92 protein-coding genes, 7 tRNA genes and 3 pseudogenes (1 of these 102 cut by a window edge) are annotated in these 93,686 nt (G+C 71.4%); 77 read left to right on the top strand and 25 right to left on the bottom strand.

Going from position 1 to position 93,686, the window contains the following annotated elements; translation table 11 throughout:
- Positions 1-355 precede the first annotated feature (355 nt).
- Positions 356-703: a helix-turn-helix transcriptional regulator gene (locus IPL61_19680; protein MBK9033454.1), complete on the bottom strand. Its 348-nt coding sequence runs from the start codon at positions 701-703 to the stop codon at positions 356-358.
- Between the two features lie 1,240 nt (positions 704-1,943).
- Between IPL61_19680 and IPL61_19675 the strand changes: the two genes are divergently transcribed.
- Positions 1,944-2,081, top strand: a complete 138-nt coding sequence (locus IPL61_19675) for a hypothetical protein (protein MBK9033453.1) — start codon at positions 1,944-1,946, stop codon at positions 2,079-2,081.
- Here the strand turns inward: IPL61_19675 and IPL61_19670 are convergent.
- The 5 genes and pseudogenes from IPL61_19670 to IPL61_19650 all read right to left on the bottom strand — a co-directional run bounded on the left by IPL61_19670 (position 2,047) and on the right by IPL61_19650 (position 5,927).
- Entirely contained in the window at positions 2,047-3,441 is a 1,395-nt protein-coding gene (locus IPL61_19670; protein ID MBK9033452.1) for a hypothetical protein, read from the bottom strand. The two genes, IPL61_19675 and IPL61_19670, sit on opposite strands and share 35 nt — an antisense overlap.
- Before the next feature lie 389 nt (positions 3,442-3,830).
- Positions 3,831-4,385, bottom strand: a complete 555-nt coding sequence (locus tag IPL61_19665) for a hypothetical protein (GenBank protein MBK9033451.1) — start codon at positions 4,383-4,385, stop codon at positions 3,831-3,833.
- Between the two features lie 12 nt (positions 4,386-4,397).
- Positions 4,398-5,023, bottom strand: a pseudogene (locus IPL61_19660) (recombinase family protein).
- On the bottom strand, positions 5,020-5,625 hold the full coding sequence (locus tag IPL61_19655; protein ID MBK9033450.1) for a recombinase family protein: 606 nt from the start codon (positions 5,623-5,625) through the stop codon (positions 5,020-5,022). Before IPL61_19655 ends, IPL61_19660 begins: the two are co-directional and overlap by 4 nt.
- A gap of 23 nt (positions 5,626-5,648) precedes the next feature.
- The gene (locus tag IPL61_19650; protein MBK9033449.1) at positions 5,649-5,927 is read right to left on the bottom strand and encodes a hypothetical protein; all 279 of its coding nucleotides are present in this window, start codon (positions 5,925-5,927) and stop codon (positions 5,649-5,651) included.
- Between the two features lie 213 nt (positions 5,928-6,140).
- Between IPL61_19650 and IPL61_19645 the strand changes: the two genes are divergently transcribed.
- A complete protein-coding gene (locus tag IPL61_19645) occupies positions 6,141-6,290 on the top strand; it encodes a hypothetical protein (protein ID MBK9033448.1) in 150 nt (49 codons plus the stop codon).
- 82 nt (positions 6,291-6,372) lie between these two features.
- The gene (locus tag IPL61_19640; GenBank protein ID MBK9033447.1) at positions 6,373-6,897 is read left to right on the top strand and encodes a hypothetical protein; all 525 of its coding nucleotides are present in this window, start codon (positions 6,373-6,375) and stop codon (positions 6,895-6,897) included.
- Between the two features lie 44 nt (positions 6,898-6,941).
- Here IPL61_19640 and IPL61_19635 read toward each other — a convergent pair whose 3' ends face one another.
- The 3 genes from IPL61_19635 to IPL61_19625 form a co-directional block, all read right to left on the bottom strand.
- Positions 6,942-8,195 (bottom strand): protein rep, encoded by a 1,254-nt coding sequence (locus IPL61_19635; protein ID MBK9033446.1) that lies wholly within the window; start codon positions 8,193-8,195, stop codon positions 6,942-6,944.
- 207 nt (positions 8,196-8,402) lie between these two features.
- Complete coding sequence (locus tag IPL61_19630; protein MBK9033445.1) at positions 8,403-8,591, bottom strand: helix-turn-helix domain-containing protein; 189 nt, start codon at positions 8,589-8,591, stop codon at positions 8,403-8,405.
- 364 nt (positions 8,592-8,955) lie between these two features.
- Positions 8,956-9,321, bottom strand: a complete 366-nt coding sequence (locus IPL61_19625) for a hypothetical protein (GenBank protein MBK9033444.1) — start codon at positions 9,319-9,321, stop codon at positions 8,956-8,958.
- 225 nt (positions 9,322-9,546) lie between these two features.
- Here IPL61_19625 and IPL61_19620 point away from each other — a divergent pair, with 225 nt between their 5' ends.
- From IPL61_19620 to IPL61_19610, 3 genes are all read left to right on the top strand, one after another.
- Complete coding sequence (locus IPL61_19620; protein ID MBK9033443.1) at positions 9,547-9,678, top strand: helix-turn-helix domain-containing protein; 132 nt, start codon at positions 9,547-9,549, stop codon at positions 9,676-9,678.
- Positions 9,662-10,429 carry a hypothetical protein gene (locus IPL61_19615; protein ID MBK9033442.1) on the top strand — a complete coding sequence of 256 codons (768 nt, stop codon included), beginning with the start codon at positions 9,662-9,664 and terminating at the stop codon, positions 10,427-10,429. The genes IPL61_19620 and IPL61_19615 overlap by 17 nt, the downstream gene beginning before the upstream one ends.
- 212 nt (positions 10,430-10,641) lie before the next feature.
- Positions 10,642-10,869 carry a tyrosine-type recombinase/integrase gene (locus tag IPL61_19610; GenBank protein MBK9033441.1) on the top strand — a complete coding sequence of 76 codons (228 nt, stop codon included), beginning with the start codon at positions 10,642-10,644 and terminating at the stop codon, positions 10,867-10,869.
- Here the strand turns inward: IPL61_19610 and IPL61_19605 are convergent.
- Together IPL61_19605 and IPL61_19600 are read right to left on the bottom strand one after the other, a co-directional pair.
- Positions 10,870-10,966: transfer RNA gene (locus IPL61_19605), tRNA-Sec, on the bottom strand.
- Between the two features lie 191 nt (positions 10,967-11,157).
- Positions 11,158-12,616: pseudogene (locus tag IPL61_19600) on the bottom strand (leucyl aminopeptidase family protein).
- 100 nt (positions 12,617-12,716) lie between these two features.
- Here IPL61_19600 and IPL61_19595 point away from each other — a divergent pair.
- Both IPL61_19595 and IPL61_19590 read left to right on the top strand, forming a co-directional pair.
- Complete coding sequence (locus tag IPL61_19595; protein MBK9033440.1) at positions 12,717-13,970, top strand: TonB family protein; 1,254 nt, start codon at positions 12,717-12,719, stop codon at positions 13,968-13,970.
- Positions 13,971-14,041: 71 nt separating this feature from the next.
- Positions 14,042-15,436, top strand: a complete 1,395-nt coding sequence (locus IPL61_19590; GenBank protein ID MBK9033439.1) for an energy transducer TonB — start codon at positions 14,042-14,044, stop codon at positions 15,434-15,436.
- A 184-nt stretch (positions 15,437-15,620) separates the two neighbouring features.
- On the opposite strand, the gene gcvH is transcribed toward IPL61_19590, so the two are convergent.
- The 3 genes from gcvH to IPL61_19575 form a co-directional block, all read right to left on the bottom strand.
- On the bottom strand, positions 15,621-15,998 hold the full coding sequence (gcvH, locus tag IPL61_19585; protein ID MBK9033438.1) for a glycine cleavage system protein GcvH: 378 nt from the start codon (positions 15,996-15,998) through the stop codon (positions 15,621-15,623).
- Between the two features lie 62 nt (positions 15,999-16,060).
- A complete protein-coding gene (gene gcvT, locus IPL61_19580) occupies positions 16,061-17,182 on the bottom strand; it encodes a glycine cleavage system aminomethyltransferase GcvT (protein ID MBK9033437.1) in 1,122 nt (373 codons plus the stop codon).
- Positions 17,183-17,208: 26 nt separating this feature from the next.
- Positions 17,209-18,231: a hypothetical protein gene (locus IPL61_19575; protein ID MBK9033436.1), complete on the bottom strand. Its 1,023-nt coding sequence runs from the start codon at positions 18,229-18,231 to the stop codon at positions 17,209-17,211.
- A gap of 86 nt (positions 18,232-18,317) precedes the next feature.
- On the opposite strand from IPL61_19575, the gene IPL61_19570 reads away from it, so the two are divergent.
- The 3 genes from IPL61_19570 (at position 18,318) to IPL61_19560 (ending at position 20,349) form a co-directional block, all read left to right on the top strand.
- Positions 18,318-18,539, top strand: a complete 222-nt coding sequence (locus IPL61_19570; GenBank protein MBK9033435.1) for a hypothetical protein — start codon at positions 18,318-18,320, stop codon at positions 18,537-18,539.
- A 77-nt stretch (positions 18,540-18,616) separates the two neighbouring features.
- A complete protein-coding gene (locus IPL61_19565; GenBank protein ID MBK9033434.1) occupies positions 18,617-19,282 on the top strand; it encodes an NUDIX hydrolase in 666 nt (221 codons plus the stop codon).
- Positions 19,279-20,349 (top strand): hypothetical protein, encoded by a 1,071-nt coding sequence (locus tag IPL61_19560; GenBank protein MBK9033433.1) that lies wholly within the window; start codon positions 19,279-19,281, stop codon positions 20,347-20,349. The genes IPL61_19565 and IPL61_19560 overlap by 4 nt, the downstream gene beginning before the upstream one ends.
- A gap of 29 nt (positions 20,350-20,378) precedes the next feature.
- On the opposite strand, the gene IPL61_19555 is transcribed toward IPL61_19560, so the two are convergent.
- The 3 genes from IPL61_19555 to IPL61_19545 form a co-directional block, all read right to left on the bottom strand.
- Positions 20,379-21,782 carry a sigma-54-dependent Fis family transcriptional regulator gene (locus tag IPL61_19555; GenBank protein MBK9033432.1) on the bottom strand — a complete coding sequence of 468 codons (1,404 nt, stop codon included), beginning with the start codon at positions 21,780-21,782 and terminating at the stop codon, positions 20,379-20,381.
- A 47-nt stretch (positions 21,783-21,829) separates the two neighbouring features.
- Positions 21,830-23,356 (bottom strand): HAMP domain-containing protein, encoded by a 1,527-nt coding sequence (locus tag IPL61_19550; GenBank protein ID MBK9033431.1) that lies wholly within the window; start codon positions 23,354-23,356, stop codon positions 21,830-21,832.
- A 448-nt stretch (positions 23,357-23,804) separates the two neighbouring features.
- Positions 23,805-26,075: an ATP-grasp domain-containing protein gene (locus IPL61_19545; GenBank protein MBK9033430.1), complete on the bottom strand. Its 2,271-nt coding sequence runs from the start codon at positions 26,073-26,075 to the stop codon at positions 23,805-23,807.
- A 144-nt stretch (positions 26,076-26,219) separates the two neighbouring features.
- Here IPL61_19545 and IPL61_19540 point away from each other — a divergent pair, with 144 nt between their 5' ends.
- The 16 genes and pseudogenes from IPL61_19540 (at position 26,220) to rpoC (ending at position 43,516) form a co-directional block, all read left to right on the top strand.
- Positions 26,220-26,630, top strand: a complete 411-nt coding sequence (locus tag IPL61_19540) for a YjbQ family protein (protein MBK9033429.1) — start codon at positions 26,220-26,222, stop codon at positions 26,628-26,630.
- Between the two features lie 267 nt (positions 26,631-26,897).
- Positions 26,898-28,121: a tetratricopeptide repeat protein gene (locus IPL61_19535; GenBank protein ID MBK9033428.1), complete on the top strand. Its 1,224-nt coding sequence runs from the start codon at positions 26,898-26,900 to the stop codon at positions 28,119-28,121.
- 263 nt (positions 28,122-28,384) lie between these two features.
- Positions 28,385-28,457 (top strand) — tRNA-Thr (locus tag IPL61_19530).
- 35 nt (positions 28,458-28,492) lie between these two features.
- Positions 28,493-28,576 (top strand) — tRNA-Tyr (locus IPL61_19525).
- Between the two features lie 25 nt (positions 28,577-28,601).
- Positions 28,602-28,673: transfer RNA gene (locus IPL61_19520), tRNA-Gly, on the top strand.
- 36 nt (positions 28,674-28,709) lie between these two features.
- Positions 28,710-28,781, top strand: a tRNA-Thr gene (locus tag IPL61_19515).
- A gap of 81 nt (positions 28,782-28,862) precedes the next feature.
- Positions 28,863-30,060, top strand: a pseudogene (gene tuf, locus IPL61_19510) (elongation factor Tu).
- 701 nt (positions 30,061-30,761) lie between these two features.
- Positions 30,762-30,836: transfer RNA gene (locus tag IPL61_19505), tRNA-Trp, on the top strand.
- A gap of 209 nt (positions 30,837-31,045) precedes the next feature.
- Complete coding sequence (secE, locus tag IPL61_19500) at positions 31,046-31,267, top strand: preprotein translocase subunit SecE (GenBank protein MBK9033427.1); 222 nt, start codon at positions 31,046-31,048, stop codon at positions 31,265-31,267.
- On the top strand, positions 31,260-31,853 hold the full coding sequence (gene nusG / locus IPL61_19495) for a transcription termination/antitermination protein NusG (GenBank protein ID MBK9033426.1): 594 nt from the start codon (positions 31,260-31,262) through the stop codon (positions 31,851-31,853). The genes secE and nusG overlap by 8 nt, the downstream gene beginning before the upstream one ends.
- 65 nt (positions 31,854-31,918) lie before the next feature.
- Positions 31,919-32,341: a 50S ribosomal protein L11 gene (gene rplK / locus IPL61_19490; protein ID MBK9033425.1), complete on the top strand. Its 423-nt coding sequence runs from the start codon at positions 31,919-31,921 to the stop codon at positions 32,339-32,341.
- Between the two features lie 251 nt (positions 32,342-32,592).
- Complete coding sequence (locus tag IPL61_19485; protein ID MBK9033424.1) at positions 32,593-33,300, top strand: 50S ribosomal protein L1; 708 nt, start codon at positions 32,593-32,595, stop codon at positions 33,298-33,300.
- A gap of 209 nt (positions 33,301-33,509) precedes the next feature.
- Positions 33,510-34,034, top strand: a complete 525-nt coding sequence (locus IPL61_19480; protein ID MBK9033423.1) for a 50S ribosomal protein L10 — start codon at positions 33,510-33,512, stop codon at positions 34,032-34,034.
- 147 nt (positions 34,035-34,181) lie between these two features.
- Positions 34,182-34,559 carry a 50S ribosomal protein L7/L12 gene (rplL, locus tag IPL61_19475; GenBank protein MBK9033422.1) on the top strand — a complete coding sequence of 126 codons (378 nt, stop codon included), beginning with the start codon at positions 34,182-34,184 and terminating at the stop codon, positions 34,557-34,559.
- Between the two features lie 413 nt (positions 34,560-34,972).
- Entirely contained in the window at positions 34,973-39,178 is a 4,206-nt protein-coding gene (rpoB, locus tag IPL61_19470; protein MBK9033421.1) for a DNA-directed RNA polymerase subunit beta, read from the top strand.
- A gap of 183 nt (positions 39,179-39,361) precedes the next feature.
- Complete coding sequence (rpoC, locus tag IPL61_19465; protein ID MBK9033420.1) at positions 39,362-43,516, top strand: DNA-directed RNA polymerase subunit beta'; 4,155 nt, start codon at positions 39,362-39,364, stop codon at positions 43,514-43,516.
- A 176-nt stretch (positions 43,517-43,692) separates the two neighbouring features.
- On the opposite strand, the gene IPL61_19460 is transcribed toward rpoC, so the two are convergent.
- A complete protein-coding gene (locus IPL61_19460; GenBank protein ID MBK9033419.1) occupies positions 43,693-44,256 on the bottom strand; it encodes a hypothetical protein in 564 nt (187 codons plus the stop codon).
- Between the two features lie 232 nt (positions 44,257-44,488).
- Here IPL61_19460 and IPL61_19455 point away from each other — a divergent pair, with 232 nt between their 5' ends.
- From IPL61_19455 to IPL61_19260, 40 genes are all read left to right on the top strand, one after another.
- Positions 44,489-45,505, top strand: a complete 1,017-nt coding sequence (locus IPL61_19455; GenBank protein MBK9033418.1) for a hypothetical protein — start codon at positions 44,489-44,491, stop codon at positions 45,503-45,505.
- 187 nt (positions 45,506-45,692) lie between these two features.
- Positions 45,693-46,712 carry a hypothetical protein gene (locus IPL61_19450; protein ID MBK9033417.1) on the top strand — a complete coding sequence of 340 codons (1,020 nt, stop codon included), beginning with the start codon at positions 45,693-45,695 and terminating at the stop codon, positions 46,710-46,712.
- Between the two features lie 273 nt (positions 46,713-46,985).
- On the top strand, positions 46,986-48,578 hold the full coding sequence (locus IPL61_19445; GenBank protein MBK9033416.1) for a protein kinase: 1,593 nt from the start codon (positions 46,986-46,988) through the stop codon (positions 48,576-48,578).
- 46 nt (positions 48,579-48,624) lie between these two features.
- Positions 48,625-51,246 (top strand): VCBS repeat-containing protein, encoded by a 2,622-nt coding sequence (locus IPL61_19440; protein ID MBK9033415.1) that lies wholly within the window; start codon positions 48,625-48,627, stop codon positions 51,244-51,246.
- Positions 51,246-52,433, top strand: a complete 1,188-nt coding sequence (locus IPL61_19435) for a hypothetical protein (GenBank protein ID MBK9033414.1) — start codon at positions 51,246-51,248, stop codon at positions 52,431-52,433. Before IPL61_19440 ends, IPL61_19435 begins: the two co-directional genes overlap by 1 nt.
- A 78-nt stretch (positions 52,434-52,511) precedes the next feature.
- Positions 52,512-52,919, top strand: a complete 408-nt coding sequence (locus IPL61_19430; protein MBK9033413.1) for a hypothetical protein — start codon at positions 52,512-52,514, stop codon at positions 52,917-52,919.
- 559 nt (positions 52,920-53,478) lie between these two features.
- A complete protein-coding gene (locus IPL61_19425; protein ID MBK9033412.1) occupies positions 53,479-53,850 on the top strand; it encodes a 30S ribosomal protein S12 in 372 nt (123 codons plus the stop codon).
- A 20-nt stretch (positions 53,851-53,870) separates the two neighbouring features.
- Positions 53,871-54,359 carry a 30S ribosomal protein S7 gene (gene rpsG, locus IPL61_19420; GenBank protein MBK9033411.1) on the top strand — a complete coding sequence of 163 codons (489 nt, stop codon included), beginning with the start codon at positions 53,871-53,873 and terminating at the stop codon, positions 54,357-54,359.
- A gap of 306 nt (positions 54,360-54,665) precedes the next feature.
- Entirely contained in the window at positions 54,666-56,744 is a 2,079-nt protein-coding gene (fusA, locus tag IPL61_19415) for an elongation factor G (protein ID MBK9033410.1), read from the top strand.
- 11 nt (positions 56,745-56,755) lie between these two features.
- Positions 56,756-57,952, top strand: a complete 1,197-nt coding sequence (tuf, locus tag IPL61_19410) for an elongation factor Tu (protein MBK9033409.1) — start codon at positions 56,756-56,758, stop codon at positions 57,950-57,952.
- 279 nt (positions 57,953-58,231) lie between these two features.
- Positions 58,232-58,540 (top strand): 30S ribosomal protein S10, encoded by a 309-nt coding sequence (rpsJ, locus tag IPL61_19405; protein MBK9033408.1) that lies wholly within the window; start codon positions 58,232-58,234, stop codon positions 58,538-58,540.
- An 83-nt stretch (positions 58,541-58,623) separates the two neighbouring features.
- Positions 58,624-59,274 (top strand): 50S ribosomal protein L4, encoded by a 651-nt coding sequence (rplD, locus tag IPL61_19400; protein MBK9033407.1) that lies wholly within the window; start codon positions 58,624-58,626, stop codon positions 59,272-59,274.
- 26 nt (positions 59,275-59,300) lie between these two features.
- Complete coding sequence (gene rplW / locus IPL61_19395) at positions 59,301-59,630, top strand: 50S ribosomal protein L23 (GenBank protein ID MBK9033406.1); 330 nt, start codon at positions 59,301-59,303, stop codon at positions 59,628-59,630.
- 3 nt (positions 59,631-59,633) lie between these two features.
- Entirely contained in the window at positions 59,634-60,458 is an 825-nt protein-coding gene (rplB, locus tag IPL61_19390) for a 50S ribosomal protein L2 (GenBank protein MBK9033405.1), read from the top strand.
- Positions 60,459-60,469: 11 nt separating this feature from the next.
- Complete coding sequence (gene rpsS / locus IPL61_19385; protein ID MBK9033404.1) at positions 60,470-60,745, top strand: 30S ribosomal protein S19; 276 nt, start codon at positions 60,470-60,472, stop codon at positions 60,743-60,745.
- A gap of 45 nt (positions 60,746-60,790) precedes the next feature.
- Positions 60,791-61,129, top strand: coding sequence for a 50S ribosomal protein L22 (gene rplV / locus IPL61_19380; GenBank protein ID MBK9033403.1), 339 nt, complete (start codon positions 60,791-60,793; stop codon positions 61,127-61,129).
- Positions 61,130-61,146: 17 nt separating this feature from the next.
- Positions 61,147-61,803: a 30S ribosomal protein S3 gene (gene rpsC, locus IPL61_19375; GenBank protein ID MBK9033402.1), complete on the top strand. Its 657-nt coding sequence runs from the start codon at positions 61,147-61,149 to the stop codon at positions 61,801-61,803.
- Between the two features lie 74 nt (positions 61,804-61,877).
- Complete coding sequence (rplP, locus tag IPL61_19370) at positions 61,878-62,297, top strand: 50S ribosomal protein L16 (protein MBK9033401.1); 420 nt, start codon at positions 61,878-61,880, stop codon at positions 62,295-62,297.
- A complete protein-coding gene (gene rpmC / locus IPL61_19365; GenBank protein MBK9033400.1) occupies positions 62,294-62,578 on the top strand; it encodes a 50S ribosomal protein L29 in 285 nt (94 codons plus the stop codon). The genes rplP and rpmC overlap by 4 nt, the downstream gene beginning before the upstream one ends.
- A gap of 93 nt (positions 62,579-62,671) precedes the next feature.
- Complete coding sequence (gene rpsQ, locus IPL61_19360; GenBank protein ID MBK9033399.1) at positions 62,672-62,902, top strand: 30S ribosomal protein S17; 231 nt, start codon at positions 62,672-62,674, stop codon at positions 62,900-62,902.
- Positions 62,899-63,267: a 50S ribosomal protein L14 gene (gene rplN, locus IPL61_19355; protein ID MBK9033398.1), complete on the top strand. Its 369-nt coding sequence runs from the start codon at positions 62,899-62,901 to the stop codon at positions 63,265-63,267. Before rpsQ ends, rplN begins: the two co-directional genes overlap by 4 nt.
- A complete protein-coding gene (gene rplX / locus IPL61_19350) occupies positions 63,267-63,584 on the top strand; it encodes a 50S ribosomal protein L24 (GenBank protein ID MBK9033397.1) in 318 nt (105 codons plus the stop codon). The genes rplN and rplX overlap by 1 nt, the downstream gene beginning before the upstream one ends.
- Before the next feature lie 42 nt (positions 63,585-63,626).
- Positions 63,627-64,313: a 50S ribosomal protein L5 gene (gene rplE, locus IPL61_19345; GenBank protein ID MBK9033396.1), complete on the top strand. Its 687-nt coding sequence runs from the start codon at positions 63,627-63,629 to the stop codon at positions 64,311-64,313.
- A complete protein-coding gene (locus IPL61_19340) occupies positions 64,310-64,489 on the top strand; it encodes a type Z 30S ribosomal protein S14 (protein ID MBK9033395.1) in 180 nt (59 codons plus the stop codon). The genes rplE and IPL61_19340 overlap by 4 nt, the downstream gene beginning before the upstream one ends.
- Before the next feature lie 14 nt (positions 64,490-64,503).
- Positions 64,504-64,902 (top strand): 30S ribosomal protein S8, encoded by a 399-nt coding sequence (gene rpsH / locus IPL61_19335; protein ID MBK9033394.1) that lies wholly within the window; start codon positions 64,504-64,506, stop codon positions 64,900-64,902.
- Positions 64,903-64,905: 3 nt separating this feature from the next.
- Entirely contained in the window at positions 64,906-65,448 is a 543-nt protein-coding gene (gene rplF / locus IPL61_19330; GenBank protein MBK9033393.1) for a 50S ribosomal protein L6, read from the top strand.
- 162 nt (positions 65,449-65,610) lie between these two features.
- Positions 65,611-65,991 (top strand): 50S ribosomal protein L18, encoded by a 381-nt coding sequence (locus IPL61_19325; protein MBK9033392.1) that lies wholly within the window; start codon positions 65,611-65,613, stop codon positions 65,989-65,991.
- A gap of 30 nt (positions 65,992-66,021) precedes the next feature.
- Positions 66,022-66,546, top strand: coding sequence for a 30S ribosomal protein S5 (gene rpsE / locus IPL61_19320; GenBank protein ID MBK9033391.1), 525 nt, complete (start codon positions 66,022-66,024; stop codon positions 66,544-66,546).
- 70 nt (positions 66,547-66,616) lie between these two features.
- Positions 66,617-66,802 (top strand): 50S ribosomal protein L30, encoded by a 186-nt coding sequence (rpmD, locus tag IPL61_19315; protein MBK9033390.1) that lies wholly within the window; start codon positions 66,617-66,619, stop codon positions 66,800-66,802.
- 152 nt (positions 66,803-66,954) lie between these two features.
- Positions 66,955-67,428 (top strand): 50S ribosomal protein L15, encoded by a 474-nt coding sequence (rplO, locus tag IPL61_19310; protein ID MBK9033389.1) that lies wholly within the window; start codon positions 66,955-66,957, stop codon positions 67,426-67,428.
- A 55-nt stretch (positions 67,429-67,483) separates the two neighbouring features.
- Positions 67,484-68,815, top strand: a complete 1,332-nt coding sequence (gene secY, locus IPL61_19305) for a preprotein translocase subunit SecY (protein ID MBK9033388.1) — start codon at positions 67,484-67,486, stop codon at positions 68,813-68,815.
- Positions 68,816-68,851: 36 nt separating this feature from the next.
- Positions 68,852-69,646: a type I methionyl aminopeptidase gene (gene map / locus IPL61_19300; protein MBK9033387.1), complete on the top strand. Its 795-nt coding sequence runs from the start codon at positions 68,852-68,854 to the stop codon at positions 69,644-69,646.
- Between the two features lie 27 nt (positions 69,647-69,673).
- Positions 69,674-69,787: a 50S ribosomal protein L36 gene (rpmJ, locus tag IPL61_19295; protein ID MBK9033386.1), complete on the top strand. Its 114-nt coding sequence runs from the start codon at positions 69,674-69,676 to the stop codon at positions 69,785-69,787.
- 86 nt (positions 69,788-69,873) lie between these two features.
- Positions 69,874-70,257 carry a 30S ribosomal protein S13 gene (rpsM, locus tag IPL61_19290; protein MBK9033385.1) on the top strand — a complete coding sequence of 128 codons (384 nt, stop codon included), beginning with the start codon at positions 69,874-69,876 and terminating at the stop codon, positions 70,255-70,257.
- Between the two features lie 20 nt (positions 70,258-70,277).
- Entirely contained in the window at positions 70,278-70,667 is a 390-nt protein-coding gene (rpsK, locus tag IPL61_19285; GenBank protein ID MBK9033384.1) for a 30S ribosomal protein S11, read from the top strand.
- A 167-nt stretch (positions 70,668-70,834) separates the two neighbouring features.
- Positions 70,835-71,464: a 30S ribosomal protein S4 gene (rpsD, locus tag IPL61_19280; GenBank protein ID MBK9033383.1), complete on the top strand. Its 630-nt coding sequence runs from the start codon at positions 70,835-70,837 to the stop codon at positions 71,462-71,464.
- Between the two features lie 156 nt (positions 71,465-71,620).
- Positions 71,621-72,634, top strand: a complete 1,014-nt coding sequence (locus IPL61_19275) for a DNA-directed RNA polymerase subunit alpha (protein MBK9033382.1) — start codon at positions 71,621-71,623, stop codon at positions 72,632-72,634.
- A gap of 145 nt (positions 72,635-72,779) precedes the next feature.
- The gene (rplQ, locus tag IPL61_19270) at positions 72,780-73,214 is read left to right on the top strand and encodes a 50S ribosomal protein L17 (GenBank protein ID MBK9033381.1); all 435 of its coding nucleotides are present in this window, start codon (positions 72,780-72,782) and stop codon (positions 73,212-73,214) included.
- A gap of 151 nt (positions 73,215-73,365) precedes the next feature.
- Positions 73,366-74,406, top strand: a complete 1,041-nt coding sequence (locus IPL61_19265) for a hypothetical protein (protein MBK9033380.1) — start codon at positions 73,366-73,368, stop codon at positions 74,404-74,406.
- Between the two features lie 141 nt (positions 74,407-74,547).
- Positions 74,548-74,835, top strand: a complete 288-nt coding sequence (locus IPL61_19260; protein MBK9033379.1) for a hypothetical protein — start codon at positions 74,548-74,550, stop codon at positions 74,833-74,835.
- On the opposite strand, the gene IPL61_19255 is transcribed toward IPL61_19260, so the two are convergent.
- Positions 74,783-76,234, bottom strand: a complete 1,452-nt coding sequence (locus IPL61_19255) for a hypothetical protein (protein MBK9033378.1) — start codon at positions 76,232-76,234, stop codon at positions 74,783-74,785. The two genes, IPL61_19260 and IPL61_19255, sit on opposite strands and share 53 nt — an antisense overlap.
- 78 nt (positions 76,235-76,312) lie before the next feature.
- Between IPL61_19255 and IPL61_19250 the strand changes: the two genes are divergently transcribed.
- From IPL61_19250 to IPL61_19235, 4 genes are read left to right on the top strand one after another with little or no spacing between them, the layout of a single operon-like run.
- The gene (locus tag IPL61_19250) at positions 76,313-76,708 is read left to right on the top strand and encodes a flagellar biosynthetic protein FliO (protein ID MBK9033377.1); all 396 of its coding nucleotides are present in this window, start codon (positions 76,313-76,315) and stop codon (positions 76,706-76,708) included.
- Positions 76,705-77,379, top strand: coding sequence for an EscR/YscR/HrcR family type III secretion system export apparatus protein (locus IPL61_19245; GenBank protein MBK9033376.1), 675 nt, complete (start codon positions 76,705-76,707; stop codon positions 77,377-77,379). Before IPL61_19250 ends, IPL61_19245 begins: the two co-directional genes overlap by 4 nt.
- Positions 77,376-77,651: a flagellar biosynthetic protein FliQ gene (locus IPL61_19240; GenBank protein MBK9033375.1), complete on the top strand. Its 276-nt coding sequence runs from the start codon at positions 77,376-77,378 to the stop codon at positions 77,649-77,651. The genes IPL61_19245 and IPL61_19240 overlap by 4 nt, the downstream gene beginning before the upstream one ends.
- A complete protein-coding gene (locus IPL61_19235; GenBank protein MBK9033374.1) occupies positions 77,648-78,373 on the top strand; it encodes a flagellar biosynthetic protein FliR in 726 nt (241 codons plus the stop codon). The genes IPL61_19240 and IPL61_19235 overlap by 4 nt, the downstream gene beginning before the upstream one ends.
- A 4-nt stretch (positions 78,374-78,377) precedes the next feature.
- Here the strand turns inward: IPL61_19235 and IPL61_19230 are convergent, their stop codons facing one another.
- A complete protein-coding gene (locus IPL61_19230) occupies positions 78,378-80,459 on the bottom strand; it encodes a beta-lactamase family protein (protein MBK9033373.1) in 2,082 nt (693 codons plus the stop codon).
- Between the two features lie 55 nt (positions 80,460-80,514).
- The gene (locus tag IPL61_19225) at positions 80,515-81,498 is read right to left on the bottom strand and encodes an EscU/YscU/HrcU family type III secretion system export apparatus switch protein (GenBank protein MBK9033372.1); all 984 of its coding nucleotides are present in this window, start codon (positions 81,496-81,498) and stop codon (positions 80,515-80,517) included.
- Between the two features lie 55 nt (positions 81,499-81,553).
- Here IPL61_19225 and priA point away from each other — a divergent pair, with 55 nt between their 5' ends.
- From priA to IPL61_19200, 5 genes are read left to right on the top strand one after another with little or no spacing between them, the layout of a single operon-like run.
- Entirely contained in the window at positions 81,554-83,959 is a 2,406-nt protein-coding gene (gene priA / locus IPL61_19220) for a primosomal protein N' (protein ID MBK9033371.1), read from the top strand.
- A gap of 19 nt (positions 83,960-83,978) precedes the next feature.
- Positions 83,979-86,237 carry a hypothetical protein gene (locus IPL61_19215; protein MBK9033370.1) on the top strand — a complete coding sequence of 753 codons (2,259 nt, stop codon included), beginning with the start codon at positions 83,979-83,981 and terminating at the stop codon, positions 86,235-86,237.
- Entirely contained in the window at positions 86,234-87,190 is a 957-nt protein-coding gene (locus IPL61_19210; protein ID MBK9033369.1) for a methionyl-tRNA formyltransferase, read from the top strand. Before IPL61_19215 ends, IPL61_19210 begins: the two co-directional genes overlap by 4 nt.
- A complete protein-coding gene (rsmB, locus tag IPL61_19205) occupies positions 87,187-88,497 on the top strand; it encodes a 16S rRNA (cytosine(967)-C(5))-methyltransferase RsmB (GenBank protein MBK9033368.1) in 1,311 nt (436 codons plus the stop codon). Before IPL61_19210 ends, rsmB begins: the two co-directional genes overlap by 4 nt.
- Positions 88,498-88,535: 38 nt before the next feature.
- Positions 88,536-89,207 carry a ribulose-phosphate 3-epimerase gene (locus tag IPL61_19200; GenBank protein MBK9033367.1) on the top strand — a complete coding sequence of 224 codons (672 nt, stop codon included), beginning with the start codon at positions 88,536-88,538 and terminating at the stop codon, positions 89,205-89,207.
- 61 nt (positions 89,208-89,268) lie between these two features.
- Here the strand turns inward: IPL61_19200 and IPL61_19195 are convergent, their stop codons facing one another.
- The 4 genes from IPL61_19195 to IPL61_19180 form a co-directional block, all read right to left on the bottom strand.
- The gene (locus IPL61_19195; GenBank protein ID MBK9033366.1) at positions 89,269-90,309 is read right to left on the bottom strand and encodes an SET domain-containing protein; all 1,041 of its coding nucleotides are present in this window, start codon (positions 90,307-90,309) and stop codon (positions 89,269-89,271) included.
- A gap of 528 nt (positions 90,310-90,837) precedes the next feature.
- Entirely contained in the window at positions 90,838-91,569 is a 732-nt protein-coding gene (locus IPL61_19190) for a response regulator (protein ID MBK9033365.1), read from the bottom strand.
- Between the two features lie 6 nt (positions 91,570-91,575).
- Positions 91,576-91,649 (bottom strand) — tRNA-Pro (locus IPL61_19185).
- Positions 91,650-91,708: 59 nt separating this feature from the next.
- Positions 91,709-92,191 carry a hypothetical protein gene (locus IPL61_19180; protein MBK9033364.1) on the bottom strand — a complete coding sequence of 161 codons (483 nt, stop codon included), beginning with the start codon at positions 92,189-92,191 and terminating at the stop codon, positions 91,709-91,711.
- 238 nt (positions 92,192-92,429) lie between these two features.
- On the opposite strand from IPL61_19180, the gene IPL61_19175 reads away from it, so the two are divergent.
- A protein-coding gene (locus tag IPL61_19175; GenBank protein MBK9033363.1) for a 4Fe-4S dicluster domain-containing protein crosses the window boundary here: on the top strand, positions 92,430-93,686 show its 5' portion. 918 nt of this gene lie beyond the right edge of the window; only the first 1,257 of its 2,175 coding nucleotides appear in the window; its start codon is at positions 92,430-92,432; the stop codon falls past the right edge of the window.

Below are 93,686 nucleotides of genomic sequence, written 5' to 3'. Positions count from 1 at the left end.
CACCACGTGGCTCGGGTCTTGATCTCGATCCAGAGCCTTGGACCTCGTTCGTAGCTGACGTCCTGCGTGTCCTCGTCCCACGGTGCGATCGCAAGGTCTGCAGCCTCGCGGCAATCGCCATCGACCGCACCGAAGTCGCGCGGTTTCGGCTCCACCAGGACACTGAAGCCGGGGTCAGGGACACGACTGCTCCACGTCCACGCCTCCAGGGCCGCGGCGAACTCCGCCTTTCCACCACCCTTCGAACTGCCGCTGCTGCCCGAGTAGCACGCCCCAGCGCGCGCGCTGATGGAGCACGGTGCCCTGTAACACGGCGACAACTTCGTCTTGGAGTTTGTCCTGGGTCAGCACCCGCTTACTTGCCACGCGTTCGGTGCGGCAATCGAGGGCCCGCGCCTAACCGCCTCCTGAGCCGACGACGGAGCTGCTGCGCACGCGGCCGCCCCCTCTTCGAAGGTTGCTTTCGCCCGCCGGGGCGCTTCGAAGAGCACCCCGAGCGGCACCTGAGCACGCCGGCGAGCTTCACCGCCGACCGGATGCTGAGGTTCTGCGTGCCCTGCTCGATGTGCTGCACGTAGCGCACGCTCACCTCGGCGCGCTCCGCCAGCTGCTCCGGCGTCCAGCCGCGATCGTGGCGAACCTCGGCGACGCGCCGGCCGAAGGCGCGGACCGCCTCATCCGGATCGATCGCACGTGACCGCATGGCGGCCGAACGTCGGGCACGGGCGCGGCTACCACCACGAAGTCATCGCTGGTACATAATGCGCCAGGACGGCCGGCGTGTTCGAAGCCGGCCTGCATCACGCAGGGGCAAGACATGGCCAAGTGCAACGACTGCGAACTCTGTACGCAGGGGCTCCTCGGGGCGATCCACAAGGCCACGGCGGGTGGCCCCTCGACGCTGTCGATGCTGCCGCCAGCCGTGGCCGCGCCGTTCTTGAAGCAGTGCTCGAAGTGCTTCCACACGATGGCCGAGCACCAGGCCTTCGTGTCCAGATTGCCGTCCTGGTCGCACCGCAGGCGCAGGCCGCCGCGGTCGCCGTGCCTCCGCTTGTGCTGCAGGCCCCGCCAGCGCCGCCCCGAAGCCGCTGCGAGCACTGCGGGGCGTCGTCTCTCTAGGCTCGCAAGTGCCCCGGAGTGGAGCGAACACGGTCCTGAGACACGGGCCCGCCTCCGCGACTGCTTCACCACCTGCACCTTTCCCGGGCTGCGCCCGCGCCGTCGACGGGGGCAGCAGTCGCTGCCGCGGTTGCCGCGCCGGTGTGGCGCTGCTGGCCGTCTGCTGCGGCCTCAACAAGGTGGGGTGCCCTGGCACAAGCGCATGGTCGTCGCTTATCCGGCCCTGGTGCTCTTCGCGCCCCTCGGCATCGCGCTCGTCTGGGGCAAGCCATACAAGCTGTGGTCTCAGCGAACGCGGATCCTGGGACGATCGCGTCCGCCGGGTTCTTCGTCACCGCGATGGTCGGCGGCCAGTTGGACAAGCGTGCGAAGGAGCGAGCGAGGGTTGCCGCCGCTGCCGGCAGGCCGACGCCTGAGATCAGCCACGCGCGGCGGGCGCGGGCCGCAGCGCGGTGACGAGCCCGTCGTGCGCCCCGAAGGCGTTCCGCCGACCACCGCACCTCCACCGCCCCGACGCCGCAATGCCGGTCGACGACCAGGCCGCCGGCCGACGCGGGAGTTCCGAGTCAGGCCCGAGCTCCGGGGCGGGAAGACCGCCAAGCGGAGCAGCAGCGGCTCAAGAGCCGGCGATTTGTCGACGTCACGGCGGAAGCGCTCGCTCGCAAGATGCTGGATACCGACGACTTGGCCTCGGCATGGAAGGTCAAGTACCCGGGCAAGTACGTGAAGTGGAAGGGGCACGTACGAGCGCAAGGGCGTGATCGTGAACTTCGTCGCGAGCGGTGGCGGGTCTCCGCCTTCTCCTGCAAGGACTGATGCCGCGCATGCACCAGCGCTCTTCGCCGGCGTCGAGAGCGGGCGATGGTATCCGCGTCGAGGGCAAGCTCGACGGACTGCAGCAGCAACTCGGCAAGCAGAAGGTCGAGTTCATCTTGACCGAGTGCATCGCCGAGACGCGCTAGCCGCAGATCGCCGTGTCAGCAGGCGCGACGCCTGCTGGGCGAAGGCGGCACGACGTCCCCGAGCGCCTTCCGGCGGAGCCGGTCGTAGGTCTCGCGACGGTGGCGATCGGGTTCGGCCGGCGCGCAGGGCAAGGCCTCCCAGTACGCCTTGACTCTTGGCGACCGCCTCGTGGCGCGGCTCCACGCGCTGAGGACCTGCCTGGCGACCGCTGGGTCGAGCGCACGCTTCCGGCTGCGGAACGCGCTCGCGAACTGCGCGACCGGCGACTCGCGCTGCACGTGCGAGAGCAGGTCGGGCAAGCCAGCGATGTCGCTGTCGCCTGCGTTGTCGATGAGCAGCGGACTCGCCGCATCCGACAACGGCATCGCCCCTGGCTTCCAGCGCGCCTCGCGTCTCGGCCAGTCCACGCACCTCCACCGGCGGCGTCAGCGTCACCAACCGAAACCCGAGCGGCCCGCCCTGCGCGAACGCGAGCCGTGCCCCGTCCGCAGCCTCGTCGTGCAGGAGGTTGGCGGCGTGGCACCCCGTCAGCCCGAAGCTGCCGAACTCGAAGAAGGGGTCGGTGCGGGCATCCTCGTCGGACCTCGGCTGCCGGAGCACCACGATGATCACGCGCGCGCTCATCGCGCGACCTCCGGGTTGTTCGCCGCCAGGTACGTCGGCTTCTGCCGCGCCAGGCGACGAACCGGTCCGGTCCAGCAGTGCGGCGGGACCGCTGCGCTGGATGAAGCCGTCGCGACAGGACAGCCCCCCCACGCCTCCAGGAGATCCTCGAACCCGATAGGCTCGGCTCCGCCACTCCCCGATCGGGATGCACGCGCGCAGCCGTCCGCTCACCCCGGGCTGGGCACGGACGATCACGTCGGTGGAACGCTGCTTGAGCCGGCGCGTGTGAGCGTTGTCCGCCCACCGCGCCCGCGCGACGTCCGCAACCCGCACCACCTCGCCTACACGGTACACGCCGATGATCGCGTAGGTCAGCCGGTGCTGGCACGGCCGGCACGGTCGAAGCCCGGCGAAGAAGACCAGCAGGTCGCCGGCGGAGAACGCCGCGATCCGCTTGCCGCGCCGCTCGCCATTGTCCCCGTAGGTCAGGCGATCGAAATCGGGGTCGAGGTGCATCTGCCGATCAGCCAGGGCAGCGGGCAGCCCGACCGTGTCCGGGCGGATGCCCCCCCGGGACCCGAGGAACGCGTCGAGCGGCGCTTTCAGCAGGCGGCGGGCGTCTCCATCCCCGGTGGAAGGGGACGTCGTCGGGGGGATCGCCACGTAGATGAACTCGTTCGTGTCCGGGTCGACCGGCGCGTTCCAGTGGCCGAAGGTCTGGTCCACGCCGACCCGAATGAGGGCACCCCGCATCTTCCGACCATGGTACCGGGACCGGTTGCGAACATGTGTTCGCACGCGATCTGGAAACCACGGCGGCTTTGGCTACGGGCAGCGCGCCAACTGCGAGGTCACGGTCCCAACGCGACATCGTTCGCCATCCTGGGCTGCGCCCTGGCTGCGGAGTGGGGAGCGCAACGCACACGTGTGCGTCGCTGGCTGCCACGCCTCGGGCTCGACGTGTGATGCGGGGAGGTCGACCAGGAACGTCCTCGCCGCTGTCCCGTCCCGGAGCGGCCGCCGCTGCCGCCTTCCGAACTCAGGGTACTTCCCGAACTCGGCCCGGCCAGCTCACACGACGGCTTGCCCCGTCGTCGTTGCGCACCTCGACCGCGAGGAAGTTCCGCGGTTGCGAACCCAACTCATCGACCAACGAGACCAGGCGCGCCCGAGGGTAGCTTGCCAGCAGCGCGATCACGTTGCTCGTCCAGAGACAGCACCTCCGATGACGCCACGGGGTCAGGGCGACCGCGTGCTTGCAGCCAGCCCGTGTCCATCCGGGCGAAGGCGGCGCGGACGGCGACCTCCTCGCGCTTGGTCAGGGGCGTCGTGAGGCCTCCTGGGAGCGGCGGGAGGCCCCTGGCGGCGGGCGGCGGCCACACGCGCTTCTCGACGCCCGGAGCCAACCAGGGCACGTGTACCTCAGGGCCGCCGTACATCCCCAGCGTGACCGACCCGTGATCGCCGCAGACGACGTCGGAGAAGAGCTGCTGGCCGATCTGCGCATCGCCGAGGCCGACCGGCTCATCGGCGGCGGGTAGCAGCTCGGTTGGGAAGAGCGTCACGTACCTGTTGCCTGGCTCCTTCCACCAGGAGAACCAGCTCACGGAGGCCCGTGGCGCAAGCACCTCGATCAGCGCACGCGCGATCCGCAGCGGCCGGGTCGCGTCTGCCAAAGGGACCGACTTGGCGCTCATGCCGCCGCCGCCCTACGATACCAACACCTTGCGGGGGCGAAGCGGCACCCTGGTTGGCAGGGCGCGACGAGCTGCCGTGGCGGTACAGCCGAGCTTGGTCGCGATGACCGCCCAGGATGCCTTCGACGCACGCAGCGCAGCGACGGTCGCGGGGTCGGGGGCTGCCCCCTTGCGGGGGCGACCTAGCCGTCTGCCGTTCCGCCGGGCCTTGTCGAGTCCGAGGCGCGTGCGCTCGACGATCAACGACCGCTCGAACTGCGCGACGCCGGCGAGCACGGTGAGGATCAGTCGCGACATCGGGTCCCCATTCGGTTGGACGTCGATGCCCTGCGTCACGGCGATGAACCTCACGCCGCAGCGCTCCAGCTCCTCGATGTTCCCCAACAGGTCGAGTGCGCTGCGACCGAAGCGGTCGAGCTTCCAGACCAGGACGGCGTCGAGCTTGCCGCGTCGCGCCGCGTCCATCAGCCGTTGCAGCCCAGGCCGGTCGTTCCGAGCGCCGCTGCCGTGCTCCTCGATCTCCATCGCCACGGTCAGGCCCCGCGCGGCCGCGGCGGCGCGCAGCTCGTTGCGCGCGAGGCCTGGGTCTGATCGACCGTGCTCGCTCGGTGGTAGAGGCCGACCCGCTTCGGAGTCATGCGGCCTCCAGGGCCACGGTGGGCTGCGCCTGCCCCGCGCCCCCGCCAACCTGAAGCGCCCGGTGCAACGTGGCGACGGCGATGCCAAGCCGCCGCCCCGTTTCCCGAAGGCTGTGCCCTTGGCTCAGCAGCTCTCGCGCCTGCACGACGGGAACATCGACTCGCTTGCGGCCGATCGGCTTTCCCTGGCGGCGCGCTTCGGCCAGCCCCAAGGCGATCCGCTCCCTGAGCGCCGCGCGATCCAGCGTCACAAGGCCGCCCATGAGCGGCCCGAGGTCGCAGCCGCCAGGAACCGTGGAGTCGATACCCTCGGCCTGCGCAACCAGGCCGATTCCCCGGACCGCGAAGTCGCGCAGGACCAGGATGGCCTCGCGCTGGCTCACGAACAACGTGGCAAGCGACGTGGCAACCACCGTGCCCCCACCGCCCTGACGGGCCTCGCTGAGCATGCGCTCGAACTGCGGGCGCGGCCCCGCACCCGGGCTCGTGAAGTCGACATGCTCCGCAGCGATCAGCCACCCACGCGCAGCCGCGACGTGTCGAAGCGCCCGAAGCTGGCCGGCAGCTCCCAGGTGGTGCGCGCTTCTCGCGTAGACGAGCACCGGTGGGGGCGCGTGGCTTGTCGTCACGCCTGAGCCACGGGTGGCATCCACCCCGAAGGGGCCTCGTCGACGTACGCCTCGACAGCCGCGGCGACGAACTGCTCCAGCGACCAGGCGCGAGTGCGCGCGAGCCGCGCACCGAGCCGAAGCAACGCGCGCACGATTCGGCGACCGTGCTCGACGCTGAGGGTAGGCGCGTTGATCCCCAGTTCGCTGAGGGTCGCCACGACCGCCTTGCCCAGTTCCGCCTGGAGTTCCTGCCGCGTGTAGCGATTGCCAGCTTCGATGCCTTCTTGCTTCATGACTTTATGATAGCAATAAGTGTCGGCATCGTCAAGATGATGTCAAGATGTCAGAATCACACATGAAGCGCGCGGGAGTACGCATGGCCAAGGCGACGACAGAACCCAGGCGGATGGGCAGACCGAAGAAGCGTGAGGAGTTCCAGAGCTTCACGTTCCGGATGCCACCCCCGCCTCCACGTCGAGCTGAGGCACGCTGCGTTCGATCGCCGCATGAGCGTCAACGACCTGCTCCTGGAGCTTGTCGACCGTGCGTGGCGCGCGGATCCGGCGCGTGCGCGCTACGCGCAGCTCGCCGAGCTGGTCGACACGCCGTCGCACGCATCGCCAAGGCAGACTCGAACGCGTGGTCGCAAGGCTTGACGCAGATGGACCTCGACCTCGTTGACGGCTCCTCGTTGCCCTCGCCGCTCCGCGGTACCGGCTCGTCGATGCTGAGGGCCACGTGCCGAACGCCGCCGGGCTCTACGCCCTGCACGGCTCGATCGAGACCTGGCAACTGCTGGGGCTCGGGGCCGCCCCTGATGCGCGGCCCCTTTATGTCGGGAAGGCCGAGCGGAGCCTGGCGAGCCGAGATCTCCAAACGCACTTCCGCACCGGAAGCACCGGCCAGTCGACGGTGCGCCGGTCCTTCGCCGCGCTGCTTCGAGACGAACTCCCGCTTCGAGCCGTACCCCGCAACGCGAACCGGCCTGACGCCAAGCCCACGCACTTCGGCCTCGACCGGGCCGCTGACGCGAGGCTCACGGCGTGGATGCTCGACCGGCTGGAGCTGGCCGTCTGGGCGAAGCCCGCCGATTGCGCGAAGCTCTCGGTGGTCGAGTCGGAGGTCATTCGTCGGTGGGGCCCTCCGTTGAACATCCAGGGAAACGTGGGCTCGCCGTGGATCGCGAAGATCCGCAAGGCGCGGCAGATCATGGTGGCCGACGTCGGCGCGAGCGTGCTCGCGCGCCGCACGCATTCGCGCTGAGCCTATCGATGGTAGCCGCCTCCGGCTGTGGACCTACTTAGCCATCACTGCGCCGGGACGTCTGCGAGGACCCGCCGAAATGATGCGCGCCCGCCACCACATCTCCGTCGGAATCGAAGGCGACAATGCTCAGGCCCAACGCGGCCTCCAAGCGCGCGAGGTAGCGCGCCCGGGTATCGGGATCGTCGAGCTTCCCGAAGCAGTTGGTGGCCAGGAAGTCCTGGCAGATCACCGTGAGGTTGTGGCTGCGGAACGTCGAGCCCGACAGCTGGCCCGCTCGGACGAGAGCTTGTTCGAGGAGGTCTGTCTCCTCCGCTTCGAGCGCGAATCGGTGGTGCTTGAGATCGCCGCGCGCGCGTCTGCTGGGTTCCTTCCAGCATGGCGCGCGGGGCCTCGACGACGCCGCGCGGGACCTCCTCGTCGGCGCGGTAGCCGGCGCGCATCAGGAGCCGCAGCTTCGTCCACGGGATCGAGCGAAGGCGCTCTCGCCTATCCGGAGGAGCCTGGTTCAGCCAGGCCCAGAGCGCCACGTACTGTTCCGCCGTGCGCTTCCCGAAGCCCAACTCGGTCTCGGACCACTCGCCGAACGTGGCGAACCCCATCGACGGAGGTGCCCAGGTTCCCCCCGGCAGGGCGTGAAGTGCCTCGGCAACATCGAACACATGTTCGCTTCGGCGGCGTGCCTGCTCGCGCCAGGCGTCCGCTTCTCCGTCCGTCATTGCGCCTGTCCGCCCTTCTTCCGTGGCCAGGCGATCTGGGAGCCGGCGGCCGTGGACACCCCTCATCACCACCTCCAGGAGATGCAACGGGTTGGTCTTCCCAGGGGGCGGGCACCATGTGTCGGCCTTGGTCGTGTACGTCGCGAACCCCGAGGGACTGTAGATCGCGTCGTGAAGCTGAACCTCGCCCCGGTTGGCGGTGACCTTCTTCCAGGCCGCCGCGAGGACAGCCTCCTCAAGGCCGCCGTGGATGTCCAACGCCATGTGCGAGTGGACTTGCCAGACCGTGCCGTCCTTGCTGAGGCTGGTCTCGATCGCGCCGACACCGGCGCGGACGCACGCGAAGAAGCGCCGTTCCCGCAGGAGGCGGAGGCCGTGGCGGAACGACGTCACCGCCGTGCGCAAGGTGGGCGCGCCCAGCCCCTTCGAGCGGTACGTGAACAGCGTGTAGACGGGATGCTTCATGGCCGCGACGGCGGCGACGACCTGGCCGGCGTTCTTGTGGGAGATGCGCTGGCTGCACTGCGGGCAAAGGCGTTGTTTGCAGGTCCAGTACCCGGCGGAGGTCCACCCGCACAACCGAACCCCGCTCGGCCATGGTGGCATAGCCCAACAGATCCAGCTCGCGTGCTCGTAGTTCCTGGGGCTCCTGCGCGAGGTCAGCCCAGGTGAGGACTACGTCTTGAGGCAGCGTAGTTTCTACAATTGGCGGAGAAGAGATGGGTGGGGTCGGGTTCGCGGGAACAGCATCCCAGCCGGCGAACTGCCCGAAGCTCTGTGAGGTGCTCACGTGTTTCGCCCTTCGGCCGCAGACCGGCTCCCATCCAGCCACGCCGTCAGGTCGGCGGCGCGGTAGCGGATCTGCTGGCCGACGCGCACGAACGGGATCCGGCCGTGACGCTCGGCGTACTTGAGCCAGCTCTCCGGCTTTCGCAGGAGGGCGGCGGCTTCTTGGCGAGTCAGGAGTCGTTCCATGGGGGCCTCGGTGAAGTGGCCACCACTCTTGGCGCATTTCGACGAAGCCGAACAGGTTACCGGGGACGCCCTCCCCGGGTGTTGTTTGTAACCGGCTCCGCGCTACTCGTCGGCGGGCGGGAAGACTTTGGCGACGAGCGCCTCGTCGTCTTCTTCCGTCGTGCCTGCTTTCTTCCGCAGGCGATGCGCCGCGACCTTGAGGTTCCGGTGACGCGCGCTCCAGCGCCATCTCCTCGGTTTCGGAATCGTCCTCGCCCTTGTTCTTCACACGGAGGGCGCGTGCTTCTTGCCGGGCAGCGGGTTCAAGAGCAGGTGCGCCTGATCGCGGAAGCTGACGCCCTTCTCGCTCAGGAGCGCAGTCAACTCAAGCGAGGTTGCGGCAGAGGAGCAGGGGAGCCCTCTCGACAGATCGGGCGGTGCGCTCGGCGCTGTTCAGCCGCAGGCGATCGACGATCTCGTTGAGGGCGCTGCGCGCCGTCTCGTAGTGGGCGGCGATCTGTCCGTCGCTCGCAACGACCTCGTCGTCCAGAAAGAGGAATGCGTGCCCCTCGATGAGCGCGTGGAGTCCGACCGCTGCCGTGAGTCGCTGTTCGTTGCGGTCATGTGCGCCGTTCAGCAATCCGGTCGAACCCGCCTCGTCGGCGTACACGACGGCGGCGTAGAACACGTCGGTGGAGATGCCGGCGTTCTCCAGCCGACCCCTGGCGTCCTCGAACGTCGACTTACGCATGGGACTTGGCGAACCGAGTATCGGAAGCTGCGAACCCGGTGACAAGTGGTTACCGTGTCCGACCTCGCCGTAACCTTCCGCTTCACGCGGCGCGGGCGCAGGGTCGCTTTGGTGAAGAAAGCCAGCGCTGCGCAGACCAGCACCAACGACACCGCCGAGGTCGGGTCCGCGGTCGAGTCGCCGGACGAAGACGACGTCCTGACTGTCGAGGAGGCGGCCGGGCTGATGCGGATCGGCCGCAACGCGATGTACGCGGTCGTGGCTCGCGGCGAGGTTCCGCACCAGCGGATCGGGAAGCTCATTCGCATCAGCCGTCGGAGCCTCATGCGATGGTTGGTGGATGGTCATCGCAGGTAGCGCGGCTGGAGTGTCCATGCCTGCCGATCGCGACACGAGAACCGGCCGCTGGTTCTTCAAAACCACCGTCAGGCTGCCCGACGGCACGAGGCGGCGGATCTCAGGGAGGCCCGGGGTGACCGGGCCGTTCCAGGATCTGTCGCCAACGAAGATCGGGGCCACCGAAGCTGAGCGCAGGGCCATCACGGCGGCGCTCGGCGGCTCGTGGCCCGGTCAGCCGGTCGAGCGCGAGGAGGAGCCGCCATGCCCGATGTTTAGCGAGTTCGCCGAGGGGCACTACCTGCCGAAGATGCGAGCGATCGGCAACAAGCGCGTCAACAAGCCGGCCACGATCAACGCGAAGGAGTCTCACCTGCGGCATCACCTGCTGCCGAGGTTCGGCGGCAAGCGCCTCGACGAGATCGATGAGGTCGGCGTCGAGGACCTGAAGCTCGGCCTGGCGAAGGCCGGGCGGTCCGCCAAAACCATCAACAACGTGCTCACGACGTTGCGCAACATCCTGGTCAACGCCCGCAAACGGAAAGCACATCGCAGCGGTGCCCGAGATCGAGTGGTTGCAGACCTCGACGCCGAAGTTCGACTTCTTCGCCTTCGAGGAATGCGAGCGCCTGGTCGCGGGTGCAGCGAAGGTGGAAGGCTGGTCGATCGCCGTGCTCGTCGCGGTGAAGACCGGCCTCCGGCTTGGCGAGCTGCGGGCACTGAGGTGGGGAGGACGTCGATCTTGTCGCCGGCAAGATCCACGTCCGTGTGAACCTGGCGAACCAGGAGGGCACGCCGAAGAACGGCCGGCCGCGCTGCATCGACCTGCCGGCGAGCGCGCGTGGCCGCCCTCCATGGGCATCGGCACCTGCGGGGCGAACGCGTGTTCGTTGACCTCGACGGCGGCGACTTCACCATCGGGGCCTGGCGGTACGGGCTCAAGCGCGCGTGGCCTGCGGGCGGCCTGCGGTCGTTGGCTGGCATGTGCTTCGTCACACGTACGCGAGCCACCTCGCGATGCACGGCCAGCCCGTCACCGTGATCAAGGAGCTGATGGGCCACGGCACGATCGCGATGACGCTGCGGTACGCGCACCTGGCCCCAGGGATGACTCGGGCGGCTGTGGCGTCACTTGATGAGCCAGCGCCGGCCTGGAGTGTCCGCGACGTGTCCGCGGGACCGGAGAAGCGGCTGCAAGTCGTGAAGAACTAACGGAAGCGCACGGGAATCGAACCCGCCGTGCCGCCGCTCGCGCGGAGCACCATCGGCTTTGAAGGCCGAGCCGCACACCAGTCGCAGAAGCGCTTCCGCCGCGCAGCCTGGCATGGGCCCGCGACGGTGCCAAGCGACGGCGCGCGCAAGCGCCGGGAATCGACGGCCGCCGCCGGGGGCCTGGCTTTGCACGGAGGTCCCGCGGCGGCCCGCGACGCCAAGCGGCGGCGCGCGCAACCGAGCGGCTACGCGCCGGGGCGGCGCGGCGGTTCGCGCACCCGAGTGGCGCTACGCGGCGGCGCGGCGGACCAGCTCGGCGATCAGCGCGACGCCGTAGCCGGTGGCGCGATCCTTGGGGAACGCGGGGCCGGCGAGGTCGATGTGGCACCAGCGGCGGGCGGCCGCGCCGGGTGCGTCGGCGAGGTGCTCGTAGACGAACTGCGCGGCGCAGCTCGACTGCGCGTTGTTGCGATCGGCGACCGAGTTGCGCAGATCGGCGACCGGGCTCCGGAACTCGTGCGCGTACAGCTCGGGCGCGAACGGCAGCGGGTGGACACAGGTCGCCCGAGGCGCGGCCGACCTCGATCGCCAGGGCCTCGAGCGCGGCGTCGTCGCTGACCACCGCGGCGTGGACCAGGCCGGTGGCGATGAGCTGCGCGCCGGTCAGGGTCGCGGCGTCGATGATCACGTCGGCGTGGAGCTCGCGCGCGGCCCAGCTGACGCCGTCGGCGAGCAGCAGGCGGCCCTCGGCGTCGGTGTTGTTGATCTCGACGGTCTTGCCCGAGTGCATGCGCAGGATGTCATCGGGCTTGTAGCTGCGCGCGTCGATCGCGTTCTCGGCGATGCACAGGACCAGCGACAGCCGGTAGCTGGGCCGCTCGGCGGCCAGCACGCGGAACGCGCCGAGCACCGCGGCGGCGCCGCCCATGTCGGCCTTCATCGTCTCCATCATGCCGCGGGCCTTGAGGTGCAGGCCGCCGGTGTCGAAGGTGATGCCCTTGCCGACCAGCGCGACGTGGCGGGTGGCGTCGGCGGGGCCGCAGGTCGCGACCAGCAGGCGCGGCGGCTCGACCGCGGCCTTGCCGACGCCGTAGATGCCGCCGAGGCCGCGGACCGCGAGCGCGTCGCCGATGATCTCCTCGACGGTGATCGCGTCGCCGAGGTCGGCGCGGGCGCGCGCGGCCAGCGCGGTCGGGTGGAGCTCCGACGGCGGCGTGTCGACCAGCACCGCGGCGTCGCGGGCGCAGCGCACGGTGGCGCGCGTGCGCGGGTCGGCGGTCAGCGCCGCGCCGTCGGGCCCGAACGCGGCGATCTGGATCTTCACCCGCGACGCGTCGCCGCGGGCCGAGTAGCCGGGCACGGCGCGCGCGACCGCGTTGGCCGCGGGCAGGAGGTGGGCGGCGTCGTCGAGGAGCAGCACCACCAGCGCCTTGCCCTTGGCGCCCCAGCTGATCTGCTCGAGCACGAAGCGGATGCTGTCGGCGCGGGACGGCGCGTTGTAGCGCGACACCTTGTCGGGCAGCACCGCGAGGTGGAGCCAGGTCGGCTGGTCGGCCAGGGTCGCGCCGTGCGCGCCGCGGGCGCCGGGCCGGGTCTGGGCGGCCAGCGCGCGCACCAGGTCGGTGCGTTTGCGATCGAGCAGCTTGGGCGGCAGCTTGGCCAGGCGCGCGGCCGGGGCCACGAGGACCAGGTGCGTGAGGCCGGTGGTGGTGAGGCGTCCAGGCGTCGCGAAGCTGAGATCGATCACGGCGCCAGCCTACGCCGATCCGGGCGCGGACCGGGGCCGGCGGGCTGTCGGCGCGATCACACGCCGCGGGCGGCGCCGACCGGGTGGTGCATACTGAGGAATGGCCGCGCCCCGTCGACCGAGCCGCGTCTGGGAGGCGCTCGCGGTCGCGGCGCTGGCCAACGCCGGGCTGGTGCGGGTGCTCGACCACGTGATCGTGCCGGCCGGGCGGCTGCCCCTGACGCCAGTGCTGGCGTCGGCGTCGCCCGAGGTGCCGGCCGCGCCGGCGCTGACCCCGTCGGGGATGAGCGGCATCGGCGTGGTCACGGTGACCCCGCCGGCGATCCCGCTCGACGTGATCCTCGGCACCGGCGACGACGCCGCGGGCCACGGCCGCGCGCCGCGACCGTCGAGCGCCGACCTGCCGGGCGCCCGCGCCGCCGATCGCGGCGGGGGGGCCGAGGGCGGCACCGACACCTGGGCCGACCGTCGCGACCGCGCCGACGACGCCGCGCTGCGGGCCCGGGTGTGGACGTCGGATCAGGGCTACCTGACCCCGCGCACGCCCGGCGCGCGCACGGCCCGCTCGCCCGAGGCGATCACCCGCGCGCCGATCGCGGCCTACGGCGATCGCGCGCCGCAGCCGCTGGCCCAGGCCGGCGACGACCGCGCGCGCACCGGCGCGGCGACCGGCCCGGGCGCCGACGGCACGCCGACCTCGCTCGGCCAGGACGACACCCACGCCGGGTCGCCGGGCGCGACCGCGCCGGTGCGGCAGGACGGCGCCGCGGCCCGGGTGCGCGAGGCCGCCTACGTCGATCGTGGCGAGCGCGCGGTCGACGTGGCCGCGCGCGGGCCCAGCGCCGACGACCGCGCGGTGGCGGCCTCGTCGGATCAGCGCCGGCCCGATCCCTACGATCTCACGCCGCCGCGCGCCGGCGGCGGTCCCGACGGCGAGGGCGTGCGCGGGCTGGCGGCCCCGGGCGTGGCGCCGGACGGCTGGGGGCCGGGCACCGCCGCGTCCCGGGCCGAGGCGCCGGCGGGCGACGACGGCGCGCCGACCTACGCGTCGCGGCGCGATCCGTACTTCCTCGAGCTGTTCCGCCGGCTCGATCGGCGGGTCGAGTATCCGCATGAGCTCGCGCTGTCGATGACCTCGGGCCGGGTCGTGGCGTCGCTGGTGCTGCTGGCCGACGGCAGCTTCGCCGAGATCGGGCTGCACGCGACCAGCGGCCACGGCGCGTTCGATCGCGAGGTCACCGACGCGCTCAAGGCCGTGGCGCGGCTGGGGCCGGTGCCGTCGGCGTTGCTGGGCGGGCGCGCGGCGCTGCGCGTGCGCATCCCGTACACGTTCAAGAGCCCGATGATCCAGTAGCTCGGCGGGGCGGGGCGCGACGTGACGATTGTGCGTGTGCGGTCCATGCGCGGCGTTATGCTCGGCGAGCCATGGGGACGCCTGCTGTCCGCGTGCGTCGTCGCGTCGGCTCGACCGCCGTCGCGGTCGCGCTCGCCGGTGGCGCCCACGCCGCGGTGCTGGGCGCGGCCACCGTGGTCGAGATCGGCGGCTGGGGCGGGCTCGGCGGCGGTCGCGGGCGCGCGGTCGACCTGGCGCCGCTCGCGCCGTCGTGCGATGGCCGCGCGCTCCTGGCGGCGAGCGTGGCCGTGCTCGCGTGCGCCGCGCCGTGGATCGACGACGGGCGGCGATGCCTGGCCGAGCTCGACGTGCGGCTGCGCAGCGATCTGGCGTCGTGCCACGCGCGCACGCTGGCGGCGGTGCCGGTCGAGCTGGCGACCTTCGACCCCGCGGAGCTGGCCCAGATCGATCCCGAGCCGCTCCTGGCGAGCGTCACGCCCGAGGCCCAGCGCGCGTTCGAGCAGGCCCAGGCCGAGCGCGCCGCCGAGCACGCGGCCGAGGTCGAGCGGACGGTCAACCGACCGCGACCCGACGCCCAGGTGATCGAGCAGGCCCGCCCCGACCTCGAGCTGGCGCCGGAGCGCGCCCGGTTCGTGTCGGAGTACGACGTGACCGTCGCGCGCGAGACCGTCGCGCGCGGGTCCGATCGCGCGCCGATCACCCGGCGCGCCGCCGCCGGCGCCGATCACCCGGCGCTCGACGAGCTACCGCCGGAGCCCGCCGCGCCCAGCGCCGCGGGGCGACCGGGCAGCCGCGGCGCCGCGGCCACGCCGGGCGCGATGACGCCGGCCGCGCTAGTGCAGGAGGCCCGCCGCCAGGGCGTGCTCGACGGCGCGCGCGCGGCGCCCGGCGATGGCCTGGCCCCGCGGCGCGGCGACGGCGCGTTCGCGCGCGCGGCGACCGCGGCGGTCGCGGAGCACGGCGGCGGCGACGGCGACGGCGGCGACGGCGGCCGGGCCGGGGCCCCGCTCGATCTGCGTCCGCGCCGTGAGCTGCTCGAGCGCGCGCTCGGCGGCGGCTCGGTCGACGCCGTCGACGTGGCCGACGGCGACGAGACCGCGCTCAACGCGCGGCAGTGGGTGCACGCGTCGTTCTTCAACCGGCTCAAGCGCGCGGTCCATCAGCAGTGGCACCCGATCGAGCTGTGGCGCCGCCACGATCCGACCGGCGCGGTCTACGGGGTCAAGACCCGGGTCACGCGCCTGCGCGTCAGCCTGACGCCGACCGGCGCGGTGGCGCAGATCGTCGTGGTCGAGCCGTCGGGGGTCGACGTCCTCGATGACGAGGCGGTGCGCGCCTTCGAGACGGCGCAGCCGTTCGCCAACCCGCCGGCGGCCTTGATCGGCGGCGACGGGCGCATCACGTTCGTGTTCGGCTTCCACCTCGAGGTCGGTGGCGTCCGCACCGAGTGGCAGCTGTTCCGGTGACGGTCGTGCCGAGCGTGGGTCCGGGCTGTGCCCGGGACGGCTGGCCGAGCGTGGCGGCGCTGCGCCGGTGCCGGTCCTCCCACGCGCGGGTCCACGGTGCCGGCGTCGGGCCTAGCCGAGCGTCGCGGCCTCGGGCCGCGCCGGTGACGGGCTGCCCGCGCGTCGGGGCTGGGCCGGTGTCGGGCTAGCCGAGCGTCGCGGCGTACGCGTCGGGCGTCAGCAGCGCCTCGACCTCGGTGGGGTCGCTGGCCTCGAGCTCGATCATCCACGCCGCGTAGCAATCGGCGTTGACCTGCTCGGGCGCGTCCTTGACCGCGGCGTTGATCTTGGTGACCTTGCCGGAGATCGGCGCGTACAGGTCGGACACCGACTTGACGCTCTCGATCGTGCCGAAACGCTGGCCCTTGGTCACGACGTCGCCCTCCTTGGGCAGGTCGACCAGCGTGATGTCGCCGAGCTGCTCGACGGCGAAGGCGGTGATGCCGACGGCGAAGGACGCGCCGGTCGGGCGCAGCCACTCGTGGTCGGCGGTGTAGCGGAGATCGCTCGGGACGTTGGACATCGGTGTGCTCGCGGTTGTGCCGGTGAGAGTTCGGGGCCCAGGAACGACGACGCGGCGCGCGGTCAGGCGCGCTTGTAGAACTTGCCCTTGACCACGGTCGCGGCCACGTCCTTGCCGCGGCAGTCGATCGTGAGCGCGGTGCCGGCGGCGGCGTAGGCCGGCGGCAGGTAGGCCAGGCCGATGGCGCCGGTGATCGAGATGCCGGGGCCGCCGCTGGTGACCGCGCCGATCACCTGCGCGCCCTCGGGCTTGGTGCGATCGAGCACCGCGTAGCCGTGGCGGGCGATCGCGCGGTCCTCGATCCGGAATCCGGTGAGCTGGCGGGTCAGGCCCGCGGCCTTCTGCGCGACCAGCGCGGCCCGGCCGAGGAAGTCACCGCCGGCCTGCACCCAGGGCCGGTCGAGCTTGACCGCCCAGCCCAGGCCGGCCTCGAGCGGCGAGGTCGTGTCGTCGAGATCGTTGCCGTACAGCGGCAGCCGCGACTCGAGCCGCAGGCTGTCGCGCGCGCCCAGGCCACACGGCTGCACGCCCGCGTCGATCAACGCCGCCCACAGCGCCGGCGCGTCGGCGTTGGCGCAGGCCAGCTCGTAGCCGTCCTCGCCGGTGTAGCCGGTGCGCGCGGCGACCGCGGCCACGCCCGCGACCGTCGCGTCCTTGAAGCCGAACGTGATCACGTCGGCCAGCGCGCCGCCGGCGAGGCGATCGACGATCGCGGCGGCGGTCGGGCCCTGGACCGCGATCAGCGCGGTCGCGTCGCTGACGTCCTCGAGCTCGCACGCGCCCGCGACCTGCTCGCGCATCCACGCCACGTCCTTGTGGCGGTTCGACGCGTTGATGATGACGAAGTACTCGTCCTCGGCGCGCTTGTAGAAGATGCAGTCGTCGACGATGCCGCCGTCGGGCCGGCACAGCAGCGTGTAGACCGCCTTGCCGACCGGCGCGCCGCCGACGTCGTTGGTGGTCAGGCGCTGGACCGCTGCGGTCGCGCCGGGGCCGCGCAGGAACGCCTCGCCCATGTGCGAGACGTCGAACAGCCCGGCGGCCTCGCGCACCGCCTTGTGCTCCTTGATCGTCCCGGCCGGGTAGGACACCGGCATGTCCCAGCCGCCGAAGTCGATCATGCGTGCGCCGAGGGCGCGGTGGGCGTCGTAGAGCGGAGTGCGAAGGCCTGCCACGGCGCGCATCCTACACTACTGCACGACTCAAGCGGTCACGACACCGCGACGTGCTCGCAGGTGACCGCCGGATCCGGGGTCGGGCCGGCGATCTCGAAGGCCGCCCGGCGCGCCGAGGTCAGCCGCTCGGTGACCTGCCAGCGGCCGCGGACCCGCCGCGACACCGTCAGGCGCAGGTCGCCCAGCGCGGTGAAGTGGTTCCAGCGCTCCTCGCCGTCGGGGTCGTGGTAGTGCGCGCGCACGAGGTCCGCCGGCGCGCACGAGAACTCGCCCTCGACCCGGGCCAGCAGGCCGCCGGCCCGCCACCGGAACCGTCCGGTCGCCAGCTCGGCCGGTCCCGACCACAGCGCCTGATCGAACCGGTTGAGCGCCAGATCCTCGCCGGGCAGGCGCAGCACCGCGACCGTCAGCGGCGGCAGGTTGACGCCCTTGCGGCGCAGCTTCGCGTGCAGCACCTCGAGCGCGGCGCCCGGGCGATCGTCGAACGCGTTGCAGTGGCCCCAGGCCCACGACGCCGCGTGCTTGGTGCCCCAGAGGTGGGTCTGGCCACCGCGGGCCGCGTCGAGCGGGAAGCGCTCGCCGTCGATGACCAGCGCGCCGGAGATCGGCACGTCGACGTTGGGCGAGTGCACGGTGGTCTCGCCCAGGCCGCCGCGCCGGTACATCACGTCGGGCAGCTGGTGCAGCGTGGCGACCCCGGGCGTCCAGGTCAGGTCCCACTCGACCGCGTGGCCGTCGCCCGACAGCGCGCCTCGGGCGTGGTCGTGGCCCAGGCGCGACGGGCCGATCGCCACCGCGAACGGGTCGGCGCCGGTGACCAGCGACTGGATCGGGTAGCGCCGGTTGATGCCGAACGAGCGCGCCGGATCGCGCGCGCACAGCCGCGCGAACCACATCTGCGCGTACGGTTCGCCGACCTCGGCCAGCGGCGCCTCGATGACGTAGCGCAGCCAGTAGCCGTCGTGGGTGACCGGATCGTTCCAGGTCACGAACCAGACCTCGTAGAAGCCCCGCCGCTGGCCATCCCAGCGCGCCACGTTGTCGGCCACGGTCGTCACGACGCGCCCTCACACATGGCCGGAACCTAACGCATCTCGGACGCGAACGCGATGGAGCACGCGGCGCGAAGCGGCCCATTGACGCCGTGATCGCGATGCGCGCGCCGACCGTCGGCCCCGGCTCCGAGAACCTGGTGCGGTGCGGCCACGCCTGGCCGGCGATGAGCGGCATGAACTGGATCACCGCGCACCGGGTCCGCGGCTGTGCGCCGGGCGTGAACCTGGTGCAGAACGGCCCCGGCACCGGCGACACCGTCGGCGCGGGCGGTGGCTGGGGCGCGATCTACTGCTTCGCGCTCGCGCCCTGACCACGACGCGCGCGGCGGACCGGGATCCGCGCCGGCGCGCCCTGGGGTCGGGCGCGGCGCGCGGGTAGCATCCCCGCATGGGCGACGTCCGGTTCGAGATCGATCACGATGAGGTGGTGGGGCAGGGTGGGTTCCTGACCATCCGACGGCTGCGCATGCACAACCGTCGCGCCGACGGCTCGCGCTCGGCGGGCTACGTGTGCGACTTCGTGCAGCGTCCCTACGCTCAGGACGCGGTGGTGATCCTGCTGTGGCACCGCGACGCCGCCGGCGCGGTGCAGGTGCTCTTGCGCGTCGGCATGCGGCCGGCGCTGGCGTTCGGCCGCGACCCGGGCCGCGCGCCCGTGCCCGATCGCCGCACCGACGGCTGGCTGGTCGAGCTGCCGGCGGGCATCGTCGAGGTCGACGATCACGGCCGCGCCGGCCTCCTGGCTCGGGCCGCGGCCGAGGCCCACGAGGAGGGCGGCTTCGCGATCGCGCCCGCCGCGCTGGTCGTGCTGGGCGCTGGCGTCTACCCGAGCCCGGGCTCGATGCCCGAGAAGTACTACTTCGTCGCGGCCGAGGTCGAGCCCGGCGCGCAGCAGGCGCTGGGCGGCGACGGCTCGCCGATGGAGGAGGGCGCCGAGACCGCGTGGTGGCCGCTCGATCGCGCGATCGCGGCGGGCGTCGCCGGCGAGCTCGAGGACGGCAAGACCGAGCTCGGGCTGCGGCGCCTGCGCGATCACCTCGAGGGCCGGCGATGATCCGGCGCGCGGCGGTGGCGCTGGCGGTGGCGGCCGTGGCCCTGGGCGCGACGATCGCGTTGCGCGCCGAGCGCATCGTCGCCGGCGAGGACGCCAGCGTGCGCGTCGAGGTGGCCATCGCGCCCGACGTGGCCCTCGGCGACCTCGAGGCCACCTGGCGCGCCCGCCTGCGCGGTCATCCGCTGACGATCGAGCTGGCCGGCTCGGGCGAGCCCGGCCTCGTGGTCGAGGTCAGGGTCGGCGGCGTCCGCCGGAGCGACGCCGAGCGCGTCGCGCGCGCGCTCGATCAGCGCGGCTCGCTGGCGTTCCGCTGGGTCGCGGCCGACACCGAGGTCGCGCGGGCCTGGTACGCGCGGTTCCGCGACGGCGTCCGGCCCGGCGGCGTGCGCGCCGAGATCGACCACTGGTCCGGTCCCGACGGCTCGACCGATGACTACTACCTGCGCGGCGACGATCGCCAGGCGGTCCTCGACGCGCTGGCCCGCGACGCCGCCGATCTGCCGGTGTCGCCCGACCTCGAGCTGATGTTCGAGGACATCCAGCCACCGGACGACGATCGCAGCCGGAGCCCGTACGTCCGGACCTACCTGGTCGAGCGCGCGACGATCCTTACCCAGGCCGACGTCGCCGAGGCGTCGATCGGCGTCGATCCCTACACGAGCCGACCGCAGGTCCAGCTCGACTTCACCCGCGCCGGCGGCCGGGCCTTCGGCGAGGCGACCGCCAGCCGGACCGGCGCCAAGCTGGCGATCGTGCGCGACGACGTCGTGGCCTCGGCGCCGGTCGTGATGAGCGCGATCCCTGGCGGGCGCGCGGTCGTGACGATGAGCGTCGGCTCGCCCCAGGCCCAGCGCGACGAGGCCGAGGCGCTCGTGGCCTCGCTCGGCGGCGGTGGCGACGCGGCGCCGCTGCCGGCCGGCCTGCGCGCGCGGGTGGTCGCGATCGACGACGAGCCGTCGCCGCCGTGGCTGCCGCGGCTCGTGATCGCGCTCGGCGCCGGCCTGCTGGCGTGGCTGCTGGTGCCCGTCCTCGCGCGCCGGGGCTGCCTGGCTGCGCGCCTGCGCTGAGCGGCGCGCCGTGGCCGATCGGGGCGCGGCTACGCGTCGCCGTCGCCGGTCGGCGCCCGCGCGGCGGCGAGCGCGCCGTCCTGGCGGGCGTACTCCTCGAGCTTACGGTACAGGGTCTTGCGATCGAGCCCGAGCCGCTGCGCCGCCCGGGTCTTGTTGCCGCCCTCGTCCTCGAGCACGCGCTCGATGTACTCGCGCTCGAGGTCGGCCACGGTCATGTGGCGGGCCACCGCCGCGGCCAGGAAGTCGCCGGGCTTGCGCTCGCGGACGTGGCCCGGCAGATCGTCGGCGCCGATGACCTCGGCGCGACACAGCGCCGCCCCGCGCTCGAGCACGTTGTGGAGCTCGCGCACGTTGCCGGGCCAGGCGTACCCGAGCAGGATCTGCTGGGCCTCGGGCGCCAGCGTCAGGCGCCGCGGCGGCGTCGAGCGGGCCCCGAGCTGCGCCAGGTAGCGCTCGGCCAGCGGCATCACGTCCTCGGGCCGGGCCCGGAGCGGCGGCAGGTCGAGCCCGATGACGTTGAGCCGGTAGTAGAGATCCTCGCGGAAGCTGCCGTCGACGAGCATGCCCTCGAGGTTGCGGTTGGTCGCGGCGATGATGCGCACGTCGATCCGCTGGGTCTTGGTGCCGCCCAGCGGGCGGATCTCGTGCTCCTGGAGCACGCGCAGCAGCTTGGCCTGCAGCGGCAGCGCCAGCTCGCCGATCTCGTCGAGGAAGATCGAGCCGGTGTCGGCCTCGGCGAACAGCCCCAGCCGATCGGCGCGGGCGTCGGTGAACGCGCCGCGCTTGTGGCCGAACAGCTCGCTCTCGATCAGCGTCTCGGGCACGGCCGCCAGGTTGACCGCGACGAACGGCGCCTTGGCCCGCGGCGAGTTGTAGTGGATGGCGCGCGCGATCAGCTCCTTGCCGGTGCCGCTCTCGCCGGTGATCAGCACCGACGCGGTCGAGCTGGCGATGCGGCTGACCAGCCCCAGGATCTCCTTCATCGCCTCGGACCGCGACACCACGTTCTCGAACCCGTACTGGCGCTCGACCTCGCGCTGCAGCCGCGCCACCTGCCGGCGCAGCGACCGCTCCGACAGCGCCTTGCCCGCGAGCAGGATCAGCTCCTCGAGCTCGAACGGCTTGGTGATGTAGTCGTACGCGCCCAGCTTGACCGCCTTGATCGCGGTCTCGATCGAACCGAACGCCGTGATCATGATGATGTGCGGCGGATCGGGGAGCGCGCCGACGTCGCGGATCAGATCGAACCCGTCGAGATCGGGCATGCGCAGGTCGGTGATGATCAGATCGACCGGCTCGCTGCGCGCGGCCTCGAGCCCGGCGGAGCCGCCGTTGGCGGCGCGCACGCGGTAGCCGGCGTCGGCCAGCTCCTCGGTGAGGAGCTCGCGCATGGCGTCGTCGTCCTCGACGACCAGGATCGTGGCCGGCACATCCGCCATGGCGCCCACGCTACCGCACAACCGCCTCGCCGTCGCGGTCAGGCCTCGGTCCGCGCGCGCTCGCTGGCCGCGGCCGGCAGCAGCATCCGGAACACGGCGCCCCCGGTGGAGGCGTCGTCGACCTCGATCCAGCCGTCGTGCTCCTTGACGATGCCCGCGCACACGGCGAGCCCGAGGCCGGTGCCGCCCTGGCCGTCCTTGGAGGTGTAGAACGGCTCGAAGATCTTGTCGCGGCGCTCGGGCGGGATGCCGGGGCCGGTGTCCGCGACCTCGATCCGGACGAACGCCTGCTCCGGCGCCAGCTCGAGCCCGGGCCGCTGCCGGGTGATGGTCGAGGTCTCGACCGCGACCGCGCCGCCGTCGGGCATGGCCTGGATGGCGTTGATCAGCAGGTTGAGCAGCACCTGCTGGATGCGATCGCTGTCGGCGAGCACCATCGGCAGGCCGTCGGCGCGGACCAGCCGGGTCTTGACCTTGGCGGCGGCGAACTGGCTGCCCAGCAGCTCCATCGTCGTCAGCGAGATCTCGTTGAGGCTCACCCGCGTCATGCCCGGCGGCCCGACCCGGCGCCGCGCGAAGTCCAGGAGCCGCTGGATGATGCGCGTGATCCGCGCGGTCTGCTCCTCGATGATCGTCACGTTCTTGGCCACCGCCTCGGGGTCGCCGATCTTCTTGTGGGTCGCGCGGGCGCGGCCGGCGATGACGTTGAGGGGCGTGCCGACCTCGTGCGCGATCTCGGCGGCGATCTGGCCGATCGTCGCGAGCTTCTCGGTGTGGGCCAGCCGCTGCTCGAGCGTGTGCTTCGCGTCGGCCGAGCGCTGGGTCTCGGCGCGGGACTCGCGCAGCGAGAACGTCATGTCGTTGAAGCGGGCCGCGATCGCGCCGATCTCGTCGTCGCGCTCGGACAGGAGCGCGTGCGACAGGTCGCCGCGGGCGACCTCGTCGACGCCGCCGAGGAGCTTGGCCATCGGCCGCGTCATCAGGCTGCGCGTCAGCAGGAACACCGCCGTCGTCGTGAGCGCGGTGATCACGACCACCCACCCGACCGCGCGCCACAGGTCGTCGGTCCAGGCCGCGTCGAGCTGGGCGATCGGGCGCGCCAGCTCGAGCATGCCGGTCACCTCGACGCCGCGCGCCGACTGAGCCCGCAGCGGGAGCGCCAGGACCAGCTCGCCGCGCTCGCGCTCGAGCAGCGCCAGCTGGGGCGCCGCGCTCAGCGCCGCCAGCCGCCGGGCCTGGGTCGGCGACAGCGTCGGTCGGGTCGCGGCCGGGCTGGCCGGCGCGGCCGGCGCGTCGGTCGGGACGATCGTGACGCGCCAGCCGGTGCCGCTGCGCCCGAACTCGCGTCCCAGATCGCGGGTCAGGCGGATGGGATCGACGTGATCGATGTCGCCGCCCAGGGTCTCGAGCGTGGTCCGCAGGGCCAGCGCCGTCGACCGCGCCTCGCGCTCGATCGCCCGCTGGCGCGAGTCCGCGCGCGCGCGGACCTCGAACGCCGCGTACACCGACAGGGTCAGCGTCACCGACAGCGCCGTCGCGACCGTGATGCGAGTGCCGATGCGCACCCGCTCATCCTACCCTCAACCAGCGCCAGCGCCGCCCCCGCACCCGGAACCGCACCCGGAGCCGGAGCCGGAGCCGGACCAACCCAAACCCAAACCCGGATCCGGACCCGGAACCGGAGCCGGAGCCGCACCCGGACCCGGAGCCGGACCCGGAGCCGGAACCGGAGCCGGAGCCGCACCCGGACCCGGAACCGGACCCGGACCCGGACCCGGACCCGGAGTCGGACCCCGCACCCGGATCCGAAATCCGAAATCCGAAATCCGAAATCCGAAATCCGAAATCCGAAATCCGAAATCCGAAATCCGAAATCCGAAATCCGAAATCCGAAATCCGCCGGCGCCCACGCGCCGACGCTCCGGGAAATAACGCCACGCTCACGCCCCACGGCACCCCGCCCGGTAGAGACCACATCCCTCGCGCACCACGCACCGGGTGCAGAGATCAATACTAGTGCGTCGTCGGCGGCGGCGCCACGGCGACCACGGTGCGCTCGGAGTCGCCGTCGGACGACTGCGTCAGCGGGGCGCTGTCGCCCGGGCGCACCACCGGCGGCCGCGGCATCCGCTTGGCGGCCTTGTCGAGCGCCTTCTCGGCGGCCTTCTCGTACTTCGCGGCGACGTTGTCGGCGGCGGCCTTGGCCGCCTCCTTCTTGTCGCTCTCGCGCTCCTCGCGGCGCTTCTCGCGCATGCGGCGCAGGCCGCCGGCCATGATCTCGGCGATGAGCTGGTCGTACTGGATGCCGATGGCCTGGGCGATCAGCACGAGGTCGGAGTAGCCCGGGGTCAGGCCGGGCAGGGGGTTGACCTCGAGCACGTAGATGCGGCCGTCGGCGTCCATGCGCAGGTCGACGCGGGCGACGTCACGGCAGTCGAGCGCCCAGAAGGTCGCGCGGGCGATCTTCTCCATCGCCTTCTGCTCGGCGTCGGTCAGCTTGGCGGGGCACTCGTAGAAGACGTGCTCCTCCCACTCCTGCTTGACCTCGTAGTTGTAGACCGGCCGCTCGGTGTTCTTCTTGAACTTGATCTCCATCGGCGGCAGCACCCGCGGGCGCTTGTCGCCGAGCAGGCCGACGGTGAACTCGCGGCCGGCGATGTACTCCTCGATCAGCGCCGGCTGGCGGTAGCGCTCGACGCACACCTTGACGGCGGCGCGGAGCTCCTCCTCGGTGTCGACCACGCTGGTCGCGCCGATGCCCTTGCTCGAGCCCTCGGCGTTGGGCTTGACGATCAGCGGGAACTTCATGTCCGGCGACAGGCGCTCGCGCGGCGACTCCATCAGCTGGAACTTCGGCGTCAGGATGTCGTGCTGCAGCAGCACCTTCTTGGCCAGCGCCTTGTCGAGCGCGATGGCCAGGGTCGCCGAGTCCGAGCCGGTGTACGGCACGCCGAGCAGCTCGCACAGCGCCGGCACCTGGGCCTCGCGGTTGCGGCCCTCGACGCCCTCGGCGATGTTGAAGATCAGGTCGACGTCGGCCTCGGCCAGCACCCGCGGCAGGTCGGGCGTGGCCTCGAGGTGCACGACGATGTGGCCCTGGCGGGCCAGCGCGTTGGCGATCGCGATGATCGTCTCGGGCGGATCCCACTCGGCCTCGTCGTCGCCGTCGTGGTCGCGCTTGACGTTGTAGGTGAAGCCGACGCGGATCGGCTGGACCCGGCTGGTCCGGCGCGAGACGCCGAGCTGGCTGGCCGTGGCCAGGCCCGAGCGCAGCGCCGCCGAGTTGAGGATCGACGCGATGGTCTGGCCGTAGCCCATGCCGAGCTGCGAGGTCGCCACGAACAGCGCCGCGCTCGGCGCCAGCGACGGGATGGCGTTGGCCTCGAGGAAGTAGATGCGGCCGTCGGGCGCGACCCGGAAGTCGAGGCGCGCGATGTCGCGCATCCCGAGCGTGCGGATGACCTCGATCGAGATCGTGCGCAGGCGCGCGGCGATGTCGCGGGGGATGCCGGCCGGGCACCGGAACGAGACCTTGCCGGGCTCGACGTTCTTGAGCCGGTAGTCCCAGACGTTGTAGGGGCGGTCGGCGGTGGTCTCGAGCAGGAGCTCGACCGGCGCCAGGATGCCGGCGTCGTGGCCGACGCCCTCGATGTAGCCGATCAGGATGTCGGTGCCCTCGACGTACTCCTCGACCAGGACGCCGTCGGGGTAGCTGCGCAGGGCCGCCTTGAGCACCGCGCCGAGATCCTTGGCCTCGCGCACGACCGAGCCGTCGCGGCCCGCCGCGCCGGGGCCGCCGGTGTAGATGCCCTTGCTCGAGCCCTCGTGGTTGGGCTTGACGATCACCGGGAACGACAACCCGGGGCCGCGCTCGACGACCGCGTCGAAGTTGCGCGGGTTGACCAGGCACGCCCGCGGCGTGTCGACGCCGGCCCGGCCGACCAGCAGCTTGGTCATCCACTTGTCGAGCGTCACCGCGTTGGCGTACGCGTCGGACCCGGTGTAGGGGATGCCGAGCTCCTCGAACAGGGCCGGGTACAGCGCCTCGCGCAGCTTGCCCTGCTGGCCCTCGGCGGTGTTGAAGATGAGGTCGGGGTCGATGGCCTCGAGCCGCTCGAGCAGGGTCGAGGCCGGGCCCGACACCTCGACCTTCTCGACCTCGTGGCCGGCGGCCTCGATCGCGGTCGCGATGGCGTTCACCGTGTCGACGCTGTCGAACTCGGCCTCCTTCTCGGAGTGGCGGACGTCGGTGAGCCGGAGGTTGTGAGTGAACGCGACCTTCATCGGAGAGCGACCTGGCCTTCGCATCGAGCGGCGACGACCGGAAGTGGTTCGCGCACGCGCCGACGTTGGACTTGTAGCAAACCGGTGTGACAACGCGCCGTCAAGCAAAAGCGCACGCACATCGGGTCGTGTTACGACTCGATCATGGCGGCCACCGAAGTCATCGACGTGCGCACGACGACCCGCAGCGAGACCGTCGACATCACCGCGCTGGTGCGCGCGGCCGTCCGGCGCAGCGGCGTCGACGACGGCATCGCCGTGGTGTTCTGCAAGCACACCACCGCGGGCCTGACGATCCAGGAGAACAGCGACCCGCAGGTGCGCGCCGCGGTGCTCGCGCACCTGACCCACGCGGTCCCGCACGGCGCCGGCGCGGTCAGCGCCGCGACCAACGCCGACGCGCACGTCAAGTCGAGCTTGATCGGCGTGTCGCTGGCGCTGGTGGTCGAGGCCGGCAAGCCGGTCATCGGCCCCTGGCAGGCCATCTACTTCTGCGAGTTCGACGGACCCCGCAACCGCCACGTCCTGGTCAAGGTCGTCGGCCAGCGCGGGTGAGCGCGCGTAAGGGCCCGCGCGTGAACAAGTCGATCGAGGATCGCGGACGAGGCGCCCGGATGGCAAGGCGACCGCGAGGACCGGAGGGGAGCGTCCTCGTTGGACGTGACCCGAGGACCGGAGCCGGCAACGCAGCCAGCCGGGATGGATCGGCCGCGAGACCGACCGAGTTGTTCACGCGTGGGCCCTAAGTCCCCGGATCGCGACGTCGATCACGGATCGCCGGGACCGCTACATCGCCGGGGCCGATCGTGCGTCTATAGAAGGGTGACCCGAACCCTCGCGCGCCTCGCCCTGCTCACCGTGGCCACGCTGGTCGGATGCGGCGGCCGCGCCCATCCCGCCGCGCCGCGCCCTCCTGACTCCACCCAGGCCTCCTCCGAGCGCTCGCCCGACAGCGACCTCGCCGCCGCCACGCCCATCAAGGCCGCGGTCGGGGATCCCAGCGCGCGCCCCGGCACTGGCGCCGGCAAGGTCTACGACCTCGAGGAGATCAAGCTGGTCGTGTCGCGCGATCCGGGCGGCGACGAGACCATCGACGCGGTGGCGCCGTCGACGCTGCTCGACGAGGGCCGCGCCGCGCTCGCCGCGGGGCGGCCGGTCGAGGCCATCGCGGTGTTCCGCCGGCTCGCCGCCGAGTTCCCGGCGTCGCGCCTGGCCCCGTCGGCGCTCTACTACGTCGGCGTGGTCTACGAGGGCCTCGGCGACACCACCTCGGCGATCACCAGCTACCGCGACGTGGTCACGCACTTCCCGACCGGCCGCGAGTCGCTCGACGCACACCTGCGCATCGCCGGGCTCCAGGCCGAGCGGCAGGACTGGCGCGGCGCCGACGGCACGCTCGGCGAGATCCTGCTGCGCGCCGACCTCGGCCACGCCGACCGGCTCGAGGCCCAGGCCCGGCGCGGCTACGTGCTGATGGAGCAGGGCCAGGCGCCCGAGGCCGAGGCCAGCCTCAAGGCCGCGATCGCCACGTGGAACCGCGCGATCCGGATCGACGACCGCTACTACATCGCGATGGCGCACTACTACCTGGCCGAGCTCCGGCACCGCGCGTTCGCCGCGGTCAAGCTGCGCACCGCGCTCGACGAGCTCAAGGCCGACCTCGTCCAGAAGGAGGCGCTGGCCGCCGCCGCGTACGATCAGTGGCGCGAGGCCCTCGAGCTCCAGGATCCGTACTGGGCCCTCGCGTCCGGCTACCAGATGTCGCAGATCTTCTTCGAGCTGTGGCAGACCGCGGTGACCTCGCCGTACCCCGACGGCCTCGACCCGGCGGCGCGCACCTACTACACGACCGAGGTCCACGATCGCGTGCGGCGTCACCTGACGACCGCGTTCGACGGCCACCAGATGAACGTCCGCCTGGCCGGGGCCTACGGGGTCAGCAACGCCTGGAGCGAGGCGTCCAAGACCCGCTCGATCCAGGTCGCGACGATCCTGGCCCGCGAGGCCCGGGGTGAGATGAGCGCGGTCGTGCCGCCGGCGCCGTAGCGCTGCAACGTCTTGGGATCTCAACGACCCGGCGGAAGGTTCGCCAGCATGCGCCAGCGCGGGGCCAGGCGCCCGCCGATCGGCCCGCGCGCGTATATATAAGCGCGCGCTCCGCGGCTATATAAGCGGGCGCGTGAGAGATCCTTCCGCCGCCAAGGTCGCAGAAATACCGCGCAGCGCCGTTGACTTGCCGGACGACCTCGCCTATACAACGGCGGCTGTGGCTCCCAAGGCCACCGCACCTGCGAATCAGCAACGTTTCCGCTGGCGTAGCTCAACCGGTAGAGCACCTGACTTGTAATCAGGAGGTCGCGGGTTCGAGTCCCACCGCCAGCTCTCACGAGGTAGCACCAAGCATCACGTCTCGACAAGGAGGGGTTCCCGAGTGGCCAAAGGGAGCAGACTGTAAATCTGCCGGCTCCACGCCTTCGAAGGTTCGAATCCTTCCCCCTCCACTGGCCCCTGGGTAACCACGGCCCCGCGGGTGTAGCTCAGCGGTAGAGCTCCAGCCTTCCAAGCTGGATGTCGTGGGTTCAAATCCCATCGCCCGCTCCGAGTCCGACCAACGAAATCCGCTAACGAAAACCAGCCCTCATAGCACAGTGGCAGTGCACTTCCTTGGTAAGGAAGGGGTCGTGAGTTCAATTCTCACTGAGGGCTCGAGCAACCGCGACAGATCGCGACCACCCTCGATCGTCACCAGAACCTGATAGCCACCGAGCGCCTGAGGAGCACGCCGCCATGTCCAAGGAAAAATTCGTCCGCAACAAGCCGCACGTCAACATCGGGACGATCGGCCACGTCGACCACGGCAAGACCACGTTGACGGCGGCGATTACCAAGACCCAGTCGACCAAGGGCCTGGCGAAGTTCACGGCGTTCGATCAGATCGACAAGGCGCCCGAGGAGAAGGCGCGCGGCATCACGATCGCGACGGCGCACGTCGAGTACGAGTCGGACAAGCGGCACTACGCGCACGTCGACTGCCCGGGCCACGCGGACTACATCAAGAACATGATCACGGGTGCGGCGCAGATGGACGGCGCGATCCTGGTGGTCTCGGCGCCCGACGGTCCGATGCCGCAGACCCGCGAGCACGTGCTGCTCGGCCGCCAGGTGAACGTGCCGGCGATCGTGGTGTTCCTGAACAAGTGCGACATGATCGCCAAGGGCGACGAAGAGCTGCTCGACCTGGTCGAGATGGAGCTGCGCGAGCTGCTGAGCAAGTACCAGTTCCCCGGCGACACGACGCCGATCATCCGCGGCTCGGCGCTCAAGGCGCTCGAGGGCGACAAGTCGGACCTCGGGACGCCGTCGATCGACAAGCTGCTCGAGGCGTGTGACTCGTTCATCGTCGAGCCCAAGCGCGAAGTCGACAAGCCGTTCCTGATGCCGGTCGAGGACGTGTTCTCGATCAAGGGCCGCGGCACGGTCGGCACGGGCCGCATCGAGCGCGGCATCGTCAAGGTCGGCGAGAACATCGAGGTGGTGGGCTTCGGCGACACCAAGTCGACGACGTGCACGGGCGTCGAGATGTTCCGGAAGCTGCTCGACGAGGGCCAGGCGGGCGACAACGTCGGCCTGCTGCTGCGCGGCCTCAAGCGCGAGGACATCGAGCGCGGCATGGTGCTGTGCAAGCCGGGCTCGATCCTGCCGCACACCGAAGTTCGAGGCCGAGATCTACGTCCTCAAGAAGGAAGAGGGCGGGCGTCACAAGCCGTTCTTCAACGGCTACCGCCCGCAGTTCTACTTCCGCACGACCGACGTGACGGGCATCGTCAAGCTGCCGGAGGGCATCGAGATGGTCATGCCCGGCGACAACATCAAGGTCAACGTCGAGCTGATCACCAAGATCGCGTGCGAGGACGGCCTCCGGTTCGCCATCCGCGAGGGCGGCAAGACCGTCGGCGCCGGCGTCGTCACCAAGATCACCGAGTAACGCTGGGCCGCCCCCAGGCTCGATGAGCGACAGCCCGGAGGCGACTCCGGGCTGTTCGTCGTTTCGGGAGGCGTTGCGAACTCCGGCTGGCGTCGGGGGGAGGCGCTCCACGGGCAAGTGGTCCATCGCCGAAGCCGGTACAAGATCCGCCGCCGGCCTCCAGTTCCTTTGGGCGCCCTTCGAGGCGCCGCCTCCGCTCGGCTCCGCCCGGCCTCCGGGTCCGTCCGGCCCGGCTCCGGCCTCCGGCTCCGGTCCGGCTCCGGGTCCGGCTGGCCGCTCCGGGTCCGGCTCCGGGTCCGGCTCCGGCCGGCGGGCCGGTCCGGCCCGGGTCCGGCTCCGGGTCCGGCCCCGGTCCGCTCCGGGTCCGGCTCCGGTCCGGCTCCGGGTCCGGCTCCGGGTCCGGCTCCGGCTCCGGCTCCGGCCCCGGCTCCGGCATCCGGGACCGCGGGCCGATCCCGGGCCCCGACTCCTACCCGGATCCGGATCCGGATTCGGCAGTGGCAGCGGCGGAAAACCGCAGGGCGGGGCGGGGGTAGATCTGGTACCCGAACGATCGCAACCCCCCCGCAGATGTTCGATTTTTCGGATCGCCCCTTGCTCGTGTGTAGCAGTTGATGTACACGTCCGCTTCCGTCTCGACCGCCCTCGCCTTGCCCACCCGATCCCACCAGGCATCCAAGACTACGAGATCACGAGTTTCTAGGGGAGTAGCTCAACGGTAGAGCATCCGTCTCCAAAGCGGAGGGCTGCAGGTTCAAGTCCTGTCTCCCCTGCCACGTACCTGCCCGACTAGCGAGTCGACGACGCCTCTCAAACGACCCAGAGTCAACCCGTGGCCCAGCAAGAGAACGTCCCCAACAAGCCCGTCCACCTCATGTACCTATGCGGTGGGATCGTGCTGTTCTATCTCACGCAATGGACCATCGACTGGCTGTGGGGGTACTTCGGTACCCCGCCCAGTGAACTCTGGATGACCGTCGGTGCCATGGTCGTCACCCTCACGGCCGGGGTCGTCCTGTATCGCCACGATCGGATCCACACCCTCGCCAACGAGGTTGCGTCCGAGCTCGGCAAGGTCACCTGGCCAACCCCCAAGGAAGTGCGTGCTGCGACGATCGTCGTCATCGTGATGTCGATCATCTCCGCGCTCGTCCTCGGTGTCTTCGACCTCGTCTGGTCGAACCTGACGGAGCTGGTGTATGGCTGACGCGACGTCGAACCCCGCGGATACCACCGACGCCGCGCCCGGCGCCTCGCCGCTCGTTGCGCAGATGAAGTGGTACATCGTGAACACCTACTCGGGTCACGAGAACAAGGCCAAGCTGACGCTCCTCGAGCGCGTCCGCAACAACGGCCTGTCCGAGTACTTCGGCGAGGTCCTGGTCCCGACCGAGAGCGTCATGGAGCTCAAGGCCGGCCAGCGCCGCACGACCACGCGCAAGTTCTTCCCGGGCTACATGTTCGTGCAGATGGTCCTCGACGACCGCACGTTCACGCTCGTCAAGAACACCCCGAAGATCACCGGCTTCCTGGGCGGCATGAAGCCGACCGCGGTGCCCGAGCGCGAGATCACCGGCCTCCAGACCACGGTCACCGAGGGCAAGCAGAAGCCCCGGGCCAAGGTCTCGTTCGAGGTGGGCGACAACGTCCGCGTCACCGAGGGCCCGTTCGCCAACTTCTCGGCCAAGATCGAAGAGGTCAAGGCCGACAAGCAGAAGGTCAAGGTCTCGGTCTCGATTTTCGGGCGCTCCACGCCGGTCGAGCTTGACTTCACCCAGGTCGAGAAAGCATAAAGCCGGCCCCAGCGGCCAGGGCAACATCGCCCTCGGCGCCGGGTGTCTCGCGAAAGTAAACGGTCATGAAGAAGGTCACCGCCCTCATCAAGCTGCAGTGTCCCGCTGGCAAGGCTAACCCCTCGCCGCCGGTCGGACCCGCGCTCGGCCAGCACGGCCTGAACATCATGGCGTTCTGCAAGGAGTTCAACTCCCGCACCGCGCAGATGGGCGACCTGATCATCCCGGTCCTCATCACCGCCTACGCCGACCGCACGTTCACCTTCGTGACCAAGACGCCGCCGGCGTCGATCCTGCTCAAGAAGGCGGCCAAGATCGAGAGCGGCTCCAAGGAGCCGAACAAGAACAAGGTCGGCCAGGTCACGACCCAGCAGGTCCGCGAGATCGCCGAGCACAAGCTCACCGATCTCAACACCACCTCGGTCGAGTCCGCGATGCGGACCATCATGGGCACCGCCCGCTCGATGGGCCTCGAGGTCGTGGACTGAGATTCCGAGAGGGTTTTTCGAAAAAACCCTCCCCCGGCATGCGCCGGGGCCCCCATCCGAAACGGCCCGGAGCGCGGCTCCGGGCGTGGGGGACCCACCCGAACAGCCCCGAGCGTGGCGTGCGGGTGACCTCGAACGGATCTGATTGCCTCGCCCGGATGTCGGGCTGGCTCCTGAAGTACTTCGATAACCGAGTGAACACAGCCTGGGAGCCCGCGAGGGCGTTGAGCCAGGCCCCACCGGAGGACACGATGGCTGGTAAGAAATACAAGAAGGCGATCGAGGGCTGGGAGCCGACCAAGAAGTACTCGGTCGACGACGCCTGCGCGATCATCCCCAAGGCCAAGGTCTCGACCAAGTGGGACGAGACGGTCGACGTCGCGGTCCGCCTGGGCGTGAACCCCAAGTACGCCGACCAGATGGTCCGCGGCTCGGTCGTCATGCCCTCGGGCACCGGCAAGACCAAGCGCGTCCTGGTGATCTGCAAGACCGAGAAGGTCAAGGATGCGCTCGAGGCGGGTGCCGACTACGCCGGCAACGACGAGTACATCAACAAGATCAAGGACGAGAACTGGTTCGAGTTCGACACCCTCGTCGCGACCCCGGACATGATGGTCTCGGTCGGCAAGATCGGCCGCGTCCTCGGTCCCCGCGGCCTGATGCCGAACCCGAAGGTCGGCACGGTCACCGCCGACGTCGCCAAGGCGGTCAAGGAGCTCAAGGCCGGCCGCGTCGAGTTCCGCGTCGAGAAGGCGGGCGTCATCCAGACCCCGATCGGCAAGGCCTCGTTCCAGCCCGAGGCGCTCGCGGTCAACCTGCGCGCGCTGCTCGATCAGCTCATCAAGCTCAAGCCGTCGACGGCCAAGGGCACGTACGTCCGGTCGATCACGATCTCGACCACCCACGGCCCCGGCATCAAGGTCGACACCGCCGCCTACGTCGGCGTCGTCAAGGACTGATCGACCCGCACAACGCAGCACATACGACCGCACGACGTCGCAGAAGCGGGCAGGGCGCACGCCCCCAAGTCCCGCGGAGACCGAGTCCCGTCGCACCGTCGCCCACCCGGGCGACCGTCGACCCCTCGCTCTCCCGATCGAGGGGTCGCTGCATTTTCTAGCCACTCGCCGACCGTCCCGGTTCGGCATCTGCAGAACGGACAAGCACCATGGACAGAGCAGGCAAGGCCGAGATCCTCGGCGAGATCCAAGAGGCATTCGCCAACGTCGCCTCGGTCGTGATCGCGGACTACCGCGGCGTGACCGTGCCGGTCGTCACCGCGATGCGCGATGACTTCCGCAAGAACGGATGCCACTACCGCGTGCTCAAGAACTCGCTCGTCAAGATCGCCGTCAAGGGCGGCTCGATGGAGCCGATGAGCGCGCTCATGGTCGGCCCGACCGCGGTGATCTGGTCCAACGAGACCCCGCAGATCGCGGCCAAGATCGCGCTCAAGTGGGCCAAGGACGAGCCCAAGTTCACGATCAAGGGCGGCTTCTTCGACGGCAAGGTCCTCGACGCCCAGGGCGTCGACGCGCTGTCGCGCATGCCGGGCAAGGACGAGATCCGCGCCAGCTTGCTCATGACCTTCCTGGCCGCCCCGCAGGACCTGGTCCGCACGGTCATCGCCGGTCCCCAGAACTTCATGTACGTCCTCGACGCCCGCAAGCGGGCGCTCGAGGGTGCCGCCTGAAGCACATCGACTCCCTGGTGAGGGGCGGCGTCGCCGTCCCTCGCGCCCCCCGACGTCTCTCACCGGTCGCCTGACCGGACCTTGTTCCTTCGGTCATCCGACCGACCCAAACCGGGCCAGCCGGCCCCGCATCCTCCGAGGCATCTCATGTCGCTCACGCAAGATCAGGTCATCGACTACCTCAGCACCCTCACGGTCATGGACATCGTCAACCTCACCAAGGCCCTCGAGGACAAGTGGGGCGTGAAGGCCGCGCCGGTCGCCGTCGCCGGCCCCGCCGGCCCGGCCGCCCCCGCCGCGCCCGCCGAGGTCCAGACCGAGTTCACGGTCATCCTCAAGGCCAAGGGCGCCTCGCCGATCAACGTCATCAAGGTCGTCCGCGAGATCACCGGCCTGGGCCTCAAGGACGCCAAGGACCTGGTCGACGGCGCCCCCAAGGAGGTCAAGGCCAACGTGCCCAAGGCCGAGGCCGACGAGATCGCCAAGAAGATCAAGGACGCCGGCGGCGAGGTCGAGGTCAAGTAGTTCGACGATCCCGGCGGGGTGCGTCACGATCGGGCTTCGGCAGCGAATCCCGGTCAAAACGAATACTTACCGCCGGGCGCGGAGTTGGCATGGCGGCTTGCATGGCCGACTTGCCACTTCCGCGGCGTTCCGTGCTATACGCACGCGGCGTCGAGTCCGGGAGCGTTCGTTCCTCGGCTCGCTGCCGTGTCCGTGCTCGCTCGGCGTCACGCTCACGTCGCTCGACTTCCTCGACTCGATCCTCGGCCGTCTTGACGATCGCCTTCTGACCTTCGCCTGTCGCCGCCCACTCGGCACCCCTCGCGGGTGATCCGAGCAAGGGCGGTCGGCGCGTTTTCGGTCGGTCTTCGTCCGCACGCTACCGCTTCGCACTCGCTTCGCTGTACTCCAACCCGGAAGAGGCACCCACGTCCATGGCGTCTGCCATCCAGAACAACTTCCGCGCCCGCAAGAGCTTCGCCAAGCTCAAGCAGGTCATCGAGATCCCCAACCTGATCGACATCCAGAAGCGGAGCTACGACAAGTTCCTGCAGATGGATATCGCGCTCGATCGGCGCGAGGACATCGGCCTCCAGGGCGTGTTCAAGAGCGTCTTCCCGATCAAGGACTTCTCCGAGACGAGCTCGCTGGAGTTCGTGTCGTACAACCTCGAGAAGCCCAAGTACGACGTCGACGAGTGCCGCGCGCGCGGCATGACCTTCGCCGCGCCCATCAAGGTGGTGATCCGCCTGGTGGTGTGGGACGTCAACGAGGAGACTGGCGTCCAGTCGATCCGTGACGTCAAGGAGCAGGAGGTCTACTTCGGCGAGATCCCGCTGATGACCGACTCGGGCACGTTCATCATCAACGGCACCGAGCGCGTCATCGTCTCGCAGCTGCACCGGTCGCCCGGCGTGTTCTTCGATCACGACAAGGGCAAGACCCACAGCTCGGGCAAGCTGCTGTACAGCGCCCGCGTGATCCCGTACCGCGGCTCGTGGCTCGACTTCGAGTTCGACCACAAGGACATCCTCTACGTCCGCATCGATCGCCGCCGCAAGCTGTACGGCACGGTGCTGCTGCGCGCGCTCGGCTACTCCACCGAGGAGCTGCTCAACTACTTCTACGACACCGAGTTCGTGCACATCGAGGGCAAGGGCAAGTACGCCCGCGAGATCAACTACGAGTTGCTCGTCGGTCAGCGCGCCACCCGCGACATCAAGCACCCCAAGACCAAGGAAGTCCTGGTCAAGAAGAACCGCAAGTTCACCAAGGGTGCGATCCGCAAGCTCCAGGAGTCGGACGTCGATCGGCTGCCGCTCGACGCCGACGAGATCGCCGGCAAGGTCTCGGCCAAGGACGTCATCGACGACGCGACCGGCGAGGTGCTGCTCCAGTGCAACGAGGAGCTGTCGGAGGAGAAGCTCGAGGAGCTCCGCGAGCGCGGCGTGATCAAGGTCGAGGTCCTGTTCATCGACAACCTGAACGTCGGGCCGTACCTCCGCAACACGCTCCTGGCCGACAAGCTGCAGGGGCCGGAGGAGGCGATCATGGAGATCTACCGGCGCCTGCGGCCGGGTGATCCGCCCACGCTCGAGACCGCCAAGACCCTGTTCCAGAACCTGTTCTTCAACCCCGAGCGCTACGACCTGTCGCGCGTCGGCCGCCTCAAGCTGAACTACAAGTTCAAGATCGACGAGGCGATCGAGACCCAGATCCTGACCAAGCGGGACATCCTGGAGACGGTCCGCTACCTGATCGATCTGCGCAACGGCAAGGGCGTCGTCGACGACATCGACCACCTCGGCAACCGCCGCGTCCGCGCGGTCGGCGAGCTGATGGAGAACCAGTACCGCATCGGTCTCGTCCGCATGGAGCGCGCCATCAAGGAGCGCATGTCCATGTCGCAGGAGATCGAGACGCTCATGCCGCACGACCTGATCAACGCCAAGCCGGTCTCGGCGGTGGTCAAGGAGTACTTCGGCAGCTCGCAGCTGTCGCAGTTCATGGACCAGACCAACCCGCTGTCCGAGGTGACGCACAAGCGCCGCCTGTCGGCCCTCGGGCCGGGCGGCCTGACCCGCGAGCGCGCGGGCTTCGAGGTCCGCGACGTCCACCCGACCCACTACGGCCGCATCTGCCCGATCGAGACGCCGGAAGGCCCGAACATCGGTCTGATCGCGTCGCTGTCGACCTTCGCCCGGGTCAACGAGTACGGCTTCATCGAGACGCCGTACCGCCAGGTCGAGGGCGGCAAGATCGACGACACGGTCCACTTCTACTCGGCGCTCCAGGAGGAGGGCCAGATCATCGCGGCCGCCAACGCCGACATCGAGAAGGGCAAGCTGGCCGGTGACTACGTGTCGTGCCGCAAGGGCTCGGACGTCGTCATGACCAAGCCCGAGGACGTGACCCTCATCGACGTGTCGCCGAACCAGCTGGTGTCGGTGGCCGCGTCGCTGATCCCGTTCCTCGAGCACGACGACGCCAACCGCGCGCTGATGGGCTCGAACATGCAGCGCCAGGCGGTGCCGCTGGTCCGCACCATGTCGCCGCTGATCGGCACCGGCATGGAGGGCATCGTCGCCCGCGACTCCGGCGTGACCGTCGTCGCCAAGCGCGACGGCGTGGTCGACTTCGTCGACGGCTCGCGCATCGTCGTGCGCCCGACCACGGGCGCGGACCCGACCGCGGCCAAGCCCGACATCTACAACCTGGTCAAGTTCCAGCGCTCGAACCAGAACACGTGCATGAACCAGAAGCCGATCGTCCAGGTCGGCGACAAGGTCAAGCGCGGCGACGTGATCGGCGACGGGCCGGCCACCGAGACCGGCGAGCTGGCGCTGGGCCAGAACGTGGTCGTCGCGTTCATGCCCTGGGGTGGCTACAACTTCGAGGACTCGATCCTCATCAACGAGAAGCTGGTCAAGAACGACGTCTTCACCTCGATCCACATCGAGGAGTTCGAGTGCGTCGCCCGCGACACCAAGCTCGGCAAGGAAGAGATCACCCGGGACATCCCGAACGTCGGTGAGGAGGCCCTGGCCGACCTCGACGACTCGGGCATCGTCCGGGTCGGGGCCGAGGTCAAGGCCGGCGACATCCTGGTCGGCAAGATCACGCCCAAGGGCGAGACCCAGCTGTCGCCCGAGGAGAAGCTCCTCCGCGCCATCTTCGGCGAGAAGGCCGGCGACGTCCGCGACACCTCGCTGCGGGTCCCGCCGGGCGTGACCGGCGTGGTCATCGGCGCCCGCGTGTTCGCGCGCAAGGGCACCGACAAGGACGAGCGCGCGGCCGCCATCGAGGAGGCCGAGACCGAGCAGCTCAACCGCAACAAGAAGGACGAGATCAAGATCATCTCCGAGGCCTACTACTCGAAGATGAAGGAGCTGCTGGTCGGCAAGACCACGGCCTCGCGGCTGGTCGACGACAAGGGCAAGGTGCTCCTGCCCAAGGGCGAGAAGATCACGCTCGAGATGCTGGCCGAGGTCGCGCACAAGTACTGGCCGGAGATCCAGCTGGTCGAGGGCGACGGCAAGACCGAGGAGCAGATCGAGAAGCTGGCCCGGATGCGCGAGGAGGACGTCCACGCCATCGAGACCCAGTACTCGGACAAGATCGCCAAGCTGACCAAGGGCGACGAGCTGCCGCCCGGCGTGATCAAGCTGGTCAAGGTCTACCTGGCCATCAAGAGGAAGCTGTCGGTCGGCGACAAGATGGCCGGTCGCCACGGCAACAAGGGCGTCGTCTCGCGGCTCCTGCCCGAGGAGGACATGCCCTACCTCGAGGACGGCACCCCGGTCGACATCGTCCTCAACCCGCTGGGCGTGCCGTCGCGCATGAACGTCGGCCAGATCCTCGAGGTCCACCTCGGGTGGGCCGCGAAGCAGCTGGGCCGGCAGATCGACGCGTACCTGCAGACCAGCTGGAGCGGCGACGTCCTCAAGGAGAAGCTCAAGAAGCTGTTCCCGGCGGACGACATGAAGACGTTCATCGACAAGCTCAAGGAGGACGACGTCGGTCGCTTCGCCGGCAAGCTCCGCGCCGGCGTGCACTTCGCGACGCCGGTGTTCGATGGCGCCGACGAGAGCGAGATCAAGACCGCGCTCAAGATGGCGGGCCTGCCGTCCAACGGCCAGGCTCGGTTGATCGACGGCAAGAGCGGCATCCCGTTCGAGCACCCGGTCACCGTGGGCGTGATGTACATGCTCAAGCTGCACCACCTCGTCGACGACAAGATCCACGCCCGGTCGATCGGCCCGTACTCGCTCGTCACCCAGCAGCCGCTGGGCGGCAAGGCCCAGTTCGGTGGCCAGCGCCTGGGTGAGATGGAGGTCTGGGCGATGGAGGCCTACGGCGCGGCCTACGCGCTGCAGGAGTTCCTGACGGTCAAGTCGGACGACGTGCTGGGCCGTACCCGCATGTACGAGTCGATCGTCAAGGGCGACCACGTGCTCGAGGCCGGCCTGCCGGAGTCGTTCAACGTGCTGCTCAAGGAGCTCCAGGCCCTGTGCCTGGACGTCGAGCTCATCGAGGATCCGACCGCGCCCCGCAAGTCCGAGACCCCCAGCCCCGGCATCCCCGCCGGCCTGGCGGCCCTGGCTCGCGAGGTCGCCGACAAGGTCGGCAGCGCCGGATGAGCCCGGCGCGTCGCCGGCCGGCCGCACCCCCCGGGCTCGCTCGCGCCCCCCCCCCCCCCCCCCCCCCCCCCCCCCCTCACGCTGATTTTACCTGTCACCGCCGTGCTGTTTCTGGTCCGTGGCGCCATCGGCCACGGATCCGCCGCCGGCGGCTAGCCTGCCCGCACTGACCGAGGAGCCCCCGTGAAGGACATCTTCAACTTCTTCGAGAAGCCCAAGGACCCCCGCTCGTTCTCCGCGATCCGCATCATGCTGGCGTCGCCGGAGCGCATCCGCGAGTGGTCGCACGGCGAGGTCAAGAAGCCCGAGACGATCAACTACCGGACGTTCAAGCCGGAGCGGGACGGCCTGTTCTGCGCGAAGATCTTCGGGCCGGTCAAGGACTACGAGTGCAACTGCGGCAAGTACAAGCGCATGAAGCACCGCGGGGTCGTGTGCGAGAAGTGCGGCGTCGAGGTGATCCAGTCCAAGGTCCGCCGTGAGCGGATGGGCCACATCACCCTGGCCACCCCGGTCGCGCACATCTGGTTCCTGAAGTCGCTGCCGAGCCGCATCGGCAACCTGCTCGACATCCCGCTCAAGGACCTCGAGAAGGTCCTGTACTGCGAGAGCTACATCGTCATCGACCCGAAGGACTCGGGCCTCGAGCGGGCCGAGCTCCTGAGCGAGGAGCAGTACGGCAAGCGCCTCGACGAGCTGGGCGCCGACGCGTTCGACGCCGGCATGGGCGCCGAGGCGATCCTCGGCCTGCTCCGCCAGATCGACATCCTCCAGATGGCCGAGACCCTGCGCGTCGAGATGCGCGAGGTCTCGTCGGAGGCCAAGCGCAAGAAGATCGCCAAGCGGCTCAAGGTCGTCGAGGCGTTCCGCGAGAGCGGCAACAAGCCCGACTGGATGATGCTGACGGTCGTCCCGGTCATCCCGCCCGACCTGCGCCCGCTGGTGCCGCTCGACGGCGGCCGGTTCGCGACGTCGGATCTCAACGACCTCTACCGCCGCGTCATCAACCGCAACAACCGGCTGCGCCGCCTGCAGGAGCTCAACGCCCCCGAGATCATCATCCGCAACGAGAAGCGGATGCTGCAGGAGGCGGTCGACGCGCTGTTCGACAACGGCCGCCGCGGCAAGACCATCACCGGCCCCAACAAGCGGCCGCTGAAGTCGCTCTCGGACATGCTCAAGGGCAAGCAGGGCCGGTTCCGCCAGAACCTGCTCGGCAAGCGCGTGGACTACTCGGGCCGCTCGGTCATCGTGATCGGCCCCGAGCTCAAGCTCCACCAGTGCGGCCTGCCCAAGAAGATGGCGCTCGAGCTGTTCACGCCCTTCATCTACAACAAGCTCGAGGAGCGCGGCCTGGTCACGACGATCAAGAGCGCCAAGAAGCTGGTCGAGAAGGAGCGGCCCGAGGTCTGGGACATCCTCGAGGAGGTGATCAAGGAGCACCCGGTGATGCTCAACCGCGCCCCGACGCTGCACCGCCTCGGCATCCAGGCGTTCGAGCCGGTCCTGACCGAGGGCAAGGCCATCCAGCTCCACCCGCTGGTGTGCGCGGCGTTCAACGCCGACTTCGACGGCGATCAGATGGCCGTCCACGTCCCGCTGTCGATCGAGGCCCAGATGGAGGCCCGGGTGCTCATGATGAGCACCAACAACATCCTGTCGCCCGCCAACGGCAAGCCGATCATCGTGCCGTCGCAGGACATCGTCCTCGGCCTCTACCACATGACCCGCGAGCGCCCGTTCGCCAAGGGTGAGTACCGCGAGGACAAGAAGGGCAAGATCATCCGCGGCGTGTTCTCGTCGGTCGACGAGATCCGGATGGCCTACGACCACGGCGAGATCCACCTGCAGGCCGCGGTCAAGGTCCGCATGGCCGACCAGGCCGGCGTCAACTCGGTGGTCTCGACCACCGTCGGCCGCGCGCTCCTGTACGAGCTGTGCCCGCGCGAGATCCCGTTCGAGGCCATCAACAAGGTGATGGGCAAGAAGCAGCTCGCCGAGCTGATCGACCTCGTCTACCGCATCTGCGGCCAGAAGGCCACGGTGCTCCTGGCCGACGCGCTGCGCACGACCGGGTACACCCAGTCGACCAAGGCCGGCATCTCGGTCTGCATCGACGACATGGCGATCCCGGCCTCGAAGGAGAAGCTGCTCGACGGCTCCAAGAAGGAGGTCGCCGAGATCGAGGAGCAGTACACCGAGGGCCTCATCACCGACGGCGAGCGCTACAACAAGGTGGTCGACATCTGGGCGCAGTGCGCCGAGGCGATCTCCAAGGACATGATGCGCGACATCTCGACCGAGGAGTTCAAGGACCCGGACGGGAAGCTCGCCGACAAGACCGCGCCGTCGTTCAACTCGATCTTCGTCATGGCCGACTCCGGCGCCCGTGGCTCGCAGCAGCAGATGCGCCAGCTGGCCGGCATGCGCGGCCTGATGGCCAAGCCGTCGGGCGAGATCATCGAGACGCCGATCACCGCGAACTTCCGCGAGGGCCTGACCGTCCTCCAGTACTTCATCTCGACCCACGGCGCCCGCAAGGGCCTCGCCGACACGGCGCTCAAGACCGCGAACTCGGGGTACCTGACCCGGCGCCTCGTCGACGTGTCGCAGGACAACATCGTCAGCGAGTTCGACTGCGGCACCCGCCAGGGCATGGAGATGATGCCGCTCATCGAGGGCGGCGAGATCATCGAGCGCCTCGGCGACCGCATCCTCGGCCGCGTCGCGATGGAGGACATCGTCGACCCGTACACCGGCGAGGTCCTGGTCCCGGCCAACAGCGAGATCACCGAGGATCACGTCAAGATCATCGAGAACTCGGGCATCGACCGGGTCAAGATCCGCTCGGTGCTGTCGTGCGAGACCCGCCGCGGCATCTGCACGCTGTGCTACGGCCGCGATCTGGCCCGCGGCCAGATGGTCAACATCGGCGAGGCGGTCGGCGTCATCGCCGCCCAGTCGATCGGCGAGCCCGGCACGCAGCTCACGATGCGCACGTTCCACATCGGTGGCGCGGCCGCGCTCCGCACCGAGCAGAGCTCGCTCGAGTCCCGCAACGAGGGCTCGGTCAAGCTCAACAACGTGCAGGTCGTCAAGCAGAAGGAGCACTGGGTGGTCATGAACCGCCAGGGTGAGGTCGTCCTGTGCGACGAGCTCGGCCGCGAGCGCGAGCGCTACGGCCTCCAGTACGGCGCGAAGCTGATGGTCAAGGAGGGCGACAAGGTCAAGGGCGGTCAGCTCCTGGCCGAGTGGGACCCGTACGCGATGCCGATCGTCACCGAGGTCGGCGGCTACGTGTCGTACGGCGACATCGTCGACGGCGTGACCATGCAGGAGACGCTCGACGAGGTCACCGCGATGTCGCGCAAGACCGTCATCGAGAGCAAGGACGCCGACAGCCGCCCGCGGATCGCGCTGCGCGACGACAACGGCGAGCCGGTCAAGGTGCCGGGCTCGGACAACGAGGCCAAGTACTTCCTGCCGGTCGGCGCCAACATCTTCGTCAACGACGGTGACTTCGTCGAGGCCGGTGATGTGGTCGCCAAGATCCCGCGCGAGACCACCAAGACCAAGGACATCACCGGCGGTCTGCCCCGCGTCGCCGAGCTGTTCGAGGCCCGCAAGCCCAAGGACCACGCGGTCATCGCCGAGATCGACGGCACGGTGCACTTCGGCAAGGACACCAAGGGCAAGCGCAAGGTCGTCATCGTGCCCGAGGTCGGCGATCCGTCGGAGTACCTCATCCCCAAGGGCAAGCACCTGAGCGTCCGCGAGGGCGATCGGGTCCGCGCCGGCGAGGCGCTGATGGACGGCCCGGCGAACCCGCACGACATCCTCCGGGTGCTCGGCGAGCGCGCGCTGGCCAAGTACCTGGTGGACGAGATCCAGGAGGTCTACCGCCTCCAGGGCGTGCGCATCAACGACAAGCACATCGAGGTCATCGTCCGGCAGATGCTGCGGCGCGTGACGGTCGTCGACCCGGGTGACACCAACTTCCTGGTCGACGAGGCGGTCGAGAAGCACATCTTCGACGAGGAGAACGAGCGCGTGATCCTCGCCGGTGGCCAGCCGGCCAAGGGCGACCCGCTCTTGCTCGGCATCACCAAGGCGTCGCTCTCGACCGAGTCGTTCATCTCGGCGTCGTCGTTCCAGGAGACCACGAAGGTGCTGACCGAGGCCTCGATCAACGGCCGGGTCGACTACCTGCGCGGCCTCAAGGAGAACGTCATCATGGGTCGCCTGATCCCGGCCGGCACCGGCCTGGGCGCGTACAAGCGGCTCACGGTCGACGTCGACGTCGACGCGGACGACGACCTCGACGCCGACGTGGTCTGAGCCCAGGTAGGTGCAGGGGCGCTCCTGCGTCGGTGGTCACACCGACTCGCACGGCGCGTTCAGCGTGAGTCGGGCGGCGTAGACAGACGGTGACACCTCGAGGCTGACCCCTCGGGGTGTCGGCATTTTCGGCGTCGGCGTCGTCCGCGCCAGCGGGCGCGCGCCGGCGGCGTCGGTCAAGTCGGGCGTGCGGCCCGTGCCGGCGCCGGCGGTGGGGCTTCGATGACGACGACGAATTCGCCATCGCTGGTCGTGTCGAACGAGCGCATGCGGCGGCCGCCAATCGTCAGCAGCTTCGTCTTCTTCAGGAAGCGCTGCCAGGCGCCGTCGTCGGTGAACACCTGGGCCACGTCGCCGACGAACAGGCGCCCCGACATGACGTCGAGCTCGAGGTGCGCCTCGATCGGTGGGGCGGTATCGATCCGTACCTGCAGCGCGCACCGGCCCTGCACCACGGGGAGGATCGCGAGCGAGCCCGCGTCGTCGGCGTGCGGCGTGAAGTCTTCGCTCCCGTTCGTGATCAGGTAGGCCATGTCCGCGAGCGTGATGTTGCCGGCGTCGACGCTGATCCGGAGCTCGTGCGTCGTCGTCGCCGCGGTCCCCTTGGCCTTCGCGGTCCCCTTGGCCTTCGCGGTCCCCTTGGCCTTCGCGGTCCCCTTGGCCTTCGCGGTCCCCTTCGTCTTCACCGGTGCCCGCGGCTTCTCGTTCGCGCTCGTCCTGCGGCGCGTCATCTGCTCCACCTTCGGTCTCGATGCATGCCGCCTCCTCGCGCCGCGATCATATCAGCGTCCACACCGCTGCCGCGGCTGTGCGAATGCGCGCTGCCGGAGACGCTGCCGCGGGTCCGCGACCTGGCTGGCTGGACATCACCGCGGGGCGGCCGGTGCCGGTCGTGCCGTGAGCCAGGATGCCGCGGCGTCGTGAGGCGCGCGTGCGTGGCGCCGGGGCCAGCGCGTGCGCGATACTTCGGCGATGCGGACCGCGATGATCCTCGTGCTGGTGTGCGGATGTGGTCGGGGCGCCGAGTCGGGCGGGCGAGGGGCGAGCCCCGCGCGCGACGCGGCGGCGAGGCCAGAGGCCGACGCGGGCGCGAGCGTGGACGCGGCGCTGACGGTGCGCTGGCGGGGCGACGTGGTGGTGCCGGTGGTGGCGCTGGCGGAGCGGCGGTTCGTGCCGCTGGCGGGGTGGCTCGCGCCGAGCGATGGCGCGGCGGCCGTGGCGCCGACGACGTACCCGCCGCCGATGCGGATCGAGGCGACGCCGAACTCGAGCGTGCAGCCGCGGGTGGTCCCGGGCGACGGGCTGCCCGCGTCCTGGCGCGCGGCGGTGGGGACGGCGGTGGCGGCGTACGATCGCGCAGGGCACCGCTGCCCGACCACGATCGGCGGGGTCTACTGGCTGGGGCTCGACAACGGCGAGGCTGAGCTGGGGGAGGGGCCGATCGTGGTGGGGGAGCTGACCACCGCGCCGGGCTGCGATCCGATCGTGGTCACCGACCGGGCCGAGCCGCGGTTCGCGACGCCGACCAAGGCTACGCCGGCGCAGCGCGCGGCGGTCGAGCGCGCGTTCAAGCGGCTGCCCGGGGTCAAGCGGCAGGGGCGCGATCGCGAGATCGACCGCGACGGGCTGGCGACCACGCTGTTCGTCGGCGCCGATGGCGCGTGGATGGTCGCGGCGGCGACCTACGAGCTGCGCGAGGCGTCGTGCGACCCGGCGCCCGAGGTGGTGCGCGCGATCTTCGCGCTGCCCGCGACCGGCGCGCCGACCCTGGTGGCCGAGGTCGACGAGGAGCTGGGCCTGCGCGCGGTGGGGCTGTTCGACAGCGATCGCGACGGCCACGTCGAGCTGATCACCGGCCACGGTCGGTTCGATCACGGGATGTCGCTGGAGACCAGCTACGTCGGCTATCGCGACCTCGGGCCGCGCGCCGCACCGCCCGATGGCCCGGCGACCGACGTCGCGTTCTCGACCTACTTCGGCTGCGACTGAGCGATCGCGGCCACGCGGGCTCGCCGCTGGTGGCGCTCGGCCTGGCCGCCGGCGACAACCAGTGCACGAACGATCGCGTCGCGTTGATCTCGACCGATCGGCCGGTCGAGGCGTCCACCCGGCCGCGCGCTGACGATCTTCCTCGCGCGCTGGTCTTCGCGGCCGAGGCGCGCGCTACCATCGCCCGATGCCATCCTGGATCGGCGACTCCAACTGGATGTACGGCCCGCTGGTGCTGTCGGGGCACGACGTCGCGGCGTGGACCAAGCTGCGCGCGCGCGCCACCAAGGCGTTGACGCCCCACCACCGCGGCACCGGCGAAGAGGCGCCCGTGCTCCTCGACATCGGCGGCCCGGTGCTGGTGCTGCCGAGCGGCCGCGAGACCGCGTGGCACCCGCGGCCGTGGGGCGGGTTCTTCACCCGCATGATCGACCTCGAGAACGTGGTCGCGCAGGACGCCGGCGCCAAGTGGAAGCCCGACGCCACCACCGACCTGGCGCCGACCGCGCTGCGGCTGGCGGTGAGGGGCCCGCTGCACTTCGTCGACTTCGCGACCGCGCACGATGCGCCCGCCGAAGGCGCGCTCGCGATCGAGCTGCCGCCGGGCGACTACTTGGTCGACGTCGCCAACCAGGTCAAGCCCGATCGCCGCCGGATGTTCCAGGTCATCCGCCTGCGCAAGGACGGCGTCGAGATCGCCGCGGCCAAGCCGGCGAAGGCCAAGCCCGACCCCGATGCCTGGCTCGACGCGCCGGCCACCGCGACGAGCAAGAAGATCGCCAAGGGGCTCAAGCTCGCCGAGAGCGAAGGCGCGGAGATCTTGCTGGTCAGCGGCGACGACTACGCCAAGGGCAAGCGCGGCATCGTCTTCGACTCGCCCGATCCGTCGGGGTTCATCATCGACGGCCCGCACATCATCATCTACCGCCAGCTCGGCGCCGACGACCGGGCCCAGGCCGTGGCCACCGCGCTGGCGGTGCCGGACAAGCGCTGGAAGAAGACCCGCAAGCGCGTGGTCGTCGGCACGAGCCGCGCGCTGTACCTGGTCGACGGCGACGCCGAACCCGCCGACGTGCTCGGCAAGAAGCGCCTCGGCGACGACGCGGTCCGGCTCGAGGTCGCCCCCGGCACCTACGCGCTCAGCTCGTGCGGCGAGGTGCAGTCGACCACGGCCATCCTCGACCTGCACCGCCTGACCCGGGCCTGACGCGCCTCGGGCGGCGCCCGCTTCGCCGCCGACATCACCCGAAACGGCGCAGATCGTTCCGCGTCGGCGGGCGGTGTGGACGGACGGTGACACCTCGAGGGTGCGTCCTCGGGGTGTCGGCATTTTCGGCGTCGGTGTGACGGTGGTGATGTGGGACAGCCCCGGCGTGGGGCGCAGGGCAGGGGCGTCGTGATCGGCCGCACCCTGGCGGGGGTGGCCCCGAGCGTGCAAGAATTAACCTCGCCCACCGTACGCTGTCGTACCTCTCGACGAATGCCCACCTCGACCCCGACCGGAGCCGCCACCGCCGATCTGGCCCCAGGCCAGCAGGTGGGGGAGTACGTGATCGACGCGCTGATCGGCGCCGGCGGGTTCGGCACGGTGTTCCGGGCCACCCACCCGCTGATCGGCAAGGAGGTGGCGATCAAGGTGCTGTCCCGGGCGTACTCGGCCCAGCCCGAGATGGTGTCGCGGTTCGTCGCCGAGGCCCGATCGGTCAACCAGATCCGCCACCGCCACATCATCGACATCTTCGGGTTCGGGCAGCTCGACGACGGCCGCCACTACTTCGTCATGGAGCTGCTCGAGGGCCAGCCGCTCGACGCCTACCTCGAGCAGCACGGCCGCCTGACGCTGGAGGAGGCGGTGCCGGTCCTGCGCGGCGTGGCGCGGGCGCTCGACGCCGCCCACGACAAGGGCATCATCCACCGCGACATCAAGCCCGAGAACATCTTCCTGGTCGCCGACCCCGAGGGCGGGTGGTTCCCCAAGCTGCTCGACTTCGGCATCGCCAAGGCGTTCGGCGGCGCCCCCGAGGGCATGCACAAGACCCGGACCGGCGCGCCGATCGGCACGCCGTACTACATGTCGCCCGAGCAGTGCCGGGGCCGCGACGTCGACCACCGCACCGACATCTACGCGTTCGGCTGCGTCGCCTACGAGCTCCTGACCGGGCAGGTGCCGTTCGACGGCGACGACTACATGGACATCCTGATGAAGCAGATCGGCGAGCCGGCGCCGAGGCTGTCCGAGGTGGTGCCCGGGTTGAGCGCGCTCGACGACGCGATCACGGCGATGATGGAGAAGGAGCCGACGGCCCGCCCGGCCAGCCTGGCCGCGGCGATGGGCGCGCTCGAGCAGTCGGCCGAGTCGAGCGGCGTGGCCCTGCCGGTGGCGCGGTCGAGCGCGCAGCTGCAGCGCCAGACCCCGGCGCCGAGCCTGCGCACGCCCACGCCGTCGACCAGGCCGATCGCCTCGGCCGAGACGATCGACCTGGCCGCGCGCCCGGTCATGGGCACCGCGCCGACGATGGCGAGCCCGACCACCGCCGTCGTGACGGCGGCGCCGTCGACGACCGGCGAGCTCGGCGCGCTCGATCGGCCCGCGCCCGCGCGCCCGCGGCGCGCGCTCGTGGCGATCGCCGGCGTGGTCCTCGTCGGCGCGATCGCCGCGGTGGTGGTGGTCAAGGCCACCAGCTCGTCGTCGAAGCCGCGCGCGGCGGCGCCGCCCGTGGCCACGCCGCCCGCGCCCGCGCCGACCCCGCCGCCGGTGCCGGCCACGGTCACGGTGACGTTGTCGGGGACCCCGGCCGGGGCCGAGGTGATCGGTCCCGACGGCGCGACCGCGACCCTGCCGGGCACGCTCACGCTGGCCCGCGGCGACGCGGCGGTCGAGTTGACGATCCAGGCGCCGGGGTTCGTCACGGCCACGCAACCGGTGACGCCGAGCGCGGCCACGAGCGTGATCGTGAACCTCACGGCCGCGCCGACGCCGACGCCGACGCCGACGGGCAAGCGTCCCAAGCGGCCCCCCGGCGGCCACGGCAGCGGCAACCCGATGCTCGAAGATCCGTTCAAGAAGAAGTGACCGGCGCACCGCCGGCGCCTCGCAGTCCTTTGCCCACAGAGGTCGCATGCACCGACGCCGAATCGGCGCGCGCGCGGGGAGCGCGCTCGCCCCCACGCTCGCGCTCCTGCTGATCACCGCGGCGTGCACGTCGCTGCCCGGCGCCGATCCCGGCACCTGCGGCAACGGGCTGGTCGAGCCGGCGCTCGGCGAGGACTGCGACCGCCCCGGCGCGGACTGCGGCCAGGCCGGCACTACCGCGGCGTGCCGGCTCCTGTGCGCGAGCGACGCCGACTGTCCCGCGACCGCCGTGTGCGACGCGGCCGGCACCTGCGTGGTCGCCGACGGCCGGTTCGTGCGCGCCGACGAGCAGGTCGTCAACGCCGAGTACCTGCTGATCGGCGACCTCGACGGCGCCGGCGATCCCGATCTGGTGCTGATCGACGACGTCCGCATCGACGTGCGCACCGGCGCCGCCGGCGCCGGCTTCGCGGCGACCGCGCTGGTCCCGAACCAACCGCTCCTGTCGGCGCCGACCGCCGGCGACTTCAACGACGACGGCAAGCTCGACGTCGTGACCTCGGTCGGGTTCGCGCTGAACCTGATGCTCGGCGACGAGGCCGAGCTCCTGTCGCCGACGCTGCAGCCGACCGTGTCGTCCGACGCGATCTCGGGGCCGTTCCGCACCGCCCGGTTCCGGTACACGGTCGGCGGGCGCCGCGGGCTGGCGACGGCGTTCGTCGCGACGCTGGCCTTCGGCGTCGACTGCCCGCTGCTGGCTGGCTGCCCGGTGATCGCGATCGGCGCCGAAGGGTACCCGCTCAACGACGGGCGCGATCCCGACCGCCTCGTGACCGGGCCGATCCCGTGGGCCTGGTTCCCGCCGACCGCGGGCACCGAGCCCAGCGTGGCGCTGGCGGCGCTGGTGTTCGCCGACGGGCCCGGCCTCGACGACTCGAGCGCGATCGACCTCTACCGGGTCCCGGTCGCGCCCGGCGCCGCCGGCGCGCTCCTGCCGGTCGGCTCGATCACCGGCCAGGACGCGCGCGCCGCGTCCGTCGGTGACGTCGACGGCGACGGGCGCAACGACGTCGCGATCACCAGCGAGCTGCTCGGCGGGCGGGTCGAGGTGCGGATCGCCCGCGGCACCGCGACCGGCTTCGAGCCGCCGCGCCGGCTGCGCCTGCGCGCCCAGGGCTCGCCCGGGATCTACACCGACGCGCCCGACGCGGTCGCGTGGCTCGACCTCAACGGCGACGGCACGATCGATCTGGTGACGGCCGACGGGGGGCTCGCGCTCGCCTGCGGCGCGCCGGGCGTGACCTGGGACTGCGAGACCACCGAGCTGGTCCGGGTCGGGTCGTTCGACGAGACCTGGGTGCGCGCGACCCAGGGCGACCTCAACGGCGACGGCCGCGCCGACCTGATCGCGGTGCGCAGCAGCCTGAACACCCTCGACGTCTTCCTGGCCGGCAGCCCGGTCGACAGCTTCACCGCGGCGCCGTTCCTGGTGTCGGCCCCGGTCAGCGCGGTCTGGACCGGCGACTTCGACGGCAACGGCGCCGACGACGTCGCGATGCTGACCGACACCGACGCGCCGGCCCGGGTCGATCTGCGGATCGCCTACGGCGTCATCGGCGGCGTGCCGGGCGCGGCGATCCGGACCGGCGCGCTGCAACGCCCGGCCGCGATCGCGGTCGAGCACGTCGGCCTGCTGACGCCACCCGACGGCGCCGAGGATCTGATCCTGTACGACGAGCACGCCGGGGGCGGCGTCGATCTCACGTTCGTGCTCGGCTCGGCCAGCCAGCGCATGTCGGCGCCGCTGTACCCGGCGACCGAGCCCGCGGCCCCGGACGGGTCCCTGCTGGCGATCCCCGCCGTGGTCGCGGTGCCGCTCGAGGGCGCCGACGTGATCGCCGCGCTGGCGGTGCAGCTCACGCCGCGCTTCGGCCTGCCCGACGTCCACAGCGCCAGCGTGCGCTTCTACCGCGCCGACGCCAGCGGCCGGATGACCGAGCGCCGCGCCGGCGCCGTCGATGCGGCGGGCCTGGCGCTGCTCGGCGCCCAGGTCACCGTGCTCGCGCGCCCGGGCGAGCTGCCCCGGGTGATCGCGATCGACGCGGCGGGCAAGGGCTTCGTCGTGCCGGTGACCGGCTGTCCGGACGCGTGCGCCCTGATGACGTCGACGCCGCTGGGCGGCTCGGGTGGGCTGGGCGCGCCGATCGCGCTGTCGACGGTCGCGATCGACGACGGCGGCCTCGCGCTGGTCGCGCTGGTCGGGACCGACGTCGGCGGCGCCGAGGTGTTGATCTGGCGCGACCTCGCGGCCGAGCCCGAGCGGGTGCCGCTGCCCGCCTCGACGCTGCCGCTGTCGATCGCGGCGATCGCGCCGCCGGGCGGCGGCCCGCGGTCGCTGGTGATCGCGACCTTGAACCGCGCGCTGCTGGTGTCGACGCCGGGCGCCGACGGCCGCTACCCGCCGCCGGTGGAGGCCGGCGCGGCCGGGCTGATCGACCAGCCGGTCCGGACCGCGCTGTCGGTGAGATCGGTCGACGTCGACGGCGATCACGTCGAGGACCTGGTCGTCGGCGTCGGGCCCGACGTCGAGCGCCTGCGCCAGGTCGTGACCTACACCCAGGGCCACGTGCCCGGCGGCGCCGGGCTCGCGGCGGGGGAGGGCCAGTGATGCGCGCCCGCACCGCCGCCCGCGCCTCGGGCCTCGCCGTCCTCGCCGCGCTCGCGCTGGTCGCCGCCCCGGCGGCGGCCGACGACCGCAAGACCGCCGAGAAGCACTTCCGCACCGGCGAGCGCCTGTTCAGCGCCGGCGACTTCGCCCACGCCGCCGGCTCGTTCGAGCAGGCGTACGCGACCTTGCCGCTGCCGGGGATCGCGTTCTCGGCGGCGCAGGCCTACCGCCTGGCCTGGGCCAAGTCCACCGACAAGGACCCGGCCCACCTGCGCCGCGCGGTCGCGCTGTACCGCGCGTACGTCGACCAGGCGCCGCAGGGCGACCGCGTCGTCGAGGCGACCGCCGCGCTCGGCGATCTCGAGCCGCTGCTGGCCAGGCTGGGCGGCGGCGGTGGCGGGGCGGCCCCGATCATGGCCCGGGTCACCGGCGTCACGCTCACGTCGGCGATCGCCGACGTCAAGGTGTCGATCGACGGCGGCGCGCCGGTGCCGCTGCCGCTGGTCAAGGAGCTGCCGGTCGGCACCCACGAGGTGGTCGCGACCGCCGTCGGCTACGCCAGCCGGACCCTGCCGGTGTCGACGCTCGAGGGGGCGCTGGTGCCGGTCGAGGTCGAGCTCGACGCGCTGCCCGCGCGCCTGACGATCAAGGCCGCGGGCGGCTCGACGGTGGCCATCGACGGGCGCGGCGCGACGCTCGATCGCGAGCACGCGGTCGCGATCGCGGCCGGCCGCCACCTCGTCACCGTCACGCGCCGCGGGCGCCGGACCTTCGCCCAGGAGGTCGACGTCGCGCGCGGCGAGGCGCTCACGGTCGGCGCTCGGCAGCCGGTCACCGGTCAGCGCCGGGCGGCGACCTGGGTGCTCTACGGCGCCGGCGCGCTCGCGGCCGGCAGCGTCGTCGCCACGACGTTCGCGTTTTCGTCCGACGCCGACGCCGCCGAGCTGGCCGACCGGCGGGCCAGCCGGGGCCTGTCGATCGACGAGGTCGCGCGCTACGACGCGCTGCGGGTCGAGCGCGACGACCGCCGGGCGCTGGCGCTGGGCCTGGGCGGCGCCGCGCTCGCGGTCGGCGTCACCGGCGCGCTCCTGTACTGGTTCGATCGCGACGAGGTCGGCCCGCTGTCCAGCCTGGCGCCGACCGTCAGCGGCGACGGCGCGGGCGTGACGCTGGGGGGGCAGTTCTGAGGTGCGCCGCGACCGCGCCCCAGTGGCGGTCGTGCGCGCCATGGCGTTCGCGATCGATCCAAGCTAGGTTCACCGGGCATGGGTACGTCGACGAAGCGCGTGACACCGGTGGCGATGACGCTCACCTTTCCAAAGTTCTGGACGTGGCTCCAGGGCCACGTGAACTGCATCGTGCGCGCCGGCACCCCCGAGGTCGTGCTGTTCGACCACGACGACTTCCACTGGACCCTGCTGGCCGAGGACGACACCACGCGGGTCGTGCAGCTCGCGCGCGGCAAGGAGCTGGTCGGCGAGCTGGTGCTGTTCCCCACCGAGATCGCCTACGTGCAGGCCGAGCCCGGTGAGCAAGAGGGTGAGTTCGTCTTCGACTGCATGATCGACACCGAGGCTGCGCGCGAGGTCGCGTACCACTTCGTGATGGCGCACCCGTACGAGACGACCGAGCACCCGCGGCCCAAGGGCGGCGGCGACAAGTGGACGCACTGACCCGCGCCGCCCGCGCCCCGCGCCCGCGTCGCGCCTGACCGCCGGCGGCACCGTGTCCGACATCCGGACGCGATGTCCGGAATCCGGACTCGGAGCCGGCGCCGGAATCCGCACTCGGAGCGGGAGCCGGAGCCGGAGCCGGAGCGGGAGCGGGAGCCGGAGCCGGAGCCGGAGCGGAGCCGGAGCGGGAGCGGGAGCCGGAGGGGGAGCCGGAACTGGAGCAGGAGCCGGAACCGGAGCCGGAGCCGGATCCGGAACGGGAGCCGGATCCGGAACGGGAGCCGGAGCCGGAGCCGGAACGGGAGCCGGAGGGGGAGCCGGAACTGCAACCAGACCCGGCCCTACGCCGGCGCCGGCACCCGGGCGCCCCCCGGTTGGGCTCCCGGCCCACTTCCGGAGCGTCGCGCCCCCGTGCTATCGCTCCGGGCGCCCGGCAACCGGGATCGAGGCCTGGCTTGGCGCCACGATCCGCTTGACAGGGGAGGGTCCATCTGTAGACTCTCGCGCCTCCGCGACGGGTCCGTTTCCGTCAGTCCACGCCACTGGAGTCTGCTCGAACATGCCTACGATCAACCAACTGGTTCGCCACGGTCGCGAGATGGTCAAGACCAAGACCGCCTCGCCGGCGCTGAAGTCCTGCCCGCAGAAGCGGGGCGTGTGCACGCGCGTGTACACCACGACCCCCAAGAAGCCGAACTCGGCGCTCCGGAAGGTCGCGCGCGTCCGCCTGACCAACCAGATGGAAGTGACCTCGTACATCCCGGGCGAGGGGCACAACCTCCAGGAGCACTCGGTCGTCCTGATCCGCGGCGGCCGCGTCAAGGACCTCCCGGGCGTCCGCTATCACATCATCCGCGGCACCCTCGACACCACCGGTGTCGCGAACCGCAAGCAGAGCCGGTCCAAGTACGGTACCAAGCGCCCCAAGTGAACTGAGGATCGGAAAAAGTCATGCCCCGTAAAGGTGAAGTTCCCAAGCGCCGCGTCCTCCCGGACCCCAAGTTCACGGACGCTCCCGCCGACATGCGTCGCCGCATCACCAAGTTCATCAACGTGGTGATGTCTGACGGCAAGAAGTCGACCGCCGAGCAGATCGTCTACAAGGCCCTCGATCTGGTGGCGGAGCGCGCCAAGGACGATCCGCTGAAGGTGTGGGACCGCGCCCTGGGCAACGTCCGCCCCAAGGTCGAGGTCAAGAGCCGCCGCGTCGGTGGCTCGACCTACCAGGTGCCCGTCGACGTCCGCCCCGACCGCTCGCTCGCCCTCGGCATGCGCTGGCTGGTCGAGCACGCGCGCAAGCGCAACGAGAAGACGATGGTCGATCGGCTCGCCAACGAGATCGTCGACGCCGCGCAGAACCGTGGCAACGCGGTCAAGAAGCGCGAGGACGTCCACAAGATGGCCGACGCCAACAAGGCGTTCGCCCACTACCGCTGGTAGCGGTGACCCACGGCCGGCCCTGCCGGCCGTCGTTCGTTTGACGCTGCAGGCATCTGTCGAGGAGGCGAGGACACCGAACCACGAACAGCACGGGGGTCACGTAGGCGGGCGCGCACGCGCACCGAACCACCTGGCCTGAACAGGATCGCCGCCGCGCTGCGCGGACCCGATCCGGCGGCGCTCGCGCCGCGCCACCGTCCTCGGTGCCCCCGCCCGCCGTCCGATCTCGGACCCTCGACAGATGCCGTGAACCGCCCGTCCCCAGGCGACCGCCACCCGATCGCGCGCGTGCGCAACATCGGGATCATGGCGCACATCGACGCTGGGAAGACCACGACCACCGAGCGGATCCTGTTCTACGCCGGCGTGATCTCGCGCCTGGGCGAGGTCGACCACGGCTCGGCCACCACCGACTGGATGGAGCAGGAGCAGGAGCGCGGGATCTCGATCACCGCGGCCGCGACGCTGTTCACCTGGCGCGATCACCAGGTCAACCTGGTCGACACGCCCGGCCACGTCGACTTCACGATCGAGGTCGAGCGCAGCCTGCGCGTCCTCGACGGCGCGGTCGCGGTGTTCGCCGCGACCGAGGGCGTCCAGTCCCAGAGCGAGGCGGTCTGGCGCCAGGCCGACCGCTACCACGTGCCGCGCCTGGCCTTCGTCAACAAGTGCGATCGCGCCGGCGCCGATCCGGAGATGGTGGTGCGCGAGCTGCGCGAGCGGCTGGGCGCGCGGCCGCTGGTGCTGCACCTGCCGATCGGCCTCGGCGACGACTTCGTCGGGGTCGTCGACGTGATCGCGCAGACCGCGCGGACCTGGGACGACGACAGCCTCGGCGTGCGCTTCGAGGACGGCCCGATCCCGGCCGAGCTGGCCGCCGCGGCCGCGGCCGCGCTCGACGAGCTGCAGGGCGCGATCGCCGAGCTCGACGACGGGTTCCTGAGCGCGTACGTCGCCGCCGCCGACGCCGGCGGCGCGGTCGCGCCGGCCGAGGTCCGCGCCGCGGTCCGACGGCTGACGCTCGCGAACGCCGCGGTGCCGGTCGTGCTCGGCGCCGCGTTCCGCAACAAGGGCGTCCACAACCTGCTCGACGCGGTGATCGACTACCTGCCGGCGCCGAGCGATCTGCCGGCGGCGGTCGGCGTCGATCCGACCACCGGCGCGACCGGCACCCGCGCCGCCACCACCGACGCGCCGCTGGCGGCGCTGGCGTGGAAGGTCATGGCCGACGTCGGGCCCGGCGGCAGCGAGCGCGGCCTGGTGACCTACGTCCGCGTGTACAGCGGCACGCTGGTCGCCGGCGGGGCGGTCTACAACGCCACCAAGGCCAGGCTCGAGCGGATCGAGCGCCTCGTCCGCATGCACGCCAACCGGCGCGAGGACGTCGCCGCGCTGCCGGCCGGCGCGATCGGCGCGATCCTGGTCGCGGTCGGCGAGCGCGGCGCCACCACCGGCGACACGCTGTGCGCGCCCGACGCGCCGATCCGCCTCGAGACCGTGCACGTGCCCGAGCCGGTCATCGGCATCGCGATCGAGCCGGCGACCGCCGACGACATCGCTCGGCTGCGGGCCGCGCTCGACCGGCTCGCCGCCGAGGACCCGTCGTTCCGGGTCGGCGTCGATCCCGACACCGGGGCCACGACCATCGCCGGCATGGGCGAGCTCCACCTCGAGATCCTGGTCGATCGGCTGCGGCGCGAGTTCGGCGTCGACGCCCAGGTCGGGCGGCTCCAGGTCGCGTACCGCGAGACGATCACCACCAGCGCCCGGGCCGAGGCCCGGCACCTGGCCGCGCACGGCCCGGTCGGCCGCGCCGACTACGGCCACGTGATCCTGGCGCTGACGCCGTCCGCGCGCGGCCGCGGCTTCACCTTCGAGAACCAGTCGGCGAGCGCCGACGTCCCGGCCGAGTACGTGCCGGCGGTGGCCGAGGCCGCGGCCGAGGCCGCGCTCGGCGGCGTCGTCGCCGGCTTCCCGATGACCGATCTCACCGTCGCGCTGGTCGGCGGCTCGACCCACGTCGTCGACGCCTCGCCCCGCGGCTACAAGCTGGCGACGACCCGGGCCTTCCGCGAGGCCGCGGCCGCGGCCGGGCCGACCGTGCTCGAGCCGCTGATGGAGCTCGAGGTGCGCTCGCCCGACGAGCACATCGGCGACGTCCTCGGTGAGCTGCTCGCGCGCCGCGCCAAGATCACTGGCATGGAGGCGCGGCCTGGTGTACAGGTCATCGCCGCCGCGGTGCCGCTGTCCGAGATGGTCGGCTACGCGACGGTGCTGCGCTCGAGCTCGCGCGGGCGCGGCACCTACTCGATGCGCTTCGCCCACTACACCGAAGTCCCCCACGCCACGCGCGCCCGCCTCGCGGCCCGCGCGGCGATCGCCTAGGAGAGCACGCCATGTCCAAGGAAAAGTTCGTCCGCAACAAGCCGCACGTCAACATCGGGACGATCGGCCACGTCGACCACGGCAAGACCACGTTGACGGCGGCGATCACGAAGACGCAGTCGACGAAGGGGCTGGCGAAGTTCACGGCGTTCGATCAGATCGACAAGGCGCCGGAGGAGAAGGCGCGCGGCATCACGATCGCGACGGCGCACGTGGAGTACGAGTCGGACAAGCGGCACTACGCGCACGTCGACTGCCCGGGCCACGCGGACTACATCAAGAACATGATCACGGGCGCGGCGCAGATGGACGGCGCGATCCTGGTGGTGTCGGCGCCGGACGGGCCGATGCCGCAGACGCGCGAGCACGTGCTGCTGGGTCGGCAGGTGAACGTGCCGGCGATGGTGGTGTACCTGAACAAGTGCGACATGATCGGCAAGGGGGACGAGGAGCTGCTCGACCTGGTCGACATGGAGCTGCGCGAGCTGCTGAGCAAGTACAACTACCCGGGCGATGACACCCCGATCGTGCGCGGCTCGGCGCTCAAGGCGCTCGAGGGCGACGCGTCGGAGTACGGGACGCCGTCGATCCAGAAGCTGCTGGACGCGTGCGACTCGTTCATCCCGGAGCCGAAGCGCGAGGTCGACAAGCCGTTCCTGATGCCGGTCGAGGACGTGTTCACGATCACGGGCCGCGGGACGGTCGTGACGGGGCGCATCGAGCGCGGCATCGTCAAGGTCGGCGACAACATCGAGGTGGTGGGCTTCGGCGACACCAAGTCGACGACGTGCACGGGCGTCGAGATGTTCCGGAAGCTGCTCGACGAGGGCCAGGCGGGCGACAACGTCGGCCTGCTGCTGCGCGGCCTCAAGCGCGAGGACATCGAGCGTGGCATGGTGCTGTGCAAGCCGGGCTCGATCCTGCCGCACACGAAGTTCGAGGCCGAGATCTACATCCTCAAGAAGGAGGAGGGTGGTCGCCACACGCCGTTCTTCAACGGCTACCGGCCGCAGTTCTACTTCCGCACGACCGACGTGACGGGCATCGTCGTGCTGCCCGAGGGCATGGAGATGGTCATGCCCGGCGACAACATCAAGGTCAACGTCGAGCTGATCACCAAGATCGCGTGCGAGGACGGCCTCCGGTTCGCCATCCGCGAGGGCGGCAAGACCGTCGGCGCCGGCGTCGTCACCAAGATCACCGAGTAAATCGGACCCAAGAAGTCACGATAAAGTGTATTTAGTTCAGGTGGTTGCATCGTTGCGCCAGGCTGGCACAGGGGGCTCGATCCCGGCCCTCCAAGCCCCTGAAAGAACCTGCAAATACCTCTTCCAAAACGAATCGATCTGAGTACACTGCGCGACTCTTAAACCAGGCCAGGCGCCACCCCGACGACTCGCTCCGACGTACCCCGGTACCAGGACCGCTTCCGACGAGCCCCGGCCTCCGAACGACCCCCACGGCAGCACGTCTCACAGGACCCCGCCATGAACACGCAACGGATCCGCATCCGGCTCAAGGCCTACGACCACAAGCTCCTCGACCAGTCCGCGGGCGAGATCGTCGAGACTGCCAAGCGCACCGGCGCCAAGATCGCCGGCCCGATCCCGCTGCCGACCAAGATCAACAAGTACTGCGTCCTGCGGTCTCCCCACTGCGACAAGAAGTCGCGTGAGCAGTTCGAGATCCGGACCCACAAGCGCCTGCTCGACGTGCTCGAGCCGACCCAGCAGACGGTCGACGCGCTGATGAAGCTCGACCTGTCGGCCGGCGTCGACGTCGAGATCAAGATCTGAATGGAAGGGAGGGTCTTCGCCAAGACCCTCCCCTCGGCTATTGGCCGAGGCTCCCCTCCCGAAACGACCGCAGCGAGTTCGCCATGAAGCTAGACGTCAAGAACACCGCAGGAAGCAACGTCGGCCAGATCGACCTGGCCGACGACGTCTTCGCGACCGAAGTCCACGAGCACCTGCTGTGGGAGGTCGTGAAGTGGCAGCTCGCCAAGCGCCGCTCCGGCAACGCCTCGACCAAGCGCATGAGCGAGGTCAACGGCTCGTCGAAGAAGGTCTGGAAGCAGAAGGGCACCGGCCAGGCCCGTCAGGGCAGCCGCAAGGCCCCGCACTGGGTCGGTGGTGGCTCGGCGTTCGGCCCCAAGCCGCGCAGCTACGAGTACACCCTGCCCAAGAAGGTCAAGAAGGCGGCGCTGTGCTCAGCGCTGTCGCTCCGGGCCGGCGAGAACAAGCTGATCGTCGTCGACCAGTTCCCGGTCGGCGAGAAGCAGCTGACCAAGTCGGTGACGGCGGCGCTCAAGAACCTCGGCGTGGCCCAGCCGGCCGCCAAGGTGTTGATCGTCGACGCCAAGGACAACACCGGCCTCGTGCGCGGCGCCCGCAACCTGGCGTCGTCGCAGTGGCTGGCCCCCGAGGGCCTCAACGTCTACGACATCCTGCGCCACGAGACGGTGATCATCTCGCAGGGCGCCATCAAGCAGGTCGAGGCCGCGCTCCGCGCCGCCGCCGCGGCCGAGTGACCTCGGCCCGTCATCAGGAAAACGCCATGCGAGCTCCTCAATCCATCATCAAGCGCCCGCTCCTCACCGAGAAGAGCGCGCGCCTCCGCGAGACCGGCGGCGCGGCCGAGCGCCCCGCCGAGGGCGACGACTACAGCCAGCAGGTCGTGTTCGAAGTCGCCAAGGACGCGAACAAGATCGAGATCCGGCACGCGATCGAGAGCCTGTTCAAGGTCTCGGTCACCCAGGTCCGGACCATCGTGATGCGCGGCAAGGCCAAGCGCGTCGGCCGCTTCTCGGGGCAGCGCCCCGCGTGGAAGAAGGCCTTCGTCACGCTCAAGGCCGGCGACACCATCGCCTTCTTCGAGGGAGTCTGAGCCATGGCGATCATCAAGTACAAGCCGACCTCGCCCGGCCGCCGCGGGATGTCGACGCAGGACTTCGCGTCGATCACCAAGTCGGCCCCCGAGAAGAAGCTGCTCGAGGCCAAGACCGAGAAGGCCGGCCGCAACAACCACGGCCGCATCACGGTCCGGTTCCGCGGCGGCGGCCACAAGAAGCGCTACCGCGTGATCGACTGGAAGCGCACCAAGACCGGCGTGCCGGCCAAGGTGATCGCGATCGAGTACGATCCCAACCGCACGGCGCGCATCGCGCTCCTGCAGTACGCCGACGGTGAGAAGGCCTACATCGTGGCCCCGGCCAAGATCGAGGTCGGCGCCGAGGTCATCGCCGCCAACTCGGCCGACATCAAGCCCGGCAACAACCTGCCGCTGCGCTACATCCCGGTCGGCACCGAGATCCACGCGGTCGAGCTCAAGATCGGCGCCGGCGCCCAGCTGTGCCGCTCGGCCGGCACCCGCGTGGTGCTGATGGCGAAGGAGGGCGACAAGGCCACCCTGCGCTTGCCCTCGGGCGAGATGCGCTTCGTCAACATCGACTGCCGCGCCACCGTCGGCACCGTCTCGAACTCCGAGCACGGCAACATCTCCTGGGGCAAGGCCGGCCGCAAGCGCTGGCTCGGCATGCGCCCGCACAACCGCGGCGTCTCGATGAACCCGGTCGACCACCCGATGGGTGGCGGCGAGGGCCGCAGCTCGGGTGGCCGCCACCCGTGCACGCCCTGGGGCATCCCGACCAAGGGTTACAAGACTCGCCACAACAAGCGCACCGACAAGAACATCGTGCGCCGTCGGACCAAGTAGAGGAGATCGCCATGCCCCGCAGCATCAAGAAGGGTCCGTACGTCGAGTCGTTCATCTACAAGAAGGTCGCGGCCGCGCTGAAGGAGAGCAATCCCAACAAGCGCGTGATCAAGACCTGGTCGCGTCGGTCGACGATCACCCCCGAGATGGTCTCCCTGACCTTCGCGGTCCACAACGGTCGCAAGTTCGTGCCGGTGTTCGTCAACGAGAACATGGTCGGGCACAAGCTCGGCGAGTTCTCCGCCACCCGCACGTACACCGGCCACGGTGGGGACAAGAAGCGCTAACCGCGCTTCGGTCTGACCCCACAGCCCTCAGCCAACGAGCCAGTCATGGAAGCCAGAGCTCTCGTCCGTGGAATCTCGATGTCGCCGCGCAAGATGCGCGTCGTCGCCAACCTCGTCCGCGGCAAGTCCGTCGAGCACGCCGTGGGTCTCCTCGACCTGCTGCCCAAGCGCGCGGGCCGCATCATCTCGAAGGCCGTGAAGAGCGCCGCGGCCAACGCCGAGGAGCGGTCGGGTGGGGACGTGTCGGTCGAGGATCTCAAGATCGCGACGATCACCGTCGACGGCGGGCCCATCAACAAGCGGTGGATGCCGCGCTCGATGGGGCGCGCCAACCGCATCAACCACCGCACCAGCCACCTCACGGTCGTCGTCTCGGACGAGTAAGCGAACAGGAACCTGACATGGGCCAGAAAACGCATCCCACCGGCTTCCGCCTCGGCATCATCAAGACCTGGTCGTCTCGTTGGTACAACGACAAGGACTACGCCAAGTGGCTTCATGAGGATCTGAAGCTCAAGGGCTTCATCAAGAAGAAGCTGGCGTTCGCGGGCATCTCGTACATCGAGATCGAGCGCGCGGCCAACAAGTGCAAGATCAACATCCACACCGCGCGCCCGGGCATCGTCATCGGCAAGCGCGGCGCGGGTGTCGAGACGCTCAAGAAGGAAGTCCAGGCCCTCACCGACAACGAGGTGTTCCTGAACATCGTCGAGGTCCGCAAGGCCGAGACCAACGCCCAGCTCGTGGCCGAGAACATCGCCACGCAGCTCGAGCGCCGCATCGCCTTCCGCCGCGCCATGAAGAAGGCGGTCCAGACCGCCATGAAGTTCGGCGCCAAGGGCATCCGCGTCGCGTCGTCGGGCCGCCTCGGCGGCGCCGAGATGTCGCGCCGCGAGTGGTACCGCGAGGGCCGGGTGCCCCTGCACACGCTCCGCGCGGACATCGAGTACGGCTTCACCACGGCCCACACCACCTACGGTTCGATCGGGGTGAAGTGCTGGATCTTCCACGGTGAGGTCCTCACCGCCCGCAAGCTCGACGCCCGCCCGACGCGCTGAACCTGCGCTGATTTTCGCTGCCCTGGGGCTCGCCCGGGGCGCTGCCTCCAGTCCGAGCTCAAACGAGTCGACCCATGATCAACGGTCCCAGCTTTACCAAGTACCGCAAGCGCCACAAGGGCCACATGGCCGGCATGGCCAAGGGCGGGCACGAGGTCTCCTTCGGAGACTTCGGGCTCCAGGTCCTCGAGCCCGGGTGGATCACCGCCCGTCAGATCGAGGCCGCCCGCGTCGCCATCAGCCGCGCCGTGAAGAAGAGCGGCAAGATCTACGTCCGGCTGTTCCCGGACAAGTCCTTCACCAAGAAGCCGGCCGAGACCCGCATGGGTACCGGCAAGGGCGCGGTCGAGGGCTGGGTCGCCGTCGTCCGGCCGGGCCGGGTCATCTTCGAGGTCGAGGGCGTCGACGCCGCGACCGCGAAGGAGGCCTTCATCCGGGCCCACCACAAGCTGCCCATCAAGACCGCCCTGGTCGCCCGCGGGAGTGCGCTATGAGCAAGGCCAAGGACGCGCTGTCGAAGCTGCGCGATCTACCCCCTGACGAGCTGCGCGGCGCGCTCGCGCGCGTGCGCGACGAGCTGTTCCGGCTCCAGCTCGGCCGCCACACCAACCAGGTGGCGTCGTTCGCCGAGATCACCAGCAAGCGCCGCGAGGTCGCCCGGATCCTGACGGTCCTGCGCGCCCGCGACCTCGGCATGGAGACCCAGGGCGCCGCCAAGGCTGCCCCCGCTGCCGCGCCGGCCAAGAAGGCTCGCCGCTCGAAGAAGGAAGGCTGATCCGTGTCCGCTCCTGCGACCCAACCCGCCGCCACGCCTGGCGACGATCGCGGCAACCGCCGCACGATCACCGGCACCGTCACGTCGAACGCGATGGACAAGACCGTCGTCGTGTCGGTCATCCGCCGCGTGCGCGACCGCCGCTTCCACAAGTTCGTGACCCGCCGGGTCCGGTACAAGGCCCACGACGAGCACAACGCCGGCACCGTCGGTGACGTCGTCGAGCTGGTCGAGGCCCGCCCGTACTCGAAGACCAAGCGCTGGCGCGTCCTGCGCACGATCAGCAAGGCCGAGGTCATCGAGGTGAAGGAGATGCTGCCGTGATCCAGCAAACATCCGTCCTCGACGTCGCCGACAACAGCGGCGCCAAGAAGGTCTTCTGCATCAAGGTCCTGGGCGGCAGCCGCCGGCGCTACGCGTCGATCGGCGACGTCATCATCGTCAGCGTCCGCGAGGCGATCCCGGGCTCCAAGGTCAAGAAGGGCGAGGTCGCGCGCGCGGTCATCGTCCGCACCCAGAAGATGCTGGCGCGGCCCGACGGCAGCTCGATCCGCTTCGACGGCAACTCGGCCGTGCTCGTCAACAAAGAGAACGAGCCGATCGGGACCCGCATCTTCGGGCCGGTCGCCCGCGAGCTGCGCGCCAAGCGCTTCATGAAGATCATCTCGCTGGCACCGGAGGTGCTGTGATGGCGCACGTGCGCAAGGGCGACCTCGTGGTCGTCACCAAGGGCAAGGACAAGGGCAAGCGCGGCAAGGTCCTCAAGATCGTCGGGCAGCGCCTGATCGTCGAGAAGGTCAACATGGTCAAGCGCCACACCAAGCCCACGCAGAAGAACCCGCAGGGTGGCATCGTCGAGAAGGAAGGCACGATCGCGATCGCGAACGTGCTCCTGTGGGACGAGAAGCTCGGCCGGGGCACCCGCACCAAGGCCGCCATGGATGGCGACCTGAAGATCCGCGTCGGCGTCAAGTCCGGCGCCAAGTTCGTCGCGGCAGCTCTCTGATCAGAGCCTGCTCAACCCATCGAACGAGAACGAGACGAGACCATGGCCGAGAACGAGAAGGGCGAGGCGTCTGCCAAGCCGAAAACCGAAAAGACCGGCGCCAAGGGCGGCGGTAAGAAGAAGGCGGAGCCGACCGGCCCCGCCCCCAAGTACAAGCGCGAGCAGCCGCCGCGGCTGCGCAGCCAGTACGACGAGCAGGTCAAGGGCCAGCTGTTCAAGGAGTTCGAGTACAGCTCCTCGATGGAGGTCCCGCGCCTCGTCAAGATCTCGCTCAACATGGGTCTCGGTCGCGCCGCCCACGAGGCGAAGCTGATCGACAGCGCCGTCGAGGAGCTCAAGCAGATCGCCGGCCAGGCGCCGGTGGTGTGCAAGGCGAAGAAGGACATCGCCAACTACAAGCTCCGCAAGGGCCACAAGATCGGCGTCATGGTCACCCTCCGCGGCGAGCGGATGTGGGAGTTCCTCGACCGCCTCGTCAACGTGGCGCTGCCGCGCGTCCGCGACTTCCGCGGCGTCTCGAGCAAGGGCTTCGACGGTCGCGGCAACTACACGCTCGGCATCCGCGAGCAGATCATCTTCCCCGAGATCGAGTTCGACAAGATCGACGCGATCAAGGGTCTGAACATCAGCATCGTCACGACTGCCAAGACGGACAACGAGGGGCGGGCGCTGCTCGGCCACCTCGGCATGCCGTTCCGGCAGGCCCCGGCGCAAGGACAGGCCGTATGAGCAAGCTCGTCGACAGGCTTCCCAAGAAGCACAAGTTCAAGGTTCGCCAGCACAACCGCTGCAAGCGCTGTGGTCGGTCTCGCGCGTTCCTGCGCAAGTTCGAGATGTGCCGTCTGTGCTTCCGTGAGCTCGCCCTGCGCGGTGAGATTCCGGGCGTCATCAAGTCGAGCTGGTAAAGGACGAGACTACCGTGTCGATGACTGACCCAATCTCCGATTTCCTGGCCCGCCTCCGCAACGGCATCCGCGCGCGCAAGCGCGAGGTTGCGTGCCCGCGGTCTAACCTCAAGCTCCGCATCGCCGAGATCCTCCGTGAGGAGGGCTTTCTCGACGGTGTCGCAACCGCCGAAGACACCAAGCAGGGCTCCATCACGGTCACGCTCCGGTACGACGGGCGCGCGTCGAACGCGATCACCGGCCTGCGCCGCGTGTCGCGCCCCGGCCAGCGCAAGTACGTCCCCTCGCAGCAGGTGCCCCGGGTCCGCAACGGCCTCGGCATCGCGATCATTTCCACCTCTCTCGGCATCATGACTGACCGCGAAGCGCGCAAGCGCGGCGTGGGCGGTGAGGTGCTGTGCGAGGTCTGGTGAGCCATGTCCCGCATCGGTAACCGCGCAATCGACATCCCCAAGGGCGTCTCGATCTCGATCAAGCCTGGCGCGATCGAGGTCAAGGGCCCCAAGGGCACGCTCTCCACGATCCGCCACGCCGCGATCGAGATCAAGGAAGAGAAGGGCCAGCTGGTCTTCACTCGCTCCGGCAACTCGACCCCGGAGAAGGCCGCCCACGGCCTCATGCGGGCGCTCACGAACAACCTGATCACGGGCGTCACCACCGGCTTCACGCGGACGCTCGAGATCAACGGCGTCGGCTACCGCGCCGAGGTCAAGGGCTCGCACCTGGTCATGACCCTGGGCTACTCGCACCCGGTCGAGTACACGCTGCCCGACGGCGTGGCCGCGAAGGTCGAGAAGAACAACCTGATCCTGTCCGGCATGGACAAGCAGGTCCTCGGCGCCGCCGCCGCCAAGCTCCGCAGCTTCCGCGCGCCCGAGCCCTACAAGGGCAAGGGCGTCAAGTACGCTGAGGAGACGATCATCCGCAAGGCCGGCAAGGCCGCGGGCAAGGGCAAGTAGCCTGTCGGCCGCGAGGGTCTCTCGAAGAGACCCTCCCCCGGCACGCGCCGGGGCCCCCACCCGAAACGGCCCAGAACCTTCAGCGCAGCGTTACTCAGATCGCCTAGGGCAGGGCAGGCAGCTGCGCCACCATCCGGCGATCGATTTTCTCGGAGAACTCTCATGGCTGGTCACGTCAAGCACCCCGACGAACGCGTCCGCAAGCGGCTCCGCCGCAAGGTCGCGATCCGCAAGCACCTCACTGGCACCGCCGACCGTCCCCGGTTGTCGGTGTTCCGCTCGGCCAAGCACATCTACGTGCAGGCCATCGACGACACCACCGGTGCCATCCTGGCCGCCGCGTCGGACCTCGAGGCCGCCGTCAAGGCCGCCGCCGAGGGCAAGGACAAGAAGGGCAAGGCGCGCGAGGTCGGCAAGGCCATCGGCGCCAAGCTCGTGGCCAAGCAGGTCTCGTCCGTGGTCTTCGATCGCAACGGCTTCCTCTATCACGGTCGGGTCGCGCAGGTCGCCGATGGCGCCCGCGAGGCCGGGCTGGCGTTCTAGTCCCGCGACGGTCCAGGAAAGCACAAGTACATGTCGATCAATCCGGAAGAAGTCGGCGAGCTCGTCGACAAGGTCGTGTTCATCAACCGCGTCGCCAAGGTCGTCAAGGGCGGCCGTCGGTTCTCGTTCTCGGCGCTCGTCGTCGTCGGGGACAAGAACGGCCACGTCGGCGCTGGGCTCGGCAAGGCCAACGAGGTCCCCGAGGCCATCCGCAAGGGCACCGACCGGGCGAAGCGGAACCTGTTCCGCATCCCGATGGTGCGCGGCACGATCCCGCACGAGATCATGGGTGAGTTCGGCGCCGCGTCGGTGCTGCTCCGCCCGGCCGCGCCCGGTACCGGCGTCATCGCCGGCGGCGGCGTCCGCCCGGTGCTCGAGGTCGCCGGCGTGACCGACATCCTCACCAAGTCGTTCGGCACGTCGAACCCGCACAACGTGATCCACGCGGTCGTGATGGCGCTCAAGTCGCTGCGCTCCGCCGAGCACGTCGCCCGGGTGCGCGGCAAGACGGTCGCCGAGATGCGCGGCCTCCCCGCGGACTCCGCGCCTCGCTGAAGACTCGTCGACGTCCGCGCTGCGCGCAGCGCGGACGTTCCAGCTCGACCCTGAACACGGATAACGGACCATGGCCCTCAAGATCAAGATCACCCAGACCAAGAGCGGCATCGGCTGCCCCGACACCCAGCGGCGCACCCTCCGCGGCCTGGGCCTCAACGGTCCGCACAAGACCGTCGTCCGCGAGGACACCCTGGCGATCCGTGGCATGATCCGCAAGATCAGCCACCTCGTCACGATCGCGCCGGCTGAGTAGGGGACGTCCCCTCCCAGCCGTTGGGGGCGCCCGGCGCCCCTTCGGTCGTTTTCCGGCGCGCAGCCGCTGACCTGACTGCTCGGCTAGTAGCGCTGCACGGTTCCGTCACTTAGTTTTCGCAGGCGGCCAACGGGCCGCAAGGCAGACTCCCCATGGGCACCACTCTCCACACGCTCTCGCCGGCCCCCGGCTCCACCAAGACCAAGAAGCGCCTCGGCCGTGGCCGCGGCTCGGGCACCGGCAAGACCTCAGGCAAGGGCGTCAAGGGCCAGAAGGCCCGCTCGGGCCACCACGGCGCGCGCCGCGGCTTCGAGGGCGGGCAGATGCCGCTCAAGATGCGCATCCCCAAGCGGGGCTTCAAGAACCCGTTCCGCATCGAGGCCTTCCCGATCAACATCTCGACCCTCGAGAAGTCGTTCGAGTCCGGCGCGACGGTGGATCTCGACGCCCTCAAGGCCAAGAGCCTGGTGCCCAAGCGGGTCGGCGTGGTCAAGATCCTCGGCGAGGGTGAGCTCACCAAGAAGCTGACGGTCAAGGCCCACCGGTTCTCGGAGATGGCCAAGGACAAGATCGCCAAGGCCGGCGGCCAGGCGCTCGCGCTGGACACCGCCCCCGCGGCGGAGTAGTAAGCCTAGCCTCCGACCGGCGCCGCGCCGGTCACCCCCCCTTCGGCAGGTACCTGTGGCCAACAGCATCTCCAACCTCGGCAAGATTCCCGAGCTCCGCAAGCGGATCCTGTTCACGCTTGCGATGCTCGCGATCTACCGGATCGGCGTGTTCATCACGGTGCCCGGTGTGAACCGGGTCGAGATGACCAACGTCATCACCAAGGGCGGGTCGGGCTCCTTCCTGGGCATGTTCAACATGTTCTCGGGCGGCGCCCTGCAGCAGCTCTCGATCTTCGCCCTGGGCATCATGCCCTACGTCTCCGCGTCGATCGTGATCCAGCTGTTGACCGTGGTCGTGCCCAAGCTCGACCAGCTCAACAAGGAAGGCGACCAGGGTCGCCGCAAGATCAACCAGCTCACCCGCTACGGCACGATCGTGCTGGCGACGGTCCAGGGCTACTTCATCGCCCAGTTCCTCGAGAGCCTGTCGACCCGCGGCTCCGAGGTCGTGCCCGATCCCGGCCTGGCCTTCCGGATGATGACGGTGCTGTCGCTGACCACCGGCACGGCGTTCATCATGTGGCTCGGCGAGCAGATCACCGAGAAGGGCATCGGCAACGGCACGTCGATGATCATCTTCGCCGGCATCGTCGCGGCGCTGCCCGACGCGCTGACCCAGTACATCGCCCACGGCTCCGGCGGCGGCGGCATCGGCCTCAGCGCCGTGATGCTCGGCATCCTGGTCATCGGCACCGTCGCGGCCATCTGCTTCTTCGAGCGGGCGCACCGGCGCATCCCGGTGCAGTACGCCAAGCGCCAGGTCGGGCGAAAGCTCTACCAGGGGGCGCAGTCGTTCCTGCCGCTCAAGATCAACGTGTCGGGCGTCATCCCGCCCATCTTCGCGTCGTCGATCCTGATGTTCCCGACGCAGATCGCCAGCATGTCTGGCTCGCTGTTCCTCCAGGAGGCCGCGTCGGTGCTGCACCCGGCCGACTGGCGCTACAACGTCATCTACACGCTGCTCGTGATCTTCTTTGCGTACTTCTATACCGCGGTGCAGTTCAACCCGGTCGAGGTCGCGGACAACCTGAAGAAGGGCGGCGGCTTCATCCCCGGCATCCGCCCGGGCAAGAACACCGCCGAGTACATCGAGAAGGTGCTGACCCGGATCACGTTCGCCGGCGCGCTGTACCTGGCCGTCGTCTGCATGATCCCCGCGCTGCTCCAGAAGTACATGCAGGTGCCGTTTCAGTTCGGCGGCACCGGCCTGCTGATCGTCGTCGGCGTGGCGCTCGACACGGTCCAGCAGATCGAGTCGTACCTCATCACGCGCAACTACGATGGCTTCACCGGACCGAAGGGTCCGCGGATCCGCGGCCGCACCGCAGCGCGCACCGCGCGCTGATCGCGGGACGGTCGCTCGGGGCCTGGTTCGAAGCGCGTGCGCATCGTCTACAAGAGCAGGGACGAGATCCTCCGCATGCGCGAGACCGCGCTGGTGGTGGCGGGGATCCTCGATGAGCTGTGCGCCGCGGTCGCGCCCGGGATCTCGACCTGGGAGCTCGATCGGATCGCCCGCGCCGCCATCAAGCGGGAGGGCGTGGTCAGCGCGTTCCTGGGCTACGCCAGCCCGCCGTACCCCGCGGTGACCTGCATCTCGGTCAACGAGGAGATCGTCCACGGCATCCCGCGCAAGGACAAGCTCCTGCGCGCCGGCGACGTGGTCGGGATCGACTTCGGCGTGTTCAAGGGTGACCTGTGCGGCGACTCGGCCCGGACCGTGATCGTCGGGCAGGGGAGCCCTGAGGCCGTGCGGCTGGTGGCCACGACCAAGCGCTGCCTGGACCTGGCGATCGAGGAGTGCCGGGTCGGCCGGCGGCTCGGCGACGTCGGGGCCGCGGTCCAGGAGTGCGCGGAAGCCGAAGGATATTCAGTAGTTTCCGTGTTCGTCGGGCACGGGATCGGCCGGCGGATGCACGAGGACCCCCAGGTGCCCAACTACGGGGATCGGGGGAAGGGAAAAGCCCTCAAACCTGGCCTTGTCATCGCCGTAGAACCTATGGTAAACGCCGGCCTCCCTGACGTAGAGGTGCTAGATGACCGCTGGACCGCGGTCACCAAGGACCGAAGCCTCTCGGCGCACTTCGAGCACACCATCGCCATCCTCGACGAGGGACCCTGGGTCCTGTCCCGTGCCTCTTCGACGCCTGGCGATCCCGGACACGATTCGTTCTGAACCCTCCGCCCCCACTCTGGAACCGTCATGAAAGTTCGCGCGTCGGTCAAGCCCATCTGTCCCAAGTGCAAGGTCATCAAGCGCAAGGGCGTCGTGCGGGTCATCTGCACCAACACTCGCCACAAGCAGCGCCAGGGGTGATGCGCGGCGCGGCGCCTTCGCGACGAAGCCCGCTGCGCACCATCACCTCACGGACCTCGACCGAGATCACCTAGGAGCTACGTCCCATGGCACGCATCGCTGGCGTCGACCTCCCGCGCAACAAGCGCATCGAGATCGCCCTCACGTACATCTACGGCCTCGGCCGCCACGCCGCCACCGTCGTCCTGACGGAGGCCGGCATCTCGCCCGACAAGCGCACCGACGATCTCGATGAGAACGACGTGCGCCGGCTGCGCGACGCGATCGACTCGAACTTTCGGGTCGAGGGCGATCTGCGCCGCGACGTTCAGCTCTCGATCAAGCGCCTGGTCGACCTCGGTTGCTACCGGGGTTCGCGCCACAAGCGCAACCTGCCGGTGCGCGGACAGCGCACCCACACCAACGCTCGTACCCGCAAGGGCCCGCGGCGCATGGCTGTGAAGAAGCAGGGCGGCGCGACCAAGAAGTGACCAGGACCTAAGGAACTGACATGTCGAGCACCAAGGGCAAGCAGAAGAAGAAGGTCCGGAAGAACATCCAGACCGGCGTCGCGCATATCGCTGCGACGTTCAACAACACCATCGTCTCGATCACCGACGTCTCGGGCAACGTGGTCGCGTGGTCGTCGTCGGGCACGTGCGGCTTCAAGGGCTCGCGCAAGTCGACGCCGTTCGCCGCGCAGCTCGCCGCCGAGGACGCCGCCAAGAAGGCGATGGAGCACGGCGTCCGCAACGTGACCGTCTACGTCAAGGGCCCGGGCTCGGGCCGTGAGTCGGCGCTGCGCGCGCTGAACTCGGCCGGGTTCAAGATCAACCTCATCCGCGACGTGACCCCGGTGCCGCACAACGGCTGCCGGCCGCGCAAGCGCCGCCGCGTCTGATTGTTGCGGGCCTGGCGGCCCGCGGGCGCTTGCCCGGGACCTGCTCCGCAGTCCCGAGCCCCCAGCGCCCAGCGCCGCTGGCCCTTCGTTCGTCTTCGTCCCTGATTCTTCTCGAGGAACTTGCCGGCGCTGTCGCCGGGATCACCTCTGCTTCCAGGAAACCATCGATGGCTCGTTACATTGGCCCCGTGTGCCGGCTGTGCCGGCGTGAAGACATGAAGCTCTTCCTCAAGGGAGAGCGCTGCTACACCGACAAGTGCGGCTACGAGCGTCGCAGCTATCCGCCGGGTCAGCACGGCCAGGCCCGGCGCAAGAAGCGCTCGGACTACGGCGAGCAGCTGCGCGAGAAGCAGAAGGTCAAGCGCATCTACGGCATCGCCGAGCGCCAGTTCCGCGGCTACTTCTTCAAGGCGGCCCGCATGAAGGGCATCGCCGGCGAGAACCTGATCCAGCTGCTCGAGCGCCGCCTCGACAACGTCGTCTACCGGATGGGCTTCGCGTCGGATCACGCCGAGGCGCGCCAGCTGGTCCGCCACGGCCACTTCACGATCAACGGCAAGAAGGTCAACATCCCTTCGTACATGGTCCGCCCCCGGGACGTGGTCTTGGTCCGCGAGTCGTCGCGCACCATCACCCGCATCTCCGAGGCGCTGGCCGCGGTCGATCGCCGCGGCGTGCCGCAGTGGATCGAGCTCGACAAGGACGGCTTCCGGGGTGGCATCAAGCAGCTGCCGACCCGCGAGGACGTGACCCTGCCGATCCGCGAGCAGCTCATCGTCGAGCTCTACTCGAAGTAGTTGCAGGATCCCCCATCGCGCAGCGATGGGGCCCCCACCCGACACGATCGGCCTCGACCATCGGGTGGTACTCCCGCGAAGTTCGAGAGCCCGGTACGCAGCCCGACCGCCTGACGCGATACGACGGGACCTGATGGTCCCGAACAAGGAGTGACGATGGAGCCGACCCCCGAGCAGACCGCCTTCATGGCCAAGAACTGGCGCGATCTCATCCGTCCGCGGATGCTCGAGATCGAGGAGCGGTCGGAGACCTACGGCAAGTTCTCGTGCGAGCCGCTCGAGCGCGGCTTCGGCACGACCCTCGGCACCGGCCTCCGCCGCGTGCTGCTGTCGTCGCTCCAGGGCGCCGCCATCAGCCACGTCGCGATCGAGGGCGCGCTGCACGAGTTCTCGTCGCTGCCGGGCGTGGTCGAGGACGTCACCGACATCATCCTCAACCTCAAGGAGACGCTCCTCAAGGTCGAGGGTGACAAGACCTACGTCTGTCGCCTCGACAAGCAGGGCGAGGGCCCGGTGCTGGCCAAGGACCTGACGCTGCCCGACGGCGTCACGGTGCTCAACCCGAACCACCGCATCTGCACGCTGGCCAAGGACGGGAAGATCTCGTCCGAGCTGACCGTGACGACCGGCCGCGGCTACGCGCCGGCCGAGCGCCACAGCGCCAACCTGGCCGTCGGCACCATCGCGATCGACGCGCTGTACTCGCCGATCAAGAAGGTCAACTTCATCGTCACCAACGCGCGCGTCGGTCAGCAGACCGACTACGACAAGCTGACGCTCGAGGTCTGGACCAACGGCGCGGTCCGCCCCGACGACGCGGTCGCTTACGCCGCGAAGATCCTCAAGGAGCAGCTCAACCTGTTCATCAACTTCGAGGAGATGGCCGAGCCGACCGAGCCGATGCGGGACGAGGAGCAGGAGAAGCTCAACGAGAACCTGTGGCGGACCGTCGACGAGCTCGAGCTGTCGGTGCGCTCGGCCAACTGCCTCCAGAACGCCAACATCAAGTACATCGGCGAGCTGGTCCAGAAGACCGAGTCCGAGATGCTGAAGACCAAGAACTTCGGCCGGAAGTCGCTCAAGGAGATCAAGGAGATCCTCGCGGAGATGGGCCTGTCGCTGGGCATGAAGCTCGACAACTGGCCCGGCCCGAACCCCTTGAAGAAGTAGGGTCTCGCGGAGACCCGCCCTCAGCAGCAGCTGGGGCAGCCGAAACGCGAGCCGGACCGTTGCCGACCTCGCGGTCCGGAGCTAGAGCGAAAGATCCCGAGGCGCGGCCTGCGCGCCTGATGACCTTCAACTTTGTGAGCCTGCAATGCGCCACGGCAATTCTGGACGGAAGCTCTCGCGTACCTCGTCGCACCGCGACGCGCTGTTCGCCAACCTCGTCACCTCGCTCTTTACCTACGGCCGCATCGAGACCACCGAGGCCAAGGCCAAGGAGCTCCGCGGCTACGCCGACGCCGCCATCCGGTGGGGCGTCGAGGTCGCGCCGCTGGCCGGCAAGGGCGACAAGGCCACCCAGGCCGAGCGCGCGCGCGTGGTCCACGCCCGCCGCGAGGCCCGCAAGGTCGTGAAGACCCGGGCGGCCCTCGACCGGCTGTTCGTCGAGATCGGCCCGCACTTCGCGAAGACCAAGAAGACCGGCGGCTACACCCGCATGCTCAAGACCCGGTTCCGGGTGGGCGACGCGGCCTCGATGGCCCTGGTCGAGCTGATCGGCCTGGCGCCGTCGCCGACCGCGGCCTGATCGGGCGGTCGCGACCGTCGCGGCCACGTGGCCTGGGTCGCTGGGTCACAAAAAGATCATCGCTCTGTGACGCCCGCCTCACCGCGGGCGTTTTGTTTTGTTCTATAACGCCGCGAACCTCGCCCGGTCGACGGGTGAGAGGAGGCTGTCCATGTTGCGCTCGCTTCGCCTGGTCCCGATCTTCTCCCTCGCCGCGCTCGCGGCCCTGACCCTCGGCTGCCGCGACAGCGGCAGCGGCGACGACACCGCCGACGCCCGGATCGACGGCACCGCCGGCGGCCTGACCATCCAGGAGGTCCAGAACGACGCGATGGTGCCCGGCACCCCCGTCGACCTCAAGGGCAAGATCGTCGTCGCGATCGACAACTTCGGCGACCGGAAGGGCAACTTCTGGATCGGTGAGGAGGCCGGCGGCGAGTACTCCGGCGTCCTCGTGTTCGGCGGACCCATCGATCAGGTCGCGCTGCTCGCGGTCGGCGACAAGGTCGACATCACCGGCGCCGAGAAGACCGAGTTCGCCCTGGTGTCCGACACCAGCGGCCGCACGACCACCGAGCTGCAGCCGGTGACCGGCGGCGTCATGACCGTGACCAAGGTCGGCACCGGCGCCGTGCCGCCGGCCCACGTCATCGATGGCGCGATCCTGGCCAACATGGACGAGGCCACGCGCTTCGCAGAGTACGAGAAGTGGGAGGGCGTGCTGACCCGCGTCGAGAACGTCGCGGTCGTCGGTGGCATCACCCAGATCAGCGGCGCGACGCCGGATCCGACGTTCCGCGAGTTCGTCATCACGGGTGGGCTCCACATCGACTCGTCGCTATCGGCGATCCCGTCGACCAATGATGGCGGGCCGAACCTGGTCAACGTCCAGGACTGTGTCGCAAGCATCACTGGCGTGGGCGATTACTTCTTCAGCTACAAGATCCTGCCGCGCATGACCGCCGACATCGTCCCGGGTGGGACTGGCTGCCCGGCGCCGCAGAGCCCCCCGATCACCGACATCCAGAACGGCACCATCGCCACCGGTACCGTGGTCAGCCTCGACAACGTGGTCGTGACCGCGGTCGCGTTCAACAAGAAGAACCTCTGGGTGTCGGACGCGGCCCAGGCCGCGCCGAACAACAGCATCTACGTGTTCCGGGGCTCGGGGCCGCTGTGCTACCGGCCGAGGTCGTCGTCGGCGCGCACGTGAACGTGAGCGGCACGGTGCTCGAGTTCAACGGCAACGATGGCGGCGACACGCTGACGCAGATCGGCTCGAACCCCTCGGTCACCCCTCAACGCGGCCGCCGCCACGGCGCCGATCCCGCTCGAGGGCGTCACGGTCGCGACGTTGTCTGGCGCCCAGGCGGAGCAGTACGAGAGCGTGCTGGTGAAGCTGGTCAACATCCGCCTCACCGGCGCGATCCCGGCCGCGCAGCCGTACCAGCGCGCGATGACCGATGGCACCACGACCTTCATCTCGGACGACGACATCGTCCGCCAGCAGGACGCGGTCGGGACGTGCTTCTCGTCGATCGTTGGCGTCTGGCAGTACAACCCGTTCTCCGACACCAACAACTGGGTGTTCATTCCGCGCAGCGAGGCGGGTGACGCCGTGACCGGCAACACCTGCCTCTAGGTGCCTCTAGGTGCCGCCAGGCCGGACGCAGGCCGCGCCGGTGGCGCCGGCGGCTTGCGTCCGGACCGGGGCGATCACGGATGGTACGGGTCGCGAGCGGCGCGATGATTGTTGGGCTGCGGTTGGTGGCGCCGTTGATGGGGTTGATCGCGCCCGCCATCGTGAAGTAGGCGATTGTGCCGGGCGAGCCGCCGCCACCCCCGCCCGACACCCCGCCGCCCATGGCGTCAGTGCCGGGATAGGGCTCGGTCGTGACGCCGCCGGCACCCCCGATGTTGCCGATCGGGCTCGAGCCACCCTGGGCGCGGTTCGCGGCGGTCCCGCCATCCTCGCCAGGCCCTCCGGAGGCTGAGGCATCGCTGGCGCCAGCCCCGCCACCGCCCTTGGTCGAGATCACGACGCCGGCGCCATCGAGGATGACCTGGGGGGCCTCGATGAGCACCTTGCCGCCGGCGCCGCCACCAGCGCCGGCGATGTTGCGGAATCCTGGCCCGCCGCCGCCGCCGCTGGCGTCGATACCGCCGCCGACCTCGAACGTGATGCGGGTGCGGCTCGCGAGCTGGAGCGCGCCCCCGCCGCCGCCACCGGTCGCGGAACTGCTGGTGTTGCCGTAGACGATCCCGCCCGCGCAGCCGCCCGCGAAGGGCTCGATCTCTCGCTGGGCCAATCCGCCTGGGCTTCCGGCCGTGCCGTTGATCGCCCCACCGATCCCACCGGCGAACCAGCCGCCGCCGCCGCCGGCACCGGGGCTCGGTGCCGGTGGGGCGAAGAACGTGTTCCCGCCGGGACAGAGATCGTCCCCAGCCAGGTCGCCCCCCGAGATGCCGCCCGGGCCAGCGAGGTTGCGCGCGGCGGAGACATCGATGGGCCCACGGATGGTCATGTCACGCGTGGCCAGCAAGGCGATGGGCCACGTTCGGCTCCCCATCGGCGTGACCGACAGCGAGCCATCGATCGTGAGCGACGCGAACACGAAGACGCGGAGCCCAGCGGGCGCGATGAACGTCGGCACCGTGATGGCCGTCGGGCCGTCGAAGAGCACGCCGGTCTCCGGGTCGATTCGAGCTGCTCCGGCGAGGACGACATCCGGCGGATCCGCGACCATGTCCAGGTACATGGCCAGGCCGTTGTGCGGGTCGATGTCGAGGCACTGCTCGGTGTCGGTGGCGCAGCCGAGCGGGCAGGTGAGCTGGCGGACGACGGTGCCGGCGGCGTCGCACTCGGTGTAGACGCCCTGGGCGTCGTCGCAGACGATCGTGGACGGCGCGCACGGGGGCGGGGCGTCGACGGCGTCGATGACGCGGGCGTCGACCGGGTCGATGTCGAGGGGCCGGTCGAACTGGCAGCCGGCGAGGGCCAGGGACGCGAGGGTTGCGGGCAGGAGCGCGAGACGCCACATCCGGGGATCGCAGCAGAGCGGGGCGGGGCGGTCAAGCCGGGCCGGGCGGCTGTCAGAGCGCGGTGATACCTCCGGGCCATGGCAGCACCGGACGCGGCGGCGCAGGCGGCGACGAGCGGGGCCGGCTATGGCGGGCTGCTGCTGACCACCGTGCTGCTGCTGATCGCGGTGTGCGTGGTCGCGGTGGTGGTGGTCCGGCTGCTCCGGCGCGGGCTCGAGGGCCGGCCGGTGGGCGAGCGCCTGGTCACCGTGCTGGCCCGGGTGCCGCTGGAGCCGCGGCGGTCGCTGTACGTGGTGCGGGTCGGCGGCAAGACCCTGCTGCTGGGCGCCAGCGAGGGCGGGCTGGGGCTGGTGACCGAGCTCGATGACGACGCCATGCCCACGGCCGAGGCCGACACCTCGGCGGGGCGGCGCTTCACCGACCTGGTGGCGGCGGCGTGGGGCCGGCGGCGGACGCCGGTGGAGAAGGCGTGAGCGGGTCGAACGCGGCGGCGCTGATCGCGGTGGCGGTGGTGCCGCTGATCGCGCTGATGCTGTCGGCGTTCGTGAAGACCTCGGTCGTGATGGCGCTCCTGCGCAACGCCCTGGGGTCGCCCCAGGCGCCGCCGGACCTGGTCGTGACCGGGCTGTCGCTCTTGCTGACGGTGTTCGTGATGGCGCCGGTGGCGCGCGACGTGGTCGCGGCGATCGAGCGCCCGGCCGGCTCGGCGGCGCCGGCCGGGACGCCGGCGCCGGAGCCCTATCACCTCGACCTCGACCAGGCGCCGCCCGACGGCTGGCTGGCGGCGGCCGAGCGCGGCACCGTGCCGGTGCGGGCGTTCCTGGCCAAGCACGCCCACGCCGACGATCGCGCGGCGTTCGCCGAGGTCGCGGCGGAGCTGCGCGGCGCGCCGGTGGCCGACGACGACCTGACCGTGCTGTCGCTGGCGTTCGTCGCCAGCGAGCTGGCCGAGGCGTTCGCGATCGCGTTCCTGGTGTTCCTGCCGTTCCTGCTGATCGATCTGATCGTCGGCGTGTCGCTGACGGCGCTGGGCCTGCCGTCGGTGCAGCCGCAGACGGTCGCGCTGCCGATCAAGCTGCTGCTGTTCGTGGCGGTCGACGGCTGGCGCCTCCTGTTCGTGGGCCTCCTGCGGGGCTACGCGTGACCTCGGCGCTGGTCGGGCTGGCCCGCGACGGGGCGCTGCTGGCGCTGGCGCTGCTGGCGCCGGTGGTGCTCGCGACCCTGCTGGCGGGCGCGCTCACCGCGATCGTCGGCGCGGTGACCCAGGTGCGCGATCCGGCCCTGGGCTTCGCGCCGCGGCTGGTGGCGGTGGTCGTGGCGATCGCGCTCACCGCGCCGGTGATCGCGGGGCGGGTCGAGGCGTTCACGACCCGGGCGCTGGCGGCGATCGTGGTGGTGGGCCAGGGCTCGACGTGACCGCGGCGACCGGCTGGGCGCTGGTGCTCGCGCTGGCGCGGATCGGGCCGGCGGTGGTGATCGCGCTGGCGGGGGCCCGCGCCGCGGCCGGGCGCACCGTGGCGGCGGCCGTGGCCGTGATGATCGCGGTGGCGGTGGCGACCCTGGGCGAGGGGCTCCTGGCCCCGGGCGCCGCGGCGCTGGCGACCGGCCCGCTGTCGACCCAGGTGGCGATCCTGGCGCGCGAGCTGGCCCTGGGCGCCAGCCTGGGCGTGACCGCGGCCGTGCCGCTGGTGGCGGCCGAGCTGATCGGGAGCTGGCTGGCGACGACCCTGGGCGACACCGACGAGGCCTCGCCGTGGGCGACGGCGACCGGGCTCCTGGGCGCGCTGGTGTTCTTCGCGCTGGGCGGGCACCGCGCCGTGATGGTCGCGGTGGTCGCCTCGTACCAGGTGGCGCCCCCGGCCGCGGGCGCGGCGCTCGACGCGACCGCGGTGCTCGACGCCGGCGCGACGCTGTTCGGCGTGGCCGTGGCGCTGGCGGTGCCGGTGCTGGGCGCGGTCGTGGTGGCGGCGCTGGCGCTGGGCGCGGTCGAGCGCGCCAGCGGCCTGGCGGTCAGCGTGGCGCCGACCGGCCTGTGGCTCCGGCTGGCCGCGGTGCTCGCGCTCGCGGCGATGGTGTTCGCGGTGGCCCACGGCCTCGCCGGCGTGGTCCGCGCGCTGCCGACCGCCCTGGCGCGCTGACCAGCTACTTCGCCGGGCGGCGCAGCTCGTAGAGCTGCTGGCCGGCGTCGATCGCGAGCACCGGCTCGGTGGTGGTGCCGCGGATCATCAGGTCGAAGCCGGCCCACGGCGGCGTCGTCAGGACCAGGCCGTCGGAGCCGTCGCGCCGGTGGTAGCGCGCCACCTCGGACTGCCACTCGCCGACGTCGAAGATCATCGCGCCGCGGGTGCGCCGGAGGACGACCGTGCCGAGGCCGCCGCCCTGGTAGGTGCCGACCAGCGCGTCGAACCAGGCGGCGGGCGGCGCCAGCTCGATCAGCGGGCGCTCGGCGTCGGCGTCTTGCTGGGCCTGGGCCAGCGCGTGATCGAGGTTGGCGGCGGCCTCGGGCGCGCCGTCGAAGGCCAGCTCGAGGAAGCGGCGCTTGATCGCGCTGCGCAGGCTGTTGGCGGCGCCGCCGTTGGTGAGCACGACGACCCCGACGTCGTGGTCGGGCAGGAAGAACAGGTCCGAGGTGAACCCGATCGTGTTGCCGCCGTGGCCGAGGATCGGGACGCCGAGCTCGTCGTCGAGGAAGAGCCCCAGGCCGTAGGCCGAGTGCTCGCCGATCTTGACCTGGGGCGCGCGCCGGGCGGCGAGGTTGGCCGCGCTGACGATCGCCTTGCCGCGGGCGTCGGCGCCCTGGCGCAGCTCGAGCTGGACGTAGCGGCCGAGGTCCAGCGCCGTCGACCAGGCCGCGCCGGCCGGGCCGACCGACTCGACGGCGCCCTCGTCGGCCAGCGGGATCGTGTGGTACCCGCCCGCGAGGTCCCGGGCGTGGGGCGCGGCGGCGTCCTTGCGCTTGCCGGTGGCGAGCGTGAGCGTCGTCGCCTTCATGCCGAGCGGGCCGAGCACGTAGGTCGCGAGCGCGCGCGCGTAGGCGGCGTCGAGGCGGCCCTTGGCCGAGGTCGCGCGCCCGGCCGCGAACCCGCCGGCGGCGACCATCAGGTTCGAGTACTGGAAGGTCTCGCCGAAGCCGGTGGTCGGCGTCATCGTCTTCATCGCGGCGATCCGCCGCTCGGGCGTCCAGCCTGCGTACTCGAAGATGAACTCGAGGTCCTGGCGCGGCATGCCGGTGCACGCGCACACGGTGTGGCGGAGCGTGACCGCGGCGGTCGTGGCGGCGTCGCCGAGGGCGAAGTCAGGCAGGAGCGCGGTCAGCGGCGTGTCCCAGGTCAGCGCGCCGCGATCGACCAGCGCCGCCATCAGGAGCGTGGTCAGCGACTTGGTCGTCGAGCCGATCATGAAGCGCGTCGACGGCGTGACCGCGGCCTTGCCGCCGCGCGCGCGCACGCCGTGGCCCTTGGCCAGGAGCACACGATCGTGGCTGACCACCGCGATCGCCAGGCCGGGCACGCCGGCCTTGATCCGGGCGTCCTCGACGAACGCGTCGAACGCGGCCAGGCGCTCGGCGTCGAGCGCGATCGGCCGACCCGCGAACGACTCCTTGATCTGACCGGGCACCCGCAGGCTCTCGATCGTCGCGCCGAGCTGGGCGCCGCGCCGACCGGCCGCCGCCTGGGTCCCGTCGATCAGCACGACGTGCCACGTGGCGCCGTGGCGCAGCGCCACCGCGACCACCAGCCGCGACGCCTCCGCCGGCGTCACGTACACCACCTGGCCGAGCGCGTCCCAGCCGTCGCGGCCGGGCGCGTCCTCGGCCTGGGCGATCGCCAGCGCGAAGTCGGGGCGGACCCGGCGCCAGGCGGCGGCGACCGCGGCGGCGCGATCGGGCGCCTCGACCTCGGTGAGCCACAGCGACAGCTCGCGGCTGGGATCGTCGAGCTGCAGCACGCCGTCGCGCTCGTCGCCGAGCCACCAGCCCGACGCGGCGGTGAGCGTGGTCCCGGTCGCCAGGGTGACCTGCGCGTCGGCGTCGAGCTGGCGCGCTGGCGCCGAGGTGGGCGCGGTGGGCGCGGTGGGCGCGGTGGGTGCGGTCGGCGGTGACCGGTCGGGGAGCGCGCCGCCGGGCGGGCCGGGCGCGATCGGGGTGCGGGTCGGCGTCGCGCCGCCGCAGGCGGCGAGCAGCGCGAGCGCGGCGAGCGTGGCGCCGGGGCGGAGGAGGGGCATGCCGGCAGCATGGCCCCGGGCCCGGGGCGGCACAACCGCGCGCTGACCGCGCGGCTCAGGCCGCGGCGCCAGCGGCCGCGAGCACCTCGGCGACGGTCGCGAGCGCGTCGTCGGGGATCGCCGCGCCGACGGCCAGGCGCGCGGCCAGGTCGGCGTCGACGACGATCGGGAGCGCGGCGGCGCGCGCAGCGGCGATCAGCCGGCGGCTGGCGAGGTCGCGGCCGGTCGCGACGACCCGCGGCGTCGTCCCCGGCTGCCAGCCGACCGCGACCGCGAGCCGGTCGCCGACGACGAGCGCGCGGGCGCCGGCGACGACGGCGCGATCGTCCCGCCCGGCGGCGCGCTGCGCCTGGCGCACGTTGGGATCGCCGATGGCCTCGCGCGCGTCGTCGCGCCACTCGCGGGTGGTCATGGCGAGGCTGCGCGCCAGCAGGTGGTGGCGCCAGGCGACCTCGAGGACGGCCAGGGCGATCGCGGCGATCGCCACGGTCGCGGCCGCCGAGGCCGCCAGCGCCAGCAGCGCGGACGCGGCGCCGGCGGGGCGGGGCGCGAGCTCGGCCAGGGCGGGCAGGCGCGCGACGACGACGGCGACCGCGACGGCGATCAGCGCCAGCGTGCGGACCAGCGCGATCGCGGCCTCGGCCGCGCGGGTCCTGGCGGTGCTGGGCTCGGCGCCGGTGGTCGGGGCGCCGCGCACCGTGCGGGTCGGCTGCCACAGCCCGCGCGCCAGGACGCCCTGGGCGAGGAGCGCCCCGACCGCGGCGGCCACGGCGATCGGCGCGGCCGCGGCCAGGAGCTCGAGCGGCACCGCCGCCGCCGCCGCGCGGGCCCGGTCGGCGCCGCCGTCGTCGGTGGCGTGGGCGAGCGCGGCCCGGGTCGAGGCCACGACGCGCGCCGCGCTGGCCGTGACCACCGCGACCGCGGCGGCGAGCCCGGCGCCGAGCGCGACGGCCGAGGTCGCGGCCGGGCTGGTCAGCACCCGACCCGCCGCGCGCGCGAGCGCACGTCGACGCGGGCTGGGAGGGTGCGGACGATGCACGCGCCGACGCTAGCAGGGCCCTCCGACGCAGGCGCCTGCTACAGTGCGCGCCCCGATGGACGCTGGTCACTGTGAGGTCGCGGTCGCGCTGCCGGTCGTGGGGGTCTTCACCTACGCGATCCCGGCGGGCCTGGCCGCGCGGGTCGGGGTCGGGGCCCGGGTGCTGGTGCCGTTCGGCGGCCGCGGGGTGGCCGGGGTGATCACCCGGTGGCCGGCGGCGCCGCCGACCGGCGACGTCACGGTGCGCGCGCTCACCGACGTGCTCGGCGAGCCGATCGCCGCCGAGCTGGTGGGGCTCGCGATGTGGATCGCCGAGTACTACGAGGCGCCGCCGGGCGAGGCGCTGCGGCTGGTGCAGCCGGTCGGCAGCGGCGAGTCGAGCACGCGCGTGGTCTCGATCACCGACGCCGGGCGCGCGGCGCTGGCCGGCGAGGGCTCGGCCCTGTCGACGCGGCAGGCCCGGCTGCTGGCCCGGCTGGGCGCGAGCCGGCGGCCGCTGGCGCGGGCCGAGCTGACCCGGGCCAGCGACGAGCTGGCGGCGCTGTGCGCGCGCGGGCTGGCGGTCGAGGACGACGCGCGCTCGGGCGCCCGCACTCGGGCCCGCACCACCAAGGTCGCCGCCCTGGCCGTGGCCGTCGACGCCGCCCGCGCGGCCACCGCCCGGGCCCCGGCCCGGCGCGCGGTCGTCGAGGCGCTCGCGGCCGGGCCCGCCCCCGCGGCCACGCTCGCCGCGACCTTGCCCGGCGCCGCCGCGGCGCTGCGCGAGCTGGTCAAGGCCGGCGTGGTCGAGGTCACCGTGCACGACGTGGCGCCGACCGCGGTGGCGATCGGCGACGGCCTCACCGGCGCGGTGGCGCCGCCGCGGCTCACCGACGAGCAGGTCGCCGCGGTGGCGACGATCACCGGCGTCACCGGGTTCGCGGCGGTCCTGCTCCACGGCGTCACCGGCGCCGGCAAGACCGAGGTCTACCTGCACGCGATCGGGCACCTGCGCGGCCTCGGCCGCGGCGCGATCGTGCTCGTGCCCGAGATCTCGCTGACGCCGCAGCTCGCCGCGCGGTTCCGGGCGCGGTTCGGCGACGAGGTCGCGATCCTGCACTCGGGGCTGTCGGAGCGCGATCGCCTGGGCGAGTGGACCCGGCTCGAGCGCGGCCTGGCCCGGATCGCGGTCGGCGCGCGCTCGGCGGTGTTCGCGCCGGTGCGCGACCTCGGGATCATCGTCGTCGACGAGGAGCACGACGGTTCGTTCAAGCAGGACGAGGGCGTGCGCTACCACGGCCGCGACGTCGCGCTGGTGCGGGCGCAGCGGGCCGGCGCGGTCTGCGTGCTGGGCTCGGCCACGCCCAGCCTCGAGTCGTACGCGGCGGCGGCGGCCGGGCGCTACCAGCTCGCGACCCTGGTCGAGCGCCCCACCGGCGGCACGCTGCCCGCGGTCGAGATCGTCGACCTGCGGAAGTACCGCCCCGACGCCGAGGCCATGATGTCGGCGCCGCTGACCGCCGCGCTGACCGAGGCGCTGGCCGCCGGCGATCAGGCGATCGTGTTCCTCAACCGGCGCGGGTTCGCGACCTTCGTCATGTGTCGGGGCTGCGGCCACGCGTTCCGCTGCGGCGCGTGCGCGGTGTCGCTGACCTACCACCAGTCGTCGGATCGCCTGCAGTGCCACTACTGCGGCCACGGCGAGCGGGTGCCGACGGCGTGCCCGGCGTGCGGCGCCGACGCGATCGAGCGCAAGGGGCTCGGCACCGAGCGCGTGGCCGCGGCCATCGCCGAGCGCTTCCCCGCCGCCCGGGTCGCGCGGCTCGATCGCGACGTGGCCAGCGGCAACCAGGTCGAGGCGGTGCTGGCGCGCGTGGCCCGGCGCGAGGTCGACGTGCTGGTCGGGACCCAGATGGTGACCAAGGGCCACGACTTCCCGGGCGTGACGCTGGTCGGCGTGCTGTGCGCCGATCTCGCGCTCGGGCTGCCGGACTTCCGGGCCAGCGAGCGCACGTTCCAGCTGCTGACCCAGGTGGCCGGGCGCGCCGGCCGCGGCACGCGCCCGGGCCGGGTGCTGATCCAGACCTACCAGCCCGACGCCGACGCGATCGCCTGCGCCGCCACCCACGACTACGCCACGTTCTTCGAGCGCGAGAGCGCGGCCCGGGCCGAGCTCGACTACCCGCCGAGCGGGCGGGTGTGCGCGGTGCGGATCGACGGGCGCGACCCGGCCCGGGTGGCCGAGGCCGCGACCCGGGTGGCGGCGATGGCGGTGGCCGCGGCCCGGGCCGTCGACGACGTCGTGCTGGTGCGCGGGCCGACGCCGGCGCCGCTGGCCCGCCTGCGCGGTCGGACCCGCTGGCAGGTCTGGCTGCGCAGCCGCGACCGCGGCGCGCTGCGGCGAGTGATCCGGAGCGTCCTGGCGGTCGAGGTGGTGGGCGCGTCGGTCGCCGTCGACGTAGATCCGCTGTCGACGCTGTAGTAGAACCGCAGGTGGCGCGATGGCAAAGATCCTTCTGGTTGCCAATCCCGGTGACCACGACGAGCTGTCGGCGGCGCTGACCCAGGGCGACGACGCCCTGGTCGACGTCGAGCTGACGTGCGAGGTCGGGGACGACGCCACCCTCGCGCGGTTCATCGAGCTGGCGCCGGACGTCATCGTGGTGTCGGCGACCCTCGACGACGGCGACGCGCGCGCGCTGATCTCGGCGATGCGCGACGCGATCCGGCCGCACAAGGTGTTCATCGTGCTGATCGGCGACGTCGACGGCCCGATCCGGACCGCGCTCGACGCGATCGGGGTCGGGATCGAGCGGTTCGTCGGGCGGCCGCTGTCGGACAAGGCGCTGCGGTTCGCGGTCAACGCCGGGCTGGCGATCCGGGCCGCGGCCGCCGCGAGCGCGGCCCCGCCACCGCCGCCGACCCCCGCGGCGCTGCCGCCGCCGCCGCCGATCGATCTGAAGGCGCGCTGGGCGGCGCTCGCCGACGAGCTCGGCGACGACGAGGACACCCACGACAGCGACGAGGTCGATGGCGACGTCGACGATCTGCCGCCGCCGCGCGCGCCGGTCGCGCACGCGCGCGCCGCCGACGACGATCGCCACGACGACGACCTGCCGGCCCTGGCGCCGCCGGACCTGCCGGCGCCGCCGGCCTGGCGCCCGGGCTCGACCGAGGTGCCGGGGCCGCTGCGCGAGCCGACGCTGATCCTGTCGGAGCGGGCGGTCGAGCCCGAGCCGGTCTCGATGGCCGACGAGCGCGCCTGGGCCCACCCGACCCCGACCGGGGCCGGCCCGGCGTCGTGGGCCACGTCGACCCCGGCGCCGCTCAGCGACGATCTCGACGACGATCCGCTCGACGACGTCGCCGCCGGCATCGACGACGATCTGTCGGTCGACCTGGCACGCGAGCCGGCGCCGGCGCCGGCGCTGGAGGGCCCGCCGGCCGGGGGCGACTTCGCGCGCGAGCTGCGCAAGAAGATGTCGCTCATGGCCGAGCGCCTGTTCCGCACCAACGACCTGCCGGCGACCCCGGTCGCGAGCGGCCCGGCCCACGACCACCACACCGAGATCGATCTGGGCGGCCTGGTCGACGACGACGGCGACGACGACGTCGATCTGGCGGCGGCGACCTTCGTCGGGGTCGACGAGCGCGCGACCGATCCCCACGCCGTCCGCCGCGACACCGCCGCGGGCAAGAGCGGCGAGGGCGGCGAGCTCCAGCGCGGGATCGCCGACGCGCCGGCGCTGATCGCGCGCATGTTCGTCGCCGACTTCACCGGCCGGGTCGTCTTCCACGCCGGCGCCGCCGAGAAGGTGATCCACTTCGAGGGCGGGCGCCCGGTCTTCGCCGCGTCGAACCTGGCCCACGACCGCATGGGCGAGCTGCTCGTGCGCGAGGGCAAGATCACTCGGGAGCAGCACGACCGCTGCCAGGATCAGGTCCAGGACACCGGCCGGCGGATGGGCGAGATCCTGGTCGATCGCGGGTACCTCAAGCGGCGCGAGCTGCTGCCCGCGGTGCGCCGCCACGTCGAGGACATCATCTACTCGCTGTTCGCGTGGGACCGCGGCGACTACCGGCTGATCGTCGGCGACGGCGCCACCGGCGAGCGCATCCGGCTGTCGCGCCACCCGGCGGCGATGGTGCTCGAGGGCGTGCGCCGCAAGCTCGACCGGGTCACGCTCGAGCGCCTGGTCGGTCCGCCGACCACGCTGATCGAGATCACCGATCGCGACAAGCTCGCGGCGATCGTCGGCGTCGCCGATCTGTCCGCCGAGGAGCGCGCCGCGCTGACCGCGCTCGACGGCTCGGTCGAGCTGGCCGCGGTGGCGCGCGCGGCCGGCCTGCCGGTCGGCGGCCTGTACCCGCTGGTGTGGAGCCTGCAGCTGCTGGGGCTGGCGACCGCACGGCGTCGGCCGGGCGAGGACGACGGCGACGCGCCGGCGCTGGTGGGCGAGAGCGACCTCGCGATCGATCGGGCCCGGGTCCAGGCGCGCGCGGCGCTGGTCGCCGACGCTGACTACTTCGCGCTGCTGGGCGTGCGCCGCGACGCCACCGCCTTCGAGATCAAGCGCGCGTACGAGGGCGCGCGGCGCGACTTCGCCGCCGAGACCTTCCCGGGCGAGCTGCGGCGCGAGCTCGAGCACGAGCTCGAGGAGATCGCCGCGGTCCTCGACGAGGCCTACCGGGTGCTGCGGGACGACGTGCTCCGCGCGACCTACCGCGCGCACCTGTGCGAGCCGGGCGAGGCCGCGTGAAGGTCGTCTTCATGGGCTCGCCCGACTTCGCGGTGCCGTGCCTCGAGGCGGTGGTCGCCGCCGGGCACGAGGTCGCGCTGGTCGTGACCCAGCCCGACAAGCCGGCCGGGCGGGGCGGGGCGATGGCCGCGCCGGCGGTGAAGCGCGCGGCCGAACGCCTGGGCCTGCCGGTGATCCAGCCGCGGTCGGTGCGGCCGCCCGAGCTCGCGGCCGAGCTGGCGGCGACCGGCGCCGAGCTGGCGGTCGTGGTCGCGTACGGCAAGATCTTGCCGCCGGCGGTGCTGGCCGCGTTCCCGCGCGGGTGCGTCAACGTCCACGGCTCGCTCTTGCCGGCGTACCGCGGCGCCGCGCCGATCCAGTGGGCGGTGATCGACGGCCGCGAGACCACCGGCGTGACGATCATGCAGCTCGACGCCGGCATGGACACCGGCCCGATGCTGCTGACGCGCGCGGTGCCGATCGGCGCCGACGAGACCGCCGGCGAGCTGTTCGCGCGGCTGGCGCCGCTGGGCGCGGCGACGCTGGTCGAGGCGCTGGCCGGGCTGGCCGCCGGCACGGTGGTCGCGACGCCGCAGCCGGCCGAGGGCGCCAGCCACGCGCGCATGTTGACCAAGGACGACGGCGCGATCGACTTCGCGCGCCCGGCCGCGGTGGTCGCAGCCCACGTGCGCGGGGTCGACCCGTGGCCCGGCGCGGTCGCGACGCTCGGCGGCGACGTGGTCAAGCTGGCCGGCGCCCGCCCCCGCGCCGTCGCGCCCGACGTCAGCGCGGCCGTCGTCCCCGGCACGGTGATCGCGATCGATGACGACGGCGCCCACGTCGCGTGCGCCGACGGCGTCGTGGTCATCCGCGAGCTGCAGCTGCCCGGGCGCAAGCGCCTGCGCGCGCGCGACCTGGCGAACGGTCGGCGACTGGCGGTGGGCGATCTGCTCGCGCGCCCGGTGGCGTCGTGACCGCGCGGGCCGACTCGGCGCGCGAGGTGGCGCGGCGCGTGCTCGGGCGGGTCGGCGAGCACGGCGCCTGGGCGACGCTGGCGCTGGCCGGCGAGCTGCCGGCCGCGCACCTCGACGAGCGCGATCGCCGGTTCGCGACCGAGCTGGTCTACGGCACGCTGCGTCACCAGGTCCGGCTCGAGCGCGCGCTGGCGGTCCACGCCGATCTGGCCCGGGCCCGGCCGCCGGTGCGCGCCGCGCTCCTGATCGCGGCCTACCAGCTGGTGTTCCTGCGGGTGCCGGCCCACGCCGCCGTCGACGACGCGGTCACCGCGGTCCGCGCGCGGTTCGGGCCCAAGCTCGGCGGGTTCGTCAACGCGGTGCTGCGCAAGCTGGCCGCCGCCGGCGAGCCGCCGCTGCCGACCGATCCGCGCGAGCGGCTGGCGGTCGAGCACTCGCTGGCGCCGTGGATCGTCGACGAGGTCGCGGCGCAGGTGCCGGCCGACGAGCTGCCGGCGGCGATCGCCGCGCTCAAGGCCCAGGCCCCGCTGTGGATCCGCGTCAACCGCGCGCGCGCGACCCCGGCCGAGGTGATCGCGGCGCTGGTCGCCGACGGCGCCACCGCCGAGCCGTCGCCCCTCGACGATCACGCGCTGGCGGTGCGCGGCCTGGGCGATCCAGCGCGCGCGGCGTCGTTCCGCGCCGGGCTATGGACCGTGCAGGATCTCGCGGCCCAGCTGGTCGGGCACCTGATGGCGCCGGCGCCCGGCGAGCGCATCCTCGACGCCTGCGCCGGCGTCGGCGGCAAGACCACGCACCTGGCCGAGCTGGCGCCCGGCGCGCACATCGACGCGGTCGATCCGATCGCGGCCAAGCTGCAGCTCGCCACGGGCGCCGCGGCGCGCCTCGGGCTGCGCGACATCACCACCCACCACGGCCCGCTCGCCAGCCTGCCGCCCGAGCGCGTCTACGATCGCGTGCTGGTCGACGCGCCGTGCACCGGCGCCGGCGTGCTGCGCCGCCACCCCGAGGCGGCGCTGCGCCTGACCCGCGCCGACGTCACCGCGCTGGCCGCGACCCAGGCCGAGCTCCTGCGCCTGGCCGCCGCCCGGGTCCGGCCCGGCGGCGTGCTGGTCTACGCGGTGTGCACGGTGACCGCGGCCGAGGGCCCGGCCCAGGTCGCGGCGTTCCTGGCCGCGCACCCCGAGTTCGAGCTGGCCCCGCCGCCGCTGCCGGCCGCGGTCGTCGACGGCGGCGCGGTCCGCACCTGGCCGCACCGCCACGACGCCGACGGGTTCTTCGCCGCGCGGCTGCACCGCCGCGGCTGATCCCTGCCGCAGGATGGGTTTCGCGGTAGCGTGCGCCGGTGCGCCCCATCCGGATCGCCCCCTCCATCCTGTCGGCTGACTTCGCGCGCCTCGGCGACGAGGTCCGCGCCTGCGACGCCGGCGGCGCCGACTACATCCACGTCGACGTCATGGACGGGCACTTCGTGCCCAACCTGACGATCGGCCCGCTGGTGGTCGAGGCGATCCGCAAGGTCACGGCCAGGCCGCTCGACGTCCACCTGATGATCGAGGACCCGGATCGCTGGATCGGCGACTACGCCCGGGCCGGCGCCGATCTGATCGGCGTCCACGCCGAGGCCTGCACCCACCTCCACCGCACGGTCGCGGCGATCCGCGAGCACGGCAAGCGCGCCGCGGTGGTGCTCAACCCGGCCACGCCGCTCGAGGCGATCCGCTGGATCCTGGGCGACGTCGACATGGTGCTCCTGATGAGCGTCAACCCCGGCTTCGGCGGGCAGACGTTCATCCCGGCGGTGCTCGCCAAGATCACCGCGCTCCGGCGCGAGCTCGACGACCGCGGCCTCGACGTCGACATCGAGGTCGACGGCGGCGTCAAGCTCGACAACGTCGCGGCGATCACCGCCGCGGGCGCGAACGTGCTCGTGGCCGGCTCGGCCGTGTTCGCGACGCCCGACTACGCGGCCACGATCGCCGCGCTGCGCGCCGGCGCGACCGCCGGCGCCGCCTGACCTCCGGGCGCGCTGGCGACGATCTCGCGATCCGCGTGGCATCGCGCGCCCGCGGGTTCGCTCACGGCGTCGGCGCGATCGCGAACGCGCGCCAGGCCTCGAGCGCCGCGCGCTCGTCGCGGCGGGCGCGCACCAGCGCCCGGGCCAGCGCCGTGGCCGCCGGGTCGGCCAGGATCGCCGCGTCGTCGGCGGTCGTCCCCGGGCAGCGGGCCAGGGCCGCGGCCACCTCGGACCTCAGCGCCGCCCGGGCCACCTGGTCGTCGCAGTGCCGGGTCCGCAGGGCCGCCAGCAGCGCCTCGGCCGGCGCGGCCGCGACGTCGGCGGTGACGCGGTGGCCGCACAGCTCGACCTCGGCCGCGGGGTTGTCGTCGAGGACAAAGCCGTACTGGACCACGAGCTGGCTGTTGCTCTTGGGGCCGTAGCTGTCGGTCACCTCGGCGCCCGCGGCGATCGTCCGGGCCGCGGTCAGCGTGAACGCCTCGGCGGCGTCGTCGTAGGTCCAGCGCGTCGCCGGCTCGTGGGCGTGGTTGAGCAGGTCGCCCAGCGGCACCAGCGCGGTGGTGGCGATGCCGTCGATCGTCAGCGCGAACACCCGCGACGCGACGCACAGCCGGGCCCAGGTGTAGTCGGCGAGCGTGCGCCCGGCCCACAGCCGGACGTGCGTGGTCAGCGCCCCGTGATCGTGATCGACGTCGGCCTCGAGCGCGTCGAGCAGCGCGCCGGTCAGCGTCCCGGTCACCAGCGCCCGCTCGGCCGCCGTCGCGGACAGCGCCGCGCCGGCGAAGTCGTCGGGCAGGATCTCGAGGTAGGGCGCGAAGGCCGTGCGCGGGTCGCGGCGCTCGACGCCCAGCCACGCCGCGAACAGCGCGTGCGTGCCCGACAGCGCGACCCCCGCCGCGCGGATCTGCCGGCCCACCGACGACGCGTTGGCGTGCTCGCGGGTGATCAAGAGCCGCCGCGGCACCCGCGCCACGACCTCGCCCTCGGCGAACCCCCGGGTCGCGACCACGCCGCGCCCGCGCTGACCCTCGCCGATCGCCAGCCCCTCGAGCGCCGCCCCGCCGTCCCGCAACCACTCGACGAACCGGTCGTGCGTGTCCATCAGCTCTCCCGAGCATAGAACGTCGGCTCCGCGCTCGCCGCTCCGCCCGCCCCCCCCCCCCCCCCCCCCCCCCCCGCCGGGGCCGGCCCGCCCCCGCCGCCGGCCCCCCCCCCCCCCGCCCCCCCCCCCCCCCCGCGCCCCCGCCGGGGCCCGGGGCCCGGGCGCGGGCCCCGCCCCGCCCCCGCCGCCCCGGGCGCCCCCCCCCCCCCCCCCCCGGGGGCCGCGGCCCGCCCCCCCCCCCCGCCCCCCCCGGCCCCACGTCGGCGCCGCGCTCGCCGCTCCGACCGGTCTCAGCCGCAGGCCCCACGTCGGCGCCGCGCTCGCCGCTCCGGGCCGTCTCAGCAGGAGGCCCCCGCGTCGCATCCGCGATCGCCGCTCCGGGCCGTCTCAGCCGCGTCGGCTCCCCCCCCCCCCCCCCCCCCCCCCGGAGGCCCCGCGTCGCATCCGCGATCGCCGCTCCGGGCCGTTTCGGGTGGGGGCCCCGGCGCATGCCGGGGGAGGGTTTTTTCGAAAAACCCTCCAAAAATCTCAGAACGTACCGAACAGCTCGGTCAGGCGGACGTCGAGGGCGGTCGCGACCTTCCACAACGACGAGACGCTCGCGCTCGACTCGGCGCGCTCGATCTGCGACAGCAGCGACACCGACAGCTTGGTCCGCCGCGACATCTGCTTGAGCGTCAGGCCGCGGGCCTTGCGCAGCTCGCGGATCGACCGCCCGATCGTCGCGTGCAGCTCGTCCTCGCGCCGCAGGATCAGGCCCTTCTTCTTGGCGATCCGGTTGATCGCCTCGCGGAAGTCCTCGACCGTGAACGGCTTGCGGATGTAGGCCGAGACGTCGCGCTCGATCGACGAGGTCGCGGTCTCGAGGCTCGGGTAGCCGGTCAGGATGATGATCGCGATGTCGTCGTCGATCTCGCGGATCTGCGCGAGCAGGTCGATGCCCGACAGCTTGGGCATCATCAGATCGAGCACCGCCAGGTGGAACTCGTCGGCGCGCAAGGTCGCGAGCGCGTGGGTCGGATCGTGCTCGACCGTGACGGTGTAGCCCTCGGACGTGAGGAAGTCGTGCAGGTACTCGCACACGTCCGGGTCATCGTCGACCACCAGGACGTTCAGTGCGGCGATCTCCGGCCGTTGCTGACTCGTCGCGACCACGCCCGATCCATACCACGGTGTCCGCGGGCCGGGCCGCCGGATCGCGTCCCACGACGCACACCCCGGCCGTCGGCGCCGCGGCGCCGACCGTCCACCACCATCCATGAGTTGTCGGGGCGAGAGGATTTGAACCTCCGACTCCTTGGTCCCGAACCAAGTGCGCTACCAGACTGCGCTACGCCCCGTGGCCCGAGAGAAGTACTCCCACGCGGTCACGCTGTCAACTGGCTCGTCCGGCGATCGGCTACCAGCGCAGGGCCGGCAGCGCGAGGCTCGCGCCGACCTCGACGAACACCCCGGCCTCCTCGAGCGCGCCGACCCGCACCACCGGGGTCACGCCCGCGAAGGCCCAGATCGCGACGGTCCCGCCCGGCCGTGGATGGTGATCCCCGCCGAGGTCCACGGCCGGGCCGGCCGCCAGGCCCAGCATCACCCCGCCCAGCCGGCGGGTCCCGATCACGGCGTCGAGCCAGAGCCGGCCGCCGTCGCTGCCCGCGTAGTGCGCCGCGCCGATCCCCGCGCCCGCGACCGCGACCGCCGCGCGCTCGCGCACCCGGACCAGCTGCACGCCACCCCCCCAGGTCGACTCCCAGCTGCCGTCGATCCGCGTCGCGGCGCCGGCCGGGCCGACCCAGAGCTGCAAGCCGTCGAGATCGGCCACGGCCGGTGGGGGCACGGGCTGGGCCGCGGCCGGGGCGGGGGCCGCACACGCGAGGACTGCGGACACCGCGACCGTCCAGCCCAGACCCCGATCGCGCGCCCCGGATCTCCCGCGATCCCGAGGCAACCTGGTACAATCGCCAGCGTTTTCGAAACCTGCCGCCCGCGGCCCAGGCCTTGCTTCACCAAACGCAACCTCTGCGCCCCCCCTCCGCTCCCAACGTCCGCGCGCCTGGCGAGTCGTCCCGTCGTCCACGCCTCGCGCCCCGCCGGCCATGAACCCATCTCGCGCTGTCGACTCCAGCATGCTGGCGGGTGATCCGGCGGCGATGCTAGCACCCGGGCTCCGGGCCGGCTACGCCCAGATCCGTCAGCTGCCGCTGTTCGACGGCGTCCCCAACGAGATCCTGATCGGCGCGCTCGGCGTCGGCGATCTCCAGCTCCGCGCGGTCGAGCGCGACGCGGTCGTGGCCGACCCTGACGGCCTGGCCCCGGGCACGGCGCCGCCGGTCGTCGTGCTGCTGTCCGGCCAGGTCGCCGCGGGCGTGTTCGATCCGCACGAGCTGGCCGAGCGCAAGGCCGTGCAGGCCGACCTCGAGCGGATGACCCACGACGAGCGCGAGTCGGTGTCGCTGATCAAGCCGATCCCGATGGCGCGCCTGGCCAAGAAGAACGTCGCGCTGTTCACCGACGGTGATCTCTGGAACAGCGGCGCGGTGGCCGCGGCCCGCGGCGCGCCGGTGGCGTTCTTCGCGACCGCGCCGTCGGTGGTCGTCACGCTGGCCCAGCGCCTGGTCTCCGACGTGGCCGTGCGGTTCCCGTTCTTCGAGGCGCGGTTCCGGCGCGCGATCACGATGTCGCGCCAGCGCCTGCACGGCATCACCGGCGTCAAGCAGGAGATCCTCGACTTCTTCGTCCGCCAGGGCATCTCGGTGTCGGGCGAGTCGGTCCGGGTCCGGCAGCTCGATCGCTGCATCGACTGCAAGCAGTGCGAGATCGCGTGCGAGGAGCGCTACGGCGCGCGGCGGTTGACGCTGGGTGGCTACCAGCTCGGCATGCTCGACTTCGTCTACACCTGCCGCACCTGCACTGATCAGCGCTGCATCGACCCGTGCGCGTACGACTCGATCAAGTTCGATCCGGTCAAGAAGGAGGTCGTGATCAACGACGCGACCTGCACCGGCTGCTCGGCGTGCGCGCAGAGCTGCCCGTACGGCGCGATCGACATGATCGACGTCGAGGACGGCAGCCCGGCGTTCAACAAGGACTTCCGGGCCCGGCTCGAGAAGGCCAAGGCGCTGGCGTTCGGGCCCGGCACCGGCCGGGTCGCGCGCGTGCGCCGGATCGCCAACAAGTGCGATCACTGCGGCGCCTACGGCGATCAGGCGTGCGTGTCGGCGTGCCCGACCGGCGCGCTGATCGAGATCTCGGCCTACGACCTGTTCCGCGAGCGCTCGCCGGCGGTCGCGGCCGCGGCCCGGGCCGGCTTCGATCAGGACCTCGACGGCGATCGCCGCGAGGTGCTGCCGACCCACCCCTTCACCGAGGGCGTCGACGAGCGC

It is taken from the genome of Myxococcales bacterium (assembly GCA_016717005.1).
GTDB lineage: Bacteria > Myxococcota_A > Polyangia > Haliangiales > Haliangiaceae > UBA2376.
The sequence above is the reverse complement of the archived record's forward strand: the minus strand, read 5'-3'. Positions and strand labels throughout refer to the sequence as shown.

Coding starts and splice junctions, on each gene's coding strand:
- tuf (MBK9033409.1), top strand. CDS start 56,756: ATGTCCAAGGAAAAGTTCGTCCGCAACAAGCCGCACGTCAACATCGGG.
- rpsS (MBK9033404.1), top strand. CDS start 60,470: ATGCCCCGCAGCATCAAGAAGGGTCCGTACGTCGAGTCGTTCATCTAC.
- secE (MBK9033427.1), top strand. CDS start 31,046: ATGGTCGTCACCCTCACGGCCGGGGTCGTCCTGTATCGCCACGATCGG.
- IPL61_19615 (MBK9033442.1), top strand. CDS start 9,662: ATGGTCATCGCAGGTAGCGCGGCTGGAGTGTCCATGCCTGCCGATCGC.
- IPL61_19195 (MBK9033366.1), bottom strand. CDS start 90,309: ATGGACACGCACGACCGGTTCGTCGAGTGGTTGCGGGACGGCGGGGCG.
- IPL61_19435 (MBK9033414.1), top strand. CDS start 51,246: ATGCGCGCCCGCACCGCCGCCCGCGCCTCGGGCCTCGCCGTCCTCGCC.
- IPL61_19480 (MBK9033423.1), top strand. CDS start 33,510: ATGGACAGAGCAGGCAAGGCCGAGATCCTCGGCGAGATCCAAGAGGCA.
- IPL61_19325 (MBK9033392.1), top strand. CDS start 65,611: ATGGCTGGTCACGTCAAGCACCCCGACGAACGCGTCCGCAAGCGGCTC.
- IPL61_19215 (MBK9033370.1), top strand. CDS start 83,979: ATGGCAAAGATCCTTCTGGTTGCCAATCCCGGTGACCACGACGAGCTG.
- IPL61_19650 (MBK9033449.1), bottom strand. CDS start 5,927: ATGAAGCAAGAAGGCATCGAAGCTGGCAATCGCTACACGCGGCAGGAA.
- IPL61_19440 (MBK9033415.1), top strand. CDS start 48,625: ATGCACCGACGCCGAATCGGCGCGCGCGCGGGGAGCGCGCTCGCCCCC.
- rpsC (MBK9033402.1), top strand. CDS start 61,147: ATGGGCCAGAAAACGCATCCCACCGGCTTCCGCCTCGGCATCATCAAG.
- IPL61_19625 (MBK9033444.1), bottom strand. CDS start 9,321: ATGCGTAAGTCGACGTTCGAGGACGCCAGGGGTCGGCTGGAGAACGCC.
- rpmC (MBK9033400.1), top strand. CDS start 62,294: ATGAGCAAGGCCAAGGACGCGCTGTCGAAGCTGCGCGATCTACCCCCT.
- nusG (MBK9033426.1), top strand. CDS start 31,260: ATGGCTGACGCGACGTCGAACCCCGCGGATACCACCGACGCCGCGCCC.
- rplV (MBK9033403.1), top strand. CDS start 60,791: ATGGAAGCCAGAGCTCTCGTCCGTGGAATCTCGATGTCGCCGCGCAAG.
- IPL61_19450 (MBK9033417.1), top strand. CDS start 45,693: ATGCCATCCTGGATCGGCGACTCCAACTGGATGTACGGCCCGCTGGTG.
- IPL61_19430 (MBK9033413.1), top strand. CDS start 52,512: ATGGGTACGTCGACGAAGCGCGTGACACCGGTGGCGATGACGCTCACC.
- IPL61_19545 (MBK9033430.1), bottom strand. CDS start 26,075: ATGAAGGTCGCGTTCACTCACAACCTCCGGCTCACCGACGTCCGCCAC.
- fusA (MBK9033410.1), top strand. CDS start 54,666: ATGGCGCACATCGACGCTGGGAAGACCACGACCACCGAGCGGATCCTG.
- IPL61_19680 (MBK9033454.1), bottom strand. CDS start 703: ATGCGGTCACGTGCGATCGATCCGGATGAGGCGGTCCGCGCCTTCGGC.
- IPL61_19230 (MBK9033373.1), bottom strand. CDS start 80,459: ATGCCCCTCCTCCGCCCCGGCGCCACGCTCGCCGCGCTCGCGCTGCTC.
- IPL61_19540 (MBK9033429.1), top strand. CDS start 26,220: ATGGCGGCCACCGAAGTCATCGACGTGCGCACGACGACCCGCAGCGAG.
- rplF (MBK9033393.1), top strand. CDS start 64,906: ATGTCCCGCATCGGTAACCGCGCAATCGACATCCCCAAGGGCGTCTCG.
- rplQ (MBK9033381.1), top strand. CDS start 72,780: ATGCGCCACGGCAATTCTGGACGGAAGCTCTCGCGTACCTCGTCGCAC.
- rpsJ (MBK9033408.1), top strand. CDS start 58,232: ATGAACACGCAACGGATCCGCATCCGGCTCAAGGCCTACGACCACAAG.
- IPL61_19560 (MBK9033433.1), top strand. CDS start 19,279: ATGATCCGGCGCGCGGCGGTGGCGCTGGCGGTGGCGGCCGTGGCCCTG.
- rplX (MBK9033397.1), top strand. CDS start 63,267: ATGGCGCACGTGCGCAAGGGCGACCTCGTGGTCGTCACCAAGGGCAAG.
- IPL61_19670 (MBK9033452.1), bottom strand. CDS start 3,441: ATGCGGGGTGCCCTCATTCGGGTCGGCGTGGACCAGACCTTCGGCCAC.
- rpmJ (MBK9033386.1), top strand. CDS start 69,674: ATGAAAGTTCGCGCGTCGGTCAAGCCCATCTGTCCCAAGTGCAAGGTC.
- gcvT (MBK9033437.1), bottom strand. CDS start 17,182: ATGCGCGCCGTGGCAGGCCTTCGCACTCCGCTCTACGACGCCCACCGC.
- rpsE (MBK9033391.1), top strand. CDS start 66,022: ATGTCGATCAATCCGGAAGAAGTCGGCGAGCTCGTCGACAAGGTCGTG.
- IPL61_19590 (MBK9033439.1), top strand. CDS start 14,042: ATGGGGACGCCTGCTGTCCGCGTGCGTCGTCGCGTCGGCTCGACCGCC.
- rpsG (MBK9033411.1), top strand. CDS start 53,871: ATGCCCCGTAAAGGTGAAGTTCCCAAGCGCCGCGTCCTCCCGGACCCC.
- IPL61_19485 (MBK9033424.1), top strand. CDS start 32,593: ATGGCTGGTAAGAAATACAAGAAGGCGATCGAGGGCTGGGAGCCGACC.
- IPL61_19340 (MBK9033395.1), top strand. CDS start 64,310: ATGAGCAAGCTCGTCGACAGGCTTCCCAAGAAGCACAAGTTCAAGGTT.
- IPL61_19255 (MBK9033378.1), bottom strand. CDS start 76,234: ATGTGGCGTCTCGCGCTCCTGCCCGCAACCCTCGCGTCCCTGGCCCTC.
- rpoB (MBK9033421.1), top strand. CDS start 34,973: ATGGCGTCTGCCATCCAGAACAACTTCCGCGCCCGCAAGAGCTTCGCC.
- rpsD (MBK9033383.1), top strand. CDS start 70,835: ATGGCTCGTTACATTGGCCCCGTGTGCCGGCTGTGCCGGCGTGAAGAC.
- gcvH (MBK9033438.1), bottom strand. CDS start 15,998: ATGTCCAACGTCCCGAGCGATCTCCGCTACACCGCCGACCACGAGTGG.
- IPL61_19425 (MBK9033412.1), top strand. CDS start 53,479: ATGCCTACGATCAACCAACTGGTTCGCCACGGTCGCGAGATGGTCAAG.
- IPL61_19620 (MBK9033443.1), top strand. CDS start 9,547: ATGCGGATCGGCCGCAACGCGATGTACGCGGTCGTGGCTCGCGGCGAG.
- IPL61_19265 (MBK9033380.1), top strand. CDS start 73,366: ATGTTGCGCTCGCTTCGCCTGGTCCCGATCTTCTCCCTCGCCGCGCTC.
- rpmD (MBK9033390.1), top strand. CDS start 66,617: ATGGCCCTCAAGATCAAGATCACCCAGACCAAGAGCGGCATCGGCTGC.
- IPL61_19455 (MBK9033418.1), top strand. CDS start 44,489: ATGCGGACCGCGATGATCCTCGTGCTGGTGTGCGGATGTGGTCGGGGC.
- IPL61_19190 (MBK9033365.1), bottom strand. CDS start 91,569: ATGGATGGTGGTGGACGGTCGGCGCCGCGGCGCCGACGGCCGGGGTGT.
- IPL61_19565 (MBK9033434.1), top strand. CDS start 18,617: ATGGGCGACGTCCGGTTCGAGATCGATCACGATGAGGTGGTGGGGCAG.
- IPL61_19275 (MBK9033382.1), top strand. CDS start 71,621: ATGGAGCCGACCCCCGAGCAGACCGCCTTCATGGCCAAGAACTGGCGC.
- rpsK (MBK9033384.1), top strand. CDS start 70,278: ATGTCGAGCACCAAGGGCAAGCAGAAGAAGAAGGTCCGGAAGAACATC.
- rplK (MBK9033425.1), top strand. CDS start 31,919: ATGAAGAAGGTCACCGCCCTCATCAAGCTGCAGTGTCCCGCTGGCAAG.
- IPL61_19595 (MBK9033440.1), top strand. CDS start 12,717: ATGGCCGCGCCCCGTCGACCGAGCCGCGTCTGGGAGGCGCTCGCGGTC.
- rplB (MBK9033405.1), top strand. CDS start 59,634: ATGGCGATCATCAAGTACAAGCCGACCTCGCCCGGCCGCCGCGGGATG.
- rpsM (MBK9033385.1), top strand. CDS start 69,874: ATGGCACGCATCGCTGGCGTCGACCTCCCGCGCAACAAGCGCATCGAG.
- IPL61_19665 (MBK9033451.1), bottom strand. CDS start 4,385: ATGAGCGCCAAGTCGGTCCCTTTGGCAGACGCGACCCGGCCGCTGCGG.
- rplE (MBK9033396.1), top strand. CDS start 63,627: ATGGCCGAGAACGAGAAGGGCGAGGCGTCTGCCAAGCCGAAAACCGAA.
- IPL61_19645 (MBK9033448.1), top strand. CDS start 6,141: ATGAGCGTCAACGACCTGCTCCTGGAGCTTGTCGACCGTGCGTGGCGC.
- rplW (MBK9033406.1), top strand. CDS start 59,301: ATGCGAGCTCCTCAATCCATCATCAAGCGCCCGCTCCTCACCGAGAAG.
- IPL61_19250 (MBK9033377.1), top strand. CDS start 76,313: ATGGCAGCACCGGACGCGGCGGCGCAGGCGGCGACGAGCGGGGCCGGC.
- IPL61_19675 (MBK9033453.1), top strand. CDS start 1,944: ATGCACCAGCGCTCTTCGCCGGCGTCGAGAGCGGGCGATGGTATCCGC.
- rplL (MBK9033422.1), top strand. CDS start 34,182: ATGTCGCTCACGCAAGATCAGGTCATCGACTACCTCAGCACCCTCACG.
- rplO (MBK9033389.1), top strand. CDS start 66,955: ATGGGCACCACTCTCCACACGCTCTCGCCGGCCCCCGGCTCCACCAAG.
- priA (MBK9033371.1), top strand. CDS start 81,554: ATGGACGCTGGTCACTGTGAGGTCGCGGTCGCGCTGCCGGTCGTGGGG.
- IPL61_19630 (MBK9033445.1), bottom strand. CDS start 8,591: ATGGAACGACTCCTGACTCGCCAAGAAGCCGCCGCCCTCCTGCGAAAG.
- rplP (MBK9033401.1), top strand. CDS start 61,878: ATGATCAACGGTCCCAGCTTTACCAAGTACCGCAAGCGCCACAAGGGC.
- rplD (MBK9033407.1), top strand. CDS start 58,624: ATGAAGCTAGACGTCAAGAACACCGCAGGAAGCAACGTCGGCCAGATC.
- IPL61_19445 (MBK9033416.1), top strand. CDS start 46,986: ATGCCCACCTCGACCCCGACCGGAGCCGCCACCGCCGATCTGGCCCCA.
- rpsQ (MBK9033399.1), top strand. CDS start 62,672: ATGGACAAGACCGTCGTCGTGTCGGTCATCCGCCGCGTGCGCGACCGC.